Genomic DNA, 115,343 nt, shown 5'->3' with positions numbered 1-115,343 from the left:
ACCCGTTCCCGCCGGGTGGGAAGCGCGCGCCGGAAATTCTCGTTCGACCCGTCGACGCTGGTCACGACGTCGTGATCGGGCGATAGTGTCCCGGTCCGACGATCACCGGTGACCGCGGACGGAGGTGGGTGTGGGCGTGCTGCGCGACCGTTCGCCGGTGCACGGGCTGGAACGACGCCGGCTCGGCCCGGCCGACGTGCTCGCCCAGTCCATCGCCGGTTCGGCCCCGTCCGCGGCGATGGCGGCGACCCCGGTGATCGTCGCGGGGATGGCCGGTCCGGCGACGGTGTGGTCGTTCGTCGTCGCGACCGTGCTCGCGTTGCTGGTCGCGACGAGCATCGGCCGGTTCACCACCCGGATGGCCGCGCCGGGCGGGCTCTACACACTGACGGCGCAGGGGCTCGGGGCCGGCGCCGCGTTCGCCGGCGGGATCGCCGGGGTGGCCGGGTACCTGCTGCTCTGCGGCGCCGCCGTCGCCGGGGCCGTGCTCTACCTGCAGTCGCTGCTCGGACCGCTGCTGCCCGGCGACCGGTGGGTCCCCGTCGCGGTCGCGGTGGTGGCCGGGGCCCTGATCACCGCACTCGTCGTGTGCGGGGTGCGGCCGGCGGCGCGGGTGGTGCTGCTGGTGGAGGCCGTCGCCGTCGCCGTGCTGGTCGGAGTGTTCGCGGTGCTGCTCGCCGGCGGCCCACTGCCCGGGCCCGGCCCTGATCCGGTCGAGCCCGCCGGACCGGGAGCCGGCGGCCTCGTCGCCGGGGTGCTCCCGGCGCTCGCCGCCTTCATCGGGTTCGAGGTGGCGACGTCGCTGGGCGCCGAGGCCCACCGGCCGTTCCGCTCCGTCCCGCGGGCCGTGCTCGTGACGGCCGCGGTGACCGGCGTGCTCTACGTGTTCGCCGCGGCCGTGCAGGTGGCCGGGTTCGCCGAGGTCCCGGGCGGCCTCGCCGGGCAGGCGCAGCCGGTGCAGGTGCTCGCCACGGCCCGCGGCTGGTCCTGGATCCCGCCGGTGCTCGACGCGGCGCTGGTGCTGTCGTTCCTGGCCTGCGGGGTGGCGACGGCGACGGCGCTGTCCCGTGTGCTCTTCTCGCTCGCCCGCGACGGCGCCGTCCCGCGCGTGCTCGGCCGCACCCACCCGCGGTTCCGGACGCCGCACGTCGCCGTCCTCCTCGGCGTCCCCGCCGCGACGGCGGCGGTGGCCGTCCCGGTGGCGCTCGGCGTGCCGCTCGGCACGGTGCTGGTCGCCCTGCTGTCGTCGGCGACGATCGGGTTCCTCCTCACCTACGCGCTGGTCTGCCTGGCGGCCCCGCTGTTCCTGCGCCGGATCGGCGAGCTCACCCCGGCCGCGGTGCTGACGGCGGTGGTGGCCGTACCGGCACTGCTCGCCGCGCTCGCCGGCTTCGTCGTCACCGCGCCGGCCGGTGGCGTCGTGCTCGCGGTCGCGCTGCTCGGCGCCGCGGTCTGGTTCGTGGTGCTGCGCCGCCGCGGCGGCCTGCGCGATCTCGGCGTCTACGACGAGACCGTCGCCTCCGACGTGTGGGGCCGGTCCGGGTGAGTGCGACGGGTACGGGGCCCGCTCCGATCAGCGGCCGCCAGCCGCGCGCGGTCCGGACGGCGCTGGCCGTGCTGGAGGAGGTTGTCGCCGCGGGGCCGGGGGTGACGGCCAAGGAGATCTCGGCCGCACTGCGCCTTCCCCCGGCGACGACCTACCGCGTGCTGAACCTGCTGGTGGGGGAGGAGTACCTGGTCCGGCTGCCGGACCTGCGCGGCTTCGCGCTCGGCAGGCGCGCCGCGCGGCTGTCGCCGGTCCCGGTGCCGCGCCCGCCGACGGCGGCCCGGGCGGTCGTCGAGCACCTGCGCGGGTTGGTCCGGTGGGGGGTGCACCTGGCCCTGTTCGACGCGGGTCGGCTGCACCTCGCGGACCCGGACCCCGACCACCCGCCCAGCGACCCGGACCTGCTCGCCCGGCTGCCGCAGGCGTCGGCGCTCGGGCGGCTGCTGCTGGCCGAGCAGCCGGACTGGCGGGCCCTGGTCCGGGACCTGCGGCCGGTGACGGGGGCGACCGTCACCGACCCCGACGAGCTGGCGGCGCTCCTGCCGGGCGTCCGCCGCGACGGACTCGCCTCCCAGACCGGGGAGCTGCGTCCGGACCGCGGGTGCCTGGCCGTGGCCGTCCGGTCACCCGCGGACGGCCGGCTCGTCGCCGGGCTGGCCCTGTCCGGTCCCGCCGACCGGGTCGCCGACCCGGACCCCGGGCTGGTCACGTTGCTGCGGGAGCACGCGGCGAGCCTCGGTCCACTCCTCGGCTGAGCCGTCCGGGGTCAGAGATCCCGTTCGGCGAGGTACTGCTCCCCGGCCGCGGTGAGCCCGATCCGGGTCCGGGCGGTGTCCCCGTCGCCGCTCTCCTCGACCAGCCCGAGATCGAGCGCGCGCTGCTCGAGCTGTGCGGCCATGCCCCGCTGCTGGTCGGTGGCGTCGCCGCCGCGGCCGAACAGGGTCGTGACGGGATCCGCGCTGCCACCGGTCTCCCGGAGGCGCAGGAGGAAGGTCGCGAGGGGATCCAGCATGCGCGGCCGCCGTTCTGCTCGTCGTGCGGAGCGGCACGCGGTGGGCGTGCCGGTACCGGACCGTAGCGGCGCCGGCGTGACCGGGCTAACCCTGCGCGGATCAGGCGTGTGCCGTGGCCGGAACCGTCGTCGTGGTCATCGCCCGGACAGCCCGGCCGAGCTCCTCCATCTCGGTCCCGCGTGCCATGGCCTCGTCCAGACCACCGGCCATCCCGGTCAGGTTGAGGATCACCGGGTGCTCCAGACCGGCTGCGGCGAATGCCGCCAGCCGTTCGGCGACCTCGGCCGGGTTGCCCAGGAACGTGTACTCCTCGATGAGCTCGAACGGGATGGAGGGGGCGAAGTCGCGGAGTCTCGCGGCGTCGAGCTCGTGCGGGATGATGTCGATGAACGCCCGCTCGCTCCGGCCCGCGGGGTTCTCGATGCCGTACCTGTTCCATGCCGATTCGGGCGCCATCCACAGTGCGAACAGTTTCGCCATGGGCTGCGCCTCGAACATCTCGCGAACACGGTCGCGGCTGTCACCGAGAACCAGGAAGACGAACAGTCCCGATTCCGGTTCGGCGCGGCCGGTGGCTGCCGCGTGCCCGGCGACGGTCGTCTTCAGCCGCCGGTACTGGTCGGGGCTCGTGACGTCCACCGGAAGCCATCCGTCGGCGTACCGCCCCGTCAGGCGCAACATCCGCGGCCGGTGCGCCGCCACCCATACCCTGGGGCGTCCCGCATCGGACTCCAGCGGCAGCCCGAGCCGTCCGGGACCGTCGGGCATCCGGCCGGAGTCGAGCAGATGCCGGAGTACCGCCAGGAACTCCTCGGTCCTCGACACCGGTCGGTCGAAGGAATAGCCGAACGGCAGGAGGTTCTCGGCCTCCCCGGAGCCGACACCGAGATTGAAGCCACCGCGGCACAGGTGCTGCAGCGACAGCGCGCTCCGGGCGACGTCGGGAGCAGCCCGGCGCAGACCGTCCGTGACCGCCACCCCGAGCGGGGCCTCGGTGCTCCTGCCCGCCCAGGCCGCCAGGCAGAACGGATCGAACAGACCGTCCGGGTCGGGGACGATCTCGGAGAGACCGATGTCGGGATAGAGCTCCGGGTGGAAGATTCCCAGCAAGTGGTCGAACGTCCAGAGCGAGTCGACACCGAGGGCGTTCGCACCGGCCAGCGCCATGTCCACGGGGGCCGGTGGGTGGAAGGGCGGGAGACACAGTCCTAGCTTCACGGCACCGGCTCCTTGTCTGGAAGCTCCACGTCCGTGCCCGCCGACCACATGGCGTCCGCGCACACTGTGCCGTGCGAGAGTCCTCGGGGCGGAGTGAACGACTCAACCCCAGGAATGACGAACGCGTCGTCGACCGGCCCGCTACTCCTCCAGCTCGGCCAGCGCCTTCTTCGCCTGCTCCAGCTCGGCCTCCAGCTCGGCGACGCGCGCCGCCTTGGCCGACCGGGCGGTCTCGATGACCTCGTCGACCGGGCCGGCCAGGTCCGGGTGCAGGGCCGCCGCGGCCTGCGAGACCGCGGTCGCGCTCACCGGCAGTCCGCGGGCCACCCAGGAGCTGCCCTGCTTCAGCTCGGCCTGCCACTCGCCGTCGGCGGAGCCGCTGACGGTCAGGGTCATCGTGATGACGCGGGTGGTCTTCGCGGTCGAGCCCTTCGGCCGGCCCCGCCTGCGCTTCGGTGCCTCGCCGTCGGCGGGCTCGGCGGCCCCGTCCGCGGGCGACGTCCCGGGGGTGCCACCGGCCGGTGCCGCCGCCCCGTCGACGGCGTCGCTGTTCCCGGTCACCAGGTCCTCGTCCACGTGCTCCCTCGTCCTCTCCTCGCCCGACTACGGCAGGTACAAGGGTGGAGTCAGAACATGTGTTCGGGCAACCCGGCCCGGAGTGTTCCACCGTGTGGGTCCGGACCGGGAACGCTGTGCCACCTGCCGATCACCGTCCGCGGTGTCGGCGTCACCCACAGGAGGACGTCGCCGCCCGCCCTCCTGTCACGATCGTCGTCATGCGCATCGACCATCTCGACCACCTGGTGCTGACCGTCGCCGATCCCGGCCGGACCGTCGCCTTCTACCGCGACGTACTCGGCATGACGGCCGTCGAGTTCGGCGGCGGCAGGCGGGCGCTGGAGTTCGGTCCCAGCAAGATCAACCTGCACGAGGCGGGCCGCGAGTTCGAGCCGAAGGCCGCGGCGCCGACACCCGGCAGCGCCGACCTCTGCCTGATCACCCTCGACCCGCTCGACCGGGTGCAGGAGGAGCTGGCCGCGCACGGCGTCGCGGTGGAGGAGGGGCCGGTGGAGCGCACCGGCGCCCGCGGCCCGCTGCGCAGCGTCTACCTGCGCGACCCGGACGGCAACCTGATCGAGATCAGCAACGAGGTCTGACGCCGGTCAGCCGGCCGGGTCCGGGAACAGCCGGTCCGCGAGGACCGAGACCGGCAGGATCAGCAGCCACGAGAACATCGCCGCCGCCGGTGCGACGAACGCGATCGGGATCGACGGGACGAGCGCGACCACGGGGGCCAGGCCGTGGATCAGGGTCGCGCGCGCCGCCGCCGGCGTCACCTCCGGGCCGGTCAGCCGGCCGCCCGACGACGCGTGCCACCAGATCGCCGCCGACGCCAGCCCGATCACGATCAGGTTCGCCGCGTAGAGGACGACGGCGGCCGTCCTGGCGCCGTGCTCGCCGAGGGCGGAGGTCGGGAACGGCAGGAACGCGATCCCGAACAGGTAGGCGAGGTTGAGCGACATCAGCCGCCGGTCCGCGCGGACGAACCGGTCGAAGAGCTGGTGGTGGAACATCCAGTAGCGGCCGATCACCACGAAGCTGAGGGCGAAGGTGAGCATCCGGGGGAGGAGGTCGAGCAGCTGGGGACCGATCCGGTCGTCGCTCAGCACGGTGTCGGTCAGCGGGAGGACCAGCAGCGTGATGGCGATGGCGAACACGCCGTCGCTGAACGCCGTGATCCGCTCCAGCCTCGTCCCGTCCGGCCGGATCGTCGTCACCGGACCCCCTCCGTGCTCCTCGCGGCCCGGACGGCCCGCACCGGTGACCTCGCACCTAGCCTGGCCGGTGTGACGGGCACGGTGCGGGCGGTGCGGTTCCACGCGACGGGCGGTCCGGAGGTGCTGCGCGTCGAGGACGTCGTCGTGCGCGAGCCCGGACCCGGCGAGGTCCGGATCCGGGTGCACGCCGTCGGGCTGAACCGGTCGGAGGTCGCCTTCCGGCGCGGGACCTACCTCGACCGTCCGGTGCTGCCCGCGGGTCTGGGCAGTGAGTGCTCGGGCACCGTCCTCACGACCGGACCGGGCGTCGACGGCTGGTCGCCCGGCGACGAGGTGTGCGTGCTGCCGGCGTCGTCGCAGAACGACCATCCGGTCTACGCCGAGGAGGCCGTCGTCCCGGCCCGTGCGCTGCTGTCCCGGCCTCCCGGCCTCGACGACGAGGGTGCCGCAGCGCTCTGGATGCCGCTGCTGACGGTGTGGGGCATGACCCGGCACGCGGTCCGGCTGCGGGAGGGTGACCGGCTGGTGGTCACGGCGGCCGCGAACAGCATCGGCGCCGCGGCCCTGCAGGTCGCGCGGCACCTCGGTGTGCACGCCGTCGCGACCGTGCCCGACGACCGGCACGTCGCGGCACTGCGCGCCGCCGGTGCGGCCGAGGTCGTGACCGGCGACGACGACCTGCGCCCGGCGATCGGCGGCGACGGCGCCGACCTGGTGCTCGACGCCGAGGGCGGCCCCGGGGTGGGACGCCTGGTCCGCGCGTGCGCGCCGGGCGGCGCGGTGATCGTCCACGGTGGACTGTCGGGTGAACCGACGCCGTTGCCCGCCGCCGGGTACGCGCCCGTCTGGCTGCGCCGTTTCCACGTCCGCGAGGTCACCGGCGACGCCGCCGTGCTGGCCCGGGCGACGGCGTTCGCCCGCGCCGGTCTCGCGGCGGGGACGCTCGCCCCGCTCGTGGACCGCGTCTTCGGGATCGACGACGTCGCCGCGGCACACGAGTACCTCGAGTCACCGGAGCGGGCCCCGGGGAAGCCGGTCCTGCGGATCGGTCAGCCGAACAGGTAGGCCCCGAACAGCGCGTTCGCCAGGCCCACCACGACGCCGACGGTGCCGAGCAGGACGGCGGGCGTCGCGGTCCGCCCGACCGTAGCGCCGCATGGTCACCGTCACGGTCGTTCGCATTGCTCACGAGGTGTGTTGCGTGGTGCAATCGACTGCGGTCCGAAACGTCCGCGATCTCGCCGGGGTCCGTTCCCGGGGAAAGGCAGTGAGGTGGACGACATGTCCCGATCATCCGGTGCCGCACACGCACCGAGCCCGTTCCGCCAGCCGAAGGCCGTGTGGGCGGTGGCGTTCGCGTGCGTCATCTCGTTCATGGGGATCGGCCTGGTCGACCCGATCCTGCTGTCGCTGTCCGGCCAACTCGGCGCGAGCCACGCCGAGGTCGAGCTGCTGTTCACCAGCTACCTCGTGGTCACCGCGATCGCGATGCTGGCGACCGGCTGGGTGTCGTCGCGGATCGGCGCGAAGAAGACGCTGATCGCCGGGCTGGTGCTGATCGTGGCGTTCGCCGCGCTGGCCGGAGCGTCGTCCGGGATCTGGGGGATCGTCGGGTTCCGTGCCGGCTGGGGGCTGGGGAACGCGCTGTTCATCGCGACCTCGCTGGCCGTGATCGTCGGCTCGGCGTCCGGCGGGTTCGCCGGGGCGATCGTGCTCTACGAGACCGCGCTCGGCCTGGGCATCGCGACCGGCCCGCTGGTCGGCGGGCTGCTCGGGAACTGGTCGTGGCGCGGGCCGTTCTTCGGCGTCTCGGCGCTGATGCTGGTCGCACTCGTGGCGACGGTCGTCCTCCTGGAGCCGACACCGGTCCCACAGCGGAAGGCGCGCCTGTCCGAGCCGCTGACCGCGCTGCGCCACCGCGCGCTGGCGACGACCTCGGGCGTCGGCCTGCTCTACAACTGGGGCTTCTTCACGATGCTCGGCTACGCCCCGTTCCTGATGGGCGACCTCGACCCGATCACGCTGGGCTGGGTCTTCTTCGGCTGGGGCCTGCTCGTCGCGCTCTTCGCGGTGTTCGGCGCCCCGTGGCTGAAGGAGCGGTTCGGCACCGCCCGCACCCTCTACGGCGCCCTGGTCGGGATCGCGGTGCTGCTCGCCGCGATCGGACTGTTCGACACGGTCCCCGCGGTCGTGATCGTCGCGGTGATCCTCTCCGGGATCGTCGTCGGCCTGAACAACACGCTGGTCACGACGGCCGTCATGTCGATCTCGCCGGTGCCGCGACCGACCGCGTCGGCGACCTACGGCTTCGTCCGGTTCATCGGGGGCGGGCTCGCCCCGCTCGCGGCCGGTCTGATGGCCGGTGCGGTCGGCGCGTCGGTGCCGTTCCTGATCGCCGCCGTCGTCGTGCTGGCCGGGGCGGCCCTGCTGTCCACCATCCACCGCGAGCTGGAGGCGGCCGACGCCGAGTCCGTCCAGGAGGGTGCGTCCTCCGAGCGGGCCGACGCCGAGGAGGCCGTCCGCGAGGTGCCCGGCCTGCCCGACGAGTCGATCATCGCCGAGGACGCGTTGGAGCACGACCGCCGCTGACCCGGGCCGCCGGCCACGCTGCTGATTCCGGCCCGCCGGCCACGCCGTTGATTCCGGGCCGCCGGCCACGACGCGGTGGCCGGCGCCCGGTTCACGCGCCGCCCACCAGCGCGGCGAACCGGTCGAGGTCCACGTTGCCCCCGGAGATCGTGACGCCCACCCGGGCCCCCGCGAACCGCTGCGGGTCCGCGGCGACGGCCGCCCGCAGCCCGGCGAGCGCCAGCGCCCCGGTCGGCTCGACCAGCACCTTGTACCGCGACGCGAACAGCGCCATCGTCTCGACCAGCGCCGCGTCCGGCACGGTCACGACGTCCTCGACGTGCTTGGCGATGATCGGGAAGGTGCGGTCGCCGAGGAACCGGGTCGCGGCGCCGTCGGCGATCGTGCGGGGCTGCTCGATCGTCACGATCCGCCCCGCCCGCAGGGACTGCCTGCCGTCGTCGCCGGCCTCGGGCTCGACACCGAACACCGCACAGCCCGGCGAGAGCGCCTGCGCCGCGAGCAGCGACCCGGACACCAGCCCGCCGCCGCCGAGGCAGACGAACAGCGCGTCGAGCGGGCCGTGGTCCGCGAGCAGCTCCAGCACCGCGGTGCCCTGCCCGGCGATGACGTGCGGGTGGTCGTAGGGCGGCACCAGGGTCAGCCCCTGCCGCCCGGCGAGGTCGGCGGCGATCGCGGCGCGGTCCTCGGTGTAGCGGTCGTAGGCGACGATCTCGGCGCCGTAGCCGCGGGTCGCGGCCATCTTCGACGCCGGTGCGTCGGTGGGCATGACGATCGTCGCCGGGACGTCGAGCAGCTGCGCCGCCAGTGCGACCGCCTGGGCGTGGTTGCCCGAGGAGTACGCGACGACGCCCGCGCGCCGCTCGTCCGGCCCGAGCCGGGACAGCGTGTGGAACGCGCCGCGGAACTTGAAGCTCCCCGTGCGCTGCAGGTTCTCCGCCTTCACCAGCACCGTCGTGCCGAGCTCGGCGTCGGTCAGCCGCGACGTCAGCACGGGGGTGCGGTGCGCGGTCCCGCGGAGGACCTCCGCGGCGGCGTGCACGTCGTCCGGGGTGGGCAGGTCGGTCGGGTCCGGGGTCACCCGGACAGCTTCCGGCCCCCGATCCTGTCCGATCAAGCCCGTTACGGTCCGTCCCCGAACGGGTGTAACGAGTCACTTGTCCGGATCGCTGTAGGGGACAGGCTCCCCCCTTCCCCGAGAGGACCCCCGATGCGCCTGCGCACCCTCCCCGCCGCAGCACTGCTCGCCGTTGCCGCCACCGTGCCGATGGCCGGTGCCGCCTTCGCCCAGGACCGCGACTGCGCCGACTTCGCGAGCCAGGCCGACGCCCAGGCCGCGCTGCAGCCCGGCGACCCGGAGCAGCTGGACCAGAACGACAACGGCGTCGCCTGCGAGTCCCACGACTACGGCTCGGCGGCCACCGCCACGGCCGCCTCGACCGGCTCCGGCGACACGCCGTCGCAGGTCACCGCCACCCCGGTCGGCGGGGTGGAGGCCGGTGGCGGCCCGGCGGACCTGCTACCGCTCGCGTTCGGTGCGGTCGCCGCGGGCGGGATCGGGGCCGTCGCGGTGCGGCGGGTCGCGAGCCGGCGTGGCTGAACCGCGCCCCGCAGGACCGCGGACACCGTCGCGCGGCGCGGCGGCGTGAGCACCGGCCACCCGCCCGCCGCACGGCGGCCGCCCGTGCCCGGCGCCGCCGCGGGCCGGGCCCGGGTGCCGATGCGCCCGGCCCGGGGGCGGCGCCGGCGGTCGGCCGTCCGCGTCGCGGGCGTGACCACGCTGCTTGGGCTCGCGATGCTCGTCGCGGACCCGGCCGGCGCGCCGGAACCGGCGGCGTCGGAGCAGGTCGGCGGTCCGGCCGCACCGCCGTCGGCGGGAGACCGGCCACCGGCCGGGCTGCTGCCGGCGGGCGCGGAGCCGCGGGCGGAGTCGGCGCCGGTGCGCCTGCGGGCCGAACGGCTCGGCCTGGACACCGGGCCGGTGCCGCTCGGCCTGCTCGGCGACGGATCGCTGGAGGTCCCGGCCGATGCCGGGACGGTCGGCTGGTACACCGGCGGGCCCACACCCGGCGAGCGCGGACCGGCCGTGCTCGCCGCGCACGTCGACTGGAAGGGACTCCCGGGCGCGTTCGCGGAGCTGCACACGCTGGTGCCCGGGGACCGGATCCGGGTCGACCGCGCCGACGGGAGCACGGTGACGTTCGCCGTCCGGCACACCGGGCAGTACCCCAAGGACGCGTTCCCGACCGGGGAGGTCTACGGCGACCTGGACCACGCCGCGCTCCGGTTGATCACCTGCGGCGGCGTGTTCGACCGGTCGGCCGACAGCTACACCGACAACGTCGTCGTGTTCGCCGACCTGGTGTCCTGACCCGGCCTCAGCGACGCCGGCCGGCCGGGCGGCGCCGTGAGCGGGTCCTCCGGCCAGGCGTGCTTCGGGTAGCGGCCGCGCAGCTCGGCCCTGACCTGCGGGTACCCGGTCGCCCAGAACGACGACAGGTCCGCCGTCACCGCCGCCGGGCGCCCGGCGGGGGAGAGCAGGTGCAGCACCACCGGCACCCGTCCGCCCGCGACGGCGGGGGAGCCGGTCCAGCCGAAGACCTCCTGCACCTTCACCGGCAGCGCGGGCGCCTCGCCCGAGTAGTCGAGCGCGATCCGGGACCCGGACGGCACGAGGAGGCGTTCCGGGGCGAGCTCGTCGATGCGTCCGGCGAGCGCACCCACCCGGCCGGCCGCGTACGCCCGCAACGCCTGCCCGGCGTCGACCCTGGCCAGGTCGGCGCGCCGCCGCGCGGTCGCGAGCGGGCCCGCGAGCCAGCCGGCGGGATCGGCGGCGGAGTCGAGCAGCGCGTCCTCGGCGACGTCCGGCCAGGGCTCGCCCAGGGTACGGTGCAGGAAGCCGAGCCGTTCGGCCAGCGACCGCGCGGCCGCCCCCCAGCGCAGCAGTCCGGTGCCCTCGGCGCGCAGGCCCGCGACCAGCGCCGCGCGCACCGCGCCGGCGTCCGGCCGCGGGTCCGGGCGCTCCTCCAGCACGATCGCGCCGAGCCGACGGACCGTCCTGGCCCGGACGTCGCCCGACTCCCACACCACCTCCGCCCCGTCGACGAGCAGCGCGGTCCCGGCCCGTTCGGCGGTCTCGCGGTCGGTCGCCGCGGCCAGCCGGACGCGACCGTGCACCTGCCCCGGGCGCCGGTCCGCGACGGCGACGGCGAGCCACTCCGCGTCGCGCAGCGGACCGGACGGCACCTCGGCCGCGGTGCCACCGGCCATCAGGTACACCCCGGACCCGGCCTCCCGGCGGCGGGCGAGACGCTCGGGATGGGCGAACCCGGTCACCAGCGCGACCGGGTCCCCGTGGTCCGCAGCGGGCCGCCGGCGGTTCCCGCCGGTGCCCGCGTCACCGTCACCGGAGCCGTTGCGCCCCGTGCGGCGCAGGGACCGGGCCAGCCGGTCCCGCTCGCCGCGCCAGCGCCGTGCACCCGACGCGTCCCCGGAGCGCAACCGGGACAGCGCGGTGACGAGGTCGGGCTCGCGGCCGGCCAGGGTGTCGTCGTCGAGCACCGCGACGACGCCCGCCACCTCGCGCGGGTCGATCCCGGCGGCCGCACCGTCGAGCAGCGCGCGGGCCAGCCGCGGGTGCAGGCCCTGTGCCGCGATCCGGCGGCCCCGGGCGGTGACCGACCCGGCGGCGTCGAGAGCCCTGAGCGCGGTCAGCACGTCCCGACCGGCGGCGAGCGGGCCGGACGGCGGCGCGTCCCACCACCGCAGGCCGGCCCCGTCCGGGGTGCCCCAGACGGCGAGGTCCAGCGCGAGCGCGGTGAGGTCCGCGATCCGGATCTCCGGATCGGGGGTGTCGGCGAGCACCTCGCCCTCGGGCCAGCAGCGGTAGGCGTGCCCGGGAGCCTCCCGCCCGGCGCGCCCCGCCCGCTGGACCGCGACCGCCCGTGACACCCGCCGGGTGACCAGCCCGGACAGCCCGCGCCGGTGGTCGGTGTGCGGCACCCGCGCCAAACCCGAGTCGACGACGGCGCGCACCCCCGGCACGGTCAGGCTCGACTCGGCGACGGCGGTGGCCAGGACGACCCGGGCCCGCGGGCCCTCCCGCAGCGCCGCGTCCTGCTCGGCCGCGGGCAGCCGCCCGTGCAGCGGGAGGACGTCGGCGTCGAGGTCGTCCAGCCCGCGCAGTGCCGAGGCGACCCGGTCGATCTCGGCGACCCCGGGCAGGAACGCGAGCACCGACCCGTGCACGCGCGCCCGCCGCACCGCACGGACGACGGTGGCCTCGGTCCGCTCGTCGCGGACCGGTGGGACATGGGTGACGTCGACGTCGAACGTGCGCGCCGCGACCTCCAGCACCGGGGCCGGCCGGTCGCCGTCGCCGAGCAGTGCGGCGGGGCGGGCTGCGACGAGGGTGGCCGAGGTGGCGAGCAGCCGCAGGTCCGGGCGCAGCCCGTCGCGGGCGTCGAGCAGCAGGGTGAGCAGGAGGTCGGCGTCGAGGTGCCGCTCGTGCACCTCGTCCAGCACCACCGCCGACACCCCCGCCAGCTCCGGGTCGGCGGCGAGGTGGCGCAGTAGCAGCCCCGAGGTCACGACCTCGACCCTCGTGTCGGGCCCGGACCGGGCGTCGCCGCGGACGCGGTAGCCGACCGGCCCGCCGACCTCGGTCCCGAGCAGCGACGACATGCGGGCGGCCGCGGCGCGGGCCGCCACCCGGCGCGGTTCGGCGACCACGACCCGGCCCGGCGGTGCCGGGCCGGAGCCGGTCAGACCGGCCAGCGCGAGCGGGACCAGCGTCGTCTTGCCGGTGCCGGGCGGCGCGACCAGCACACCCGCCCCGCGGTCGTCGAGGGTGCGGACCAGCTCGTCGAGGACGGCGGTGACGGGCAGGTCGGGCAGCGGGGAGGCCATCACCGGCCAGTATCCCCGGGCCGGTGTGCGCGGTGGGCCCGGTCAGTTCCCGGCGGTGCCGGTGGCCGACGACGGGGCCGGGGTGACCGCGTCCGAGGACTCCGTGACCGGGTACTCCGCGGACGGGTCGCCCGTCGCGTCCGGGACGACGGTGCCGGGAACGTCCGTGAGGCCGACGGCCGTCTCGACCGGCTGGACCGTGGAGCCGTCGAGCACGAAGCCGCCGCCCGACCACGTCCAGGTCCAGGTCTGGCTGCCGGTCGGGCCACCGGTCCCGGTGTCGGTCGCCTCGAAGACCCGGACGCCGGTCGTCAGCGACCCGGTGCCCAGGGCGAACGACGACGCGTCGAACTCCGGGGTGCCGGTGCTGCCGGCCGGCGGGGCCGGGACGGGCAGCTCGGCGAGGACGGAGCCGGTGTCGTCGAGCAGCTGGACCGACTGCTGCGTGGCGTCGCCGGAACCGCACTCGAGGAGGACGGCGGTCTCGGCCCGGCCGTCGCCGTCGACGTCGCCGGTGGTGACGGCGGCCAGCTCGGCCGGGCTGCCGTCGGACGCGCTGCCCCGTCCGCCGGAGAGGGTCACGGTCCCGCACGGGACGGTGTAGGTGCCGTCGGCCGGGTCGAACGGGGCGGTGCCCCCGGTACCGGCCTCGGTCCCGGTGTCCGTGCCGGCCTCGGTCCCGGTGTCGGTGCCCGGGGTGCCCGGGGTGCCCGGGGTGCTCGGGGCGGGAGAGGTGCCGTTCCCGGCGGGCGGGGTGGAGCCGGAGCCACCCGGGGCGGGGACGGCGGCGTCGCCGTCACGGTCGCCGTGCGAGGTCGCGGGCCGCGAGAACGGACGGTGCCGCCACGGGTCGACCAGCGTGTAGTTCCGGATCTCGACGCTGCTGGTCAGCACGACCGACACGTTCGTCTCCGAGAACGACACCCAGGTCGGTCCGGTGTAGACGGCGCCGTAGAACGTCGGTGCGGCCGACAGCGGGTTGCCGCACGAGCAGCGCACCACCGGCACGCCCCACCGGTCGACGAACACGGCGGTGCCGGCCTGCAGCACCGACGGGAACGGGGTCGCGACGCCGTTCACGTAGCCGTGGTTGGTGACCAGGGTGTCGGCCCGCAGCACGACCGGGGTGAGGCCTGCGACGTAGCCGTCGATCTGGGAGGCGCCCAGGCCGAGCGCCCCCGCCCAGGCGGTGGCCTTGCCCGGGTTGTCCCGCAGGTACCCGGTGAGCGACGCGGCGTCGCAGGTGCCGTCGCTGCGGGTCCCGCCGTAGAGGCCCGCGGTGTCACCGGCGACGCTCCCGCCGGAACCGGCCGGGGCGACCACCCCGGTGGCGTCGGCACCGACGGCGGGCATGAACGGGTTGGCGCCCGCGGTGCCCACCGGCTCCCGCACGACCTGTGCGTAGGCCGGACCGGCCAGGGAGACGAAGAGGGCGCCGGCGACGGTCAGCGCCAGCGCGGCGGCGACGACCAGGACGGCCCAGGTCGGGACGCCGCGGCGGCGCGGCCCGGCGGCGGGGTACGGGTGGTGGAACAGGGCGGGTCCCGGGTGGGGACGGTGCTGCGGCGGCATCGGTCGGGTCATGTCCGGCTCTCTCTGCGGCGAGGGTGGGTCGGGCGGTCGGGCGGTCGTCACCGCGGCCGGACCAGGCGGGTGCACCGGTCGGGTGCCCGGGGTGTCGCAGGCGGAGTAACGGCCGTTAGCCCCGTTAGTCGAAATTGGGGACCGGTGCCGATGACCTAGATTCGTGAGCGACCGCAACGACGCCGTCCAGCCAGTCCTCGGAGGTGCGATGAGTTCCCCGCCCACGACCGACACCGACACCGACACCGAACGGGTCGCCGACGCCACCCGCGCCGTCGTCGCCGCGCACGATCCGCGCACCGCACCCCGGGCGGAGCTGTTCGGGGCCCTCTACGACGCCGGCCTGGCCTGGGTGCACCACCCGGAGGGGCTCGGCGGTCTCGGCCTGTCCCGCGGGCTGCAGGCGGTGGTCGACGGGATCGTCACCGACGCGGGCGGCCCACGGATGTTCGCCGTCAACCCGATCGGCTACGGAATGGGCGCGCCCACCGTCGTCGAGTACACACCGGACCGCGAGCAGGCCGCCGCGTGGCTCCGGCCGATGGCCACTTGCGAGGAGATCTGGTGCCAGCTGTTCAGCGAGCCGGGCGCCGGGTCCGACGTCGCCGGGCTCGCGACCTCCGCCGTCCGTGACGGCGACGAGTGGGTGCTCAACGGGCAGAAGGTGTGGACCACGCTCGCGCACGTGGCGCGGTGGGGGATGGTCGTCGCCCGTACCGACCCGGACCGCCCGAAGCACCGCGGCCTGACCTACTTCGTGATCGACATGGAGCAGCCGGGCGTGGAGGTGCGCCCGCTGCGGCAGATGACCGGGCAGGCCGAGTTCAACGAGGTCTACCTGCACGACGCCCGGGTCCCGGACGCGCACCGGCTCGGCGAGGTCGGCGCCGGCTGGCGGGTCGCGATCACGACCCTGATGAACGAGCGCACCGCGATCGGCGGGGTCACCGGCAGGCGGGGCAGCGGCGTGATCGCCGAGGCGCTCGGGCTCTGGGCCGAGCACCCCGACCGGCACACCCCGGTGCTGCGCGACCGGCTGGCCCGGCTCTGGACCCGCGCCGAGGCGCACCGGCTGACGCTGGCCCGGGCCCGGCGCACCGCCACCGCGGGGCAGCCCGGCCCCGAGGGGTCGGTGTCCAAGCTGGTCGGGGCCGAGCTGAACCAGGAGGTCTACGAGTTCTGCATGGACCTGCTCGGCCCGGACGCCCTGCTCTACGACGACTGGACGATGCACCGCGCGGACGGCGGCGGCCGGGTGCACGCCGATCCCGGCTCCACCCTGCAGCAGCGGTTCCTGCGCTCGCGCGCGAACACCATCGAGGGCGGGACCTCGGAGGTCATGCGCAACATCCTCGGCGAGCGGGTCCTCGGCCTGCCCGGCGAGCCGCGGTCGGACTCCGACCGCCCGTGGAAGGAGGTCCCCCGTGGCTGAGCCGCAGGAGTTCGACGTCACCGACGAGCAGCAGGAGCTGCGGGCCGGCCTGCGCCGGTTCGCCGAGCGGGCACACGACGAGACGGTGCTGCGCGCGCTGATCGACACCGGCGAGGGCTACGACCGTGCCCTGTGGGCCCGGCTCGGCGGGGAGCTGGGGGCACTCGCCCTCGCCGTCCCCGAGGAGCTCGGCGGGGCCGGCGGCACCTGCGTCGACCAGGCGGTCGCGGCCGAGGAGCTCGGCGCGGCGCTGGTCACCGGACCGCTGCTGGGCACCGTCGGGCTGGCCGTCCCGGCCCTGGTCGCCGCGCCGGCGTCGGCGGCACGGGACGCGCTGCTGCCCGAGCTGGCCGAGGGCACCCGGACCGCCGCCCTGGTCGCGCCCCTGACGGTGCCCTACGACGCCGCGACCGCGGCCGCCGTCTCCGCCGACGACGGGCGGCTCACCGGCGCCGTCGACCACGTGCCGGACGCGGCTGCCGCCGACGTCCTGCTCGTCGCCGCGGCCGGGCCCGACGGCCCGGTGCTGGCCGCCGTCGACCAGGGCACCGCCGGGGTGACGGTCACGCCCCGCGGCTCGCTCGACCTCACCCGCCGGATCGCCCGGGTCGACCTCGACGGGGCGCCGGCCACGGTGCTCGCCACCGGCGACGACGCCGACCGCGCCCTGCGGCACGCGTTCCGCACCGCCGGGGCGCTGCTCGCCGCCGAACAGACCGGCATCGCGCAGCGGCTGCTCGACCTCACCGTCGGTTACGCGAAGGAACGGCTCCAGTTCGGCCGTCCGATCGGGTCCTTCCAGGCGGTGAAGCACCGGTGCGCGGACATGCTCGTCGGCGTCGAGCACGCCCGCACCACCGCACTGCACGCGGCCTGGTCCGTCGCGTCCGGTGTGGACGACCCCGATCTCGCGGTGTCGATCGCCCAGGCCACCTGCTCGGAGGTCTGCTACCGAGTCGCCGCGGACACCGTGCAGCTGCACGGCGGGATCGGGTTCACCTGGGAGCACCCGGCGCACCTGTACTACAAGCGGGCCGTCGCCGACGCGGCCCTGCTCGGGTCCGCCGAGGCGCACCGGGAGAGGATCGCCGCCGCGGTGCTGGACATCCTCGACACCGGCACGGTGTCCGTACCGAAGGTCGCCACCGGCTGAGGGCCGCCGGGGCCCGGGCTCACAGCGCGTGCAGCCCGGGTTCCCGGTCCGGCACCACGAACGACGCCGCCGTGCCGACCGGGGCGTCCCGCTCCGACACCCTCTCCACGGTCCGGAAGTCGGCGCGCAGCTGCTGCGGCTCGAACCGGGCGAGGACGTAGCCGCGCCGGTCGGCTCGGAAACGCAGGTGCGGGTCGTCCCCGCCGTCGCCGTCGTCCTCGCCGCCACCGTCCCCGTCGTCCCCGCCGTCACTGCCGTCGCCACCGGAGGTCACCGAGGTGGTGACCAGCTCGGTCCCGACGACGGGGCCGTCCGGCTCGTCGGGGTCGGCGGGCAGCTCGTTGGCGTGGTGCACGTGCTCGTCCCCGGTGAGGACGACGGCGTTGCGCACCCCGGCGTCCACCCACCCCTGCTGGATGCGCCCCCGGGACTCCGGGTGCTCGTCCCACGTCTGGCGCTTGCCGCCGCCGGAGCGGGGCGCGAAGAAGACCTGCTGGCCCAGCACGTCCCAGCCCGCGGTGGAGGCGCGGAAGCCGTCGAGCAGCCAGCGCTCCTGTTCCGCGCCGGTGATGGAACCGCCCTTCATCCGGTACTGCCGGGTGTCGAGCATGTGGAAGGTCGCGAGCGAGCCCCACCCGATGCGGCGGTACAGCTGCAGGTCCGGCCCGCGCGGCACCGACGCCCGGCGCAGCGGCATGTGCTCCCAGTACGCGCGGAACGCCGCGGCCCTGCGGTCGGGGGAGACGCTCCCGTCGCCACCCGCCCAGTTGTTGACGACCTCGTGGTCGTCCCACACGACGACCCAGGGCGCGACGGCGTGCGCGGCCAGCAGGTCGGGATCGGACTTCTGGTGGGCGTGGGTCCGCCGGTAGCCGGCGAGGTCGGTCGGTTCCGGGCCACCGGTGTCGCGGACGTCGCCGTCGTCGGCCTCGTAGAAGTAGTCGCCGAGGTGCAGGACGAGGTCGGGCTCGTCGGCGGCGAGCGCCCGGTAGGCGGTGAAGTACCCGGCCCCGAACTTCGCGCAGGACGCCGTCGCGACCGTGAGGGCCGGCACGGCCGCGTCCGGCGCCGGCGCGGTCCGGGTGCGCGCGGCGGGGGACAGGTGCGTCCCGGTGCGGAACCGGTAGAAGTACTCCCGCCCCGGGGCGAGGCCGCCCGGCTCGGCGTGGACGGTGTGCGCCTCCTGCGCCGTCGCGGTCTCGGTGCCGCGCCGGACGACCCGGGTGAAGCCCTCGTCCTCGGCCAGCTCCCACTCGACGTCGACCGCCCGGTCCGGCATCCCGCCGCGGCCGTCCTCGGCGTCGGGCCGGGGCGCGAGCCGGGTCCAGAGGACCACCCCGTCTGGCGCCGGGTCGCCGGACGCGACGCCGAGGGTGAACGGGTCGGGGAGCGCGGGTGCGCGCGGCACGACACCGGGGAGTGCGCCGGACAGCGCACCGCCGAGCGCGCCGAGCAGCACCGTTCGGCGTGGTAGCCGGGGCACGGGATCTCCTTCCGTCGCGTCGACCCATGATCCGTGCCCGGGTGCCGGGGGCCCGCGCGCACGCGCCGCACGGGGCGACCTCGGTCGGATGAACAAGTGTGAACCAGATCACATTACGGGCGAAGCCGAACCGTCTGCGTGGCCGGCGGCGAACGGTAGGGCACGGATCGCGCGACGGGGTGTCGCGACAGGGTGTCGCGGCATCCGGCACCACCCTCGCGCCCGGCCGGCGTCCGTCTCCGATGGTCGTCGATGTCGGGTAAATGCGATGAGGGGTAACACAGAGGAAACCTGCGACGAATTCGACCGGCAGAGACGGGTTCCGCTCGGGGGGAGGTACCGGGGATGCCGATTCGGCAGGCCGCGGAACGGATCATCGTTTCCCGTCCGGGGACGGATCCGGAACTGGACGTCGAGAACGAGATCTGCGCCCTCATCGGTGAAATGACCGGTTTCCCGGTGGCGCCGACCGATCATTTCTTCGCCGACGCCGGAGCGGACTCCATGCTGCAAGCCCGCTTCTGTGCGCGGGTCCGCGGACGGCCGGGGATGCCGCACGTGTCGATGACCGACGTCTACACGCACCCGACGGCCCGGGGGCTCGCGACGGCCCTGGCCGGGGCGGGGCGGGCAGGCGGGCCGGACGCGGCGGGCGTCGTGCAGGAGGGCTACCGGGCGATCCTCGCCGACCTGCTGAAGGCGGAGGTGCGGGTGGACGCGGACGTGTTCACCGACCTCGGCGCGGACTCGATGACGATGACCCGGTTCTGCGCCCGGGTGCGGCACCGCGACGACCTGCCCGACGTGTCGACGACCGACGTCTACGCGCACCCGACCCCGGCCGGTCTGGCCGCTGCGCTCGCCCGGGAGGGCGCCGGCCCCGAACCGCCCACGACGGCGGTGCGGCCCGATCCGGCGCCGCCCGTCTCGTCCGTGGCCTACGTGCTGTGCGGCGCCGCCCAGCTCCTGACCTTCGTGCTCTTCACCGTGGCCTACGGGACGGTGCTCGGCACGGCCTACCTGTGGATCGCGCAGGGGGCCGGGCTCGTGGACTTCTACCTCCGCTCGCTGGTCGCCGTCTCGCTAGCCTTTGCGGTGTTCGCGGTGCTGCCGATCGTCGCCAAGTGGCTGCTCGTCGGCCGGTGGACCGAGCGGGAGATCCGGCTGTGGAGCGCAGGCTACTTCCGGTTCTGGCTGGCCAGGTCGCTGGTCCGCACCAACCCGCTGCTCCTGGTCGCCGCGGGTTCGCCCCTGCTGCCGCTCTACCTGCGGCTGCTGGGTGCCCGGATCGGCCCGGGGGTCGTGATGCTGTCCCGGTTCGTGCCGGCCTGTCCCGACCTGCTGACCATCGGTGCGGGCACCGTGCTCCGCAAGGACTCGGTGCTCACCTGCTACCGCGCCGAACCGGGGATCATCCGGACGGGCCGCGTCGTGCTCGGTGCCGACGTGGTCGTCGGCGAGGCCGCCGTCGTCGACATCGGCAGCGAGATCGGCGACGGCGGCAGGCTCGCCCACTCGTCGTCGCTCCACACCGGCCAGCGGATCCCGGCGGGCGAGACCTGGTGGGGCACTCCGGGACGGCAGGGTGGTGGCGACCCGGGCGGTCCGGCGACGACGCCGAGCGGGTCGCTGCGCCGCGGCGCCTACGCGGCCGGCCAGCTGCTGACGCTGGTACTGGTCTGGCTGCCGCTGAGCACCGGGGTCGTCGACGCGGCGCTGCTGCGCATCCCGACGTTCGACACGGTCCTCGGGGTGGCGACGGTCCCGCACGACACGCTGCTGTTCTACCTGGAGGTGCTCGCACTGTCGGGGGTCCTGATGCTCGTCGGCATCGTCGCCGGCCTCGTCAGCGCGACGGTGCTCGCCCGGCTGCTCACGGCCGGCACCGTCGAGGGACGGATCCACCGGCTCTACGGGTTCCGCTACACCCTGCACCGGATGGTGATCCGGACGACCAACATCAGGTTCTTCACGTACCTGCTGGGCGACAGTTCCTACATCGTCGGGTATCTGCGGCTGATCGGTCACGACCTCCGGCTGCGACCCCAGACGGGAACCAATTTCGGAACGGCGGTCAAGCACGAGACCCCGTTCGCGAGTTCGATCGGGACCGGGACGATGGTCGCCGACGGCCTGTCCATCGTCAATGCGGACTATTCGTCGACCGCATTCGTGGTCTCGCGCACCCGGCTGGGCGCGAACAGCTTCCTCGGCAACAGGATCGTCTATCCGGCCGGCGCCCGGGTGGGCGACGACTGCCTCATCGCGACCAAGACCCTCGTCCCGACGGACGGGCCGGTCCGCAGCGGCGTCGGCCTGCTCGGCTCACCGCCCTTCGAGATCCCGCGCACGGTGCGCCGGGACTCCGCGTTCGGTCACCTGGAGAGCGGGCTCGACCTGCACGAGCGGCTGCGCCGCAAGAACCGCTACAACCGGCGCACCATCGGCGTCGCCCTGCTGCTCCGCTGGGGCGGCCTGTTCGGGATCACCTTGCTGACGTTGCTGCTCGCCGACGTCCTCGTGCCGCTCGGGCCGGTCGCGGTCGGCATCCTGATGGTCGTCTCGCTGCTGTTCACGATAGTCTACACCGTCGCGGTCGAGCGGCTGGCGACCGTGTTCCACCCGCTGCATCCCCGTTTCTGCTCGGTCTACGACCCGTACTTCTGGTGGCACGAGCGCTACTGGAAGCTCGTGGTCCAGGGCTGGGACCGGATGCTCGCCGGTACCCCGTTCAAGAACGTCGTGTCCCGCGCCCTCGGCGTCCGCATCGGCCGGCGGGTGTTCGACGACGGGTGCGCCCTGACGGAGCGGACCCTGGTCACGATCGGCGACGAGGCGGTGCTCAACGCCGGATCCGTCATCCAGTGCCACTCCCAGGAGGACGGCACCTTCAAGTCGGAGCGCATCACCGTCGGCAACGGCGCCTGCCTCGACGTCGGAGCCTTCCTGCACTACGGCTCCGTCGTCGGCGACGGCGCCCGGATCGGCTGCGACGCCTTCCTCATGAAGGGCGAGGAGGTGCCGGCCGGGGACGTCTGGGAGGGCAACCCGGCCCGCGCCGTCCGTCCCACCCGCCACGCACCTGCTCCCGGACCCGCACCGCTCCCCGCAGGACCGAACCACCACCACATGGGGGGAGAACGATGACCGGATCACTGCTGGGGGTGCGACTGCACCCCGGACACCCGCCCGTCCTGGCCTCCGGCTCCGCGGGCGACGCGAGCGACTGGTGCGAACGGAACGGCGACGCCCTGGGCGACCTCGTCGACGAACACGGCGCCGTCGTGGTCCGGGGCCTCGGCCTGCGGACGGTCGCCGACGTCGCCGGCGTCGCCGCCCGGCTCGGCGGCGCCGCCTACACCGAGCGCGAGGCGGTCGCCGCGCGCACCCTGCTCGCCGACGGTGTCCACTCGTCCACGCCGTGGCCCGCGCGGCAGCCCATGTGCCCGCACCACGAGCTGTCCTACGTGCTCGAGACGCCGGCCACGCTGATGTTCGCCTGCCTGCGGGCACCGGCGTCGGGTGGCGCGACCCCGCTGGTCGACACCGCACGGGTCGTCGACGAGCTGCCGGGCGCGCTGGTCGACCGGATCCAGCGCGACGGCTGGCTGCTCGTCCGCAACTACGGCGACCAGATCGGGGCGTCCTGGACGCAGGCGTTCGGCACCACCGACCGGGACGAGGTCGAGCGCTACTGCCGGGCGAACGCGATCGCGACCGAGTGGACGACGGGCGGCGGTCTACGCACCCGGCAGCGCCGGCACGGCGTGCTGGTCCACCCGGCCACCGGGGAGCGCGTCTTCTTCAACCAGATCGCGTTCCTGTCGGAGTACGCCATGGACCCGGAGGTGCGCGAGTTCCTCGTCGAGCTGCACGGTCCGGACGGGCTGCCGTTCACGACCCGGTTCGGCGACGGCTCACCCGTCCCGCCCGACGTCGTCGACGTGATCAACGACGCCCACGAGCGGCACACGGTGTGCGAGCCCTGGCAGGACGGCGACCTGCTCGTCGTCGACAACCTGCGGGTCGCGCACGGCCGCGATCCCTACACCGGCGTGCGGGACGTCGTGGTCGCGATGGCCGACGGCGTCACCGTCCCCGCCCGGGACGACCGGTGACGCGTGTCGTGGCCGCGACGTCGCCCACGACCCGAGCCGGCACCGCCGAGCGGCACACCCCCTGAGAGAGGTCGACGATGACCGTCATCTCCGCCCCCGAACAGTTCAACACCGACGACCTGTACGTCGACCTGGCCGGATCGCTGGGCCGCTCCCTCTACCTGAAGTGCGAGGGATTCAACTTCGCGGGCTCGGTCAAGCTCAAGGCCGCGCTCGGCATGGTGACCGCGGCCGAGCGCTCGGGGCGGCTGACCCCGTGGTCGGTGCTGGTCGAGTCGTCGTCGGGGAACCTCGGCGTCGCCCTCGCCATGATCGCGGCCAGCCGCGGCTACCGCTTCGTGTGCGTCACCGACCCGCGGTGCAACCCGGCGACCCACCGGATCATGGAGGCGCTGGGTGCCGAGGTCCGTGTGGTCGACCTCCCGGATGCCGCCGGTGGCTACCTCGCCACGAGGCTCTCGCTCGTCCGGTCCATGGTGGAGTCCGACGACCGGTACGTCTGGCTGGACCAGTACGCGAACCCGGAGAACTGGGGCTCGCACCTCACCAGCACCGGCCCCCAGATCGAGTCGGCGTTCCCCGGGATCGACGTGCTGTTCGTCGGCGCCGGCACGACGGGGACGCTTATGGGCTGCGCCCGGTACTTCCGTTCCCGGCCCGGCCGCGTGCGGGTGGTCGCGGTCGACGCCGTCGGGTCGATCACCTTCGGGGACCGGCCCGCGCCGCGGATGATCCCCGGCCTCGGTACGAGCGTCCGGCCCCCGCTGCTCGACGAGGCCTACGTGGACGACGTGGTCCACGTGGCGGAACCGGACACCCTGGAGATCTGCCACCGGCTGGCGCGGCGCGGGTTCCTGTTCGGCGGGTCGACCGGGACCGTCGTGGCCGGGGCGCTGGCCTGGCTGTCGCGGCACGGTGACGAGAGCGTGACCGCCGTCGCGCTGGCCCCTGACCTGGGGGAGCGCTACCTCGACACCGTCTACCGGACGTCCTGGCTGCGGGAACACTTCGGTGAGCGGATCTCCGCCGGTGCCGGGAGCGCGCAGCCGCAGCCGGCCTGGGCGGGCACCGGTGCCGGGCCGGGCGCGCTCGACGGGGCGATGCCGATGGGGACATTCTGATGGCACGCACCGTGCGTGCGCCCGGGGTGCCGGTGGGACCGACGCCCGGGGCGACGCCGGATCCTCCCCGGGACCCCGCGCAGCGTCCGTCGCCGGAGCGGTCGCCGGACCCGTCGGCCGGTGCTGCCGGAGCCGGGCCCGACCGGTCCGACGCGCCGGTCGCGGGCGCGGGGAGCCTGCCGCGGCCCGGTGCGGTGGCCGGGTCCGGAGCCGTTCCGCGGCCCGGCCCCGTCCCGCGACCGTCCCCGTCCCGCCGACCGTCCCCGGTCCCGCGGGGGGCCACCGGTCCGGCGGACGGGGGGACGGGTCGAGCGCCCGCGGTGCCGGCGCAGGCCGGGCCCCCGGGCCCGGAGCCCGGTGAACTCCCCCGTCCGCCGGTTCCGCGTCGTGGGCTGCGGTCCCCGATGCAGGTCCCGAGACCACCGGACAGTGCCGGTCCGGACGGCTCGGTACCGGACGGCCCAGGTCTGCACGGCGTGCAGGCCCCCGCGGACGTCGCCGCGACCCCGGGGAGCGTTCCGCGGAATGCCACGGCGAACGGCACCGCGAACGGCACCGCGAAGGGCACCGCGAACGGCACCGCGAACGGCACCGCGAACGTTCCGCGGAACGCGCTGATGAAGGACCCGGGGAGCGGCCCCGGGGACCGCGCCGTCGACGGGGTCGCGAACGGCGCGGTGAACGGTTCCGCCCCACTCCTCGCCGTCGCGCCCGGCCGGGTCGCGGCCGGTCCGGGGGTCCGCGTCCCGGTGGGGCGCGGGAACGGCCCGCTGCGTGAGGCCGGAGCCGTCCTGGCCCGCCGGCGTGGACGGGTCGTCCTGCTCGGAGTGCTCGCCGCGGGCACCGCCGCCGTGCTGGCCGTGCTCGTCCCGCCCCCCACCGTGGCGACGGCGACGCTCCAGGTCGCGACGGTGGGGTCGGCCGATCCTGCCGCGGCCACCGCCCGCGCGCTCGGCGCCGCGGCGACGACCGCGTTCACCGACCGCGTCGCCGAGCCGGCGGGGGCCGTGCCGGAGGTCACCTCGCCGGCGCCCGGGACGATCGAGGTCCGCGCCACCGGTCCCGACGCGGCGGCCGCCACCGCCGCCGTCGACGGGGCCGTCACCGCACTGACGGAGCAGGTCGCCGCCGTCGACGCGGCCGTCGACGCGGCGGGCACCGGCCCGGTCCGCGCCGAGCTCGACCGGCGCGCCGCGGCGGCGGCGTCCGACAGCGGCGGCACCGCGCCCGATCCCGTCGCGGACCAGCTCGGCCGGGTGCTGGCGGACCGCACGGGGCAGGCGACCGTCGTCGTCCCAGGGGCGGCCGCGGTCGCCGGGCCCGCGGTCCCGCTCGGCTGGTGGGTCACCGGGGCCGTGCTGCTCGGCGGGCTGGCCGTGCCGGTCCTGGTCGGCGTGGGCGTCCCCGCGGTCCGGCGGGGCAGGCGTCTGCTGCCGGAGGCGGACCCGGCCGCGGCACTGCACGACCGGATCGACCCGCCGGTGCTCGCGCCGGGCCGGGCACCCGGGGCGGTGCCGGTGCTGGCCGACGCCTACCGCCGGTGGCTGAGCGGGTTCCCACAGGTCACCGTCGTGCAGCTCACCGCGGAGCCGGCCTGCGACATCGCCGGCGAGCTGGTGAAGGCCGCGACGCTGGTGGGGGACCGGCGGGTGTACGCCGATCTCACGCCGGGGGCGCCGGCCGGTGATCCCGGGGCGGGGGTGCCGGTCGTCCGGGCGCTGCGGTCCCCGCGGCTCCGCCAGGAGGACCTGCGTGCGCTGCGCGACGCCGGGCCGACGGTGCTCGCGGTGCAGACCGCCGGGACGCGGGCGTCCGACGTGGAGCTCGCGGTCGCCGCCCTGCGTGCGGTCGGTGCCCCACCGGTGCTCTGTCTGGTGTGGCCCGGCCGGTTGCCGCGGGACCCGGCGCGGGTACCGCTGCCGCGCGACGCCAGGACCCGATCGGTCCCCGTCTGACCGTCACGCGCGTGACGGGGGGTACACCGTGCCCGGGAAGGAAGCGGGCACACCGGGCGTTGTGGGACCACGTGCGGGGACGTGGACTGGTGATGGTGCGCAGGCGGGTGATCGACCTGTGCCGGCGCGTGGTGTCGGGCTGTCCGGCGTGACCCGGCCCCGGCAACCGTCACCACCGCACCCCGAAGGATCCCCATCGTGTCACTCGTCGTCCGTGCGGCCCGCGCCTGGCGCAGGCCCCGCGTGTTCGCCGTCCTCACCCTCGCCGGTCTCGTACTCGGCGCCCTGCTCGGGCTGACCGCCCGGCTCACCGGGGCCGACTGGCTGGCCTCCACACTGGACACCGTCGGCAGCCTGTTCACCGGGCTGCTGCAGTTCACCGTCGTGCCACTGGTCTTCCTCGCGGTCGTCGTCGGCATCGTCAGCCTGCGCGACCTCGGCGGCGGCCGGACGGCCGCCCGGCTCGGCGGCCGCACCGTCGCCTGGTTCGCCGGCACCTCGTTGATCGCCGTCCTGATCGGGCTGGCCATCGGCATCGTCGGCCGCCCGGGCGCGGGGATCTCGGTCGCCGCGGACCCCGAGGCCGTCCAGGAGGTCGGGGAGAAGACGGTCGGGTCGTGGCAGGCCCTGCTCACGGGGATCATCCCGGCGAACCCGGTCGCCGCGTTCGCCGAGGACAACGTCCTGCAGGTGGTCCTCGCCGCGCTGCTGGTCGGCGCAGCGGCCTACGCGCTGGGTGAGAAGGCCGAGCCGTTCGTCGCGTTCTCCCGGTCGGCGTTCGAGATCGTCCTGACGATCATCGGATGGATCATCGTGCTCGCGCCGGTCGGCGTGCTCGGCCTGATCGGCAACGCGTTCGCCACCTACGGCAGCGGCTTCGTCGGCTCGCTGCTCGGCCTGATCGTCACGGTCTACCTGGGCTGCGCGATCGTCCTGTTCGGGGTGTACCCGCTGCTGCTGCGCGTCGTCGCCGGCATCGGCCCGCGCCGCTTCTTCTCGGTGACCTGGCCGGTGCTGCAGTTCGCGTTCGTGTCGCGCTCCTCGGGCGCGTCGCTGCCCCAGTCCCGGCAGGCCGCGATCGACCTGGGCGTCGACCGGAACTACGCCGGCTTCGCCGTGCCGCTCGCCACGACGACCAAGATGGACGGGTGCGCCGCCGTCTACCCGGCCCTCGCGACGATCTTCATCGCGCACATCTCCGGGATCGAGCTGGCCGTGTGGCAGTACCTGGTGATCGTGGCCGTCGCGGTGTTCGGTGCGCTGGCCACCGCCGGGACGACCGGCTGGTTCACGATGCTGACCCTGACGCTCGCCGCCGTCGGCCTCCCGCCCGAGGTCATCGCCGCCGGGATCGCGGTCGTCATCGGCATCGACCCGATCCTCGACATGATGCGGACGGCGACCAACGTGGCCGGTCAGATCACCGTCCCGACGGTCGTCGCGGCCCAGGAGGGCATCCTCGGCCGGGACGACGCGGCGGCCGACGCCGATGGCGGGGTCCCGGACGCCGGTGACGAGGCGTCGGAGTCCCGGGACGGGACCCCGGCGGCCGGCGACGGGCAGCAGGCGACCGGGGACGACGACCGGACCGTCGCCCCCGCCCGCGCCGGGAGCGCCGGGGCCTGAGCCGCCTCAGCGCTCCGCGTCGACGATCGCGGCGTGGGTGACCATGCCCGCGGCCGGTCCGGACGGCACCCGGCCCAGCTCGGCGCCGAGGTCGCCGATCCCGCGGCCGCGGGCCCGCCAGCCGTGCCCGCGCAGGACGTCGACCGCGGCCGGTCGCCGGCGGGTGTCCCAGAGCTCGGCCAGGTCGCACCCGGTCGCGGACCCGAGCTCGCGCACCGCCGGCGAGTGCATCCACCCGTCGGCGGCGGCCTGGTCGAGGGTCTCGACGGCGATCCGGCTGCCCGGCGCCGACAGCTCGGTGATGCGGGCGAACAGGTCCGCCTCGGCGTCCGGCGGCAGGTAGGGCAGCAGGCCCTCCACCAGCCACGCCGTCGGTGCCGCCGGGTCGAACCCGGAGTCGCGCAGCGCGGTGGGCCAGTCGTCCCGCAGGTCGCACGCGACCGGGCGGTACCGGCCGTGCGGCACGGCCCCGGCCGCGTCGAGGACGTGCTGCTTGAACGACAGCACCTCCGCCTGGTCGATCTCGTGCACGGTGACGCCCGACGGCCAGGGCAGCCGGTACGCCCGGGCGTCCAGCCCCGCCGCCGGGACGACGACCTGGCGGATCCCGGCGCCGGCGGCGGCGAGCATCAGGTCGTCGAGCACCCGGGTGCGGATCGCCATCATGTCGACGAGCGCGTCCCAGGCGGGCCCGCCCGCGGACGTCAGGGGCGCCGCGGGCTCGGCGGCCCGCACGAATCCCGGGGCGAACCGGTCGGTGGCCAGTGCGTCGGGACGCTCGGCCTCCGCGGCGCGGGCCGCGGCGACGGCGAGCGCGGTGAGCCCGACGCTGCGGGTCACGCCCCAGCCGCCGGCGACCGTGTTGCCCCCGGCGGGGACGTTGCCGTGCTCGGTGGTGGACATCGGACCTCCTCCTCGTGAGGGATGCTCACCATTCACGTTGCACGACGGAACGATCAGGTGCGAGCGGCGGGCGGCACCGGATAGCGTGGATCACCCCGCGGATCGTGCCGCCCGGCCCGCGGGGCGCTCGCCCGCACCGGGAGCCGGGAACGGCGGCCCGTCCCGTGGAGTTGAGCGGGGGTGACCCCGGAACCCGCCCCCGGCCGTCGTGACGCACTCGTCGTGCCGGTGCGCGCCGCGATCGTGCTCTGCGTGCTCGCCGCGCTCGTACTGGTCGAGCTGACCTCGCGCAGCGGCGTGACGTGGCGGCTGACGACCTTCACCTACCAGGTCAACGTCCTCGCGGCGGCGTTCTACGCCTGGATGCTGGTCGCGCCCCGGGCACGGCGTGCCACCGGACTGCGGGCCGCGGTCGTGGTGTACCTGCTGGTCGCGGGCGTCGTCTGGCTGCTGTTCCTCACCGGCCGCAGCATGGGCTGGACGCCGGCCAACGTGCTGCTGCACGTCGTCGTCCCGCTCCTCGCCCTGGTGGACTGGACGCTGGTCCGGCGGGCCGGGCCGCCGGTTCCGTGGTGGCGCCCGCTGGTCTGGCTCCTGTTCCCCGCCGCGTACCTCGCGCTCGCCGTCCTCGTGCTGAACGGGGCGGGCCGGCGGGCGCCGTACTACTTCCTGGATCCCGACGCCGTCGGTGCGGGTGGGCTGGCCTGGAACATCGTCCGGCTCGCCGCCGGGTTCCTCCTGCTCGGCTGGGCCGTGCTCGGACTGGGCCGGCTGGCGGACCGGATCCGGGCGTGACGCGGCTCGCACGACCGCCAGGCAGTCAGTCCTGACTGTTTCCTGCTACCGTCGCCGTCGAGAACGGCGCCCGGTGGCGCCGGAACCCGTCGCGAAGGAGCGTGGGACGTGCGGGACGCAGTCATCGTCGAAGCGGTGCGCAGCCCGGTCGGCAAGCGCAAGGGCGGTCTGGCCGGGGTGCACCCGACCGATCTGTCGGCCCACGTGCTGCGGAGCGTGGCGGAGCGGTCGGGTGTCGACCCGGCTGAGATCGAGGACGTGATCTGGGGCTGCGTGTCGCAGTCCGGTGAGCAGACCCTGGACATCGCCCGCAACGCGGCGCTGGCGGCGGGGTTCCCGGAGTCGGTGACGGGTGTGACGGTCGACCGGCAGTGCGGGTCGAGCCAGCAGTCGGTGCACTTCGCGGCGGCGGGCCTGATCGCCGGGCAGTACGACGTGGTCGTCGCCGGTGGTGTGGAGTCGATGACCCGGGTGCCGATGTTCTCGTCGAGCCAGGGCGAGGACCCGCTCGGTGCGGACTTCGCGGCGCGGTACGGCACCGCCCCGAACCAGGGTGTGGGCGCGGAGATGATCGCCGAGAAGTGGGGCTTCTCGCGGCAGCAGCTCGACGAGTTCGCGCTGCAGTCGCACGCGCGTGCCGCCGAGGCGCAGGACGCGGGCCGGTTCGACGGCCAGATCGCGCCGCTGGCCGGGGTCGCCGCCGACGAGGGTGTGCGGCGGGGCGGGACGCTCGAGGGTCTCGCGCAGCTGAAGACGGTGTTCGAGGAGGCCGACCAGGGTGGGGTGATCCATGCGGGGAACTCGTCGCAGATCTCCGACGGGTCGGCGGCGTTGCTGATGACGACCTCGGAGAAGGCTGCGGAGCTGGGGTTGCGTCCGGTGGCGCGGGTGCACACCGCGGTGCTGGCGGGTGCGGATCCGGTGATCATGTTGACGGCGCCGATCCCGGCGACGGAGAAGGCGCTGGCGAAGTCGGGGCTGGGTCTGTCGGACATCGGGGCGTTCGAGGTGAACGAGGCGTTCGCGCCGGTGCCGCTGGCGTGGCTGGCCGACATCGGTGGGGACGACGCGGGTGTGGCGCAGCGGTTGAACCCGAACGGTGGGGCGATCGCGCTGGGGCACCCGCTGGGTGGTTCGGGTGCGCGGATCATGACGACGCTGGTGCACCACATGCGGGACAACGGCATCCGTTACGGCCTGCAGACCATGTGCGAGGGCGGCGGGCAGGCGAACGCCACCATCCTCGAACTCCTCTGACACACACCTCTGATCCCGGTGCGTCGCCGCCGCACGCGTGCCGGCGGCGCACCGATCCCACAGCTCCCCGGAAGGACTGGATTCATGGACATCACCGGCGCCGTCGCCGTCGTCACCGGCGGCGCCTCCGGCCTCGGCCTGGCCACCACCGAGAAGTTCGTCGAGCAGGGCGCGAAGGTGGTGATCATCGACCTGCCGTCGTCGCAGGGCGAGGCCGTCGCCGACAAGCTGGGCGAGAACGTGCGCTTCGCACCCACCGACGTCACCGACGAGGCGCAGGTGCGGGCCGCCCTGGACCTGGCCGAGGAGCTCGGCACCGTCCGGGTCACGGTCAACTGCGCGGGCATCGGCAACGCGGAGAAGACCTTCGGCAGGAAGGGCGCCTTCCCGCTGGACGGGTTCACGAAGGTGATCAACGTGAACCTGATCGGCACGTTCAACGTGATCCGGCTGGCTGCGGAGCGGATCGCGACGGCCGAGCCGGTCGACGGGGACCGCGGCGTGGTGATCAATACGGCGTCGGTGGCGGCGTTCGAGGGTCAGATCGGGCAGGCGGCGTACTCGGCGTCGAAGGGTGGCATCGTCGGGATGACGCTGCCGATCGCGCGTGACCTGGCCGACCTGGGGATCCGGGTGTGCACGATCGCGCCGGGGCTGTTCGAGACCCCGCTGCTCGGGTCGCTGCCCGAGGACGTGAAGGCGTCGCTGGGCAAGCAGGTGCCGCACCCGTCGCGGCTGGGGCAGCCCGCGGAGTACGCGAAGCTGGCCGCGCACATCGTCGAGAACCCGATGCTCAACGGCGAGACGATCCGCCTCGACGGCGTGATCCGGATGCAGCCGCGGTAGCGGGCCCGGCGCGAGGAGGAGACGTCCGATGCGGCGCACACTGTACGAGTCCGACCACGAGGACTTCCGGTCCGCGTTCCGAGCCTTCGTCGACAAGGAGGTCGCTCCGCACGGGGAGCGGTGGACCGCCGACGGGATCGTGCCCCGGGAGCTGTTCACGACGGCCGGCGCGAACGGTTTCCTGGGCATGGACGTGCCCGAGTCCTACGGCGGCGGCGGGGTCCCGGACTTCCGGTTCAACGCCGTCGTCATCGAGGAGCTGATGGACGCCGGTGCCGGCGGCCTGGGCCTCGGGATGACCCTGCACAACGACATCGTCATCCCGTACCTGCTCGCCTACGGCTCCGACGAGCAGAAGCAGCGCTGGCTGCCGGACGCGGTGAGCGGGAACGCGATCCTGGCGATCGCGATGACCGAGCCCGGAACCGGCTCGGACCTCGCCTCGATGACGACGACCGCGGTCCGGGAGGGCGACCACTACGTCGTCAACGGGGCGAAGACGTTCATCACCAACGGCATCAACGCCGACCTGGTGGTCGTGGCGGTGAAGACCGACCCGTCGCAGAAGCACAAGGGCATGAGCCTGCTGGTGCTCGAGCGCGGGATGGAGGGGTTCGAGCGCGGCCGGAACCTGGACAAGCTGGGCCAGCACGCGCAGGACACCGCCGAGCTGTCGTTCACCGACGTCCGGGTCCCGGTGGGGAACCTGCTCGGGCCCGACGAGGGCCAGGGCTTCGCCCAGCTGGTGCAGAAGCTCCCGCAGGAGCGGCTCTCGATCGCACTGGCCGGTGTCAGCGCCGCGCGTGCGGCACTGCGGTGGACGCTGGAGTACGTGAAGGAACGGAAGGCGTTCGGCTCGCCGATCGGCTCGTTCCAGAACTCGAAGTTCGTGCTGGCCGAGCTGGACACCGAGATCGACATCGCCGAGCACTACGTCGACGACTGCGTGCGCGCCCTCAACGCGGGCGAGCTGACCGCGGTCGACGCGTCGAAGGCGAAGTACTGGTGCACCGAGCTGCAGGGCCGGGTCGTCGACAAGTGCCTGCAGCTGCACGGCGGCTACGGCTACATGAGCGAGTACCCGATCTCCACGGCCTACGCCGACGCCCGGATCACCCGGATCTACGGCGGCACGACCGAGATCATGAAGGAGGTCATCGGCCGGGGTCTGGGACTCTAGTCCGATCATGACCACCGAGCGGACACACGGTACGAGGACCCGGGCGCAGCGGTCGGAGGACAGCCGCGCCCGGATCCTCGACGCCGCCGTCGCCTGCCTGATCGACGGCGGCTACTCCGGCGCGACGACGCTGACCATCCAGTCCGCGGCCGACGTGTCCCGCGGCCGGCTGCTGCACCACTTCCCCTCACGGGACCGGCTGCTCGTCGCCGCGGCCCAGCACCTCGCCGTCAAACGGGTCGCCGACACCGAGGAACGGGTGCGGCGGGTCGTCGAGGAGAACCCGCCCGCCGACGCCTTCGACCGGGCCGACCGGGTCATCGAGCTGCTCTGGGAGAGCTTCTCCGAGCCGCACTTCTGGGCCTCGATCGAGCTCTGGACGGCGGCCCGGGCGAACGGCGAGATCGCCGACGCGCTGCGGCCGGAGGAGCGGCGCCTCGGCGCGGCCATCCGGGCGTCGATGGCCCGCATGTTCGGTGACGAGCTGGCGTCGCGCCCGCGCTTCAAGCAGGTGCGGGACCTGCTGCTGACCTCCATGCGGGGTGCGGCCATGACCTACACCTTCGATCCGCGCGACCCGCGGGACGACTCGATGCTCGCGCAGTGGAAGGACCTGGTCCGGGCCCTGCTGGCCGGGTGAGCTCAGGTCCCGCAACTCAGTCCGAACGGCGGGGCCGCGGGCTCGCCCTGCGGCGCGGGTTCGGAGTGCCGGACCCGGACCTGGTTCCGGCCGGCGCGCTTCGCCTCGTACAGTGCCGCGTCGGCGGCCGCGAGCAGGGTGTCGAGATCGTCGCCGTGGTCGGGGGACGCCGCGACACCCACCGACACCGACAGACCGCTGATGCGGCCGGCCGTCGAGGTCGGCACGTCGAGCGCGGCGACGCTGCGCCGGATCCGCTCGGCGACCTCGCGGGCCCGGCCGAACACCACGTCGTCCGGGCGCAGGCCGCCCAGTGCGACGACGAACTCCTCGCCGCCGAACCGGCCGGCCAGGTCGTGGTCGCGGATCTCGGCGGTGAGGACCCCGGCGACGGCCTGCAGCACGTCGTCGCCCGCGAGGTGCCCGTACCGGTCGTTGACGCCCTTGAAGTGGTCGAGATCCAGGATCAGCACGGCTGCGGCGCGGTCCGTGCGACGACATCGCTCCAGCAGCCGCCGGCCGCGCCAGCGCCAGGCGGCCGGGTTGAGCAGGCCGGTCTTCGCGTCGGTGTCCACCTGCGTCTCGAGCTGGCGGACGAGCGTCGTCTGCTCCAGCACGGCCAGCGGGAGGACGGCGAGCAGGACCAGCCACGGCGAGGTGTGGGCGATGATGACCGCCACCAGACCGCCCAGCGAGAGCGTGGCCAGCTCCAGCAGGATCTCCCCGCCGAGCAGCAGCGGCAGGAAGCGCGAGCCCGGCCGGGTCAGCCGCAGCACCGACACGACCAGCAGGGTGTTCACGCACGCGTAGACCGGCAGGGCGACGAGGACGACGACCGCCTCCCGCACGCTGGTGGCGGGTCCGGCGGGGACGAGCAGGCTCACCACCGCCACGGCGTGGACGGCGAGGACCACGGTGGTGGTGCTGAACAGGTGCCGGTGCACCGGTGTCCCCGCGGGGTGCGAGACACGCAGGAAGAGATGGGTGTAGACGGCGAGGACCACGGCCGTCGCGACCGGCGCCGGTAGCAGCAGGGCGGCCGAGAACGTCCAGACCGAGGTCATGTTGACGAACCGCGTCTCGGCGATCCGCTCGGCGTTGCGCGACAGCTCGGTGTGCGCGCCGGCGACGACGGTGAGCAGCGCGGCGAGCAGCAGGTCGGCTCCGTCCGGCACGGGCGCGGCGAGCACCCCTGCGACGACAGCACCGACCGCCACCGCCTCGGCGGCGAGCACGAACACCACGGCCCCGGCCGGCAGCTCGCGCAGCGTCCACCGCCCGGACGGCCACCAGCGGCGCCGCGCGTGCGGTACCGCCTGGTGCGAGGTCACGTCGGGGATCCGTCCGTCAGTTGCCGGGACAAGTAAGCCTCACATTACCCACGGGTACGGGCCGGTTCCCGGCATGGACGGCACCGTCACCGGGGTCCGCGGTGAACGGCACACCACGCACGGTGAACGCCTCAGGGGAACCTCAAATCGGTGACGCTGCGTCGTCGAATCGTTACACTGGTGGATCGTGTCACTCGACAGAGATCACCCATGAGGGTGTGATGGTGGCTCGGAGACCGCCGCCGGTGAGCGGCGGCGACTAGAACGAGGGGGGTTTCGTCGTGCGCAACTGGGAGTGGTGAGCACCGCGCGTCGCGCGCGGCGCCACGGCATGCGTCCAGGGTCCGTTCCCGCCGTCGGCGGGGCGGGCCCTTCCGTGTTCGCGGCTCCATCGTCCAGGGTGCGTGGGCCATGTCATGTCCGCGCGCCCGCCCCTCTCCGGCGGTGTCGGAAGGCGTGATCCTCTCGTCAATGACGACGATCCGCGAATGCGATTCAGGACACGCCCGGACGGCCCTGAGTGGACGGTCCGTCATTACGGCCATTCGGGTGACATGCGGGTCACGTCATGATTCTGACCTGCGATGACGATCGTGTTACGCGGCCCCCGGAGGATCACCCCCTAGGCGGGACGTACGACTCCGTGTTGCAGTTAGCCTCGCCTTATCTGAGGCGTGCCGATGCAACGAAAGGACAGTGATGGCCACTCCTTCGAACGCGGATCCCCACTCCGATCAGGAGATTCTCGATGTCGTGGGGGTCGGGTTCGGACCGTCGAACCTCGGCGTGGCCATCGCGCTCCTCGAGCACAATGCTTCGGTACCCGCCTCACGCAGGATGACCGCGCGGTTCGTCGAGCGCCAGGAGCGCTTCGGCTGGCACCGCGGGATGCTGCTGGAGGACGCCACGATGCAGGTGTCCTACCTCAAGGACCTCGTGACGCTCCGCAACCCGACCAGCAGCTTCTCCTTCCTCTCGTACCTGCACGACCGGGGCCGGCTGGCCGACTTCATCAACTACGGGTCCAGCTTCCCGACCCGGCGCGAGTTCCACGACTACCTGGAGTGGGCCGCCGCGCGGGTGGGGGAGATCGGCGCCGGTGCCGGCGGGAACGTCGGGGTCGGTTACGGCCGCGAGGTCGTCGAGGTCGTCCCGGTGCGTGGCGAGGGCTCCACCGTGGACGCCGTCGACGTCGTGGTCCGGACGGCGGGCGGGACGGTCGAGCGTCTCCGCGCGCGCAACGTCATCCTCGCCTGTGGTCTCACCCCGGCCATGCCGGACGGCGTCCGCACCGGCGGCCGCATCTGGCACAACCGTGACCTGCTGTTCCGCACCGGCGAGCTCGACGGCACCGAGCCCACCCGGTTCGCGGTCGTCGGCGCGGGCCAGAGCGCCGCGGAGACCGTCGCGCACCTGCACCGGACCTTCCCCCGCGCCGAGGTGCACGCGGTGTTCGCGCGCTACGGCTACAGCCCTGCCGACGACACGTCGTTCGCCAACCGGATCTTCGACCCGGCCGCGGTGGACGACTTCTACTCCGCCCCCGACGAGGTCAAGGAGCGGATCCTCGGCTACCACGCGAACACGAACTACTCCGTGGTCGACCCGGAGCTGATCGAGGAGCTCTACCGCACCCACTACCACGAGCGGGTCGCCGGGACCGAGCGTCTGCGGTTCCGCAACGTGTCCCGGGTGGCCGACGTGGTCGAGGTCGCGGACCGGGTGGAGCTGGCGGTCGAGTCCCTCATCGACGGCTCCCGCGAGGTCATCGCGGCCGACGCCGTCGTCTACGCGACCGGATACCAGGACACCGACCCGCTGTGGCTGCTCGGCGGCGGGCTCCCCGGGGCCTGCGGCCGGGACGGCTCCGGCCGGCTCGACGTCCGCCGCGACTACAAGGTCGGCACCACCGAGCTGGCCGACGGCACCGCCGTCCGTGCCGGGATCTACCTGCAGGGGCCGACCGAGCACACGCACGGCATCACCTCGACGCTGCTGTCCAACATCGCCGTCCGCTCCGGCGAGGTCGTCGCCTCGCTGGCCGGGCTCGGCGCCCCCGGCGGGACCGAGGTCCCGGCCGGCGCAGGCGCCCCCGCCGCGGTCTGAGCCGCACCTCCACGACCACCGCCGACCTGGGAGAACCGTGTCCACCAACCCCTTCGACGACCCCGACGGCACCTTCTACGCCCTGGTGAACGACGAGGGCCAGTACTCGCTCTGGCCGGCGTTCGCCGAGGTCCCGGCCGGCTGGACGGTCAGCCACGGGCCGGCTGCCAAGCCGGACTGCCTGGAGCACGTCGAGCAGCACTGGACCGACCTGCGCCCGCGCAGCCTGCGCGAGCGCACCGGCTGACCGCACCGGACGGGCGTGGCCGGACCGGGGGAGACCCCGCGCACCGGTCGCGCCCGTTCGCCGTGCCCGCCCCCGACACCGCCGCCCGAGACACCGCGCCGAGCAGGAGCCCGACCGTGACCCGCACGCTGCCGTCCCCGTCCGAGAGCCCGTCGGACGATCTCGCCACCTGGCCGGAGCTGTTCGCGGAACGGGTGGCCGCGGACCCGGACGCCGTCGCCGTCGTCTGCCGCGACTCCTCCCTCACCTACGCCGAGCTGGACGAGCGGACCGCGCGCCTGGCGTCGGTGCTGGTCGCGCGGGGGGCCGGCCCGGAGACCCTGGTCGCGCTGGCGGTGCCGCGCGGGATCGAGCTGGTCGTCGCGCAGGTGGCGATCCTCCGGTCCGGTGCCGCCTACCTGCCGGTGGACCCGGACCAGCCGTCCGCGCGCACCGGGCTGGTGCTCGACGACGCCCGGCCCGCCCTGCTGCTCAGCACCCGCGAGGTCGCCGCCGACCTGCCCGGCGACCTGCCCGCGGTGCTGCTCGACGACGACGCCGACCGGGCCGAGATCGCCGCCGCCCCTCCCGTGGCGCCGCCGGTGACCGACGTCCGGTCCGCCGCCTACGTGATCCACACGTCCGGCTCGACCGGCCGGCCCAAGGGCGTGGTGCTGACCCACGCCGGCGTCGCGCAGCTCGTCGCCACCCAGACCGAGCGGCTCGGCGTCGGCGCGTCCGACCGGGTCCTCGGGTTCGCCTCGACCGGGTTCGACGTCGCGTTCTGGGAGCTGTGCATGGCGCTGCTCTCCGGCGGGCGGCTGGTGCTGGTGCCCTCGGAGCTGCGGCTCCCCGGGGCGGAGCTGGCGGACTACGCCCGTGACCACGGCGTCACGGTGATGGCGCTGCCGCCGGCACTGCTGGCCGCGCTGCCGCCGGACGTCGACCTGCCGCGCGCCACCCTGCTCGCCGGCACCGAGCGGGTCTCGCCCGAGCTGGTGGCGCGCTGGGGCCGGGGACGCCGGATGGTCAACGCCTACGGCCCGACCGAGGCGACCGTGAACTCCACCCTCGGCGAGTGCGACCCGGCCCGGACCGGGACCACCGTGCCGATCGGCGTGCCGGACCCGATGACCACCGTGCACGTGCTCGGCCCTGACCTGCGCCCGGTCGGCGACGGCGAGCCCGGCGAGCTCTACCTCGGCGGCCCCGGCCTGGCCCGCGGCTACCTGAACCGGCCGGGGCAGACCGCCGACCGGTTCGTCGCCGACCCGTTCGGTGGGCCGGGGGAACGGCTCTACCGCACCGGTGACCTGGTCCGCCGGGACGCGCTCGGCGAGCTGGAGTTCCTCGGCCGCGCCGACGACCAGCTGAAGGTCCGCGGCTACCGGATCGAGCCGGGCGAGATCGAGTCGGTGCTGCGGGCGCACCCGCACGTCGCCGACGCCGTCGTCGGGGTGCACGAGCCCGCCCCCGGTGACCGGCGGCTCGCCGCGTGGGCGGTGCCCGCGCTGGACGCCGGCGACGGCACCGACCAGGTCACCGCCTGGAAGGACGTCCACGAGCTGCTCTACGCGGCCACCTCGGCCCCGGACGGCGACCCGACCGGCTACGAGGGCGGGTTCGCCGGCTGGAACTCCACCTACGACGGCACCGCCATCCCGCGCGACGACATGCGTGCCTGGCGGGACGCCACCGTCGACCGGATCCGCGCCCTCGGCCCCGGGCGGGTGCTGGAGCTGGGCGTCGGCAACGGGCTGCTGCTCGCCGAGCTCGCCGGCGGCGCGGGCTGCCCCCGCTACGTCGGCACCGACCTGTCCGCCGAGGCGGTCGCCGCGCTCGACCGCTGGGTGCAGGGTCGGCCGGAGCTGCGCGACGTCGTCGAGCTGCACGCCGCGGCGGCGCACGAACTGGACGACCTCACCGGGCCGTTCGACACCATCGTGATCAACTCGGTGGTCCAGTACTTCCCGGGGCCGGAGTACCTGACCGACGTGCTGCACCGCGCCGCCGCGCTGCTCGCCCCCGGCGGGGCGCTGTTCGTCGGCGACGTCCGGCACGCCGGGCTGCTGCGGACGTTCCGGGCCGGGGTGCTGGGCGCCCGGAACCCGGAGGCCGACCCGGCCGGCCTGCGCCGCGACCTCGACGCGGCGGTGGCGTGGGAGGGCGAGCTGCTCTGCCACCCGGACTTCTTCACCGGACTCGACGGGTTCGCCGGGACCGAGGTCAGGATCAAGCGCGCCGACGCGCACGACGAGCTGTCCCGCTACCGCTACGACGTCGTCCTGCGCGTGCCCGGTGGCCCCGCGCCGGCGGGCGAGGGGCCCCGTCCCGTGGAGCTCGGCTGGGCGGAGGCCGGCGGGAGCGCGTCCGCGCTGGCCGACGCCGTCCGGTCCGCACTCGGTGCGGGGCCGGACGCACTGCGCGTCACCGGCGTCCCGGACCTGCGCTCGGCGGCGGACCGGGCGACCCGGACCCGGATCGACGGCGAGCCCGGCGCGGCGGACGGCGCCGACCCGGAGGAGCTGCTGCGGCTCGGCGAGTCCCTCGGCTACACCGCCGAGGGCACCTGGGGCCCGGAGCCGACGGTGGAGCTGGTCTTCACCCGGCCCGGGGTGGCCGCCGGGCCGCTGTACCGGCCGGTGGGGACCGACGTGCCGGTGCACCGCCCGGCCCCGTTCCGCGACGTGGACGTGCTGGTCGGCGTGCTGCGCGAGCACCTGCGCGAGCGGCTGCCGGAGTGGATGGTCCCGGCCGCCGTCGTGCCGGTGCCGGCGATCCCGGTGCTGGCTAACGGCAAGACCGACCGGGCCGCGCTGCCCGCCCCGGACCTGTCCGCGCAGGTGCGTGGCACGCGGCCGGGGACCTCGCGCGAGGAGCTGCTCTGCACGCTGGCGTCCGAGGTGCTCGGGGTACCCGGGATCGGCGTCGACGACGACTTCTTCGCCCTCGGCGGCGACTCGGTGCTGTCGATCCGGCTGGTCGTCCGGGCCCGCGAGGCCGGGCTGGCGATCACCCCGCGGCAGGTGTTCACGCACCGCACGCCGGGCGAGCTGGCACCGGTCTGCTCCGCGTACCTCGGTGCGGCGGAGGCCGCCCCGGCCGTCGAGCTGGACGACGCCGCGCGCGCGACGCTCGGCGCCCTGGACGGGATCACCGCCGTCGGGCCGGTGTCCCCGCTGCAGGAGGGCTTCTTCTTCCACGCGGCGCTGGACCCGGCCGACACGTCCTACGTCGTGCAGGAGGTCCTCGACCTCGGCGGGCCCGGGCTCGACCCGGCCGCCCTCCGGGACGCCGTGCAGGACCTCCTCGACCGGCACCCGCAGCTGCGGGCCGGGTTCGCCCAGCGCGCCGACGGCCGCGTCGTGCAGGCCGTCGCCGGCCGGGCCACGCTGCCTTGGACCGAGCACGACCTCGTCGACGAGCGCGGTGCCGGTGCCGCCGCCACCGCGGTGCTGGACGCCGAGCGGGCCCGCCCGTTCGACCTCGCGCGCCCCCCGCTGCTGCGCGCCGCCCTGCTGCACACCGGCCCCGGCCGGGCCCGGCTCGCACTGACCTTCCAGCACGCCGTGCTCGACGGCTGGTCGGTCGCGCTGCTGGTCGGTGAGCTGCGGGAGGCCTACGCGGTCCGCCGCGCGGGCGTCGCCCCGGAGCCGGACCCGGCCCCGGACGCCCGGCTGCGCGCGTGGTTCGACCACCTCGCGGGCCTCGACACACCCGGGGCGAGGACCGCCGCCCGCGAGGTGTGGGACGCCGAGCTGGCGGGCGCCGAGCCGGTCCGCCTGCTCGACGCCCTGCCCGCCCCGGCCGGCCCCGCGGCACCGTCCGGCGGCCCGCACCACACGCGGACCGCCACGCTCGACCGCACCGCGACCGCCGCACTGGACCGGGCCGCGCGGGCACTCGACGTCACGCCGTCGACGCTGCTGCACACCGCGTGGGCGCTGGTCGTCGGCGACCTCACCGGCTCGCCGGACGTGCTCATCGGGAGCACCGTCTCCGGCCGCGACGCCGCCGTCGACGGGATCGGCGAGGCCGTCGGCCTGTTAGTGAACACCGTCCCGGTGCGGCTGCGGCGCAGCCCCGGCGAGCCGCTGTCGGCGGCGCTGCGCCGGATGCAGACCGGCCGGACGGCGGTGCTCGACCACCCGCAGGTGCGGCTGGCCGACCTGCAACGCGGCCGTGGGGAGCTGTTCGACTCGATCGTCGTCGTGGAGAACTTCCCTGCCCCGGACGCCGGTCCCGGCGACCTGGAGATCGGCGACGTCGAGGTGCGGGACGCCGTGCACTACCCGGTCGCACTCGTCGTCGGGGTGGGTCGGGAGACCGCGATCGTGCTCAAGCACGACCCGCGCCGGGTCGACGCCGCCACCGCGGACCTGCTGGTCGGGCTGCTGCGCGACCGGATCGACGCGCTCGTCGGCACACCCGGCCGGGCGCTCGGCTCGCTCCCGCTGCGCACCGGCGACGAACCGGCCGCGGGGGAGACCCGCCCGCCCGACATCCGCACGCTGGCCGAGCGGGTCGCCGACGGCCTGGCCCGGGACCCGGGGGCGACCGCCGTCGTCGCCCCGGACGGGCGGCTGACCGCCGCCGAGCTGGACCGCCGCTCGGCCGCGCTGGCCGGGGCGCTGCGCGAGCGCGGCGCCGGTGGCCCGGGCGCCGTCGTCGGCGTCGCGGTGCCGCGGTCGGCCGAGCTGCTCGTCGCGCTGCTGGGCATCGTCCGGGCGGGGGCGGCGTACCTGCCGCTGGACCCGGAGCACCCGGCGGAGCGGCTCGCGCACGTCGCCGGGGACGCCGGCGTCGGCACCGTCCTCGTCGGGGCCGGAAACGACCCGCTGCCGGAGCTGCCCGGCGTCACCCGGCTCGCGGTCGCGGACCTCGCCGACGGCCCGGTGCCTGCCGACCTGCCGTTCCCGCACCCGGACGACGCCGCCTACCTGATCTACACCTCCGGCTCGACCGGACGGCCGAAGGGCGTGGTCGTCAGCCACCGCGCGATCGGCAACCGGCTCGACTGGATGCAGGACGCCTACCCGCTGGGCCCCGACGACCGGGTGCTGCAGAAGACCCCCGCCGGGTTCGACGTGTCGGTGTGGGAGTTCTTCTGGGGCCCCGCACAGGGCGCGACGACCGTGCTCGCCCGGCCCGGCGGGCACCGCGACCCGGAGTACCTCGCCGATCTCGTCCGCGACGAGCGGGTCACCACGATGCACTTCGTGCCCTCGATGCTGGAGGGCTTCCTGGCCGCCGAGCGGGTCACCGCCGACCCGGGGTGGGCGGCACCGCTGCGCCGCGTGTTCTGCTCCGGCGAGGCGCTGCCCGCCGCCGCGGCCCGGCGCTGGCACGAGCTGACCGGCGTCGCGCTGCACAACCTGTACGGCCCGACCGAGGCCGCCGTCGACGTCACCGCGTACGCCGTCCCCGCCGACCCGGGCGCGACCGTCCCGATCGGACGGCCGGTGGCCAACACCCGCACCCACGTGCTCGACCCCGCGTTGCGCCCGGTCCCGGACGGCGTCCCCGGCGAGCTCTACCTGGCGGGAGTGCAGCTGGCCCGCGGCTACCACGCCCGCCCCGGGCTGACCGCCGACCGGTTCGTCGCCGACCCGTTCGGCAACCCGGGCGAGCGGCTCTACCGCACCGGCGACGTCGTGCGCCGCACCGGCGGCGAGCTGGAGTACCTGGGCCGCGAGGACGGCCAGGTCAAGATCCGCGGGCAGCGGATCGAGCTGGGCGAGATCGAGGCCGAGCTGGACGCCCTGGACGGCGTCGAGCGCGCCACCGTCGTCGTCCGCCGGGACGGCCCGGCGTCGGCACTCGTCGGGTACGCCGTCGGCCCGGCCGACGGGACCGCGCTGCGGGACGAGCTGGCCCGCCGGCTGCCGGAGGCGATGGTGCCGGTCGCCGTCGTCGTCCTCGACGACCTGCCGCTCACCCCGAACGGCAAGCTCGACCGCGCGGCGCTGCCCGCCCCCGGCGCGTCCGCGGCCGGTCCCGCCCGCGAGCCCGCCACGGACGCCGAGCGCACCCTGTGCGCCGCGTTCGCCGAGGTCCTCGGCCGGGAGACGGTCGGCCCGGACGACGATTTCCTCGCACTCGGCGGGGACTCGATCACCTCCATCGCCGTCTCGTCCCGGGCCCGCCGGGCCGGGCTGGACGTCGGCCCGGCCGACGTCCTCACCGGCCGCACCCCTGCCGCCGTCGCGGCCGGGGCGGGGGAGACCGCGGACGCGCTCCCGCCGCTGCCGGCGCCGGAGCCCGGCGTGGCCGAGCGGGTCCGCGCGGTCGCGGGTGGCGAGGTCGCCGAGGTGTGGCCGCTGTCCCCGCTGCAGGAAGGCCTGTACTTCCACGCCACGCTCGACGGCTCCGAGCACGACGTCTACACCGTCCAGGAGACCGTCGAGCTCGACCACGAGCTGGACCTCGACCGGTTCCGGGCGGCCGTCGCGACGATGCTGGAGCAGCACGCCGCGCTGCGCGCCGGGTTCACCGACGACGGCCTCGACGAGCCCGTCCAGTTCGTCGCGGAGTCCCTGGCAACGCCGGTCGAGCTGGTGGAGGTCGGCTCGGCCGCGGAGCTCGACCGGCGCACCGCGGCCGACCGGGCCGCCCCGATCGACCTCGCCGTGCCGCCGCTGTTCCGGATCACCGTCCTGCGTCACGAGGGCCGGGACCGGGTGCTGGTCCACCGGCACCTGCTGATCTGGGACGGCTGGTCGGCCTGGCTGTTCCTGGAGAACCTGTTCGCCGCCTACGACGGCGAGATCCGCCCGGAACCGGGCGGCAGCTACCGCGACCTGCTGGCCTGGCTCGCCGCCCGCGACCCGGAGCCGGGCCGCGAGGCCTGGCGGACCGCGCTCGCCGGGCTGGACGAGCCCACCCTGGCCGGGCCGCCGCCGGGCACCGCGCCCGGGCCGGTCACCGAGACCCACCTCGACCTCGACGCCGCCACCTCGGACCGGCTGCGCGCGCTGGCCCGGGAGCGCGGCGTCACCCCGAACACCGTGCTGTCCACCGTCTGGGCGCTCGCGCTGGCCGCCGGGACCGGGCGGACCGACGTCGTGTTCGGCACCTCGGTGGCGGGCCGCCCCGCGGCGGTGCCGGACGTGGAGAACGTGATCGGGCTGTTCCTCAACACCGTTCCCGCCCGGGTGGTGCTGCAGCCCGGGGAGACCGCGGGCGCGCTGCTGTCCCGGGTGCAGGACGAGCGGCTCGCGCTGCTGCCGCACGAGACCGTCGGGCTGGGGGAGATCCAGCGCCTGGCCGGGCACCGGCCCCTGTTCGACACGCTCTACGTCTACCGGCCGGAGGGCGGCGAGCAGCGCATCGCCGAGCTCGGCGACCGGCACGGGATCACCGGCCTGCACAACGCCGACGCCACCCACTATCCGCTCACGCTGATCGTCACCCCCGGCGAGCGGTTCCGGATCACGCTGTCGCACACCGTCGGCGACGAGGCGGCCGCGGCGTGGACGGGCCGCGTCGAGCGGCTGCTGTCCGGGCTGCTGGACGCCCCGGACGAGCCGGTCGCGACGCTCGACCCGCTGTCCGGCGACGAGCGCGCGGCCGTCACCCGGACCCGGGACGGCGGCACCGTCGACCTCGGCGACGACACGATCGCCGACCTGCTCGCCGGGCGGGCCGCGGTCGCCGCGGACGACCTCGCGCTGGTCTCGGGAACCGACCGGCTCACCTACGCCGAGCTGGACGCCGCGGTGAACCGCACCGCGCGGCTGCTGCTGGCGCGCGGCGCCGGACCGGAGACCGTCGTCGCGCTGGGGCTGCCGCGCTCGCACGAGACCGTGATCGCGCTGTTCGCGATCCTGCGGACCGGGGCGGCGTACCTGCCGTTGGAGCTGGACCACCCGGCCGCCTGGCTGGTCGAGACGATGCGCGATGCCCGCCCGGTCGCGCTGCTCAGCACCACCGCCGTCGCGCCGACCCTGTCCGACGCCGGCGTGCCCGCTGTCCTGCTCGACGACCCCGCCACCGCCGCCGAGCGGGCGGCCCTGGACGGCGGCCCGCTGTCCGGCGGCGAGCTGGGCGCGTTCGCCCCCGGCACCCCGGGCCGGCTCGACGTGCCCGCCTACGTCATCTACACCTCCGGCTCCACCGGGAAGCCGAAGGGCGTCGTCACCCCGTACCGGGGCCTGACGAACATGCAGCTCAACCACCGCGCGGAGATCTTCGACCCGGTCGTCGCCGACGTCCGGTCCCGGCGCGGCCCGGACGCCCGGCTGCGGGTGGCGCACACCGTGTCGTTCGCCTTCGACATGAGCTGGGAGGAGCTGCTCTGGCTGGTGGAGGGGCACGAGGTGCACGTCGCGGACGAGGAGCTGCGCCGCGACGCCGAACGCCTGGTCGCCTACTGCGACGCGAACGAGGTCGACGTCGTCAACGTGACCCCGACCTACGCCGCGGCGCTGCTCGACACCGGGCTGCTCGCGCAGCGGCCGATGCCGCTGGTGCTGCTCGGCGGGGAGGCGGTGTCCGACGCCGTCTGGACCGCACTGCGCGACGCCGACGGGGTGCTCGGCTACAACCTCTACGGCCCCACCGAGTACACGATCAACACCCTCGGGGCGGGGACCGTCGACTCGGACACCCCCGCGGTCGGACGGCCGATCACCAACACCACCGCGCACGTCCTGGACGCCTGGCTGCGGCCGGTCCCGGACGGGGTGCCCGGCGAGCTCTACATCGCCGGTGACGGCCTCGCCCGCGGCTACCTGGGCCGCTACGGCCTGACCGCGGACCGGTTCGTCGCGGACCCGTGGTCGCCGGGCGGCCGGATGTACCGCACCGGTGACCTGGTGCGACGCCGGCCCGGGCCGAACGGGGACGGGATCCTCGACTTCCTCGGCCGCACCGACGACCAGGTCAAGATCCGCGGGCACCGGGTCGAGCCCGGCGAGGTCGCCGCGCTGCTCGACGCCGACCCGGCCGTCGCGCGGGCCGCGGTCGTCGCCGACCGCTCCGGCCCGGGTGGGATCGCCCGGCTCGTCGGCTACGTCGTGGCCGGCGGAGACGGCCGAGGCGGCGGAGACGGCGGAGGAACCGACACCGCCGCCGAGCTGCCGCGCCGGCTGCGCGACGACCTGCGGGACCGGCTGCCCGACCACCTGGTGCCGGCCGCGGTCGTCGTCGTGGAGGACCTTCCGCTGACCGTCAACGGCAAGCTCGACACCGGCGCGCTCCCGGCCCCCGACCTGGCCCCGGCCGGGCAGGGCCGCCCGCCCGCGACGCCGGCCGAGGAGACGCTGTGCGCGCTGTTCGCGCAGGTCCTCGAACTGGACCGGGTCGGGCCGACCGACGACTTCTTCGACCTCGGCGGGCACTCGCTGCTCGCCACCCGGCTGCTGTCCCGGGCACGGACCGCGCTCGGCGCCGACCTCGTGCTGCGCGACCTGTTCGCCGCACCCACCCCGGAGCTGCTCGCGGACCGGTCGGGCGCCGCCGGCCCGCAGCAGGCCCGGCCGGAGCTGGTCGCCCGGGACCACGGCGATACGCTGCCGCTGTCCGCGGCGCAGTCCCGGCTCTGGCTGGTCGCCCAGCACGGCGGCGGGGCGGCGTACAACTTCCCGCTGACCCTGCGCCTGCGGGGCGAGCTCGACACCGGGGCGCTGTCCGCCGCGCTGGACGACGTCGTCGCCCGGCACGAGGCGCTGCGCACCGTCGTCGAGGATGCGGGACCGCGGCAGCGGATCCTCCCCGCGCCGCACGTGCCCGTCACCGTGACCGACGTGGACGAGGACGAGATCGCCGGCCTGGTCGCAACGGAGATCGACCGGCCCTTCGACCTCGCCCGGGACATCCCGATCCGGGCCACGGTCCTGCGGACCGGGCCGCGCGAGCAGGTGCTGGCACTGATGCTCCACCACATCGCGACCGACGAGTGGTCGGACCGCCCCCTGCTCGACGACCTCGCCACCGCCTACACCGCCCGCGCCGGGGGTGCGGCACCGTCGTGGGAGCCGCTGCCGGTGCAGTACGGCGACCACACGCTCTGGCAGGCCGAGCTACTCGGCGACCCGGACGACCCGGCGTCGCTCGCGCACGACCGGCTCGCCTGGTGGGACGACACCCTGGCCGGTGCGCCCGAGGAGATCGAGCTGCCCGCCGACCGGCCCCGCCCGGCCCGGCCGACGTTCGCCGGCGGGCTCGTCGAGCAGCCGCTCCCGGCCGCGGTCCGGGACGGCGTGCACGCGCTGGCCCGCACCCACGGCGCCAGCCCGTTCCTGGTGCTGCACGCCGCCGTCGCGGCGCTGCTGACCCGGCTCGGGGCCGGCACCGACCTGCCGCTCGGTGCGCCCGTCACCGGCCGCACCGACGAGCGGCTGGAGGACCTCGTCGGGTTCTTCGTCGACACCGTCGTGCTCCGCACCGACACCGCGGGCGACCCGTCCCCGGCCGAGCTCGTCGCCCGGGTGCGGGACGCCGACCTGGCCGCGTTCGCCCACGCGGAGGTGCCGTTCGACGCCGTCGTCGAGCGGGTCAACCCGCCCCGGGAGCCGGGCCGCAACCCGCTGTTCCAGGTGATGGTGGCGCACCACGCCCGGCCCGGCGGCGAGATCATCGCCCTCCCGGGGATCACCGCGTCCGAGGAGCCCGTCGAGGCGACGACCGCGAAGTTCGACCTCGTCTTCTCCTTCGTCGAGACGGCCGGCTCCCTCGGCCTGCACCTGGAGTACTCGGCCGAGCGGTTCGACCGCGCCACCGCGGAGGCACTGGCCGCCCGGTTCGCGGCCGTGGCCGCGGCCTTCACCACCGCGCCGGACACCCCGGTCGGCGGGATCGACCTGCTCACCGCCGACGAGCACCGCGCGCTGGCCGACCGCTCCGGCGACCGGACCGGCGGCGGGGTCTTCCCGGGTGCGCTGTCCACGGTGGCCGCGGGCTGGGCCGACGCGACCCCGGACGCCGTCGCGGTGACCGACGCGTCCGGCGACCTGTCCTACGCCCGGCTGGAGGACCGTGCCGCCGGGGCCGCCGCGCACCTGGCAGCGGCCGGGATCGGGCGGGGCGACGTCGTCGCCGTCGCGGTCGGGCGGGACGCCGGGCTGGTCGCGACCGTGCTGGGACTGTGGCGGCTCGGTGCCGTGTGGCTGCCGCTGGACCCGGCGCACCCGGACGAGCGGCTCACCTTCCAGCTCACCGACTCCGGCGCGGGCGCGCTGGTCGTGACCGGCGAGCTGGACGACCGGATCCCGCACGTCGAGGGGATCGACCGGCTGCGGCCGGGCACCGCGCCCGACGCGCCCCCGCCGCTCGACCTCGGCCCGGACGACCCCGCGTACCTGATCTACACCTCCGGCTCCACCGGCCGTCCGAAGGCGGTGCTCGTGCCGCACGACGGCGTCGGGGTGCTGGCGGAGCTGGCCGCGGAGCGGTTCGGCGCCGACACCGGCTCGCGGGTGCTGCAGTTCGCCTCCGCCGGGTTCGACGTCGTCGTGTTCGAGCTGGCGATGGCGCTCGGCGCCGGCGGCCGGCTGGTCGTCGCCCCCGACGACGTCCGCACCGCCGGGCCGGAGCTGCCGGAGTTCCTGACCCGGCACGGCGTCACGCACGCCGCGATCCCGCCCGCGCTGCTCGGCGCGTTCGGCCCCGCTACGGAGCTGCCCGCGGGCATGCACGTGCTGGTCGGCAGCGAGGCGGTCCCGCCGGACCTGGTCGCCCGCTGGGCCGGCCGGGTCTCGCTGGTGGTCTGCTACGGCCTCACCGAGGCGACCGTGAACTCCACCCTCTGGACGGCGCACGCCGGCACCGACGGCCCCGTCCCGATCGGCGTCCCGGACCCGGGCACCGTCGTCCGGCTGCTCGACGAGCGCCTCCGGCCCGTCCCGGACGGCGTCGCGGGCGAGCTGTATGTCGGCGGTCGCGGCCTCGCGCTCGGCTACCGCGGCCGGGCCGGGCTCACCGCGGACCGGTTCGTCGCCGACCCGTGGGGCCCGCCGGGGGCGCGGCTCTACCGGACCGGCGACCGGGCCCGGTGGCACCACGGCGACCTGCACTTCCTCGGCCGCACCGACGAGCAGGTCAAGGTCCGCGGGCACCGGGTGGAGCCCGGCGAGATCGCTGCCGTGCTCACCGACCACGACGACGTGCGGCAGGCCGTCGTGCTGCCGCGCGGCGCCGGCCTGGCCGCCTACGTGGTGCCCGAACCGGGCGCCACCGCGGGGCAGGCGGAGCTGCGTGCGCACGCCGCGGACCGGCTGCCGGACGCGCTGGTGCCGGGCGCCGTCGTCGTGCTGGACGGGCCGCTGCCGCTCACGCCGAACGGCAAGCTCGACCGGCGCGCCCTGGACCGGCTCCCGCTGCCGGGGGCCGCGGGATCCGGGGGCGGCGGCACGCCGGAGCAGCGCCGCCTCGCGGACCTGGTCGGCGAGGTGCTCGGCCTCGACCCCGACACGGTCGGGCCGGAGGACGACTTCTTCGCACTCGGCGGGCACTCGATGGCCGCGATGCGGCTGATCGGCCGGGTGCGGGCCCGTACCGGCGCGGACCTGTCCGTGCGCGACGTGTTCGACGCCCCGACCGTGGCCGCGCTGGCCGGGCTGCTGGCGCGGCGGCCGTCGGACCGGCCGGAGCTCGTCGCGGGCCCGCCCGCGTCGCCGGACGGGGAGCCGCTGGCGCCCGCGCAGGAGTGGCGCTGGGCCCGGCACCGGATCGACCCGCGGCCGGACCACGCGCTGGTGCTGCGCCCGGACACCCCCTACGACGTCGCGGCGCTCGCGGCGGCGGTGGACGACGTCGTCGCCCGGCACGAGCCGCTGCGCTCGGTGGTCGTGCCGCACGACGACGGCGCGCGACGCCTGGTGCACGACGCGGGGACCGGACTGGTGGAGAGCGGCCGGCCGGCGTCGGAGCTGGCCCGCGAGCCGTTCGACCTGACCGGCGAGCCGCCGTTCCGCGCGGTGCTCACCACCGGGCCGGACGGCGGGCACGAGCTGGTCCTCGTGCTGCACTACCTCGGCGTCGACGAGTGGTCGGTGGTGCCGCTGCTGCGTGACCTCGCCACCGCCTACGACGCCCGCCGGTCCGGCCGGGCACCGGAGTTCACCCCACTGCCGGTCACCGCGACCGACCACGCCCGCTGGGCCCGCGCCCTCGCGGAGGGCGACCGGTACGCCCGGTCGATCGCGCACTGGCGGGCCGCGCTGGCCGGGGTGCCTGCGCCGGTCGACGCGGACACCCCCGACGGCTGCGCGCGGCGCACCGCCGACGCGTCCGTGCCCGCCGGCGACCCGGCCGACCCGGCCGAACCGGCCGGCCCGGCCGCGGCTGGGACCGTCGTCACCGAGCTCGACCCGGAGCTGCGGGCCGACGTCGAGGGGCTGGCCCGCCGGGAGCGGGCCGGGCTGTTCACCGTCGTGCAGTCGGCGCTGGCCGTGGTCCTGGCCCGGCGCGGCGTGCCGGCACCCGTACCGACGGCGTCGTTCGTGGCCGGGCGCACCGAGGCCGCGCTGACCGACCTCGTCGGCGGCGTCGCGGACGTCGCCGTGCTGCCGGTGCACCCCGGGTACCGTGGCCTGGACGCCGGGCTGCTGCGCGCCACTCGTGCCGACGACCTCGCGGGCTACGACCACACCGCGGTCGGGTTCGCCGCCGTCGTCCGGGAGGTGTGGGGCGCCGATCCCGCGCTGGCGCGGCCGTCGGTGCTGCTCGTGCCGCACGAGGACACCGGGCTGTCCGGCGAGCAGCGGGTCCTCGGCACACTGGACGCGCTCGACGTCGGCGGCGCGACCGCCGACCTGACCGTGAGCATCGCAGAACCGCAGGGGGAGGGCCCGATCGTGCTGGAGCTGACCCACCGGCTCACCGCCTGGGAGACCGGCGCCGTCCGGGAGCTGGCGGGTGAGCTCGTCGACGAGCTGCGTGCGGCGGTACGCCGGTGACCCGGGTGGTGCGGGCCGGCAGGAGCGGGCCGCCCGTGCTCACCCCGCCGTCGGCCGGGGAGGCGCAGCAGGCGCTGCTGCGGGACCTCCTGCGCGACACGCACGCCGAGCCGGTGCCGGGGCCGATGCTGGTCCCGCTGCCGTCGGTCGGGATGAGCGTGGTCGCCGACGTCGCGGAGGTGTCCCCGGTCGGGACGCACCGGTTCGCCCGGATCGCCCTCGGCACGTCCGACGGCGGCCTGGAGCCCGACCCCGACCCGGACGAGCTGGCCGCGGCGCTGACCACGGAGCTGGCGGCCCGCTCCGGACCGACCGGCGCCACCCGTGCGGCGCCGCCCGGTGCCGGACTCCCCGGGGACGCCCCGCGGGACCCGGTCGCCGCGGTCGGTCCCGCGCTGGGAGCGCTCCGGCAGCACCTGGCGCACGCCACGAACGGCGCCGCTGCCAGGGCCCGGGACGCCTGCGCCGCGGTCCTGCTCGACGGCCTGCTCCCGCGGGTCGCCGCCGGTGCCCCCGGCGCGGAGACCGAGCGGGCCCGGCTGGACGCGCTGACCGGACGGCTCGTGGGCGCCCGGGACGACGAGGCCCCCGGCCCGGTCCGGGACGCGCTCGGCTCCTGGCTGTCCGACCCGTACCTGCCGCGCCGCCCGGTGCTGCACCCGTCGGCGTGGCAGCGGGTCCGGAACCCGCTGGTCCCGGTGGGGCCGGTGGCGGTGGCCGACCCGCCGGTGCCGGAACGGGCCGGCCGGTTCCGGCTGCGCCGCGCCACCCCCGGCGGCCCCGACCTGGACACCCTGGCCGGCTGGATGCGCCGGCCCGAGGTGATCCGGTTCTTCGGCCAGCCGTGGCCGGACCGGCGCTGGGCCCGTGAGCTCGCCGGGCACGGCCCGGGCAGCGGCACGGCCGCCGTCCTGGTCGACGACACCACCGATCCCGGTGCGGGTCCGGTCGCCTACCTGGAGCTCTACCGCCCGGTCCGGCACGCGCTGGCCCGCGGGTTCCCGGCCGGCCCGGACGATCTCGGGGTGCACGTCTGCGTCGGTGCGGCGCACCGGCGGGGGACCGGTGGTGCGCTGCTGGGCGCGGTCGCCGACGCCCTGCTGGCGGCGGAGCCGGGCTGCCCGCGGGTGCTCGCCGAACCGGACGCCCGCAACGACGCCGCGCTCGGCGCGTTCCGCCGGGGCGGGTTCACCCACGCCGAGACGGTCGCGCTCCCGCACAAGGACGCGGCGATCGTCGTGCGGGAGCGCCGGGCGGGCGCCTAGCTCGACGCCTCCCGCTCCAGCCGGAGCAGCTCGAGGTGCTGCTCGTACTGGTCGAGGAGGTCGTCGACGAGCTGGCCGTAGCTGTACCCCATGACGGTGTAGCCCCGGCCGCCGCCCTGCAGGTGCACCTCGACGCGGTGGTGGTCCGTCCAGGACGCCGCCTCGGCCGTCTCGATCCCGGCCGGGGCGGGGAGCGCGCTCCCGGTGGCGCCGGTGAAGCGGGGCAGGCCGGTCACCCGGGGCACCAGCCGGTAGACGAACGGCAGCGTCTCGTGCACGTCGGCCACCAGCTCCAGGGGCTGCATCCCGTCCGGACGGTCCTCGCCGGGCTCGACCTCCGGGGCGTCGGTGTCGTCGCAGCGCTGCACCCGGGTCGGGACGCCCTGCGCGCGCAGCTCGGCCGCGACGTCGTCGAGCACGGTGGTCGCGGTCCCGGCCAGGAACTCGTCGGCCCCGTGCGAGTCGGCGTGGTCCATCGTGCGGCGCAGCCGCTGCCGCCAGTCCTTGCCCGCGTCCGGGTCGGGGCCGCCCGGCCGGCTCCGCCCGGACAGCAGGGCGGGCAGGCTGGACCGCCTGCTCTCCGACCGGTAATGCTCCAGCCGGAGCGCCTTGTAGAGCCCGAGCATCACCAGGACCATCACGAACGCGAACGGCAGCCCCATGATCACGGTCGCGTTCTGCAGCGTGGTGATCCCGCCGACGAACAGCATGCCGAGGGTGAGCAGGCCGGTCGCGGCGGCCCAGAAGATCCGGTTGGCGGCCGTGGCGTCGTCGCGGGGGGTCTTCCGGTAGGAGGTCAGGTTGGCCATGACCAGCGCGCCGGAGTCCGCGGACGTCACGTAGAAGAGCAGGCCGGTCAGGGTGGCGAGACCGGCCAGGAAGCCGGCCCACGGGTAGTCGGCGAGCAACGCGTAGAAACCCTGCTCCGGCTGGTTGACCGCCAGGTCGGCGAGCTCGGAGTCGCCGGAGCGGACGGCGTCCAGCGCGGCGTTCCCGAAGATCGAGATCCAGAACAGGATGTAGAGGAACGGGATCACCAGGGTGCCGACGACGAACTGCCGGATCGTGCGGCCACGCGAGATCCGGGCCAGGAACAGCCCGACGAACGACGCCCAGGCGATCCACCAGGCCCAGAAGAACAGCGTCCACAGGTTGAGCCACTCGCCGACGGCGGGGTCCGCCTGGTCGAACGCGAAGGTCTCCATGGTCAGCGCGGGGAAGCTCGACAGGTAGTCGCCCAGGTTGGTGACCAGGGCGTTGAGCAGGAACGACGTGTTCCCGGTGACCAGGATGAACAGGGCCAGCGCCAGCGCCGCGATCACGTTCAGCTCGGAGAGCCGCTTGATGCCCTTGTCCACCCCGGACACCGCCGACACGGTCGCGATGACCACCGCGACGACGACGAGCGCGGTCTGCGCGCCGAGTCCCTGCGGGATGCCGAACATCACGTTCAGCCCGACGTTGAGCAGCACCACGGCGATGCCGAGCGACGTCGCGATCCCGAAGATCGTGCCGAGGACGGCGGCGAGGTCGATCGCGTGCCCGACCCGGCCGAACACCCGCTTGCCGATCAGCGGGTAGAGCGCGGAGCGGATCGACAGCGGCAGCTCGCGGCGGTACGCGAAGTAGGCCAGCGCGATGCCCATCAGCGCGTACATGCCCCAGCCGGTGAGGCCGTAGTGGAACAGCGTCCACACGGTCGCCTCGCGGGCCGCCTCGACCGTGCCGCCCTCACCGACCGGGGGTGCGGTGAACTGGGTGACCGGCTCGGCGACCGAAAAGAACATCAGGTCGGTGCCGATCCCGGCGGCGAACAGCATCGCCGCCCAGGACAGGTTCGAGTAGTCCGGCTGCGAGTGGTCGGGCCCGAGCTTGATCGAGCCGTACCGGGACAGCGCCAGGAACAGCACGAACGCCAGGACGACGGTCGCGACCACGACGTAGAACCAGCCGAAGCCGCCGGCGATGAACTCGACGAGGAGTCCGATGACGGTGTCGGCGTTCTCCGGCAGGAGGATCGCCCAGGCCGCGACGAGCAGCACGCCGATCGCGGAGCCGTAGAAGACCGGCTTGTTGAGCCGGACCGCCGGCTCGTCGGGGACGCCGTCGTCCACCGGTCCGGACTGTGTCGTGCGGGACGGGCCGTCGCTCATCCGCTCGGACCTCCTCGGGATCGCGGTCGGGGTCGTACGCGACCGGGACCACCCGGCCAAACGGGACGACCCTATGCAGACCGCAACGCCCGCGTCAGCACCGCCGCGGAGGTCGTGATCACCTGTTCACGACGGGGGTGACGGTCGGCGGTCGGCCGGTAGCAGTGCGTGCAGCGCGTGGTAGCCGACGAGCACGACGATCGTGCCGAGCGAGATCCCGGAGAGCTCGAACCCGCCGACAGACAGGCTCGCGTCGCCGATCCCGATGATGAGCCCCGCGGCCAGCGGGACCAGGTTCGCCGGGTGCCCGAGATCCACCCCGGCCCGGACCCAGATCGTGGCGCCGAGCAGGCCGACCATGCCGTAGAGCACCACGGTCAGGCCGCCGAGCACCCCGCCCGGGACGGCCACGATCAACGCGCCGAACTTCGGGCAGAACCCGAGCAGCACCGCGACGGCCGCGGCGACCCAGTAGGCGGCGGTCGAGTAGACGCGGGTCGCGGCCATCACGCCGATGTTCTCGGCGTAGGTCGTGGTGGGGGAGCCGCCGACGGTGCCGGCGAGCGTGGTGCCCAGGCCGTCGGCGGCGAGCGCCCGGCCGAGGTAGGGGTCGAGGTCGGCGCCGGTCATGCCCTGCACCGCCTTGACGTGGCCGGTGTTCTCCGCGACCAGCGCGATGACCGAGGGCAGGACGAGCAGGGCGAACGTCAGCGAGAACGTCGGCAGGTGCCAGCCGGCGATCTCCATGCCGTCCGGGCCGGGCATCGTCGCGGGCAGCAGCCCGACCCAGCCGGCCTCCCCGACACCGGACAGGTCCACCCGCATCCGGGTCACGACGTCGCCGTTCGCGTCCGGTGAGGTGACGGGCCCGGTGGTGAGATCGAGCAGCCAGGAGAACGCGAACCCGGCGACCAGGCCGATCAGCACGCCGATCCGGCCCCAGAAGCCGGGCAGCAGCACCGCCGCGGCCATCACCACGACCATCGTGACCAGGGCGGCCCACTGGTCCTGCGGCCAGTAGACGGTGCCGGCCACCCCGGCCAGGTTGAACCCGATCAGCATGACGACGGCACCGGTCACCGCGGGCGGGAGCACCCGAGTCACCCAGCCCGCGCCGAGCCGGTGCACGACCAGCCCGATCACGAGCAGCGCCACCCCGGCGACGACGATCGCGCCGGTCACCGCGGCCGAGTCGCCGCCCTGTGCGCGGATCGCCGCGACCCCGCCGACGAACGACGCCGACGACCCCAGGTAGCTGGGGATCCGACCCTTCGTGATCAGCAGGAACAGCGCCGTGGCGACACCGCTCATCAGGATCGCGATGTTCGGGTTCAGGCCCATGAGGACCGGGAAGACGAACGTCGCCCCGAACATCGCGACGACGTGCTGCCCGCCCAGCCCGATCGTGCGGGGCCAGGACAGCCGCTCGTCCGGTGCGACGACCTCGCCGGGCGGCGGGGTCCGCCCGCCGTGCACCACGGTCCAGCCGCGCCACCGCTCGCGTGTTCCCGTCACCTGATCCCCCCCACGTCCGTCCGGGCCGCGATCACCCTCGTCCCGGGTCGCCTCGCGGGCAAGGGGATCCGGCCCGGCCGTGACGTGACGTTCACTCCACCGCCGGACCCGGGGTGTCAGGCGGGCAGGGCCCGCAGCACGGCGTCGCGCAGCCGGACGCCGCGCCGGGCCTGCGCCACCCGGTGCACGACGCGTGCGGTGCCGGCCAGCCGCTGGGTCCGGCGCCGCCGCTCCCGGTCGTAGCGCCGCAGGGCGGCGGGCAACGGGTCCCCGGACGTGACCGCGGAGGCCAGGGCGACGCCGTCGAGCAGGGCCTGGCAGGCGCCCTGCCCGAGGTCCGGGGTCATCGCGTGGGCGGCGTCCCCGAGCACGGCCACCCGGTGACCGTCGGTGTAGCTGCGCAGCCGGGGGTGCAGGTCGGCGAGATGGTGGCGCAGGTGGCCGTCGGCGGCGATCCGGTCGAGCACCCGGGGCACCGGGTCGTGCCAGTCCCCGAACCGCTCGCGGAGCAGGGCGAGATCGGCCTCCGGGTCGCGCGCGGCCGGGATGTCCGGGGCGGGCAGCACGGCGTACCAGTTGACCCGGTCCCCGGCCGGGCCGTGCGGGAGCACCCCGAACCGGGCCGCGCGTCCCCAGGTCTCGCTGCCGGCGTCGACCCGCAGGGTGGCGACGCCCCGGTAGGCGACGGTCCCGGTGCGCCGCGGCCGGACGCCCGCACCACCGGGCAGGAGCGCGCGGACCACCGATCCCACGCCGTCCGCGCCGACGACGAGGTCGGCACCGGCGTGGAGCCCCGCCGGGCCGGTCACCGGGTCGTCGTACCGGACCGTCCCGCCCGGGAGCCGCGCGGCCAGCAGCGCCATGAGGTCCGGGCGGGCGACCAGCAGCACCTCCCCGGTGCGCGACGCGTCGATCGTGGCGAGCCGGGTGCCGTCCGGGCGGCGCAGCGTCCCGGACGACTGCGGCCGGGACACCGCCCGCAGGTCGTCGCCCGCGCCGAGCCCGTCCAGCGCGCGGACCGCGGCCGGCCAGATCCCGAGGGCGGTGCCGTCGGTGACGGGCCCGGCCGCCCGCTCCCGCACGACGACCTCCCAGCCCGCCGCGTGCAGCCCCGCCGCGACGGTCAGCCCGCCGATCCCCGCCCCCACCACCGTCGCCCGCATGACGGCGAAGGTACTACGGATGTAGTGCCGAGTCACTACGGTTGTAGTGTGGGCTCGTGTCGGAACGGCGGGAACGGGTGCTGGACGCGGCGATCACCGTCCTGGGGGCGGGCGGATCGCGGGCGTTGACGCACCGCGCGGTGGACGCGGCGGCGGGCCTGCCGCCGGGGTCGGCGTCGAACGTGGCGCGCACCCGGTCGGAGCTGGTCGCCGGCGTGCTGGACCGGCTGCTGGAGCGGGAGGTCGCCGCCTGGGAGCTGCTCGCCGGCGGCCGGCCGGTCGCCGCCTGTGGGACGGCCGAGGAGCGGACCGTGCGGGCGCTGGCCGGGACGGTCCGCGAGCTCGCGGGTCCCGGCCGGGAGCTGACCCTGGCCCGGCACGCGATCTTCGTCGAGGCGGCCCTGGACCCGGCGCTGCAGGAGCGGATCGCGGCGGCACGGACCCGGATCGAACGGTGGGGCGCGGACTGGCTGGACCGGCTGGGCACCCCGCGCGACGCCGACGGCGTCCGGGCGGTGCTCGCCGTCGTCGAGGGGTGGCTGGTGCTCGCGGTCTCCGCACCCACCGCCGCACCGGACCCGGAGCCGCTGCTGCGCCGGGCGCTCGGCGGGTCCTGAACGACCGGCGGCCCCGCGACGCTGCTGCGTCACGGGGCCGCCGGTGCTGCGGGGAGCCGGACGGGATCAGGTGCCCGGCGCCTCGCCCTTCAGCGCGCCGTCGAGCAGCGGGTTGACGGTGTCGATCGCGTACGGCAGCGACAGCGGGCTGGAGTAGCCCAGCGCCCCGCCGAACTCCGAGCCGAAGGCCGGGAGGAAGGCCACCCGGCCCTCACGGACCGCCGGGATCGCGGCGAACACCGGGTCGGCCATGGCCTCCGCCTTGGTCCGCCCGATGACGACGATGACGTCGTTGTCCAGCTGGCCCTGCTGCTCCAGCGACAGCGTGGGCGAGTCGGCCCGCACCTGGAACCCGAGGCCCGCGAACAGCTGGGCGCGCAGGTCGTCGGTGCCGAGGTTGTACGGCTCCCCCTCGACGTAGAACGCCATGCTCAGCTTCTTGCCGGCGAAGTCGGGGTGCTGCTGCTTCGCCTCGTCGAACTTCTGCTGCGTCGCGGCGATGACCTCGTCGGCCTGCTCGGTGCGGCCGAGCGCCTGGCCGGTCACCCGGGTCTGCACGTCCCAGGTGGAGGCGTTGGTGCCGTCCTCGGTCGGCTGGGCGACCGTCGGCGCGATCTTGGAGAGCGCGTCGTAGGTGCCGCGGTCGATGAACGAGTACACGCCGAGGATGAGGTCCGGCTGCAGCGCGGCGATCTGCTCGATCGGCAGGTTGCTGGCGTCGAGGACCTCGGGGGTCGGCCCGAGCGGCGGCTGCGGCAGCCACGGCCGCTGCTGGAACGGGAAGTCGCCGATGACCTGGCGCTCGGCGACCGGCTGCACGCCGAGCGCCATCACGAAGTCGGCCTCGTTGTAGCCGATCGCGACGACGCGCTGCGGCTGCTGCGGGATCGTCGTCGAGCCGAAGGCGTGCTGGAGCGTGACGGGGAACGCCCCGGCCGGGGCCTCCGCACCGGACGGCGCGGCCTGCTCGCCACCACCGCCGGACGAGCAACCTGCCAGCGCGAGGAGCAGGACCGCGCAGGCGGCGATCGTGCGCAGGAGAGGACGGAGCATTTCTGATCCTTTCCGGTGGACCCGCAGGTCGCGGATCACGTGTGTGTCCCGGCCCGCGAGGGCCCGGTCTCGGTGGGTTCCGGGGCTCCGCCGCCGCGGGCGCCGGACCAGGCGGCCCACAGCCGGGCGTAGCGCCCGCCCGCGGCGACGAGCTCGTCGTGCGGGCCCTGCTCGACCACCCGGCCGGCCTCCAGTACCACGACGCGGTCGGCCGCCGCGGCCTGGGCGAGCCGGTGCGCGACGACGAGGCCGGTGCGCCCGGCCAGCGCGGCCTCGGCGGACTCCTCCAGCGCGCGGGCACCGGCGCTGCCGGCCTCCGCGGTCGCCTCGTCGAGCACCAGCACCGCCGGGTCGGTGAGCACGACCCGGGCCAGCGCCAGCTGCTGGGCCGCGACGACCGGGAGCCGGTGCCCGCCGTCGCCGACGACGGTGTCCAGGCCGCCGGGGAGGGCACGGGCCCAGTCCCCGGCCCCGAGCCGGTCGAGCGCGGCGAGCAGCGCGTCGTCGCCGGCGTCCGGGCAGGCCAGCCGCAGGTCCTCGGCCAGGGTGCCGGCGAACACGTGCGACTCCTGGGTCACCAGGGCCACCGCCTCCCGCCGGGCGTCCGCGCCCAGGTCCGCCAGCGCCGCGCCGCCGATCTCGACGGTCCCGGCGCCGGGGGAGTGCACCCCCGCCACGATCCCGGCCAGCGTCGACTTCCCGGCACCGCTGGCGCCGACCAGCGCGACCCGCTCACCGGCGGCCACGTCGAGATCGACGCCGGCGAGCACCGGGTGGCCGTCGACGTAGCTGTGCCCGAGGCCGCGCACCCGCAGCCCGGATCCGGCGGCCGCGGCGCCGGAGCCCGCGGCGTCGTCGCCGTGCTCGAGGTCGGCGACCCCGACGATCCGGCGCAGCCCGGCCAGCGCGGTCTGTGCCGCGTCCAGCTGGAACAGCACGATGTTGATCGGGGTGAAGAGGTTGACGAAGTACAGCGCGGCCGCGCTCGCCGTGCCGATGCTCGTCGCGCCGGACCCGACCAGCCAGAACCCGGTGACCAGCACCGCGCCGAGCCCGATGAACTCGGCCAGGTTGAGCCGGCCGAACAGCCGGGTGTGCATCCGGACGACGGCGACGACGAGCCGGGCGACCTCGGCCGCGCGCCCGGCGATCGTCGTCGCGTGGCTCTCGTGCAGCCGGAACGCGCGCACCGTGGACAGCCCGGACGCCGTGTCGAGGAGCTGCTGCTGCTGGGCGCCGCCGGCGATCCGCTGCGCGGTGTAGAGCGGCGTGGACCGGCCGAGGAACGACCGTGCCGTCCAGACCTGCACCGGGACGGCCAGGAGCGCCGCGAGCAGGAAGCGCCAGTCCAGCACCGCCAGCCCGACGCCGGTCAGCGCGACCAGCAGGGCGGCCCGGGCCAGCTCCGGCCCGGCCTCGCGCACGGCCTCGCCGACGGCCGCGACGTCGTCGGTGACCCGGGAGGTGAGGTCGCCCGCACCGGCCGCCTCCACCCGGGCCTGCGGCAGGTGCAGCGCGCGGTCCACGAACCGCTCGCGCAGCCCGGCCAGCAGGGTCTCGCAGAACCGGGCCGCGAGGGCGACGCCGAGCGCGCCCAGCAGGCCCTGCACCACCGCGATCCCGGCCAGACCGAGCACCGGCGGCCAGACGGCGTCCGCGCCCCGGCCCTGGGCGACCCGGTCGACGATGTCGCCGAGCAGCGGTGCGGCCAGCAGGCTCACCGCGGCCCCGCCGACGAGCACCAGCAGTGCGACGACGGCGGTCCCGCGGGCCGGGCGGCCCAGCTCGCCGAGCAGGGCGCGGATCCGCGCCGTGGACGCGATCGGCAGCAGCACGGTCGGGGCGGTCATGCGGTCACCACCGCGCGGTAGTCGGGGTCGTCCATCAGCTCGGCGTGCCGGCCGCGGGACCGGACCCGGCCCCCGACGACGAACAGCACCTCGCCCGCCCGGTCCAGCAGCACCGGGCTGGTCGTCACCAGAAGGGTGCTGCGACCGGCCCGGAAGCGGGCCAGGCCCTCGGCGACCCGGACCTCGGTGACGGCGTCGACCGCCGTCGTCGGGTCGTGCAGGACGAGCACCGGGGCGTCCGCGGCCAGCGCACGGGCCAGCGCGATCCGTTGCCGCTGCCCGCCGGACAGCGACCGGCCCCGTGCGGAGACGTCGGTGTCGGCGCCCGCCGGCAGGGTCGTCGCGACCTGGTCGGCGGCCGCGGCGGCCATCGCCGGTTCCGGGTCCGTGTCGTCCGGGGCGCCGGCCAGCACGTTCTCGCGCAGGGTGCCGGTGAACAGGTGGGCGTCGTGCGCGGCGACCAGCACGGCGCCGCGGGCGACGTCGGCCGGCCACGCGTCGAGCGCGACGCCGTCGAGCGCGATCCGGCCGCCGTCCGGTTCGGTCTCCCGGGCCAGGCAGGCCAGCAGCGCGGCCGCGTCCTCCGGGTCGGCGGTCACGACGGCGGCGGGCGGGCCCGGCGTCACGGTCAGGTCGAGACCCTCGTCGCCGCCGAGGCGGCCGTGGCGCAGCCCGCGCACGACCAGCTCGGCCGGCCCGGCACCCGGGGTGCCGGCGAGCTCGTCCGGGCCGGAGCCGACGGCCGGTCCGGCCGAGAGCACGGTCGCGATCCGGGCCGCCGACGCCCGTCCCTGGGCGAGCCGGGCGCTGACGAAGCCGAACATCTGGAGGGGACCGACCAGGAACTGGGCCAGGCCGACCGCGGACACCAGCCCGCCGACGGTGATCGAGCCGTTCGCGGCCAGCATGCCGCCGACCAGCGCGATCACCGCGAGGAACAGGCCGTTGGCCAGCTGGACCGAGCCGAGGAACCCGGCCTCGGCGCGGGTGGCGCGCAGGGTCGCGCCGAGCGCGTCCCGGCTGCGGACCCGGTACCGGCGGACGGCGGCCGGGCGTGCGCCGATGCCGTTGAGCACGCGCAGCCCGGCGACCAGGTCGGCCGCGGTCCCGGCGGCCTGGGCGGCGTGCTCCTGCTCCGGTCCGGACCGCTTCTGCAGCGGCTTGACCACCAGCTGCACCAGCCAGAGCAGCGGCGGGGTGCCGAGCAGGATCAGCAGGCCCAGCGTCGGGGAGATGGTCAGCAGCGAGACCGCGGCGACCGCGACGGCCGCGACCGCGGCGAACCCGAACGGGACGGCGACGTTGAGCTCGGCGACCCGCTTGGCGTCGGACACCGCGATCCCGGAGAGCTCGCCGGGCAGCCGGCCGGCCTCCCCGCCGCCCCGCGGGTGCAGCAGCCGGGCGGCGACCAGGCGGCGCAGCCGGGCGTCCGCCCATGCCTCCGCCGACCAGGCCCGCCGGGCACCGAACCGGTAGGAGTACGACAGCACCAGGAAGTCCAGTGCGAGGACCGCGAGCCACCCGGCCAGCGCGACCGGGTCCCCGGTCGCGACGGCACGGTCGATGATCACACCGACCAGCACGGGCACCAGCGCCTCGCCGGCCTGGTGGCTGCAGAACAACGCCGCCGCGGCGGCGATCCGGCCGCGGAACGCGCCGAGCGAGCCACGCAGGACGTCCCGCCCGGACACCTCCCCGAGCGGTGCCGGCTCAGCGGACCCTGTCATGCGGCGAGGGTAACCTTACCTGCCCGGGAAGATCACTACCGGCCTGCGAGAATCGTCCAGAGATCGTCGAGCTGCCCGGTTCCGGTCGCCGGGTTGCCGAACGCCACCCGGATCACCGGCCGCCCGTCGACGTCGGTGCCGGAGAGCAGGACCCGGCCGGTCGCGTTCGCCGCGTCCAGCAGCGACCGGGTGGCCTCGTCGTCGCCCTCGTCCGAGCCGGTGCCGGTCACGCGCAGGCAGACCAGGGCGAGCACGGGCTCGGCGGCCAGGTCGAGGCCGTCGTGACCGCGGACGCGTTCGGCCAGCTCGGCGGCCAGCGCGACGTGCCCCCGCAGGTGCGCGCGCAGCCCGGACAGCCCCTGGCCGTGCAGCACCGCCCACAGCTTCAGCGCGCGGAACCGGCGCCCGAGCGGCACCTGCCAGTCCCGGTAGTCGACGACCGCGCCGGAGTCCGACGCCGCGTCCCGCAGGTACGGCGCCGCGATCGAGAGGGCCGCGGGCAGCGCGGACGCGTCCCGGACCCAGAGCAGCGACGCGTCGAACGCGGTGAGCAGCCACTTGTGTGCGTCGGTGCAGAACGAGTCCGCCCGGTCGGCGCCGTCGACCACCCAGCGGTGCTCCTCGCACAGCGCCGCGACGCCCGCCCAGGCCGCGTCGACGTGTACCCACGCCCGGTGCTCGGCCGCGACGGCGGCGACCGGGCCGACCGGGTCCGACGCGCCGGTCGAGGTGGTGCCGACGGTCGCGCACACCATGACCGGGAGCAGCCCCGCCGCCGCGTCCTCGGCCATCGCCACGCGCAGCGCCTCGGGATCCATCGACGCCGTGCCGGTCGTGCAGGGCACGGTGCGCAGGCCGCGCGCACCCAGCCCGGCCGTGCGGACCGCCTTGGCCAGTGAGGAGTGCGTCTCGGCGGTCACGTACACGCGCTCGCGGCCGGTGACGCCGCGTGCCCGCCAGCCGTCGTCCGGGCCGGGTGCGGCGCGGTGCAGCGCCGCCAGCAGCGCGACCAGCGACGCCGACGACGCCGAGTCCTGGATGACGCCGCCACCGCCGCCGTCGTGGGTGAACTCCTCGGCGAGGCCGAGTGCGCGGGCCAGCTGGTCGGTGATCGCCTGCTCGACCTCGGTGCACGCCGGCGAGGTCGACCAGAGCATCCCCTGCGCCCCCGCGGAGCCGGACAGGAGCTCGCCGAGCAGCGAGGTCAGCGACGCGTTGGCCGGGAAGAACGCGTGGAAGCCGGGATGCTGCCAGCGGGTCTCGGCGTCGCCGGTGACGGTCTCGACCAGCGAGGGGAACGCGGCCAGCGGGGACGGGGCCTCGGCCGCGTGGTCGTCGAACCGGGCGCGCACGGTGCCCGGCTCGACGACGTCGCGGACCGGCCGCCGGTGCAGCCCGGCCCGGGAGTCGGCGACCGCGTCGACGAACAGGTGGCCGAGGGCGCGGAACTCGTCCGGAGTCAGGTCGGGCACGGAGCGTGACGCTACTCGGGGGCCGTTGCCCCGTGCACCGGGTGCGGATCGGTGAGGTCCCACCCGGGCAGCGGATCGGGCAGCGTCCGCCACGAGTCCGGGCCGGCGAGCAGCTCGCCGTCGGTGAGCAGCGCCGGGTCCAGCCGGGCCGCGACCCCGGCCGCCGTCACCCCGAGCCCGATGAACACGATCTCCTGGCCGCGCGGACCGCCGGTCTCCGTCCAGTGCGCGGCCGGGTCCAGCGCCACGTTGGGCCCGGCCTGCGACCAGAGCCCGGCGAGGTCGGGGCGGGAGGCGATCCAGCAGAAGCCCTTGCTGCGGAGCAGCCCGGGCCACTCGGCGAGCGCGTCGAGGAGCCGGGCGGGGTGGAACGGGCGGGACGCCCGCCACGTCACCGACGCGATCCCGTACTCCTCGGTCTCCGGGGTGTGCGTGCCCTCCAGCTCCTGCGCCCAGCCGGGGGTGCGGGCCGCGCCCACCGGGTCGTACCGGTGGGTGTCGAGCAGCTCCGCGACCGGCACCTCCCCGCGGACCGCCCGCCGGATCCGGGCGCCGGGGTTCATCCGGCGCAGCAGCGCCTCGATCCGGCCGAGCCGGTGCGGCGGGACGAGGTCGGTCTTGTTGAGTACCAGCAGGTCGGCGAACTCGACCTGGTCGGCGACCAGGTCCGCCAGGGTGCGCTCGTCGCCGTCGGCGGCCTGCAGCCCGCGGTCGGCCAGCGCGTCCCCGGTGGTCAGGAGCGTCTCGAACGCGGACGCGTCGACCACCGTGATCATGGTGTCGAGCCGGGCCCGGTCGGAGAGGGCGGTGCCGTCGTCGAAGGTCCATTCGAAGGTCGCCGCCACCGGCATCGGCTCGGAGATCCCGGTCGACTCGACGACGACGTGGTCGTAGCGGCCCTCGGCGGCGAGCTCGCCGACGGTGGTCAGCAGGTCCTCGCGCAGCGTGCAGCAGATGCAGCCGTTGGTCAGCTCGACGAGCCGTTCCTCGGTGCGGTGCAGCGTGCCCTGCCCGGCGACCAGCGCGGCGTCGATGTTGACCTCGCTCATGTCGTTCACGACGACGGCGATCCGGCGGCCCTCCCGGTTCGCCAGCAGGTGGTCGAGCAGGGTCGTCTTCCCGGCCCCCAGGAAGCCGGACAGGATCGTGACGGGCACGCGCGGATCGGCCATACCGACAACGGTAACAGTTGTCGATAAAGGCCTGGGGTCAGCTGCCGGTGCGGCGCTCGACCTGCGCGCGGACGCCGGGGAGCAGGTCGTCACCGGCCGCGAGCAGGCCGGGGAGCAGCTCGGGTTCGGTGAGCAGCGCCCGGAACGCGGTGCCGATCGTGACGCCGTGCCCCGGCCGGTGCTCGACGGTCACCGGGTCCCCGGCGTGGACCTCGCCGGGCTCGACGACGCTCAGGTAGGCGCCGGGGCGGGCGGCCCGGGTGAAGGTCCGCACCCAGCCCCCGCGCTCCAGCCACGCCGCGAACGCCCGGCACGGGATCCGCGGCACCGTGACCTGCAACAGCACCGCACCGACCCGCCACCGCTCGCCGAGCTCGGCGCCCGTCACGTCGACCCCGCGGGTGGTGAGGTTCTCGCCGAACGTCCCGGCCCGCAGCGGGCCCAGCTCGGGCTCCCAGCCGTCGAGGTCCTCGCGGGCGTAGGCGTAGACGGCCTGGTCCGGGCCGCCGTGGTGGTCGGTGTCGCAGATCGGGTCGCCGTCGAGACCGCTCTCCCCCGGGCCCGGGGACCTGCACGGGGACCGGCCCGGTGGCCGGGCGCTTGTCGATGCCGGACGCACCGGTCTTGGCGAGCACCGCGCGCACGATGCCGACGTTCACCGACTCCACGACTCCCACGGGGCCGACGGTAGGCCCTTCGCGGGTCAGGCGGGCTGTGCGGCGCCGTACGCCGAGCGCAGGGTCGTCTTCAGCACCTTGCCGGACGGGTTGCGGGGCAGCTCCGCCACGACCTCGACGCGGGTCGGGCGCTTGTAGCGGGCCAGCCGGTCGGCGCAGTACTCCGTGATCTCGTCGAGCCTCGGGGGAGCGCCGGGATCGGCCGGGACGACGACCGCCAGCGGCGTCTCGCCCCACCGTTCGTCGGGCACCCCGATCAGCGCCACGTCGGCGACCTTCGGGTGCCCGGCCAGCACGTTCTCGACCTCCGCGCAGTAGACGTTCTCACCGCCGCTGATCACCATGTCCTTCTTGCGGTCGACGACGTAGAGGAAGCCGTCCGGGTCCTCGCGCACCAGGTCGCCGGAGTGGAACCAGCCGCCGCGGAACGCCTCGGCCGTCTCCTCGGGCCGGTTCCAGTACCCGCGCATCACGGTGGGGCCGCGGAAGACGATCTCGCCGACGTCGCCGGGCCGGACGTCGGCCATGTCCTCGTCGACCACCCGGACCTCGACGTTGACCATCGGGGTCCCGATCGAGCCGATCTTGCGGATCGCGTCCTCACCGCGCAGCGTGCAGGTCACCGGGCTGCACTCGGTCTGGCCGAAGGCGGTCACCACGCTCGCCTGCGGGAACGTGTCGATCATCGTGCGGATCAGCGTCGTCGACGCCGGTGCCGCGCCCCAGGAGATCCGGCGCAGCGCCGACAGGTCGCGCGACGCGAGGTCCGGCACCGCGCAGATCGCCTGCCACTGCGCGGGCACGAAGAAGCACGACGACACCCGCTCGCGCTCCAGCAGCGCCACCGTCTCCACCGGGTCGAACCCGCCGGACGGCGGCACGATCGTCCGCCCGCCGGAGATCAGCGACGGCACCATCCCGGCGAGCCCGGCGATGTGGAACAGCGGCGCCCCGGACAGCCAGACCCGGTCCTCGCTGGTGATCCCGAGGTGTGTGATCTGGGAGAACGCGTGCAGCAGCAGGTTGCGGTGGGTGAGCACCGCGCCCTTCGGCCGTCCGGTGGTCCCCGAGGTGTACATGATGTAGGCGGCCTCGTCGTCGGAGGCGTCGTCGTCCCACCCGTCCTCCACCGGCGGGAGGCCCTCGGTGTCCGCGCCGATCACGAGCACCGCCCGCACCGCGGGGGCGTCGGCGCGCGCGTCCGCCACCGTCGCGGCGAACGCCTCGTCGCACACCACGGCCGTCGCGCCGCAGTCGGCGAGCTGGTAGCCGATCTCGCCCGCGGTGAGCCGGAAGTTCAGCGGGACGCAGATCGCGCCGCGACGCAGCACCGCGAGGTACGCCTCGACCAGCTCGACCGAGTTCAGCCCGAGGACGGCGACCCGGTCACCGCGGGCGACCCCGCGGTCGGCGAGCCCGCCCGCGAGCCGGGACACCCGGTCGTCGACCTCGGCGTAGCTGCGTGCGGTCCGTGGATCGGCCAGTGCCGGCTCGTCCGGCCGGGTGCGGGCGTGCCGCGCCAGCAGGTCCGCCATCGTCATCCCACGCCCGGTCACCGTCACCGCTGCCTCCCACCGTCGGGCCCCGCCGGGCCACTGTGGTCCAGGACACCCGGGTGAGGCAAGATCGCCGCCCGCGGGGCAGGGTGCACAGGTGTCCACCACCCCCGGCGACGACGGCGTCCCCGACGGTCCGCGCAGGCTCCGGCTGCTGCAACTGGCCTCGCTGATCAGCACCTGCGACCGGTTCGCGATCGCGCCGTTGCTGGTGCCGATCGCGGTCTCCTTCGGTGCCCCGCTCTCCGCCGCGGCGGGTGCGGCCGGCGGCTACTTCCTGGCCTACGGGCTCATGCAGGTCGTGTGGGGTGTCCTGTCGGACCGGGTCGGCCGGGTGCGGGTGATGCGGCTGGCGCTGGTCGGGTCGGTGCTCGGCGGCATCGCGTCGGTGCTCGCGCCGAGCCTCCCGCTGCTGATCGGCGCCCGGGTCGTCACGGGTGCGTGCACCGCGGCACTGATCCCGGCCGCGCTGGTCTACGTCGGCGACACCTGGCCCACCGCGGTGCGGCAGCGGCCGCTGTCGGACCTGCTCGCCGCCACCGCGCTCGGCACGGCGGTCGCGACGGCCGGCGCCGGCCTGCTGGCCGACCTCGCGGGCTGGCGGCTCGTCTTCGGGGTGTCCGCGGCGGCGTGCGCGGTGCTGTTCGTGGCGCTGCGGGCGCTGCCCGAGCCGGACGTCGCCGGTGCCGCGCCCGCCGCCGACCGGGCCGGGGTGTGGGGCTCGGTCGTCCGCCCGCTCGCCGCGGTGTGCGGGAACGGCTGGGCGCTGGTCGTCCTGCTGCTGGCGTTCGTCGAGGGTGCGGTGGTGCTGGGCGTGCTCACCTACCTCGCGCCCCCGCTGCAGGCCGGGGGCAGCTCGGCGGCCCTGGCCGGGCTCGCCGCCGGCGGCTACGGCGTCGGCGCGGTGGTGTTCTCCCGCGTCGTACGACGGCTGGTGGGCCGGTGGAGCCCGGCCGGGCTCGCCACGGCCGGGGGCGTGTTCCTCGTCGTGGCGTGGCTGTTCCCGCTGGTCACGGTGCATCCGGTGACGATCGCGGCGGCCGGGCTGTGCCTGGGCGGGGCCTGGGCGTTCCTGCACTCGACCCTGCAGACGTGGGCGACCGAGGTCGTCCCGCAGGCCAGGGCGACGGCCGTCGCACTGTTCGCGACGCTGCTGTTCCTGGGCAGCTCGGCCGGCACCGCGCTGGGCGCCCCGCTCGCCGACGCGGGCGCGTTCGGCACGCTGTTCCTCGCCGCGCTGCTGGTGTCGGTCCCGCTCGGTGCGGGCGCGGCGCTCGCCCGCCGGCGGTACTCCGCCGGCTGAGCGAGACGCCGGCCGGGGTCACACGTACCGGTCGCGCAGCTCCCGCTTCACGAGCTTGCCGGTGGGGGTGCGCGGCAGGAAGTCGGTGAAGTCCACCGACGACGGCGCCTTGTAGTGCGCGATCCGCTCCCGCACGAAGTCGATCAGCTCCCGCTCCAGCTCCGGCCCGGTCTCCACGCCCTCCGGGGTCTGGACGACGGCCTTGACCGCCTCGCCCATCTCCTCGTCCGGCACGCCGATCACCGCGACGTCGAGCACCTTCGGGTGCAGGGCGAGTGCGTCCTCGACCTCCTGCGGGTAGATGTTCACCCCACCGGAGATGATCATGAACGCCTTGCGGTCGGTGAGGAACAGGAAGCCGTCGGAGTCGACGTAGCCGAGGTCGCCGGTGGTCGTCCAGCTCTCGTGCACCGGGTGCTGCGCGGACAGCGTCTTGCCCGGGTCGTTGTGGTACTCGAAGGGCCGCTCGTCACGCTCGAAGTAGACGGTGCCGATCTCGCCCGGGCCGAGCTCCGTGCCCTCGTCGTCACAGACCCGGATCGTGCCCAGGCCCGCCCGGCCGACCGAGCCGGGGCGCTCGGCCCACTGGGCCGAGTCGATGAAGGTGATGCCGTTGGCCTCGGTCGCGGCGTAGTACTCGTGGAGCACGGGGCCCCACCAGTCGATCATCGCCTGCTTGACCTCGACCGGGCACGGGGCGGCGGCGTGGATCGCGACCTCCAGCGACGACACGTCGTAGCGCGTCCGCACCGCCTCGGGCAGCTTCAGCATCCGCACGAACATCGTCGGCACCCACTGCGAGTGGGTGACGCGGTGCTGCTCGATCAGCGCGAGCGCCTTCTCCGGGTCGAACCGCTCCATGACGACGACGGTGCCGCCGAGCGCCTGCACCGTGGCGGTGAACCACAGCGGCGCGGCGTGGTAGAGCGGCGCGGGGGAGAGGTAGACGGTGCCGGGGCCGAACCCGTACATCGGCCCGAACAGCGCCTGGTAGGTGTCGCCGGGCTCGTCGACCTGACGGTCGGGCAGGGTCGGCTTGATCCCCTTGGGCCGCCCGGTGGTGCCCGAGCTGTAGAGCATGTCGGCGCCGCGCGGCTGGTCGGCCGGCGGCTCGGCGGACACCGTGGCCAGCGCGGCGTCGTAGTCCTCGTACGACGACGCACCCGGGATCTCCCCGCCGAACGCCAGCCGGACCGGCACGTCGACGTGGTCCTCGACGGCGGCGGCCAGCCCGGCGACCCCGGCCGAGACGACGAGCGCCTTCGCGCCGCAGTCCCGGACGATGTACGCGGCCTCCGGCGCCGACAGGTGGTGGTTCACCGCGGTGACGTAGAGGCCGGACCGCTGCGCGGCCCAGTAGACCTCGTAGACGCGGGCGGCGTTGTCCGAGACCAGCGCGACGACGTCGCCGCGGCGCAGACCGGCGGCGTGGAAGTGGTTCGCCAGCCGCGCCGAGCCCTCCTCGAGCTCACGGAACGTGAGGGTGTCGCCCGAACCGCCCATGATCACGGCCGGCTTGTCGGGCGTGGTGGCGGCGTGCGTGCCTGGGTACATCTCGGCCTCTCGTCGACGGCGGCGCGGCGCGGACGCGACCTCGGGGCCGGGTGCCGCACGGAATCTCCGCCGCAGATCCTGCCATCCGCGCGCCGCGCGCCGGTACGCGCCGGACTAGGAGTGCGCGTTCTGATAGGCCTCGAGAACGGACGAGGGGATACGCCCGCGCTCCGAGATCTTCATGCCCTGCGCGATCGCCCATTCCCGGACGGCCCGGTTCGCGGCCCGTTCCGAGGCGCTCGATCCGTTCGACGAGGTCGACGCGGGCCCGCTGCCGCGGCGGCCCCCGCCCGACCGGCGGGCCGCCGAGACGTACGGCGCCAGGGATTCCCGCAGCCGCTCGGCATTCGCGGAGGACAGGTCGATCTCGTACGACCGGCCGTCGACGGCGAACTCCACCTGCTCGTCGGCCTCCGAACCGTCCAGGTCGTCGACCAGCGTGATCGTCGTCTGCTGTGCCACGTCGTCATTCCTTCCGGGGGAATCTCGGGCGTCCGAGCGGAGGAATCGGCACCGCTGCGGGAAGCCGATATCCCCTCGGGAACGACCTGGAAGCGAACGGTGAACCTATTCCGGAGAGGACGATAAGGTATGCCGATGTTCCGTGTCGAACCCCTCCGGAAAAAGCGTCGGAGTCGTGATGCGGCACGATGTCGGCCCCGGCCGCGGGGCCGGGCCAGAACTGCGGATGCGACGTACGGGTGACGGGGAATCGGCGGAAAGGCGCAGTTCGGGGCCGGATTCAGCGGGGCGCGGGCCACCACGGTTCGGCCGGGACGGCCGCGCGGGCCCCGTCGGTCGTCGAGATCCCGGTCAGGTCGATCCGCCGGCCGGGCCGCGGCAGGGCGAGGACGACGTCGTGGGCGGCCGCCGCCTTGCGGGCCCGCTCCACCGGCTCGTCCCACGGGTGGAAGCCGAGGTTGAAGGTCGCCCAGTGGATCGGCAGCATCACCCGGCCGCTGAGCTCGCGGTGCGCCGTGACGGCCTGCTCGGGATCGAGGTGGATGTCCGGCCACAGCTCGGCGTAGGCCCCGACGGGCAGCAGCGTGAGGTCGAACGGGCCGTGCTCGGCCCCGGTCCGGGCGTGCACCCGGCTGGGTCCGGAGTCCCCGCCGACGTAGACCGAGTGGTCCGGGCCCGCGACCTTCCAGGCCGCCCACTGGGTGGTGTTGCGGCGGAGCCCGCGCCCGGAGAAGTGCCGGGTCTCCAGACAGGTCAGGGTGAGACCGGCGACGTGCACGACGCCGTCCCAGTCCCGCTCCACGACCCGGTCCGCCGGCACGCCCCACGACCGCAGGTGCGCGCCCACCCCGACCGGGCAGACGAACACCGCGGAGGTGTCGCGGGCCAGCCGCAGCACGGTCGGCCGGTCCAGGTGGTCGTAGTGGTCGTGGCTGAGCAGCACGACGTCGGAGTCGGAGAACGTCGCGAGCGGCGCGACCGGCGGGTGCAGCCGTCGCGGACCGGTGAAGGGGACGGGCGAGGCGTACTCGGACCACACCGGGTCGACCAGCACCCGGCGGCCGTCGACCTCGAGCAGCGCCCCCGCGTGCCCCAGCCACGTGACGGCGAGCCCGGCGGGCACCCGCGGGACGTCCGGCCGGGCCAGCGGCACCGGACCGGGCGGCACGCCGCGGCCCGCCCGGCTGCGCAGCATGTTGAGCAGCATCCGCAGCGAGGCCCGGACCCGCGGCAGGCCGGGCTCGGTGTTGGCGAACGTGCCGCCGACCGCGTTCTCCGACGCCGCGGCCACCCGGCGCAGCTCGGCGTCGCGCGCGCCCATGTTGCGGCGGACGTGCAGGCCGAGACCGGCCAGCGCGAGCAGGGGGGAGGCGAGCGCGGCGCGGGAGGAGCGGCGGGTCAGGCGGGGCACGATCTCCACAGTACGAACGCCGGGCCCGGCGCTCCCACCTACGCTCTCGATCGTGACGGACGTTATGCGGGCACGGGTCGAGACCGAGAAGCACGGGCACGTGCTGCTGGTGCGGATGACGCGCCCGGACAAGCGCAACGCGGTGGACGCCGCGATGACCGCGGCCCTCGACGAGGCGCTGAACCGGCTCGACGACGATCCCGACCTCTGGTGCGGGGTGCTCGCCGGCGACGTGTCCGCGTTCAGCGCCGGGACCGACCTGGCGGGCGGGTCCGGCGGGCCGACGCCGCGGGGCGGGAACTACGGCGTCGTCCGGCGGGACCGGCGGCGCCCGCTGATCGCGGCGGTGGAGGGCGCGGCCCTCGGCGGAGGCTTCGAGATCGTGCTGGCCTGCGACCTGGTCGTCGCCTCCCGCACGGCCCGGTTCGGGTTGCCGGAGGTCGCCCGCGGGCTCGTCGCGAACTGCGGTGCGCTGTTCCGGGCGCCGCGGCCGCTCCCGCTGAACGTGGCCAAGCAGATGCTGGTGACGGGCCGCCCGCTCGACGCGGAACGCGCGCACGCCCTGGGTCTGGTGAACGAGCTCGTCGAGCCGGGGGAGGCGGAGGCCGCCGCGCTGGAGCTGGCCGGGCAGGTCTGCGCGAACTCGCCGCTCGCCGTCTCGCTGTCGCTGCGCGCGCTCGAGCGGGTCGTCGCCGAGCCCGACGAGCGGGGCTGGGCGGCGACCGAGATCGCGTCGGCCGAGGTGAAGCGCTCCGCGGACGCGGAGGAGGGCGTCGCGGCGTTCCTGGAGAAGCGGGAACCGCGCTGGACCGGGCGCTGAGCCCGACCGGATAGGCTCACGCCATGGGAGGCGGGACGGCGCGCGAGGACCTGGTCGCGCTGCTGCAGGACTACGCGGGTGAGGCCGAGCTGCTCGGGCAGGCCTTCGCCGGCCGGCACGGCCTGCACCCGACGGACCTGCACGCGCTGCTGGCCGTCATGCGGGCCGACGCCGCGGGGGAGCCGCTGACCCCGGGCCTGCTCGGTTCCCGGCTGGGTCTGTCGACCGGGGCGACGACCGCGCTCGTCGACCGGCTGGAGCGGGCCGGGCACGTGCGCCGCACCCGGGAGTCGGCCGACCGGCGGCGGGTGACGCTGCACCAGGCGGAGAACGCGGCCCGGGTCGGTGGGGCGTTCTTCGGCCCGCTCGGCCACCGGATGGACGTCGCCCTCGCCGACTTCGACGAGGCCGAGCTCACCGCCGCCGCCCGCTTCCTCACCCGGATGAACGCGCTCGTCGCGGACTACCGCGCCGACCTGGCGGCCGAGAACCCCGCGTCGTGAGGTCCCGGCCGCCCGGGCCGGTTCAGGCGTCGGCGGTGGCGGTCTCCAGATACTCGGCGAACTTGGCCCGGGCCGCCCCGGTCCGGGTCGGGACGTGCTCGGTCGGCACCTCGACCGGCGTGTAGCCGCGCAGGATCCGCCGGGCGACGGACTCCTTGTGCACCTCGTCCGGCCCGTCGTAGATCCGGGCCGCCCGCGCCGCGCGGTACATCTGCTCCAGCGGCAGGTCCCCGGAGAAGCCGAGCGAGCCGTGCACCTGGATCGCGCGGTCGATCACGTCGTGCAGCACCCGGGCGCCCCAGTACTTGATCATCCCGATCTCGACCCTGGCGTTGGAGGCGCCGACCCGGTCCATCGTCCAGGCCGCCTGCAGGGTGAGCAGCCGGGCGGCCTGCATCTCGGCCGCCGACGTGGCGATCATGTCCTGCACCATCTGCTTGTCGGCCAGCCGGGAGCCGCTCGCGGTGCGGCTCACCGCCCGCTCGCACAACATGTCGAACGCCCGCTGGGACTGGCCGAGCCAGCGCATCGCGTGGTGGATCCGGCCCGGCCCCAGCCGCTGCTGGGCGAGCCGGAAGCCGTCGCCCTCGTTCCCGACGAGGTTCTCCGCCGGCACCCGGACGCCGCGGTAGAACACCTCCGCGTGCCCGCCGTAGAGCTCGCCGCCGACCTCGGGGTGGTCCATCACCGGGATGTCCCGCGCGACGTCGACGCCCGGGGTGTCCGTCGGCACGACGATCATCGACGCCCGCTGGTAGGGCGGCGCGTCCGGATCGGTCACGACCATCACGATCAGGAAGTCCGAGGCCGTGGCGTTCGACGAGAACCACTTGTGGCCGTCGATCACGTACTCGTCGCCGTCGCGGACGGCGCGGGTCGTCAGCATCGTCGGGTCGGCGCCGGCGCCCGGCTCGGTCATGGAGAAGCAGGACCGCAGCTCCCCGCGCAGCAGCGGGTGCATCCAGCGCTCCTTCTGCTCGGCGGTGCCGCCGAGGGCGAGGAGCTCCGCGTTGCCCGAGTCCGGGGCCTGGTTGCCGAAGATCCCCGGCGCGTACCGGCAGCGGCCGAGGATCTCGTGCATCAGCCCGAGCGAGACCTGGCCGAACCCGCCGCCGCCGAGCTCGGGCGGCAGGTGCGCGGCCCAGAGCCCCTGTTCACGGACCTGCTCCTTGAACGGCGCGGTGATCCGGTCGAACGTCGGCCGGTCCAGGTCGAGGGTCTCCAGCGGGATGATCTCGTCGCGGACGAACTCCCGCATCCACTTCAGCTTCTCCTCGAACTCCGGGTCGGTGCTGAAGTCCCAGGCCATGTCGAGCCGCCCTCCGTCGCGCGTTCGTTGCCACTGCGAACCTAACCGCTCGGTCCGCCGACGGGAACGCGTGCGGGCGGACCGGCCCGTTGCGGTGATCGCGGCCGGGCGGGAGGCTGCGGGGATGAGCCACGTGGACCTGACGGGCCTGTCGTACGAACCGCTGACGCCGACGTCGTACCTCGACCGGGCCGCGGCGGCGCACGGCGACCGGGTGGCCGTCGTCGACGGTGACCTGCGGTTCACCTACGCCGAGCTGCACGAGCGGTGCCGCAAGCTCGCCGGCGGGCTCGCCGCGATCCACTCCGGACGGCCGGTGGCGGTGCTCGTCCCGAACACGCACGTCGGCCTGGAGGCGGCCTACGGGGTGCCGTGGTCGGGCGTGCCGCTGGTCGCGGTCAACACCCGGCTCTCCGCGGGCGAGGTGGCCTACATCCTGGAGCACTGCCGGGCGTCGGTGCTGGTCCACGACCCGGTGTTCGACGAGCTCGTCGCCGACGTGCTGGGCCGTCTCGACGACCCGCCCCGGGCCGTCCGGGTCGGGGACGACTACGAGCGGCTGATCACCTGGGGCGAGCCGACCGCCGTCACCCCCGACGACGAGCGCGCGCTGCTCTCGATCAACTACACGTCCGGGACGACCGGGCGTCCCAAGGGCGTGATGTACCACCACCGCGGGGCCTACCTGCAGGCACTGGCCATGGTGGGGCACACCCGGCTGACGCCCTCGTCGGTGCACCTCTGGACGCTCCCGATGTTCCACTGCAACGGCTGGTGCTTCCCGTGGGCGGTCACCGCCGCCGCGGCGACGCACGTCTGCCTGCCCCGGGTCGAGCCCGCCCGGATCTGGGAGCTGGTCCGCGACCAGGGCGTCACCCACCTCAACGGCGCGCCCACCGTGCTGTCGATGATCGCCCACGCCCCGGAGGCCGGGCCGGTGGCGACGACGGTGCGGGTCGCGACCGGTGGCGCTCCGCCCAGCCCCGCGATCCTGCGCCGGATGGCGGAGCTCGGCTTCGAGGCCACCCACCTCTACGGCCTCACCGAGACGTTCGGGCCCGCGATGATCTGCGACTGGCGACCCGAGTGGAACGCGCTCGACGGCGAGGCGCAGGCCCGGATGAAGGCCCGCCAGGGCGTCGGGAACATGATCGCCTGCGCGGTCCGGGTGATCACCGACGACGGCGGCGACGCCCCGGCCGACGGCACCACGACCGGGCAGATCGCGCTGCGCGGCAACAACGTCATGCTCGGGTACCTCGACGACGAGCAGGCCACCCGGGAGGCCGCGCCGGACGGCTGGTTCCGGACCGGGGACATCGGCGTCATGCACCCGGACGGCTACGTCGAGCTCCGCGACCGCTCGAAGGACGTGATCGTCTCCGGCGGGGAGAACATCGCGAGCGTCGAGGTGGAGCAGGCGATCGCCGACCACTCGGACGTCCTGGAGGTCGCGGTGATCGCCGTCCCCGACGAGCGCTGGGGCGAGGTCCCCGCCGCCTACGTGACCCTGCGCGACGGCGCGTCGGTCACCGAGGAGGAGATCGTCGAGCACGTGCGGACCCGGCTGGCCCGGTTCAAGGCGCCGAAGCGCGTGGTGTTCACCGAGCTCCCGAAGACCTCCACCGGCAAGATCCAGAAGTTCGTGCTGCGCGACGAGGCGTGGGCCGGCCAGGACCGCCGGATCAGGTGAGGGCGCTCATCGACGTCCACTCGTCCCACGGGATCGTCCAGTCGTAGAAGTCGCCGTCCTGCTGCGTCAGCGGCTCCGAGCTGCCGGTGACCTCGACCGGGTCGCCGAAGGTCGCCATCGCGAAGAACGCCTTGCCGTCCTTCGTGGACAGGTTGACGCATCCGTGGCTGACGTTGCGGTTGCCCTGCGCGTACGACGACGACGGGTTGGCGTGGATGAACTCGCCGTTGTTGGAGATCCGGACCGCCCAGTACTGCGGCTCGTCGACGTAGCCGTACGCCTCGTTGGTCATGAGGACCTTCTCCGACTTGCCCATCACCACGTGCGTGCCGGAGCGGGTGACCCGGTTCGGATCGGACTCCATGCCGTAGGACGCGTCGTAGCGGGCGATCTCCTTCCCGTCCCGGACGACGACGATCTGGTGGCTCCGGGTGTCGGCCTTCACGATCTGGCTCCGGCCGACGGTGAAGGTGCGGTCGACGTCCTCGGTGGCCCAGGTGCCGTCACCGAGGTCGGTCCCGCGCAGCGCGCCGTGCACCCGCACGGTCGTGTGCGCGGGCCAGTAGGTCCTCGGCCGGTAGTGCACCCGCGAGCCCTCGGCGGTGTCGGGCAGCCACGCCCACGCGCCCTCGACCGGCTTCGACGTCTCCACCCGCAGCGTCCGTTCGACGGCCGCCTTCGCCGCGTCGGACAGTTCGCCGGGGAAGCGCAGCACGATCGGGGCGCCGACGCCGACCTCGCCGCCGTCCCGGACGTTCATCGTCGCGTCGAGGGTGTCGGCGGGATCGACGGTGGTGAAGGGGTCCGCGGCGAGCGGCCGCCGGTCGTCGCCGGTCACGACCCACGAACCGGACCAGCGGTAGGTCGTGCCGAACTCCAGCGGATCGGTGCTGGTCCAGCGGCGACCGTCGGGCGAGAGCCGGCCGGCGACGGGGCCGTCGTCGCCGGTCAGGGCGACGTTCTCCAGCCGGCCGGTGCTGACCTCGGCCGTCGCCGGGTCGCGGGGTGCGACCGGCGGGCCCGGGCGCGGGGAGGTGGAGAGGACGACCGGGACCGGTGGTGCCTCCGGCTCCGGGGCCAGGCCGAACCGGTCGAACACCCCGGCCAGGTCGCGTGCCACGGTGCCGCCGATCCGGCCCTCGGCGACGGCGGCCGTCCCGCCCGCGACGAGCGCGACGAGTGCCACCAGCCCGACGGTGAACAGCGCGAGGCTGCGGCGGTGCAGCGAGCGACGACGACCGCGCGGCGTGTGCCGCCCGCGCGACCGCTCCCAGGACCTGGACATGGTGAGATCTTGACGCTTGTGTCACCCACACGGGGGGAACGACACGTCACCATCGGGTCACGGGTGTGCGGACGGATGACACGCTGACCCCATGAGCTACGACGTCGCCGCCGTCCGCAGCCGCTTCCCCGCGTTGCGGGCCGGGATCGCGCACTTCGACGGCCCCGGCGGCTCGCAGGTGCCCGACGCCGTCGCCGGAGCGGTCGCCGGAGCGCTCACCTCGCCGCTGGCCAACCGCGGGACGATCACCAGCGGGGAGCGGGCGTCGGACGGGATCGTGCACGGCGCGCGGGCCGCCGTGGCCGACCTCCTCGGTGCCGACCCGCGGGGGATCGTGTTCGGGCGCAGCATGACCGCGCTGACCTTCGACCTGGCCCGCACGCTGGCCGCGACGTGGTCGCCGGGTGACGAGATCGTCGTGACCCGGCTCGACCACGACGCCAACATCCGGCCCTGGGTGATCGCGGCGGAGGCCGCCGGCGTGACCGTGCGGTGGCTCGACTTCGACCCGGGGACCGGCGAGCTCGACGACGTCGCACCGCTGCTGTCCGGCCGCACCCGCCTGGTCGCGGTGACGGGTGCGTCGAACCTGATCGGGACCCGGCCCGACGTCCCCGCGATCGCCGCGGCGGTGCACGCCGCCGGTGCGCTGCTCATGGTCGACGGGGTGCACCTGACCGCGCACGCCGCCGTCGACGTCCGGGAGCTGGGCGCCGACTTCTACGCCTGCTCGCCGTACAAGTTCCTGGGCCCGCACTGCGGGGTGCTCGCCGCCGACCCGGCGCTGCTGGAGACGCTGCGCCCGGCCAAGCTGCTGCCGTCGACCGACGCGGTGCCCGAGCGGTTCGAGCTCGGCACCCTGCCCTACGAGCTGCTGGCCGGCACCACCGCCGCGGTCGACTTCCTCGCGGCGCTCGACGGCGGGACGGGCGATCGGCGGACGCGGCTGCGGGCCTCGCTCGCCGCGGTGCACGCCCACGAGGAGCCGCTGCGGGAGCGGATCGAGGCCCACCTCGCCACGCTGCCCGGGGTGACGGTCCGGTCCCGGGCGGCGTCGCGCACGCCGACGCTGCTCGTGACCTTCGACGACCGCGACCCGGCCGACGCCTACCGCTGGCTCGCGGAGCGGCGGATCGCGGCGCCGTCGTCGTCGTTCTACGCGCTGGAGTGCTCGCGGCGGCTCGGCCTGGGGGACACCGGATCCCTGCGGATCGGCCTGGCCTGCTACACCGACGACGGCGACGTCGACCGCCTCCTGGAGGCGCTGTCCGGCTTCGTCGGGGCGTGATCCGTCGTATGTGAGACTGTTCAGGTGATTCGCCTTCGGTGGCTCGCCGCCGTGCTCGTCCCGCTCGCGCTGCTCGCCGGGTGCTCGGCGCCCGTCGCCGACCCGCCGCCGGCCGGGTGCGTCCCGGGGGCACCGGCCCCGACCGGCGACGTGCCGTTCGCGCACGCGTCCAACGTGGAGATCACGGGGGAGGACGGCTACCGCCTGCTGACGGTCCGGCAGCCCTACCCGGGCGGGCCGCTGCAGTCGGTCGTGCTGGTCGGGTGCGGCGAGCCGGACCCGGTGCTGCCGGCGGACCTGGCCGGGGCCCCGGTCGTGCGGACGCCGGTGCAGGGGATCTTCGCCGCCTCGACGACCCAGCTGCCGATGATCACTGAGCTGGGCCTGCTCGACCGGCTGACCGGCGTCGGGAGTCTGGCCGCCGTCAGCGACCCGCAGGTGCGGGCGCACGTCGAGTCGGGCGCGGCGGTGGAGTTCGCACCGGGCTCGACCGTCGACGGGGAACGGGTGGTCGCCGACGCCCCGCCGGTGGTGCTGTCCGGCGGCACCGACGATCCCGCGTTCCCGGCGCTGCGCGCGGCCGGCGTCCCGGTCGTCGGGTGGGGCGACTACCTGGAGTCCGGCCCGCTCGGCCAGGCCGAGTGGATCAAAGTGATGGGCGCGCTGACCGGGACCGACGCGCAGGCCGCAGCCGCCTTCGACGGGATCGCGCAGCGCTACACCGAGCTCGCCGGGCGGGTGCGCGGCGCCCCGCCGGTGCCGATCGTCGCGGGCCAGCCGTACCAGGGCAGCTGGAGCGTCCCGGGCGCCGGCTCGACCGCGGGCATGCTGTTCCGTGACGCGGGCGCGAGCTGGTCGGGTCTCGGCATCCGCTCCACCGGGACCAGCCCGCAGACCCTGGAGAGCGTGCTCGCCGCGGACGGTGGCGCCGGGATCTGGCTGGCCGACGGGCCGTGGGCCACCACCGCGGACATCGCGGGCACCGACCCGCGGCTCACCGCGGTCGCGGCCGCCGGGCCCGGTGGGCAGGTCTGGACCCGCGACGCGTTCCTCGGCCCGGCCGGCGGCAACCAGATCTACGAGCGCGGGGTGCTGCACCCCGACGAGATCCTCGGCGACCTCGTCGCGATCCTGCACCCCGGCCTGCTGCCCGGCCACGAGTTCGTCTACTACCGGCAGGTGCCCGCCGGATGACGGGCACGGAGCCGGGCGTGGCCCTGCGGGACCGGCCCGGCCGGTCGGCGGAGCGTTCCGGCGGGCGGGCACCGCTCGTCCTCGCCGCGCTCGGGGCGGGTGTGCTGGTGCTGTTCGCCCTCGCCGTCTCGACCGGTTCGGTGGTGATCCCACTCGGCCGGACGGTCACCGCGCTGCTCGGTGTGGGTGCCCCGGACACCCGGCTGGACCTGCTGGTCACCGACCTGCGGGTGCCGCGGGCGGTGACCGCCCTGCTGGCCGGGGCCGGGCTCGGCGCGGCCGGACTGCTCACCCAGACCCTGTTCCGCAACCCGCTCGCCGAGCCCTACGTGCTGGGCGTCAGCGCCGGGGCGGGCCTCGGCGTCGCCCTGGTGACGACGGCGGGCGCCGCGGGGACCGCCACGGTCTTCGCGACCGGCGGGCTGGGCGCGGTGCCCGTCGCGGGCGGGCGCCTGGCGACCGTGGCGGCTGCCGCCGCCGGGGCCGGTGTGGTGCTCGGCCTGGTGCTGCTGCTGTCCCGGTTCGCCCGCTCGGTCACGGCGCTGCTGGTGATCGGCGTGATGCTCGGATCGGTGGTCACCTCGGTGGTCGGCCTGCTGCTGGTCTGGACCGACCCGCGGACCGCGCAGCAGTTCCTGATGTGGGGCCTGGGGAGCGTCGACGGCGTCGCCCGGGGTGAGCTGCCGGTGCTCGCGGTGGTCGTCGCCGCCGGTCTCGTCGTGGTCGCCCTGCTCGCCAAACCGCTGGACGGCCTGCTGCTCGGCGACGACTACGCCCGCACCGCCGGCGTCGACGTCGCCCGGGTGCGGGTCGTCGTCCTGCTCGTCGCGGCGGTGCTGGCCGGGGCGGTCACGGCGTTCTGCGGGCCGATCGGGTTCGTCGGGATCGCCGTGCCGCACCTGGCCCGGGCCGCCGTCGGGACCTCCCGGCACCGGGTCCTGGTCCCCGCCACCGCGCTCACCGGTGCGCTGGTCGGGCTGGCCTGCGCCGTCGTCGCGCACCCGCCGGGCGCCGGGACGGTGATCCCGCTGAACGTGGTGACCTCGCTGGTCGGGGCGCCGGTGGTGATCGCGGTGCTGCTGCGGTCGCGGCGGCTCGGCGGTCGCGCGTGGTGACGGCGCCCGTCGCGGGGGAGGACGGGGCCGGGCTGCGGCTGTCCGGGCTGACCGCCGGGCACCGGGCGGACGGGGCCCTGCGCGGCCGCCGGGCCGTGCCGGTCCTGTCCGGGGTGTCGGCCGTCGCGGGGCGGGGGGAGCTCACGGTCCTGCTCGGCCCGAACGGTGCGGGAAAGTCCACGCTGCTGCGGACCCTCGCGGGGCTGCAGCCCGCGCTCGGCGGCACGGCGGCGCTCGACGGCGAGGACCTGGCGGGGCTGCGGGCGCCCGCCCGGGCGCGCCGGATCGGGGTCGTGCTCACCGAACGGCCGGATCCCGGCCTGCTGACCGGGCGCGACGTCGTCGAGCTGGGGCGGCTGCCGCACACCGGCTCGGCGGGCGTCCTCGGCCCGGCCGACGACGCTGCCGTCGACGCCGCGATCGACGCCGTCCGGGCCGGGGCGCTGGCCGGACGCTCGCTGGCCCGGCTGTCCGACGGCGAGCGCCAGCGGCTGATGATCGCCCGCGCGCTGGCCCAGGAACCGTCGCTGCTGCTGCTCGACGAGCCGAGCGCGTTCCTCGACGTCGCCGCCCGGGTCGCGCTGCTCGGCCTGCTGCGGCGGCTGGCCCGGGAACAGGGGCTCTGCGTGCTGCTGTCGACCCACGACCTGGAACTCGCGCTGCGGCTCGCCGACCGGGCCTGGCTGCTCGACGGCGCCGGGAGCGTCCGGACCGGGACGCCCGCCGAGCTCGCCGGCGCGGGTGCGATCGGCGCCGCGTTCGACACCGACGAGCTGGCCTTCGAACCGGCGACGGGCACCTTCCGGCTGCGCACCGGGACGGCGTGACCGTCTCCGCAGGTGCGGGCACCGCACGGGGCTTCCGTCCGGCGTCGCGGGGTCGCGGGCATCGGTGACCGACATCACCTGATCGGCGGTACGGCGGAGCGGATGCGGCGTACTCGCGCGGTTCCGGGCGCGGCCTCGGACCCGCGCTCCGATCCTCTCCGCAGCACCGTCGCACCGGGCGGGTGCGGAGGGCGGCGCGGGCCCGCGGGAGTCACTAGGTTCGGCTCCGACGCGACCGCCGCCGGCCCCGTGCCCGCGCGGTCCCCTGAACCCACCTCCGAGGAGACCCGATGTCCGATGCCGCGAGCGCGGCCGAGCTCGAGTCGCTGCTGCTGTCCCGGTCGCTGGACGACCCGGAACTCGCGGCGGCCACCGAGCGCACGCCCGACACCCCCGTCCTGCCCGACGTGTCGGTGGTCAAGGTCGGCGGCCAGAGCTTCGTCGACCGGGGCCGCGAGGCGGTGTTCCCGCTGGTCGAGGAGCTCCTGGAGGCCCGGTCCTCGCACCGGATGCTGATCGGCACCGGCGGCGGCACCCGGGCCCGGCACGCGTACGCGCTCGCCGCCGAGCTGGGCCTGCCCACCGGCGTGCTGAGCTCGTTCGGCAGCGCCGTCGCCGGGCAGAACGCCACGATGCTCGGCTACCTCATGGCCAAGCACGGGATCCCGGTCGTCTCCGGCGGCGGGTTCGAGGCGCTGCCGCTGTACCTGTCGGAGTCGCGCGCGGCGATCTTCGCCGGGATGCCGCCGTACGCGATGTGGCAGCCGCTGCCCGACGAGGGCGTCATCCCGCCCTACCGCACCGACGCCGGGTGCTATCTCGTCGCCGAGACCTACGGCTGCAAGAACATGATCTTCGTCAAGGACGAGGACGGCCTCTACACCGCCAACCCGAAGACCGACCCGAGTGCCACGCTGATCCCCGAGATCACGGTCGAGGAGCTGATCGAGCGGGACCTGCCCGACCTCGTGATCGAGCGCCCGGTGCTCGAGCTGATGACGCGGGCGAAGCGCGTCCGCAGTGTCCAGATCGTCAACGGGCTCAAGCCCGGCAACCTCACCCGCGCCCTCGCCGGCGAGCACGTCGGCACGATCATCACCGCCGGAGACGCCCGATGAGCACCACGTACACCAAGGACGTCGAGTCCGCACTGGCCCGCCAGACCCTGATGGACCGCGAGCAGGTCCGCCCGGTCGACCAGCAGCAGCCGGTCATCCGGATGCTGCCGACGCTGCGCGTCGTCGTGCTCGGCGGGCGGTCCGTCATCGACCGCGGCCGGGACGTGCTGCTGCCGCTGGTCGACGAGATCCGCGCGGCCCTCGACGGGGACCCGCTGCTGCTCGCCACGGGCGCCGGCATCCGCGCCCGGCACGCACTCGGCGTCGGCCTCGACCTCGGCCTGCCCACCGGCGCGCTCGCCGAGCTCGCCGGCCGCGAGGCCGAGCAGAACGGTCACCTGGTGGCGGCGCTGCTGGCCGACCGCGGCGTCGCCTACCTGGGCCACGACACCGTCGCGCACCAGCTGCCGGTGCACCTGGCCGCGTCGAACGCGGCCGTCACCAACGGCTTCCCGCCCTTCGGCGTGCACGAGTTCCCGGCCGCGACCGGGAAGATCCCGCCGCACCGCACCGACACCGGTGCGCTGCTGCTCGCCGACGCGTGGGGCGCGGCGTCGCTGACCTACGTCCGCGACGTCCCGGGCGTGCTCGACGGCGACGACGTCGTCGGGTCGGTGACGGCCGCCGAACTGCTCGCCGACCCCGCCCGCGGCCTGCCGGTCGACCGGGAGGCGCTGGTGACGCTGCAGCGGGCCAAGCACGTCCGGTCGTTCCAGGTGGTCGACGGGACCGTGCCGGGCACCCTGACCCGGGCGCTGGCCGGGGAGCACGTCGGGACCGTCGTCTCCGCCTGACGGAGCGGACCGGGGCGGACCGGGCCCTAGCCGGTGGGTGCCGCCGGGGCGGGCTCGTCCGCGGGTACCGCCACCGGGCCGTCCGCCGCGGGCCGCCGTCGCCGGGCGACGACCGCACCGATCGTCAGCACCACCAGCCCGGCGACGGCCAGCAGGAACGGCACGGAGCCGGGGTCGCCGCCGTGGGCCCCGATCGTCACGAACGCCACGGCCGACGGCAGCACCCCGACGACCGATCCCACCAGGTAGTCGCGCATCCGGATCGCGGTCAGGCCGCAGGCGTAGCTGAGGACCGGGAACGGGATGACGGGGAGCAGCCGCCCGCCCGCCACCGTCCAGAGCCCGCCGCGGCGCAGCCGCTCGTCGAGCCGGCGGATCCGGGCGTTGCCGAGCCCGGCGATCACCTCGCGCCCCAGCACCCGGGACACGACGAACCCGGCCAGTGACCCGGTGGCGACGGCGACCATCGTCGTGGCCAGCCCGACCGGCAGCCCGAACAGGACACCGGCCGCGATCCCCATCAGCGTCGCCGGGGCCGGGGCCGGGGCCGGGGCCGGGACCAGCGTGAACGCCGCGAACAGCAGGGTGAACAGCACCGGGGCCGCCCAGCCGGCGCCGAGCGTCACCGCACGGATGCCGTCCAGGGTCGGCAGGCCGGTCACGAGCAGCACGGCCGAGCCGGCCGCGACCAGCAGGACCAGCAGCGCCGGGCGCCACCATCGGGCCACCGTCGTCCACCTCCACACACGACTCACGGGGGATCTCACCCGGACCTACGACGCGCGTCGCGGCGCCGGTTCGGGCGTTCCCCCCGCGGTGGCGGTGAGCGGGTCACAGGCTGCGGTGTGCGGTGGCTCTGCCAGACTCGGCGCGCGATGATCCCGACTCAGCGCCGCGGCCGCCGGCGCACGCTGCTCAGCTGGTTCGCCGCCGTCTTCGTGGCGGTCTGGATCGGCGGCGTCGCCGTGCTGATCGCGTCGACCGGTGATCGGGGCGCCGACGACCCGGCGTCGCTGGTGGAGCGGGCCACCGCCGTGCTGCGGGCCGGCGACGGGGACGGCCTGCACGAGCTGCTGCTCGACGCCCCGGAGTCGTCGTTCTCCGAGGACTACGCCGCCCGGATCCGGGCCGCCGGGACGGCCGAGCTGACGAGCACCGGCCCGGACGGCGTCGAGATCCGGTCCGGGGCGGTACACACCACGCTGTCGGTCACCGAGAAGGGCGGGCGCTGGTACCTCAGCCTGCTGCCGCCCGGGAGCCCGGCGGACTAGGCACGCAGGCCCAGCAGGTCGCTCGCGTCGGCGCGGAACTGCATCGACCGGTACGGCCAGTTCGTCGCGGTGTTCCACTGGCTGACGACGAGGTGCAGGTCGTCGAGCGTCGAGCCGGGGACGACGTAGCCGCCGTACAGCTGGGCGACGCGGCCGGTGCCGTGGTCCTCGTCGTCCCAGCCGCAGCCCTGCAGCAGCGTGGTGCGCGGCGCCCGGTGCAGGTCGGCGTTCGGCCGGTCGAGCAACATCGCGTCGATCCGGTAGTTGCCGGCGTCGAAGAAGGTCAGCAGGAGGTGCTCGCGGCCGTCCGGGCCGGGGACCCGGCGCAGGTTCAGCTCGCCGAGGGCACCCGGGATCGTCAGGGTCGGCGGGTTCCCCCAGTCCCAGCGCTCGCCGGCGAACCCCCAGGGCTCCCAGGCGTCGGCGTCGGTGATCCGGTCGGCGGGCACCCGGTGCAGCAGCAGGCCGTCCCGGCGCTGGAAGCCGGTGGTGTAGGCGTAGACGTACCCGTCGTCGTCGAGGTACCAGGTCAGCTGCTGGAACAGGCCGTCGTGGTGGTTCCCGGGCCACGAGCAGCCGGTGCGCTCCCACGTCACGCCGTTGTCGGTGGAGGCGAGGATCTCGGTGTAGAGCACGTTGCCGAGGCCCTTGTTGGCCATGACGTGCAGGTACATCGTGTCGCCGACGGTGATCACGTCGGCGGGCAGGATCGTGGTGATCCGGCGCTGCAGGCGGAACCAGTTCGTCGCGGGCTTGGCGACGAGCCGGCAGGCGTAGTCGGCGGTGTCGCCGCCGGAACCCGTCCAGGTCAGCCCGGACCGGAAGCCGGACGGCTCGGCGAACAGCACGACCGGCGAGCGCCAGCCGGGGCCGCCGACCCCGGCCCGGTCGAACGTGTCGCCGAAGACGGCGACGAGGCGCCCGTCCGGTGCGGTCTCGACGATTCCCAGGTCGGTGCCGCCGATCCCGTAGGCGTCGGTGAGCCCGGGACCGGTCAGGTCCGCGATCTTCGTGGTGACGGCCATACCCCGAGCCTAAGGATTCCGGTAGGCCCGCAGCGCGTCGCGGGTCGCGGGCGCGGCGAACACGTCCGCGAACACGTCGACGCTGGCCGTCACCGAGTCGCCGATCCCGGTCTCCCGCCAGGTCTCGAACAGGCCCTTCTGCGCGGCGACGACCTCCCGGGTGGGGGCGGCGACGGTCGCGGCCAGCGCGGCGACGGCGTCGTCGAGCTCCGCGGGGGTGCCGACGAGCCGGTTGAGGAGACGGTCCGCGCCGAGCTCGTCGAGCCCGTAGAGGTCGCCGGTGAGGATCAGCTCCTGCGCGAGCGACGCGCCGAGATAGTGCGGCAGGAGCGCGGCGTCCACGACGGACGGGATGCCGAGCTTCACCTCGGGCAGCCCCACCCGGACGCCGGCGTGCGCGACCCGCAGGTCGCAGGCCAGCGCCAGCTCGAAGGCCGCGCCGATGCAGACGCCGTTGAGCCGCGCGATCGTCGGGACCGGGGCGGTGCGGACGGTCCGCAGGCAGTCCGCGAGCCGGGAGATGATCGCCCGGCCGTCACCCGGCTCTGCGCCGGTGAAGACGTCGAGGTGCATCCCCGCGCCGAAGGCCCGCTCCCCGGCACCGGTCAGCACCACCACGCGGATGTCCGGCCCGATGTCCCGCACCGCGGCGCCGATCGCGCCGACGTCCTCCAGGTGCAGGGCGTTCGCGTGGTCCGGACGGTCCAGCGTGATCGTGCGGACCGGTCCGTCGTCGTGTACCCGAGGCAGTCCCATGGGGCGATCGTCGCACCGGGTCACCGGGCGGCGACCACGGCGGCGGCGAACGTCGCCGGTGCCTCCACCGGGACGAAGTGCCCGGTGCCGTCGACCGGGACGACGGTGACGTCGGTGAAGAACTCGCCGACCCGGTCCGACCACTCCCGGGGGAACAGCGGATCGTGGTCGGGCCACAGGAAGGTGGTGGGGACGGTGATCCGCTCCTCCGGGGCGGGGGCGGTCTCGGCCAGCGACCGGGCGACCGCGCCGCCACCGGAGCGGTACCAGCCGATCGACGCGACGAACGCGCCCGGCGGGGAGTACACGCCGGTCAGGTGGTCGAGCCTGCCGTCGTCCGGTGTGTGGTCCGGCCCGGACCAGTGCGACCAGAAGTGCCGCAGGTACGCGCGGGTGGCGCGGGCGTCGCCGTCGACCAGCTCCTGCGCGAGATCCAGCTGGTGGAACGCCTGGTACCAGAACTCGCGCACCGCGTCCGGGTCCAGGATCCGCCGGCCGACGCCCGGCGCCGGCGGTGTGACGACGAGCGCGCGCAGCAGGTCGGGCCGGTCCGTCGCGAGCTGCTGGCCGACCCGGCTGCCGACGTCGTACCCGCCTGCGACGACGCCGGAGAGCCCGAGCTCGTCGAGCAGGGCGGCGACGCTCGCCGCCTGGCCCGCGGCACCGTAGGCGGCGACGGGGTCGCGGTCGTGCTTGTCCGACTCCCCGAAGCCGCGCAGGTCGGGGACGACGACGTCGTGGGTCCCGGCGAGCTCCGCCGCCACCGCCGCGTGGTCCGTGCGGTCGCCGGGCCAGCCGTGCAGCAGCAGGACGGGCGGCGCGCCGGGTGTGCCGTGGCGGTCGTAGGCGAGCCGGAAGCCGTCGACGGGGGTGGACAGTGGCATGCGGATCTCCTCTGGGCGTACGTCGCTGCGGCTCCCGACCCCATCACGACCGGTGCGTCACGGCGACCCGGTCGGGCTTTCGGAACGGAACGGACGTGGTTACGCTTCGTCGACTTGCCGGTAATTCGCTTGGGGGTGCCGTGACCAGCTCTCCGACCGCAGGGTCCACGGAACGTCACCGGCTACCGGTGCGCACGCTGGTCGCGGCGTCGATCGGCAACGCCGTCGAGTGGTACGACTGGACGATCTACGCGACGTTCTCGATCTACTTCGCGCCCCAGATCTTCCCGCCGGACGATGCGGCGCTCGCCCTCATCTCGACGCTGGCCACCTATGCGCTGGCGTTCTTCTTCCGGCCGCTCGGCGGGCTGCTCCTCGGCCGCTTCGCCGATCTCCGGGGCCGCCGCACGGCGATGCTGGTGACCATCCTGCTGATGGCGGGCGGTTCCGTCGTGATCGGCCTGCTGCCGACGTACGAGATGGTCGGCTGGCTCGCCCCGGTCCTGTTGCTGCTGGCCAGGATCGCGCAGGGGATGTCGCTCGGCGGGGAGGTGTCGAACGCGTCGGCGTACCTGGCGGAGATCGCGCCGGCGGACCGACGGGGGCGCTACTCGTCGTTCTTCTACATCTCCACCGGCACCGCGGTGCTCATCGCCTCGCTGATGGGCTTCGGGCTGTCGGCCGCGCTCACCGAGGACCAGCTGGCGTCGTGGGGCTGGCGGATCCCGTTCATCATCGGCGGCGTGCTCGGCCTGATCGGCATGTGGATGCGGCGTCAGATGGCCGAGACCGAGCAGTTCGAGCAGAACAAGGAGACCGCGGCCCGGATCCGGAACCCGCTCATGCTGACGCTGCGCGAGCACCCGAGGGCGGTCGCACAGCTCGTCGGCTTCACCGTGCTGAACACGCTCTGCTACTACACGTTCTTCTCCGCGCTCACGCCGTTCGCGACGAAGTCCCGCGGCGCGGACGCGACGGAGGTCTTCCTCGCCCTGTCGATCGCGACGGCGATCTTCGTACTGCTGCAGTACCCCATGGGTGCCGCCGCCGACCGGTACGGGCGCAGACCGCAGCTGCTGATCTGGTCCGCGGCGACGGCGATCCTCGTCGTGCCGCTGTCGTTCCTCATCGGACCCGGCTTCTGGAACATGCTCGCGGTCTTCGTCGTGGGCCTCGGGCTCTACACGATGATGACCTCGATCGCCCCGGCGATCATGAGCGAGCTGTTCCCGACGTCGGTCCGCGGTCTGGGCATCGGTGCCTGGTGCAACCTGACCGTCGCCGTGTTCGGCGGGACCGCGCCGCTCGTCGTGCAGTCGTTGCAGGCGGCCGGCCTGGCGATCCTGTTCTTCGTCTACGTCGCCGTCGGTGCGGTCATCGCGTTCGTCGCGGTCCTGACGCTGCCGGAGACCAAGGGGTCGGTGCTGCGCTGAGCGGGCCTCCCTGCGGCCGGGCGGTCACTCGCCCGGGCGGCGGGGGAGGGGTTCCGTGGAATCGCTTCCTCAGGCAGCGATTCCACGACAGCGGAGCGCCTGCCCGCATCGTCGCGTCGATCTCATGGATCCGCTGGTCGACGCGCTATTGACAGCGGACTCCCGCGCCCTGCACGGTGTTGCGGTAAGCACCTCGACGTTGCGCATCATGCAACACACGCGGTCGGATCGATGGTGGCCGCCGGCTCATCCCGTGTGTAGGCACCCCACTCCCGTGGGGCGTCGACCCCTGCGCAACGACGGATTCGTCGCTCCGCCCCCGGGCGGACGGGTTCGCCGCTGGAGTCCCGCATGGTGTCCACCTCCCCACGCATCGTCATCATCGGAGCCGGCGTCGTCGGCTGCGCCCTCGCCGATCAGCTGACCCGGCGCGGGCATCGCGCCGTGACCGTCCTCGACCGGGGGTCGCTCTACGGCGCGGCCGGTGCCACCGCGCACGATCCGGGGCTCGTCCTGCAGGTCTCGTCGAGCCGGGCGACGAGCCGGCTCGCGTCCGCGACACTGCGGGCGTACGCGGGGCTGCGCGAGGACGGCCTGCCGCTCCTGACCCGGTCCGGGAGCCTGGAGGTCGCGACCACCCCCGACCGTCTCGACGAGCTCCGCCGGCGGCACGGCTGGGCCGCGGCCGCCGGGATCGACAGCCGCATCCTCGAACCGGGGGAGTCCGCGACCGTGCACCCCCTGCTGGACGCCGACCGCGTCGTCGGCGGGCTGCACGTCCGCGGCGACGGCACGGTCGATCCCGTCGCCGTCGCCCGGGTGCAGGCCGGCGCTGCCGCCGCGCGGGGCGCCGTCCTCCTGGAGCACCGGACCGTCACCCGGGTCGAACGCGCGGGAGGCCGGGTCACCGCCGTCCACTGCGGCGACGAGCGTCATCCGGCCGACGTCGTGGTGTGCTGCGCCGGCGCGTGGAGCCCGGCGGTCGGCGCGCTCGCGGGCGTCGGGATCCCGCTGACCCCGGTCGTGCGGCAGTACGCCACGACCGACGCCCTCGGTCCGCTGGAGACGATCCACGCGCTGGAGGCGGCGTCGGGCCGGGCCGATCCCGCCCTGCCCGTGCTGGGGAGCGCCGGCGTGCGCGTCCGTGCCCACAGGCACCGCATCGGGATCGGTGCCGCGCCCGCGCGGCAACGGGGCGTCGAGCCCGGTCCGACCTCCCCGGCGGGGCTGCGGTTCACCCCGGACGACTTCGACGACGCCTGGGACGCGGCCGCGGACCTGCTGCCGCTCCTCGGCGACTCCAAGGTCGCGGAGGGGACCGACGTCGTCGTCGCCGGTACCCCGGACGGCCGGCCGCTGGTCGGTGAGCACCCCGACCTGGCCGGGTTCTGGACGGCCGCCGCCGTGCGCACCGCACACTCGGCCGGGCTCGCGGAGGCGCTCGCCGAGTGGATCACCACCGGCCGTCCGTCGCTCGGCGGTCAGCCGATCGACCTCTCCGGCCTGCACGTCGGCCGGTTCGACCCCGACGCGACCGGGACCGGGCCGTTCCGGTCCCGGCACGTCGAGCTGCGTGCGGTGTCCGGCGCGGACGGCACCGACCGGCGTCCACTGTGGTTCGGCGCCAACGGTGCGCTGCCCGAGGTCTGCGAGGTCCCGCGGCGGGAGGGCCGGGCGGCGCGGGACTGGTCGCCGGTCGCGGGGGCGGAGGCGCTCGTCGTCCGCCGTGCCGCGGGCATGGTCGACCTCTCCGCCGAGCGCCGGGTCGAGGTGACCGGCCCGCACGCGGCGGAGTTCCTGCAGCGGCTGGTCTGCAGCGACGTCGACGGGCCGGCCGGGCACGTCGTCGAGACCCTGATGCTGGACGCCGACGGCGGGGTGCTCGCCGCCCCGACCGTCGCGCGGCTCGGGCCGCAGCGGTTCCTCGTCGTCCTCGCCGAGCGCCGCGACGTCGCGGCACTGCGCCGTTACGCCCGGACCGGCGTCGAGATCACCGACGTCAGCACGACGACCGCCTGCCTGGGGCTGTGGGGCCCGGCGGTCGGCGAGGTCCTGCGCGGGCTGTCCCCGGACGACGTCGTGCGCTCGGAGCCGCTCCGGGTCGTCCGGTTCGTCGTCGGGGGCGTCCCGGTGACGGGGCTGCGGATCTCCCGGATCGGCGAGGACGGCTGGGAGCTCGTCTGCGCCGCCGCCGACGCCGAGCGGCTGTGGGACACCGTGCACGCCGCGGGGGCGCGGTACGGACTGGTCCCCGTCGGGCGGCTTGCGTTCGACGCGCTGCGCATCGAGGCGGGCGACCCGACGCGGGGCTCCGAGCTCTCCGCCGAGCACGGCCCGGACGCCGTCGGTCTCGGGGCGCTCGTCGACCCGGGCAAGGGGCCGTTCGTCGGACGCGCCGCCGTGCACGCGCTGCGCGCCGCCGGCGGTCCGGCCGAGACACTCGTGACGCTCGTCGTGGACCGGCCCGGGGTCGTGCTGTGCGGGCAGGAGCCGGTGTACGACCTCCCCGAGTCCCGCCGGTACTCCCGTGACCCGGTGCCGATGGACCCGCCGCCCGACCTGCGCCGCGGCCCGGTGATCGGTCGGGTGACCGTCGCCGCCACCGGTCACTTCACGGGGACCTCGATCGCCCGCGCCTGGGTCCCGGCGGAGCGCGCCGTCCCGGGGACGCGGGTGGAGATCGAGCTGTCCGGGCACCGGCAGCGGTAACGTCCATCGAAACGTCCCCGTTTCGATGGAGAGGCCATGACCACGACCGCCCCCGCCGACACCCTCCGCTACCTCGAGCACGGCGCCACGATCGACGAGGCGCTGGCCTTCTTCGACGGGCTGCCCGCGGTCACCGTCGGCGACCTGCTGGGGGAGTGGGCGGGTGGCGAGGTCCCCACCGGCAACCCGATGGACGGCCTGCTGGAGCGCTTCGGCTGGCACGGGAAGCGGTTCGACGGCCCCGACGACGTCCACCCGCTGGTCATGGACCACCCCCGCGGCGGCCGGTTCAGCCTGAACCCCGCCCTGGTGCCGCTGCCGACACTCCTGCGGTACCCCGCCGCGCTGCGCAACGCGGCCGTCGCCCGGATCGCCGCGCAGGCGGGTCCCGCGCTGGCCACCCGGGCGCCGAAGGCGCGGCTGCGGATGACCGAGTACCGCGGGGTCCTCAGCGCCACCATGTGTTACGACGACCTGCCGATCCACGACGTCTTCCGCCGCGTCGACGACGACACCGTCCTCGGTCTCATGGACATGCGCGGCCTGGACCGGCCGTTCGTGTTCTACCTGCGCCGGGAGTGACCAGCCGGTTCCCCGCGGACCGGCGGCGGGAGGTGCTCGCCGCGGCCCGGCGGCTCGTCGCCGAGCGGGGGTTCGAGGAGACGACCGTCGAGGCGATCGCCGCCGCGACCCGCACCAGCAAGGCGACGCTGTACCGGCAGTGGGGCGACAAGGCGTCGCTGGTGGTGGACGCGGTCTCGGCGGGCAGCGGGATCGCGATCGGCACGATCGACACCGGGACGCTCCCCGGTGACCTGCACGCGGTCGCGGACATGCTGGCCGAGCGGGCGTCGGTGAACGTGCCGCTCGTGCTCGGCATCGCCCGGGCCGGGCAGGACGACCCGGCCCTGCTCGGTGCGCTCTCGGCCCGGCTGCTGCCCGAGGTCGCGGCACTGCGCGCGGTCGTCGTCCGTGCGGTCGGGCGTGGGGAGCTGGTCGCGGAGCCGCCGGCCGCGCGGTGGCTGCAGCACCTGTTCGCCGGGGCGGTGCTCACGCCGTCGCTGACGGGTGGGCCGGGCCGGGTGCCCGGTGCCGCCGACCTGCGGGACTACGTCGACGCCGTCGTCCTGCCCGCGCTCGGGGTGCGCTGATCGCTCAGATCGCGTCGCCCGCCAGGATCCCGTCCATGCACCGTCCACGACGTGCAGGCCGGGGTGACCCTCGACCCGCCCGCGGTCGTCGGTCACCTTCCCGAGCACCGCACCGCCGAGCGGGTGCCAGGTGATCGGGTCGAGGGTCCCCAGGTCGACGACCCCGCCGGGTGCGTCCGCAGCGCGCGCGGCGAGTCCGGACAGGCCGTCCGGCAGCCGTCCGGCCACGTCGGACACCAGCTGTCCCAGTCCGGCGCCCGCCGGGTTGTCCGGCGCGATCAGCTGCCGGGTGAGGTCGCGGACGGTGCGCTGGGCGTCGGCGTCGCCGTCGGGTGCCCAGTGCAGGGGCGCGTCGCCGGTCGCGGCGTCGAACCGGAACTCGCCGACCGGATCGCAGGCACCGAACCCCGGCAGCGACATGACGCGGGCGTCGAACGGCAGCGGTGCCGGCCCGAACGTCAGCGTCACGGCCTCGGCGCGGTCGTCCGTGGCGGGCCGGATCCCGGCGGCCATCGGCCCGGCCTGCGGCCCGCCCGCCGGGTCGGGGACACCGGCGCGCAGCTGGATCCGGTCGCCGTTGTTGCCCCAGTACCGCCCGGCGTCGGGCGTGAGGTCGGGCAGGGTGCCCGTCTCGCGGGCCCGCACCAGCAGCCGGGACGTCCCGGTCGAACCGGCACCCAGGAACACCGCCCGGCTGGTGACGGCGATGCGTTCCCGGACGACGCCGTCGGTGTCGATCCGCTCGACGTCGATCCGGTACCGGCCGCCGGCCAGTGCGTGGATGTCGACGACCCGGTTCAGGGGTGCGACCTCGACCAGGCCGGACGCCTCGGCGTCGCGCAGGTAGTTCTTGTCCGACGACCGCCGCGCCCCGGAGTTGACGCCGGAGAAGTACTCGCCGACCGACATGGACGGCGTGGCGCGGCCGGCGAGCTCGTCACGGACCACGTCCCAGTCGGTCGCGTTCGGCAGCAGCTCGGCCCGGTGACCCGCGCGCCGGGCCTGTTCGAGGAACAGCCGGGTCCCGACGTGCGCGGGATGCGCGAGGACGTCGTCGGGGATCGGGGAGACCCCGACCCGCCGGGCGGCGCGCGGGTAGTGGTCGGCGGCGAGCTCGTCGTGGTCGATGCCGGGGATCGCGGCGGAGAACACCGCGGCCTCCGGCTTGATCCAGACACCGGCGTAGACCAGCGTCGAGCCGCCCACGCCCGCTCCGCACAGGACACTCATCCCACGCCCGCCGACCTTCTCGAACAGGCCGGTGTAGGGCCGGTAGAGCGTCGGCGGCTGGCCGGGGAAGACCGGTGCGGGTGTGAGCCACGACGACCGCCGGTCCGGGCGGAGGAAGGTCGGGAAGGTGTCGGTGGCCGGGGTCGGCCAGCGGCGGCCGCGCTCGAGCACCAGCGTCGGGACGCCGGCCTCGGCGAGCCGGGCGGCCGCGATCGACCCGCCGAGCCCGCTGCCGATCACGACGGCCCGGGCCTCGATCTCGGTGACGTCGCGGCGGAGCAGCTGCGGGGCGGCCGCCGTCGCCGTGCCCGTGGCGCCGAGCGCGGCGGCGCCGAGCAGGGCGCCGGTGAGGAACCCGCGCCGGCTCGTCGGCCGCACGTCAGCCACCGATCCGGATGTCGGCGACGATCTCGCGGACGAGTCCGTCCTGGAAGCGGAACGTCTCGTGCACCCGCGCCGTCGTCAGTCCCACCGGCCCGGCGCCCACGTCCAGGGTGAACCCGGCCTCGACCACGCCGTCGTCGCGGACCCGGTAGGTCTCGTCGGAGATCCCACGGATCACCCGGTACTGCGGGCCGTACTGCAGGTCGGCCCGCAGCTGGTCGCCGGAGAACCCGGTCGGGAGCCCGGCCTCGACCCGGGTGGCGTCGGGATGGAACGGCACCCCGGACGGGTCGTGGCTCGCCAGGGCCGCGACGTAGGCGCGGGCGCCGTCCGTCCGGCACGCGTCGTTGCAGCCGGGTCCGGCCTGCGCGACACCCGCCACTGTCCCGAGCAGGAGCAGGGACAGGATCGCGAGAACCGCGGCACGGTGTCGTCGCACGGGGCCTCCGGTGCATCGTCGGGGGAGCGGAGGGTGTCCGGTCGACCGGACCCGAGCGGAGGTTATCCGACAAGTGTCGGAGAGCGTCGACCAGGGCGTCGTCTCGGAGCGCGTTGCGGGCTCGGCGTGCTGTCCTCGCCGATCCGCCTGGGGCGACGACGAGCCGACGAGCCGACGAGCCGACGGACCGACGGACCGACGGACCGACGGACCGACGAGCCGACGGACCGACGAGCCGACGGACCGACGCACCGGCCGGGAGGGATCCGGTCATCCGGGTGCGAGGTAGGTGTGTCCGGTCGGGGTGGTGGTGCGGACCGTTCCGTCGGGGCCGCGGGCGACGCGCCAGCCGGCTTGTTCGCGGACGTGGTTGTGGAACTCGCACACCCCGCGTCCGTTGTCGAGGTCGGTCGCTCCCCCGTCGGCATCTCGGTGGATGTGGTCGATGTGGCGGACCGGGGCGTCGCAGTAGGGCTCGGTGCACCGGTTCCCCGCCCGTGCCCGGACCAGCCGGGCGAGCAGGCCGGTGAAGGTGCGCTGGCGGGAGTCCCCGCCGATCACGACTCCGTCGGAGGTGATCAGGCGGCGCAGGGTCTTCTTCCCTTCGCTCGTGGCGAGGAGGTCGACCGGGACGGGGCCGTGGCCGGGGATCTCCGCCGGGAGTGGTGAGTCAGGGTCCAGCAGCGCCTCGATCGGGACGACGACCTGGACCTCGACGCCCACATCGGTCGCCATCGCCTGTCCGGTGACCCGCTCGACGAGCGCGTCGGCCATGACCTGACCACGGGTCCGGGTCAGCGGTGCCGGGTCCACCGACACCTCGGTGAACGCCTTGTTCAGAGCGGCCAGGCACGCCACACCCTGCTCGACCGGCAGATACGCGGTCAGATACGTCATCGCGTCCGGTGCCGGACGCAGGGTCACGCGCCGCTCTGCTCGGGCGGACTCGGCGCGGGCGAGGAACTTCTCCGGCGCCACCTCGGCGGCGAACTTGCGTGCGAGGTCCTGCAACCGCCGGATCCCCAGCCGGGTCAGATCGTGCGCGGCCAGGCGCAGGTCCACTGCGGCGCGTTCGGCGCGGTCCAGATCCGAGCAGGCAGTCACCACCGCCGCCGCCTTCAGTGCCGAGAGCTCCCCGGCGGCGAACAGCCCACGGACGTGATCGAGACCATCGTGCAGATCCCGGGCCGTACTCACCCGACGGCGGGCCTCGGTCGGCGAGACCCGGCAGGCCAACCCGACCTGGGCCACCACCCCACGTTGCAGCCGATCCGGATCGGTCTGTCCAGCGGTGATGCCGTTCTCCACATGGAGCCGGGCGAACGCCCGCACCCGAGTGGCCTGGAGCGCCGCGAGGGAGTGCTGCACCGACTCCAGCTGCTGGATCTGGTCGATCAACTCCGCCTCGGAGGCACCGGACAGGTCGTCGTGCGCGGCCTGTTCCACCGCCAGCTGCACCAGCGCCAGATCGATCTGAGGGAACCCCGGATCCCCGGCAGGGAGGCCGGTGCGTGGGGGTTCCTGGACCGCGGCCATAGGGCCGAGTGTACTCGACCATATGTTCGAATCGCTAGTAACCGTTCGCACCCGCACGGCCGCTGAGCAGCGAGGAGCCGGCAGGGCAGCGAGGAGGTCGGCAGGACAGGCGGACACATCAGGTCGCGGTGCCGGCCGCGGCTGTGCCGCCGACGAACCGCCCCGAGCCCCCTGCCGGCGCCACGGACCCGAAGGCGTGGCCGGACGGGGTGGCCGGTCGGAGTGGCCGGTCGGAGTGACCACAGTGGGCTGGGCCCGCCGGCCGAGGCCCGCGGATGACGCTGGGACCCCGCTGCTGGCCCCGCGTGGACCCCGGGGCCACATGCCACCCACGACGCCAGTCGCCCGCAAACTCCCGGATCTCCCCGAGCTCCCCGAGGACGGCGTCGACCCGCTCCTGCTCCTCCCCGTCGAGCACGACGCCGGCGAGCTCCTCCCGGTACTCCGCGACCGCCGCGCTCTCGCCGAGCGCCACCCGCAGTCCGACGAGGTGCGCGAGCAGGAGCGCCCGCTCCACGGCCGACGCCGACCCGCGGTGCCGGCGCAGGGCCGAGCGCAGGCTCCGGTAGGCGGCCCGGTCGTCGTTCTTGAAGTCGCGCAGGACCCGGGCGTTGTCGAGGGCCCTCGCGGGCCCGGCCGGCTCCGGGGAGCCGCCGTGGTCGAGGGTGCCCGGCTCCTCCCGCGCCACGACGATGATCGTGTTGCCGGACGGGTCGACGAGCGAGAACCGCGTGGCCCCGGGCCGGAGCCGGGTGATCCGCGGGCGCCCGCGCCCCAGCACGCGGCCGTGGGTCGCGCGCATCGCCGCGACGTAGCCGGAGTGGTAGGGCGCGACCTCGTCGACGGAGACCACCGCCCGCCGCTCGACTCGTCGGCCGGGTCGAGGCCCGCCGGCGCCTTCCCGAAGTGCAGGGCGATCGCGCCCTGCTCCACGACGAGGTAGGCGTAGGGCCGCTTCTGGCAGTAGGTCGTGCGGAAGCCGATGCTCTCGTAGAACTCGCGGGTCTCGTCGACGTCGGTGCAGGGCAGGATCGGTGCGGCGGTCTCGTTCGCCACGGTGTCCTCTCGTCCGGGGTGCGGAGCGGCGACGCCAGCCAGGGGCCGGATCCGGCCGCGTATGACTCCACCCGTCCGGAGCAACCGGGTGCGCCGTGGCCGCCGGTACCCACCCGGCGGTCGCGGCCGGGACACCGTTCGCGACGATGGGGAGGTGACAGGCACGGCACCCCCGGACACCCGGCCGCACCGCTCCATCAACCAGCGCATCGCCGACGAGCTCGGCGCCCGGCCGGACCAGGTCGGGTCCGCGGTGGCCCTGCTGGACGAGGGCTCGACGGTCCCGTTCGTCGCCCGGTACCGCAAGGAGGCCACCGGCGGCCTCGACGACGCCCAGCTGCGCACGCTGGAGGAGCGGCTCCGCTACCTCCGCGAGCTGGAGGAGCGCCGGGCGACGGTGCTCGACTCCATCCGCTCGCAGGGCAAGCTCGACGAGGCCCTGGAGGCCACGATCTGGGCGGCGGAGTCGAAGGCCCGGCTCGAGGACATCTACCTTCCCTACAAGCCGAAGCGCCGCACCAAGGCGATGATCGCCCGCGAGCAGGGCCTGGAGCCGCTCGCCGACGCGCTGATCACCGACCCCTCCCTGGACCCGCACACCGAGGCGGCGGCCTTCGTCACCGACGAGGTCGCCGACGCCGGTGCCGCGCTCGAGGGCGCCCGCTCGATCCTCGTCGAGCGGATCGGGGAGAACGCCGACCTCGTCGGCGGGCTGCGCGAGCGCATGTGGGAGAACGGCCGGCTGGTCACGAAGGTCCGCGAGGGCAAGGAGAACGACCAGGCCGCGGCCAAGTTCTCGGACTACTTCGAGTTCTCCGAGAAGTTCACGACGCTGCCCTCGCACCGGATCCTCGCCGTGTTCCGCGGCGAGACCGAGGAGGCGCTCGACGTCACCCTCGACCCGGGTGCGTCCGACGAGGAGCCGACCCCCTACGAGTGCGCGATCGCCGCCGAGTACGGCGTCGCCGACCGCGGCCGCCCCGCGGACGGCTGGCTGCTCGGCGTCGTCCGCTGGGCCTGGCGCACCCGGCTGCAGACGGCGCTCGGCATCGACATCCGGGTCCGGCTGCGCAGCGCCGCCGAGGACGGCGCGATCGGCGTGTTCGCCGCCAACCTGCGCGACCTGCTGCTCGCCGCGCCGGCCGGTACCCGGAGCACCATCGGCCTCGACCCGGGCCTGCGCACCGGGGTGAAGGTGGCCGTCGTCGACGCCACCGGCAAGGTCGTCGACACCGCCGTGATCCACCCGCACGAGCCACGCAACGACAAGGCCGGCGCGCTGAAGACCCTCTCCGCGCTCTGCGCGAAGCACGCGGTCGAGCTGGTCGCGATCGGCAACGGCACCGCGTCCCGGGAGACCGACGCGCTCGCCGGCGAGCTGATCGCGCAGAACCCCGGCCTGAAGCTGACCAAGGTGATGGTGTCGGAGGCGGGCGCGTCGGTGTACTCGGCGTCGGCCTACGCGACCACGGAGCTGCCCGAGCTCGACGTGACGCTGCGCGGCGCGGTGTCCATCGCCCGCCGCCTGCAGGACCCGCTCGCCGAGCTCGTCAAGATCGACCCGAAGTCGATCGGGGTCGGGCAGTACCAGCACGACCTGCCCGAGTCGTCGTTGTCGCGGTCGCTGGACTCCGTCGTCGAGGACTGTGTGAACGCGGTCGGGGTGGACCTGAACTCGGCGTCCGCGCCGCTGCTGCGCCGGGTGTCGGGCATCTCCGAGTCGCTCGCGGGCGCGATCGTCGCGCACCGCGACGCCCACGGCCCCTTCCGGTCCCGCACCTCGCTCACCGACGTGCCGCGGCTCGGCCCGAAGGCGTTCGAGCAGTGCGCCGGCTTCCTGCGGATCCGCGGTGGCGACGAGCCGCTCGACGTGACCGGCGTGCACCCGGAGTCCTACCCGGTCGTCCGCCGGATGGTGGAGCGCACGAAGATCGACGTCGCCGCGCTCATGGGCAACGCGGCACGACTGCACCAGATCAAGCCCAAGGAGTACGTCGACGCCGGCGTCGGGCTCCCGACGGTCATCGACATCCTCACCGAGCTGGAGAAGCCGGGCCGCGACCCGCGTCCTGCGTTCCGGACGGCGACGTTCGCCGAGGGCGTCCACAAGATCTCCGACCTGCGGCCGGGGATGCTGCTCGAGGGCGTGGTGACGAACGTGGCCGCGTTCGGCGCGTTCGTCGACGTCGGGGTGCACCAGGACGGCCTGGTCCACGTCTCCGCGATGAGCAAGGACTTCGTGTCCGACCCGCGCGAGGTCGCCAAGTCCGGTGACGTCGTGAAGGTGAAGGTCCTCGACGTCGACGAGGCCCGCAAGCGGATCTCGCTGACCCTGCGTCTCGACGACGAGCCGGGCGCCGGTGGATCGCGCGGCGGCGGCGACCGCGGCCGGCGGGGCGGCGACGAGAGCGGCGGCGAGCGCGGCGACCGTGGTGGTCGTGGCGGTGGCCCGCGCGGTGGCGGGCGCCCGCAGAACGACCGCGGTGGCAAGGGCGGCAAGGGCGGTGGTGGCCGCGGCGGTCAGGGTGGCGGCCGCGGTGGTCAGAGCGGTGGTCAGGGCGGCGGGGGTGGCGGCCGGTCCGGTCCCGCCAACGACGCGATGGCCGAGGCGATGCGCCGCGCCGGGTTCGGCAAGGGCTGAGCGACGCACGGCGGCGGCCGCCCCGGACCTCCGGGACGGCCGCCGCCGAACGTGGTCAGACCGGCAGGTCCGGCTCCAGCAGGCGTTCGGCCAGGCGGCGCAGGTCGCCGTCGGTCACCCCGGCCTCCCGCAGCCGGCCCAGGACGCCGTCGGTGTGGGCGTCCATGTCGTCCAGCACCGCCTCCAGTGCGGCCGCGTCGACGCCGAGCAGCGCGTCGTGCCCCGGCTCCGGCTGGCCCCACTGCCGCAGCCGCGCCCACAGGGTGCGCAGGTTCTCGTTCGTGCGCAGGTAGTCCTCGACGATCGTCGCGCGCGGCACGCCGAGCACGGCGAGCAGCACGCCGACGACCAGGCCCGTCCGGTCCTTCCCGGCGGCACAGTGCACCAGGACGGGGGCGGGGGCGTCGGCGACGATCCGCACGATCCGGGCCAGCTCGCCGCCCGCCTCGGCGGCGAGCAGCCGGTAGGCCCAGGCGAGCCCGTCCTGACCGGCGGACGCGTCGGCGACCCGCTCCGGGGCGAGCGACGCACCGAGCGGGACCGGACGGACGTCCGCGACGTCGCCCAGCGGGTGCGGGGCCACCGTCTCGGCGGCCGAGCGGAGATCGATCACCGTCGCCGGCGGCCACGACGATCCCGCGGGGAGGTCGACGTGCCGGGCCGTGCGGGGGTCACCGGGCTGCGGGGCGTCCGACCGGTAGAGGACTCCGTGGCGGACCCGGTACCCGTCGTCGGTGCGGGTCCCTCCGAGGTCACGCAGGTTCGCCGGACGCCCGGTCGCGGCGTCGGTCAGGAAAGCGGTCACCCGATCAGGGTCCGCGATCACCTCCCCGCCCGGCCAACGCGCGTGACCAGGGGCATCGGTGGCCTCGATCACGCGGGACCCGGCGGACGCATCCGGCCGGGGCGTGGAAGAATGGTCGTCCGGCGGCCGGCGACGACGCGCGGCCGCGAGCCCCGGAGGTCTGGGTTCACCGGCACCACGAACGAGTTGCCGCACGCGGGCCTGGCGGGCTGGGAGCGGGCGAGAGTCGCCCGACGACACCAGCGCAATCCCCCCTGCGCGAGCCTTGAGGACCGAGTGAACACCCTGCTGGATCAGCACCCCGACCTGGACTCCGCCGACATCGAGGCGGACCCGACCCCCGAGACGCCCGACCCCCCTGAGACCCCCGCCGGCCCGACCTTCGCGGACCTGGGCCTCGCCCCGACGCTGCTGGCCGCACTGGACGGGCTGGGCTACGAGACCCCGAGCCCGATCCAGGCCGCCGCGATCGGCCCGCTCATCGCCGGCCGCGACCTGCTCGGGCAGGCCGCCACCGGCACCGGCAAGACCGCCGCGTTCGCGCTGCCGATGCTGCAGCGACTCGCCGACGGCCGCGTCTCCCGCGACCGCGGCCCGAAGCCCTTCGGCATCGTGCTCGCCCCGACCCGTGAGCTGGCCATGCAGGTCGGCGAGGCCGTCACCAAGTACGGCGCCGAGCTCGGCGCGCGCGTCGCCTGCGTGTTCGGTGGTGCGCCGATCGGCCCGCAGCTGGGCCAGCTGCGCCGCGGCGTCGACGTCGTCGTCGCCACCCCCGGCCGCGCCATCGACCTGATCAACCGCGGTGCGCTGTCGCTGGACGCGATCGAGGTCGCCGTCCTGGACGAGGCCGACGAGATGCTCGACATGGGCTTCGTCGAGGACATCGAGACCATCCTCGGCTCGACCCCCGAGGGCCGGCAGACCGTGCTGTTCTCGGCGACCATGCCGGGCCGCATCCAGAGCCTGGCGCGCACGCACCTGAGCGACCCGGCCGACATCCGCATCAAGCGGGAGGCGACGCCGGAGGGTGAGGCCCCGAAGGTCCGCCAGACCGCGTACCACGTGCCGCGCAGCCATGTGACCGTCGCGCTGGGCCGGGTGCTCGAGATGGAGCAGCCGACCGCGGCGATCGTGTTCTGCCGCACCCGCGCCGACGTCGACGCCGTCACCGAGACCCTCACCGCGCGCGGCCTGCGCGCGGAGGCGCTGCACGGCGGCATGGACCAGGAGCACCGGACCCGCGTCGTCGAGCGACTGCGTGCCGGGCGGACCGAGCTGCTGGTCGCGACCGACGTCGCGGCCCGCGGTCTCGACATCGACTCGCTGACCCACGTGGTCAACCACGACGTCCCGTCGTCGCCGGAGTCCTACGTGCACCGGATCGGCCGGGTCGGCCGCGCCGGGCGCGAGGGCGTCGCGATCACCCTGGTCACCCCGGGGTCGGTGCGGCACCTGCGCAACATCGAGCGGCTGATCGGCGGCTCGGTGCCCAGCGCGCCGGTGCCGTCGCCCGCGGACCTGCGCACCGTGCGGCTGGCCCGCACCGCGCTGGCCCTGCGCGAGCAGATCGGCACCGACGGCGACGCACAGCCGTCCGACGGCGTCGACGAGCTGGTGCTCGACCTGGCCCGCGACAACGACCTCGCCTCGATCGCCGCCGCCGCGATCCGCATCGCCCGGGCCGGCACCTCGGTCCCGGACGACGAGATCGAGATCCCCGAGGTCCGCTCGCGCGGCGGCCGCGACCGCGGTCCGGCCGACCGTGGCCCGCGCCGCGACCGCGACGGCCGTCCGGGCGCCGGGCGCGGCCAGGGCGCCCGTCCGCCGAAGGCGGGCACCACCCGGCTGTTCGTCTCCGCCGGCCGGGCATCGGGAATCCGCCCGCAGGACATCGTGGGCGCGCTGGCGAACGAGTCCCGGCTGTCCGGCCGCGACATCGGTGCCATCCAGATCCACGAGCGGCACGCGCTGGTCGAGGTCCCGGAGCACGCCGCCGACGACGTGCTGCGCTCGCTGCGTGGCGCGACCACGCTGAAGGGCCGCAAGGCCAACGTCCGTCGTGACCGGGACGGTGCGGCCGCCGGCTGACGACGACCCGTACGACACGAGGGCCCCGCGCGGACGATCGCGCGGGGCCCTCGGCGTGTGCGGGGTGGGGTGCGGGTCAGCGCACCTCGACCCGGTCACCCTGGTCGAGCTTGCCGAAGAACACCGTCGCGTCTTTGCCCTTGAGCTTCACGCAGCCGGCCGACGTCGAGTTCCGGTCGCCCTCGTGGAAGGCGACGCCACCGGGGGCGAAGAACACCGACCACGGCATCGGGGCGCCGTCGAACTCCGCGGAGTGGTGGTCCTGGTCCTTGTCGTAGACCTCGAAGTCGCCGGTGGGGGTCTCGGTGCCCTGCCCGCCGTGGTTGACGCGGACCGGGCCGTAGCTGACGGCGCCGTCGTCGAGGATCCAGGCCTGGTCGCTCGCGAGGTCCACGCACGCCCGCGCGGCCGCGGAGCAGGGCGTGCCGGCGACGCCCCCCGACTCCGGGACGGCGAGCGCGGTACCCGCGGCACCCAGTCCGATCACCAGCCCGGCGGCCGTGACGGCGATGGCCCGCCGGCGGCGGGTGCGACGCGTACTGCGGGGAACGTTCGTGTGCGCCATGGGTGCGACGGTGTCCTCTCACGGGTGAACGGCAGGCCTGCCATGAAGATCAACGGTAACGGGGCGCAACAGTTACGGCCGATCGGGGTACCGATCTCGGTGAGTGCCCGGCCCGTGCCGTCGTTCTGCGAGAGGATCGGGCGACGCCGGACGACGCAGACGAGGAGCGCGTGATGACCACCACGGGACCCACCGCCACACGCAAGCCGCGCAGCCACCAGGTCACCGACGGGCTGGGGGCCACCGCCGCCCGCTCGATGCTGCGGGCCGTCGGCATGCGCGACGACGACTTCGCCAAACCCCAGATCGGGATCGCGTCGTCCTGGAACGAGATCACCCCGTGCAACCTGTCGCTGCAACGGCTGGCGATGGCGGCCAAGGAGGGCGTCCACGCCGCGGGCGGCTACCCGCTGGAGTTCGGCACGATCTCGGTGTCCGACGCCATCTCCATGGGCCACCGCGGCATGCACTACTCCCTGGTCAGCCGGGAGATCATCGCCGACTCCGTGGAGACGGTCGTGGAGGCGGAACGGCTCGACGGCACCGTCCTGCTGGCCGGCTGCGACAAGTCGCTGCCCGGGATGCTGATGGCCGCGGCCCGGCTCGACCTCGCCGGGGTGTTCGTCTACGCCGGATCGATCATGCCGGGCCGGGTGGGCGACCGGGAGGTCAACATCGGCGACGCGTTCGAGGCCATCGGCGCGTGCGCCCGCGGCCTGATCACCCCCGACGAGGTCGACGCCCTGGAGCGGTCGATGTGCCCGGGGGAGGGTGCCTGCGGCGGCTTCTACACGGCCAACACCATGGCGGCCGCGGCCGAGGCGCTCGGGATGGCACTGCCCGGCTCGGCGAGCCCGCCTGCCGTCGACCGGCGCCGGGACGGCGTCGCCCGTGCGTCCGGCGAGGCGTCGGTGGGCATGATCGACCGCGGACTCACGGCCCGGTCGATCCTGACCCAGCACGCCTTCGAGAACGCGATCGCCGTCGTCATGGCGTTCGGCGGGTCCACCAACGCGGTGCTGCACCTGCTCGCGATCGCCCGCGAGGCCGGCGTCGATCTGACCCTCGACGACTTCAACCGGGTCGGTGACCGGGTGCCGCACCTCGCGGACGTGAAGCCGTTCGGCAAGCACCTCATGTACGCCGTCGACCAGGTCGGCGGCGTCCCCGTCGTGATGAAGGCGCTGCTCGACGCCGGACTGATCCACGGCGACGCGCTCACCGTCACCGGGCGGACCGTCGCGGAGAACCTCGACGACCTGGCGCCCCCCGGGCTCGACGGCTCCGTCATCCACGACCTGGCGAACCCGATCCATCCCACCGGCGGGCTCACCATCCTGCGCGGCTCGCTCGCGCCGGAGGGCGCCGTGGTCAAGTCCGCCGGCTTCGACGCGGCGACCTTCACCGGCACCGCCCGGGTGTTCGACGGCGAGCAGGGCGCCCTCGACGCCGTCGACGCCGGCGAGATCGAGCCCGGCACGATCATGCTGATCCGCTACGAGGGCCCGCGGGGCGGCCCGGGGATGCGGGAGATGCTCGCCGTCACCGGCCGGATCAAGGGCGCCGGTCTCGGCAAGGACGTGCTGCTGGTGACCGACGGCCGGTTCTCCGGCGCGACGACCGGCCTGTGCGTCGGGCACGTGGCCCCGGAGGCCGCCGACGGCGGGCCGATCGCCCTGGTCCACGACGGCGACACGATCACCCTGGACATGAAGGGCCGCACGATCGACATCGGGATCGACGACGCCGAGCTGGAGCGCCGGCGGGCGGCGTGGGTCCGGCCGGAACCCACCAACCGGCGCGGTGTGCTGGGCAAGTACGCCAAGCTGGTGTCGTCGGCCGCCGACGGCGCGGTCTGCGGCTGAGTCCCCTGCCCCCGGTGCTGCGTTCGGCGCAACGCACCGACCGGCCGGCGCGACCCCCGGTGCGACGCGTCGGCCCGGGATGGCATCCTTCGCCCCGGGACGATCGAGAATGGGCACGCACCCCACGGCCTCCGGCGGGCGTCCTAACCCTTCTGAAACCGCCGTGACCTCCTCTGGAAACGGCGGGCGGTGATCGTGTGGGTGTGGAGGCAGGCATGGGTGATCAGTTGTTCCCGGAGACCGTCGTCGGATCGGGCGTCGGCGTCGTGGTGCCCTACGACTTCGCGCAGGACCGCGAGATGTGGCGCTGGGTCCCGGAGCCGACGTCGCTGCACGTCACCCGGACCCCGTACCTGACCGTCCCGGCCGACGCCGGCCAGGCCCGGATCATCTCCGCGCCGGAGATCGTGCGGCAGGCCGTGCAGAACGTGCTGCTGCCCGAGCCGGGTGTCGTCGCGTACTCCTGCACGTCGGGCAGCTTCGTCGACGGCGCCGACGGCGAGCGGGCGCTGCGCCGGGTCCTCCTCGATGCCGGTGCCCCGCAGGCCGTCACGACCGCCGGGTCGCTGGTCGACGCCTGCGCCGCGCTCGGGGTGGACCGGCTCGCGCTCGCGACCCCCTACGTCGACGACCTCACCGCGAAGCTCGAGGGCTTCCTCGCCGCGCACGGCGTCACCAGTGTCGCCCGGCACGGCCTCGGACTCCTCGGCCGGATCTGGGCCGTGACGCCCGACGAGGTGGTCCGGGCGGTCCGCGCCGCCGACCACCCGGACGCCGAGGCCGTCTTCGTCTCCTGCACCAACCTGCCGACCTACGACGTGATCGCCGTCCTGGAACGCGAGCTCGGCAAGCCCGTGCTGACGGCCAACCAGGTCACGATGTGGGCGGCCCTCGGCGCGATCGGGCTGGACGCCGTCGGCCCCGGGCAGGCGCTGATCGAGTGCCGCACGCCCGGTGACCGTCCGGTCCTGCGCGTGGTGCCGTAGATCCCCGCCGAGGCGGCGGCCGGGAGTCCCCGGGACGGGGACGGGACCGGGCTGCCGTCGCTGCACAAGGTCCGCGTCCGGCTGCCCGACGAGTCCGGGGCACTGGCCCGGCTCACCGCCGCCGTCGCGGAGGTCGGGGGCAACATCCTGTCGCTCTCGGTCCACGGCGGCGACTCCCGCTCGGTGGTCGACGAGATGATGGTCGGTGGCGTCGTGAGCGCCGCCCGGCTGACCCGGGTGATCCGCAGGCGGCTGCGCTCCGCGGCCCCGGACGCCGTCCAGGTCGTCGCCGCGGACCCGCACGAGCTCGTCGACGCCCCGACCCGGGCGCTCGACCTGGCCGGCCGGGTGCGGACCCCCGACGACGTGCTGCACGGGCTCCTGGAGCTGCTGCACGCGAACGAGATCGCCGTCGAGCCCACCGGGCCGGACCCCGCGGAGACCCACGCGCTCGGCCTGCCCTCGCCGTTCGGCGGGCACGTCGTCGCCCGCCGGGAGTGGGCGCCCTTCACCGTGACCGAACGCGCCCGCGCCGAGGCGTTCCTGCGGGTCACGGCCGCCCGCCCGACCGGTGCCGTGCACGAGGTGCTGCTGCCCGGCGGCGGGCAGGTCGTCGCGAGCGCGGCGACCGGCGACGAGGTGACCGAGCTCGACGCGTTGCTGCGTGCCTGCCTGTCCGGTGCGGACGGCGCCGACGACGACTGGACGGCGGCCGACCTCCGTGCCGTGCTGCTGCCGTCGACGGGGCGGTGCCTGGTGGTGCGGTCCGCGGACGGCACGCTCGTCGCGCTCGCCTCCCGGATGGACGCCGACGAGCTCGACCCGGCCGCGGAGCCCGTCGTGCTGGTGCACCCGGACTACCGCGGGCAGCGGCTGGGCGGCTGGCTGCGGGACAAGCTCGCCGCCGTGTCCGCGGCCTAGGCTGGGGGCATGCAGCGCGACCTCCCTGACGACTGGACGGCCTGGAAGGACCGGGTCGATCTCGGCTCCTACGACGCCCGGTGGGCGGCGATGGCCGAGGCGGGGGAGAACCCGCACGGCGAGGCCGACCTCGTGCAGGCGCTGCTGGACCGCGGCCCGGTGCTCGACGGCGGCTGCGGTACCGGGCGGGTCGGGATCGAGCTGGACCTGCGGGGGATCGACGTCGTCGGGGTCGATCCGGACCCGGACATGATCGCCGCGGCCCGGGCCAAGGCCCCGGGTCTCCGGTGGCTGGTGTCCGGTCTGGAGTCGCTCGACCTGGCCGAGGAGTTCGGGCTGGTCGTGCTGGCGGGCAACGTGATCCCGTACGCGACCGACCGGCCCGGGTTGCTGGACGGGTGCGCCCGCCACCTGCGCCCGGGCGGGTTGCTGCTGGCCGGGTACACGCTGCGGCCGGACTGGCCGACGATCGGCGACGTCGACGGCTGGTGCGCCGCCGCCGGACTGGAGCCGGTCGAGCGGTGGTCGACCTGGGACCGCGCCCCGTGGGACGGCGGCGACTACGCCGTCACCCTGCACGCCCGCCGGTAGCGGCCGGGCGGGTCAGCACACGTCGTCGCCGGGGGTGCGCGGTGCCGCCCCGAGCGGCTGGATGTAGGAGTCACCGCCCGCCGCACGCAGCGCCGTGCAGGCACGGTCGCGGCTCGGGAACGGCCCGAGGTAGACGGCGTAGATGAGGTTCCCGTCCGGGGTCCGCGGCCGGAACGACGAGCAGCTCCGCAGCGACAGCAGGTAGTCCGACCCCCGGTGCCGGTCCAGGTGCATCGTGACGTCCTCGACGTAGCGTGCCGGATCGACCGCCGCCCCGACGACGACCACGTCCTGCCCGGAGCAGCCGAGCCGGCTCACCGGGCGGTCCAGGCCGAGGTCGCCGTCACCGGCCGGGACCACGGGTGCCGACGTCGTACCCGCGGGCTGCAGCGGACCCGGGTCGGCGGCGGGCTCAGGCGTCTCGAACGACGGGACGACGACCGGCGGCTCGGCGCCGCCGCGGGGCACGACCACCCACACCGCGGCGACCAGCACGGCGGCCACCAGCGTGGCCGCACCGATGACGGTCGCGAGCACCCGGCGGCCGTGGCGCGGCGGGGTGTCCCGGCCGGGGGGACCGTCCGGCTCGCCGGGGACGATCCAGGGGTCCCGGTCGTCGTCGCGCAGGGTCGGTGGGACCTCCGGCCGGGTCGGCGGGGGAGCCACGGGTGCGGCCTCCACCAGCGCCTGCACCTGCGCGGCGAGTGCCCCGGCGGTGGCGGGGCGGTCGCCGGGGTCCTTCGCCATCCCGCGGGCCACCACCTCGTCCCAGCCGGGGGCGAGGTCGGGGCGCAGCGCGGTGACCCGCGGCGGCGGCGTGACCAGGTGCGCGGACAGGACGGCGGCCGGGTCGGTGCCGGGGAACGGCTGCCGCCCGGTGAGCATCTCGAACAGCACGCAGGTCAGCGAGTAGACGTCGGCCCGGCCGTCGACCGCCGCGTCGGACGAGCGGAGCCGTTCCGGTGCGAGGTAGCCGAGCGTGCCGACGGTCGCGCCGGTGGCGGTGAGCGCGGTCGGCGCCGTCGGCTCGGGCCCGACGACCCGGGCGATCCCGAAGTCGACGAGGTAGGTGAAGTCGTCGCGGGCCTCGACGACCAGCAGGTTCGCCGGCTTGACGTCGCGGTGCACCAGCCCGGCGGCGTGCGCGGCGTCGAGTGCGTGCGCGGCCTGGCGGACGATCCCGGCGGCACGGGCGGCGGGCAGCGGCGCCCGCCGCGCCAGCAGCCGCGCCAGGTCCTCGCCGTCGATCAGCCGCATCGACAGGTACAGCCGCCCGTCGCTCTCCCCGTAGCCGTGTACCGGGACGACGTGCGGGTCGCGCAGCTCGAACGCCGCACGGGCCTCCCGCCGGAACCGCTCGACGGTGACGCGGTCGCCCGCGAGGTGCGCGGACAGCACCTTCAGCGCGACCTCGCCGCCGTGCCGGTGGTCGAAGGCCCGGAAGACCTCGCCCATCCCACCCGCACCGAGCCGTCCGCGGATCTCGAAGTCGCCGAACACCGTCCCGGCCGTGAACGCGCCGTCCATGCCCACCCCCACCCCTCGCCGACGGTGATACCAGATCGAGGGCCGCGGGACGGGCGAACCGGTCAGATCCGGCAGAGCACCTCGCCGTGCGGGATCAGGAACCAGCCGTCGGGATGTGCCGCCCACTCGCGCCAGGCCTGCGAGATGCTGTCCAGCTCGGGCTCCTCGGCGAGCCCCCGCGCGACGGCCATCCGCCCCACGCCCGTGTGGATCCGGTCCGCCCACATGCCGCCCCAGGCGGCGCGCTCGTCCGGTGTCGCGTAGCACCAGACCGAGGCCGACGGCGTCACCTCGGCGAACCCGGCGGCGTGCGCCCAGCCGAGCAGCCGGCGTCCGGCGTCGGGCTCGGCGTCGTTGCCGTGGGCCACCGCCCGGTACAGCTCCAGCCAGCGGTCCAGCCGCGGGTCGTGCGGCCACCACTGGAACCCGGCGTAGTCGGCGTCGCGGGCGGCGACGAGGCCGCCGGGGCGGGCGACCCGGCGCATCTCGCGCAGCACCGCGACCGGGTCCGAGACGTGCTGCAGCACCTGGTGGGCGTGCACGACGTCCCAGGTGTCGTCGGGATCGGAGAGGGCGTAGCCGTCGTCGACGGCGAACTCGACGGTCACACCACGCTCGGCGGCACCGGCCCTGGCCTGGTCGAGCGTGTCCGCGACGACCTCGATCCCGCGGACCCGGCCGGGCGCGACCCGCGCGGCGAGGTCGGCGGTGATGCTGCCCGGCCCGCAGCCGACGTCGAGCAGGTCGGTGCCGGGTGCGAGGTGCGGCAGCAGGTAGCCGCAGGAGTTCTCCGCGGTGCGTGTCGCGTGCGAGCGGACGACGACCTCGGGGTGGCCGTGGGTGTAGGTGTCGCGGGGCATGCGTCCCAGCCTGCCCGAGGTCACCGCGCCCGGCGGATCCGGATCGCGCCGCGCGCCGTCGACGGGTCGACGACCGCACCCTTCTGGACGATCTCGACGGTGCCGGCGTCGACCAGCCGGCGGGCGGCCATCCGGGCCGGTTCCATGAGGTCCCGCCAGCCGTCGGGGGCGACGTCGCGGGCCGCATCGGACGGGCAGATCGTCGCCCCGGCCCGCCGGCCGTCGAGCAGGCGGGTGATCGCGTCCTCCAGGTCGCGGTCGACCCGGGTCACCCCGCGGCGCCGGCAGCCCGCCGAGCAGTACCGCACCTGGTCCCAGTCGCGCGCCCACTTCCGGCGCCACTCGATCCGGCGCCCGCAGACGGCACAGGTCTTCTCCGCCACGCCTCCCATGGTCCGGGATCAGCCCCGGGCGAGCACCGCGGCGTCGAGGGCACCGCGCATCGCCGCCTCCGGACCCGGACGCCCGGTCATGAGCTCGACCTGCGCGATCGCCTGCCGCAGCAGCATCTCCAGGCCGGAGACGATCGTCGCCCCGGCCGCGGCGGCACCACCCGCGACGACCGTCGGCCAGGGCGCGTAGACCGAGTCCAGCAGGACGGTGCCCGGCCGCCAGCGGGCCCCCGCCAGCGCGTCCGCCGCCCCGGCGGGCAGCGTCGAGACGACGACGTCGGCGCCGTCGAGCAGCCGGGCGGCGGCGGCCGCGTCGGTGAGGACGGCGTGCACCTCCGGCTCGACGTCGAGCCGGTCGGCGGTCTCGCGCAGCGCGCCGGCCCGCCCGGCGTCGCGGACCAGGACGTCGACGTGGTCGACCTCCAGGTCGTGCAGCGCGGCGACGGCGGCCTGCGCCGTCCCGCCCGCCCCGAGGACGACCGCCCGCCCGGTGCCCGCCCCGGCCGCGCGCAGCGACTCCGCGATGCCGGTGACGTCGGTGTTGTGCGCGACGGCGCCCTGCGGCCCGAACACGAGGGTGTTCCCCGCGCCGATCGCCGCCGCGCCCGGCGCGACCCGGTCGGCCACGTCGAGCAGCACCCGCTTGAGCGGCATCGTCAGCGACAGGCCCGCCCACTCCGGGCCGAGCCCCCCGACGAACCCGGCCAGCCCCGCCTCGTCGATCTCGAACCGGTCGTAGTGCCAGCGGTCCAGGCCGAGCGCGGCGTAGGCCGCGTTGTGCAGTGCGGGGGACAGCGAGTGCGCGATCGGGGAGCCGAGGACGGCGGCGCGGCGGACGGGGGTGCTCACCCCCGCAGTATGCGGGGGACCGCTCAGCCCGCCCGGGACGGCTCCCGCCCGGCGGTGTCCACGGTGCGCCGGGACCGCGCCCAGCTCCACCAGCCGTGCACCACCAGCCCGGCGAACACGACGTAGACGGCCGCCGAGAACCAGAGACCGGACGCCATCTGCAGCGGCACCCCGATCGCGTCCACCAGCAGCCAGATCGCCCAGAACTCGATCAGCCGCAGCCCCTGGGCGAGGAACGCGACCGCCGTCCCGACGAAGATCGCCGCGTCCGGCCAGGGGGCCCAGGAGGCGCCCAGCGCGTCGAGGACCAGCGCCATCGCGACGGTGCCGCCGACCAGCAGCCCGGCCAGCCCGAGCCGCTGCCGCCACGTCCCGTGCCGCACGGCGAGCCCGTAGACGGGGTCGCGCTGGCGCATCCACGCGACCAGCCCGAACACCGAGATCGCGAACACGATCACCTGGCGGAACGCCAGCCCGCCCAGGTGCGCGGACGCGTAGACGGCGAACAGCAGCGCGCACGCCGCCATCTGCACCGGCCAGGTCGCGAGGCTGCGGCGCCGGGCGAGGAACACCACGGCGAGCGCGCCGATCTGGCCGATCATCTCGGCCCAGGACACGAACTGGCCGAACAGGGTCGGTCCGTGGTGCAGCAGCAGGTCCACGCGGGCGTCCTTCCTCCCGGGACGCCGGAGTGCACGTCCCCCGTGCCAGGGGACAACGGCGGGACCGCACCCGCCCATCCCGGGGCCCCGTCTGTGAGCGGACGCACACGGGGGCACCGGGTGCCTCCGGTCAGCCGAGCGCGGAGCGGCGGACTTGGGTGACGGCCCGCCCGTCCACCAGGACGAGCAGCGGGTCACGCGACCGGACGCCGGCGGCGTCGAGCCGGGCGGCGGCCGCGTCGACGGTCTCCCCGTGCCCGACGGTCGCGGGCGGCGGCCCGGCGTGCGTGCCGACGTGGTCGTCGGCGGCGAGCCCGGCCAGGTCACCGGTCCGCACACAGCCGATGATGTCCGGGGCCGCCCACGTCGTCCCGTCGGTCTCGCGCGGGTGCACGACGGGGACGGCGTCGGGAACGGGGCCGGCGTCCAGCACCTCGCGCAGCTCGGCGACGGTCGCGGTCGCCGGGGCCACGCGCAGGCCGGGCTCGTACGGGCCGATCACGTCGCGGACCCGTGGCCCGGTCTCGGCGTCGAGGAAGCCGAGGGTGGTCAGCCAGGTGTCGTCGAAGTACTTCGACAGGTAGATCCGGCCCGAGTCCGGCAGCACGGCGACGACCAGGCCGTCCGGGCCGGCCGTCCCGGAGACCCGCAGCGCCGCCGCGACGGCCAGCCCGGCGGAGCCGCCGACCAGCAGTCCCTCCTCGCGGGCCAGGCGGCGCACGGTGCGCAGCGACTCGCCGTCGCCGATCCGCTCGGTCCGGTGCGGGACGGCGGTGTCGTAGACGGCGGGCCAGCTGTCGGTCCCGGTCAGCGGGTGCAGGTAGTGCCCTACGGCCTCGACGTAGTAGGGGCTGCCGTCGCCGCCGCCGTAGCGGGAGGTCCAGGGGTCGGCCGCGACGATCTCGACGCCGTGCCCGGCCAGGTACCGGCCGGCGCCGGTGACGGTCCCGCCGGTCCCGGCCCCGGCGACGAGGTGGGTGATCCGGCCGCCCGTCTGCGCCCAGATCTCCGGCCCGGTGGTGCGCTCGTGGACGTCCGGGTTGGCCGGGTTGCCGTACTGGTCGGCGAGCCAGCCGCCGGGCGTCTCCCGCGCGATCCGGGCCGCCAGCTGCTGGACGTGCCGCGGGTCCTCGCGCGGCACCAGCCCGGGGGTCGTCACGACCTCGGCGCCGTAGGCCCGCAGCAGCGCGATCTTCTCCGTCGTCGTGCGGTCCGGGACGACGAGCACCGCCCGGTGCCCGCGGGCGGCCGCCACCATCGCCAGGCCGATGCCGGTGTTGCCGGAGGTGCCCTCGACGATCGTGCCGCCCGGCGGCAGCGCGCCGGTCGCCTCGGCGTCGAGCACCATCGCCAGCGCCGCGCGGTCCTTCACCGAGCCGCCGGGGTTCGCCCACTCGGTCTTCACCCACACCGGCGCGCCGCCCTCCGGTACGACCCGGTTGAGCCGCACCAGCGGGGTCGCGCCGATCCCGTCGAGCACCGAGTCGTGGACCGGTCCCGTTCCCATGGGGGCAGATCCTGCCCCGCCCGGCGGGTGGGAGGCTGCGCGGGTGAGCGGAACGGTGCTGGTGCTGGGCGGGCGGAGCGAGATCGGGGTGGCGGTCGCCGAGCGGCTCGCCGGGGACGACGCGGGGACGGTCGTGCTGGCCGCGCGCCGTCCCGCGGAGCTCGACGCGGAACGTGCCCGGGTGCGGGCGGCGGGCGCGGAGGTCGACACCGTCGCGTTCGACGCCGACGACCTCGCCGGGCACCGCCCGCTGCTCGACGACGTCCTCGCCCGGCACGGCCGGATCGACGTCGCCGTCGTCGCGTTCGGGATCCTCGGCGACCAGGAACCGCGCGGAGACCGACGCCGCGCACGCCGCCGCGATCGTGCACACCGACTACCTCGCCCAGGTGCACCTGCTCACCGAGCTCGCCCGGGTGCTGCGTGCGCAGGGGAGCGGGACGCTCGTCGTCTACTCGTCGGTCGCGGGGGTGCGGGTGCGCCGCGCCAACTACGTCTACGGCAGCGCCAAGGCCGGACTCGACGGGTTCGCGTCCGGCCTCGCCGACGCGCTCCACGGCTCGGGGGTCCGTCTCGTGCTGATCCGGCCGGGCTTCGTGGTCGGCCGGATGACCGAGGGCATGAGCCCGGCCCCGCTGTCGTCCACACCGGAGCAGGTCGCCGACGCGACCGTGCGGGCCGTCCGACGTGGCCGCGGCAACGCCGACGTCTGGGTCCCCGGCACACTCCGGCTGCTCTTCCTCGGGCTGCGCCTGCTGCCGCGCGCCGTGTGGCGGCGGATGCCCCGCTGATCGTCTACAGATCTCCGGTCGGCGGCAATCGGCGTGTGGCACTTCCGCTCGGGTGAGCCGGGTCATATCGTCGCGTGCGCATCCCCAGAATCGACGACGACGTCCAGGAGGAGCAGTGGGACACACCCGCGGAGCCGTGGTCCGGAGCGTGCCGGGCAAGTTCGAGGTCGTGGATCTGGAGCTCGACGACCCCCGCGCGGGCGAGATCGAGGTGAAGATGGTGGCGTCGGGCCTATGCCACTCCGACGACCACATCGCGACCGGTGACATCCCGGTCGGGGTCTACCCGTTCGCCGGCGGCCACGAGGGCTCCGGCATCGTCACCCGTGCCGGCGCGAACAAGAAGGGCCTCAAGGAGGGCGACCACGTCGTCTTCTCCTTCCTCCCGTCCTGTGGGCACTGTCGCTGGTGCGCCAGCGGCATGCAGAACCTGTGCGACCTCGGTGCGGGCCTGCTGGCCGGCACGCGCTGGGGCGAGGACTCCACCCGGATCAAGCTGGCCGACGACGGCACCCCCGTCGGCCAGATGTGCGGCATCTCGACGTTCTGCGAGACCACGGTGGTCTCGGAGGACTCCTGCGTGAAGATCCCCGACGACATCCCGCTCGAGCTCGCCTGCCTGGTCGGCTGCGGCGTCGGCACCGGCTGGGGCTCGGCGGTCAACGCCGGCGGTGTCCAGCCGGGCAACACCACGATCGTCATGGGCATCGGTGGCATCGGCATCAACGCCGTGCAGGGCGCCTCGCACGCCGGCGCCTCCAACATCATCGCCGTCGACCCGGTGGCGCTGAAGCGGGAGAAGGCCCAGCAGCTCGGC

86 protein-coding genes and 1 pseudogene (1 of these 87 running past the window's edge) are annotated in these 115,343 nt (G+C 75.2%); 46 read left to right on the top strand and 41 right to left on the bottom strand.

Features of this window, described 5'->3' with window-relative positions; genetic code table 11:
• Positions 1–136 precede the first annotated feature (136 nt).
• Positions 137–1,546 carry an APC family permease gene (locus Ae150APs1_RS05450; RefSeq protein WP_249266220.1) on the top strand — a complete coding sequence of 470 codons (1,410 nt, stop codon included), beginning with the start codon at positions 137–139 and terminating at the stop codon, positions 1,544–1,546.
• Positions 1,543–2,301: an IclR family transcriptional regulator C-terminal domain-containing protein gene (locus tag Ae150APs1_RS05445; protein ID WP_075301707.1), complete on the top strand. Its 759-nt coding sequence runs from the start codon at positions 1,543–1,545 to the stop codon at positions 2,299–2,301. The genes Ae150APs1_RS05450 and Ae150APs1_RS05445 overlap by 4 nt, the downstream gene beginning before the upstream one ends.
• Positions 2,302–2,312: 11 nt before the next feature.
• On the opposite strand, the gene Ae150APs1_RS05440 is transcribed toward Ae150APs1_RS05445, so the two are convergent.
• The 3 genes from Ae150APs1_RS05440 to Ae150APs1_RS05430 all read right to left on the bottom strand — a co-directional run bounded on the left by Ae150APs1_RS05440 (position 2,313) and on the right by Ae150APs1_RS05430 (position 4,353).
• Positions 2,313–2,558: a hypothetical protein gene (locus Ae150APs1_RS05440; protein WP_010225022.1), complete on the bottom strand. Its 246-nt coding sequence runs from the start codon at positions 2,556–2,558 to the stop codon at positions 2,313–2,315.
• Positions 2,559–2,658: 100 nt separating this feature from the next.
• Positions 2,659–3,777, bottom strand: coding sequence for an LLM class flavin-dependent oxidoreductase (locus Ae150APs1_RS05435; protein WP_212567160.1), 1,119 nt, complete (start codon positions 3,775–3,777; stop codon positions 2,659–2,661).
• A 141-nt stretch (positions 3,778–3,918) separates the two neighbouring features.
• Positions 3,919–4,353 carry a DUF6319 family protein gene (locus Ae150APs1_RS05430; RefSeq protein WP_060575595.1) on the bottom strand — a complete coding sequence of 145 codons (435 nt, stop codon included), beginning with the start codon at positions 4,351–4,353 and terminating at the stop codon, positions 3,919–3,921.
• A gap of 200 nt (positions 4,354–4,553) precedes the next feature.
• Here Ae150APs1_RS05430 and Ae150APs1_RS05425 point away from each other — a divergent pair, with 200 nt between their 5' ends.
• The gene (locus Ae150APs1_RS05425; RefSeq protein ID WP_010225017.1) at positions 4,554–4,934 is read left to right on the top strand and encodes a VOC family protein; all 381 of its coding nucleotides are present in this window, start codon (positions 4,554–4,556) and stop codon (positions 4,932–4,934) included.
• A gap of 6 nt (positions 4,935–4,940) precedes the next feature.
• On the opposite strand, the gene Ae150APs1_RS05420 is transcribed toward Ae150APs1_RS05425, so the two are convergent.
• A complete protein-coding gene (locus Ae150APs1_RS05420; protein ID WP_010225015.1) occupies positions 4,941–5,555 on the bottom strand; it encodes a TMEM175 family protein in 615 nt (204 codons plus the stop codon).
• A 69-nt stretch (positions 5,556–5,624) separates the two neighbouring features.
• On the opposite strand from Ae150APs1_RS05420, the gene Ae150APs1_RS05415 reads away from it, so the two are divergent.
• Together Ae150APs1_RS05415 and Ae150APs1_RS05410 are read left to right on the top strand one after the other, a co-directional pair.
• Positions 5,625–6,620: a zinc-binding dehydrogenase gene (locus Ae150APs1_RS05415; protein ID WP_212567159.1), complete on the top strand. Its 996-nt coding sequence runs from the start codon at positions 5,625–5,627 to the stop codon at positions 6,618–6,620.
• Between the two features lie 216 nt (positions 6,621–6,836).
• Complete coding sequence (locus Ae150APs1_RS05410; RefSeq protein WP_075296202.1) at positions 6,837–8,144, top strand: MFS transporter; 1,308 nt, start codon at positions 6,837–6,839, stop codon at positions 8,142–8,144.
• Between the two features lie 91 nt (positions 8,145–8,235).
• Here the strand turns inward: Ae150APs1_RS05410 and Ae150APs1_RS05405 are convergent, their stop codons facing one another.
• Positions 8,236–9,225, bottom strand: a complete 990-nt coding sequence (locus Ae150APs1_RS05405) for a threo-3-hydroxy-L-aspartate ammonia-lyase (RefSeq protein ID WP_075296201.1) — start codon at positions 9,223–9,225, stop codon at positions 8,236–8,238.
• 129 nt (positions 9,226–9,354) lie between these two features.
• On the opposite strand from Ae150APs1_RS05405, the gene Ae150APs1_RS05400 reads away from it, so the two are divergent.
• Positions 9,355–9,744: a hypothetical protein gene (locus tag Ae150APs1_RS05400; RefSeq protein ID WP_075296200.1), complete on the top strand. Its 390-nt coding sequence runs from the start codon at positions 9,355–9,357 to the stop codon at positions 9,742–9,744.
• 171 nt (positions 9,745–9,915) lie between these two features.
• Positions 9,916–10,515: a class F sortase gene (locus tag Ae150APs1_RS05395; RefSeq protein ID WP_249266219.1), complete on the top strand. Its 600-nt coding sequence runs from the start codon at positions 9,916–9,918 to the stop codon at positions 10,513–10,515.
• On the opposite strand, the gene hrpB is transcribed toward Ae150APs1_RS05395, so the two are convergent.
• Together hrpB and Ae150APs1_RS05385 are read right to left on the bottom strand one after the other, a co-directional pair.
• Positions 10,473–13,052: an ATP-dependent helicase HrpB gene (gene hrpB / locus Ae150APs1_RS05390; protein WP_075296199.1), complete on the bottom strand. Its 2,580-nt coding sequence runs from the start codon at positions 13,050–13,052 to the stop codon at positions 10,473–10,475. The two genes, Ae150APs1_RS05395 and hrpB, sit on opposite strands and share 43 nt — an antisense overlap.
• Positions 13,053–13,094: 42 nt before the next feature.
• A complete protein-coding gene (locus Ae150APs1_RS05385; RefSeq protein WP_075296197.1) occupies positions 13,095–14,636 on the bottom strand; it encodes a DUF6777 domain-containing protein in 1,542 nt (513 codons plus the stop codon).
• A 208-nt stretch (positions 14,637–14,844) separates the two neighbouring features.
• Between Ae150APs1_RS05385 and Ae150APs1_RS33315 the strand changes: the two genes are divergently transcribed.
• On the top strand, positions 14,845–16,068 hold the full coding sequence (locus tag Ae150APs1_RS33315; protein ID WP_075296195.1) for an acyl-CoA dehydrogenase family protein: 1,224 nt from the start codon (positions 14,845–14,847) through the stop codon (positions 16,066–16,068).
• Positions 16,061–17,221 (top strand): acyl-CoA dehydrogenase family protein, encoded by a 1,161-nt coding sequence (locus tag Ae150APs1_RS05375; RefSeq protein ID WP_075296193.1) that lies wholly within the window; start codon positions 16,061–16,063, stop codon positions 17,219–17,221. The genes Ae150APs1_RS33315 and Ae150APs1_RS05375 overlap by 8 nt, the downstream gene beginning before the upstream one ends.
• A gap of 19 nt (positions 17,222–17,240) precedes the next feature.
• Here Ae150APs1_RS05375 and Ae150APs1_RS05370 read toward each other — a convergent pair whose 3' ends face one another.
• On the bottom strand, positions 17,241–18,704 hold the full coding sequence (locus tag Ae150APs1_RS05370) for an alkaline phosphatase D family protein (RefSeq protein ID WP_029239402.1): 1,464 nt from the start codon (positions 18,702–18,704) through the stop codon (positions 17,241–17,243).
• 345 nt (positions 18,705–19,049) lie between these two features.
• On the opposite strand from Ae150APs1_RS05370, the gene Ae150APs1_RS05365 reads away from it, so the two are divergent.
• From Ae150APs1_RS05365 to Ae150APs1_RS05345, 5 genes are all read left to right on the top strand, one after another.
• On the top strand, positions 19,050–21,851 hold the full coding sequence (locus Ae150APs1_RS05365) for a Pls/PosA family non-ribosomal peptide synthetase (protein WP_075296191.1): 2,802 nt from the start codon (positions 19,050–19,052) through the stop codon (positions 21,849–21,851).
• Positions 21,848–22,822, top strand: a complete 975-nt coding sequence (locus Ae150APs1_RS05360; protein WP_075296189.1) for a TauD/TfdA family dioxygenase — start codon at positions 21,848–21,850, stop codon at positions 22,820–22,822. The genes Ae150APs1_RS05365 and Ae150APs1_RS05360 overlap by 4 nt, the downstream gene beginning before the upstream one ends.
• 77 nt (positions 22,823–22,899) lie before the next feature.
• On the top strand, positions 22,900–23,943 hold the full coding sequence (sbnA, locus tag Ae150APs1_RS05355; protein WP_060575607.1) for a 2,3-diaminopropionate biosynthesis protein SbnA: 1,044 nt from the start codon (positions 22,900–22,902) through the stop codon (positions 23,941–23,943).
• 476 nt (positions 23,944–24,419) lie between these two features.
• Complete coding sequence (locus tag Ae150APs1_RS05350; protein WP_075296187.1) at positions 24,420–25,898, top strand: hypothetical protein; 1,479 nt, start codon at positions 24,420–24,422, stop codon at positions 25,896–25,898.
• Between the two features lie 198 nt (positions 25,899–26,096).
• Positions 26,097–27,524 (top strand): dicarboxylate/amino acid:cation symporter, encoded by a 1,428-nt coding sequence (locus Ae150APs1_RS05345; RefSeq protein WP_075296185.1) that lies wholly within the window; start codon positions 26,097–26,099, stop codon positions 27,522–27,524.
• Positions 27,525–27,530: 6 nt separating this feature from the next.
• Here Ae150APs1_RS05345 and Ae150APs1_RS05340 read toward each other — a convergent pair whose 3' ends face one another.
• A complete protein-coding gene (locus tag Ae150APs1_RS05340) occupies positions 27,531–28,427 on the bottom strand; it encodes an SAM-dependent methyltransferase (RefSeq protein WP_075296183.1) in 897 nt (298 codons plus the stop codon).
• Between the two features lie 180 nt (positions 28,428–28,607).
• Here Ae150APs1_RS05340 and Ae150APs1_RS05335 point away from each other — a divergent pair, with 180 nt between their 5' ends.
• From Ae150APs1_RS05335 to Ae150APs1_RS05315, 5 genes are all read left to right on the top strand, one after another.
• A complete protein-coding gene (locus Ae150APs1_RS05335; protein ID WP_075296182.1) occupies positions 28,608–29,222 on the top strand; it encodes a Pr6Pr family membrane protein in 615 nt (204 codons plus the stop codon).
• Positions 29,223–29,330: 108 nt separating this feature from the next.
• Entirely contained in the window at positions 29,331–30,479 is a 1,149-nt protein-coding gene (locus Ae150APs1_RS05330; RefSeq protein ID WP_075296180.1) for an acetyl-CoA C-acyltransferase, read from the top strand.
• Positions 30,480–30,563: 84 nt separating this feature from the next.
• Positions 30,564–31,325 (top strand): 3-hydroxyacyl-CoA dehydrogenase, encoded by a 762-nt coding sequence (locus tag Ae150APs1_RS05325; RefSeq protein WP_075296178.1) that lies wholly within the window; start codon positions 30,564–30,566, stop codon positions 31,323–31,325.
• A 28-nt stretch (positions 31,326–31,353) separates the two neighbouring features.
• Entirely contained in the window at positions 31,354–32,505 is a 1,152-nt protein-coding gene (locus Ae150APs1_RS05320; RefSeq protein ID WP_075296176.1) for an acyl-CoA dehydrogenase family protein, read from the top strand.
• Positions 32,506–32,512: 7 nt separating this feature from the next.
• Positions 32,513–33,145, top strand: coding sequence for a TetR/AcrR family transcriptional regulator (locus Ae150APs1_RS05315; protein WP_060575612.1), 633 nt, complete (start codon positions 32,513–32,515; stop codon positions 33,143–33,145).
• 2 nt (positions 33,146–33,147) lie between these two features.
• Here the strand turns inward: Ae150APs1_RS05315 and Ae150APs1_RS05310 are convergent, their stop codons facing one another.
• Positions 33,148–34,476, bottom strand: a complete 1,329-nt coding sequence (locus Ae150APs1_RS05310) for a GGDEF domain-containing protein (RefSeq protein WP_075296174.1) — start codon at positions 34,474–34,476, stop codon at positions 33,148–33,150.
• A gap of 699 nt (positions 34,477–35,175) precedes the next feature.
• On the opposite strand from Ae150APs1_RS05310, the gene Ae150APs1_RS05305 reads away from it, so the two are divergent.
• The 4 genes from Ae150APs1_RS05305 (at position 35,176) to Ae150APs1_RS30295 (ending at position 51,971) form a co-directional block, all read left to right on the top strand.
• Positions 35,176–36,582: a SidA/IucD/PvdA family monooxygenase gene (locus Ae150APs1_RS05305; RefSeq protein WP_249266218.1), complete on the top strand. Its 1,407-nt coding sequence runs from the start codon at positions 35,176–35,178 to the stop codon at positions 36,580–36,582.
• Positions 36,583–36,619: 37 nt separating this feature from the next.
• Positions 36,620–36,829, top strand: a complete 210-nt coding sequence (locus tag Ae150APs1_RS05300; RefSeq protein ID WP_010224654.1) for an MbtH family protein — start codon at positions 36,620–36,622, stop codon at positions 36,827–36,829.
• 116 nt (positions 36,830–36,945) lie between these two features.
• A complete protein-coding gene (locus tag Ae150APs1_RS05295) occupies positions 36,946–50,706 on the top strand; it encodes a non-ribosomal peptide synthetase (protein WP_075296170.1) in 13,761 nt (4,586 codons plus the stop codon).
• 35 nt (positions 50,707–50,741) lie between these two features.
• Positions 50,742–51,971 (top strand): GNAT family N-acetyltransferase, encoded by a 1,230-nt coding sequence (locus Ae150APs1_RS30295; protein ID WP_139316808.1) that lies wholly within the window; start codon positions 50,742–50,744, stop codon positions 51,969–51,971.
• Here the strand turns inward: Ae150APs1_RS30295 and betT are convergent.
• The 3 genes from betT to Ae150APs1_RS05275 all read right to left on the bottom strand — a co-directional run bounded on the left by betT (position 51,968) and on the right by Ae150APs1_RS05275 (position 56,802).
• A complete protein-coding gene (betT, locus tag Ae150APs1_RS05285; RefSeq protein WP_075296168.1) occupies positions 51,968–54,124 on the bottom strand; it encodes a choline BCCT transporter BetT in 2,157 nt (718 codons plus the stop codon). The genes Ae150APs1_RS30295 and betT overlap by 4 nt on opposite strands.
• A gap of 126 nt (positions 54,125–54,250) precedes the next feature.
• Positions 54,251–55,639 carry a solute carrier family 23 protein gene (locus Ae150APs1_RS05280; protein WP_075296167.1) on the bottom strand — a complete coding sequence of 463 codons (1,389 nt, stop codon included), beginning with the start codon at positions 55,637–55,639 and terminating at the stop codon, positions 54,251–54,253.
• A 116-nt stretch (positions 55,640–55,755) separates the two neighbouring features.
• Positions 55,756–56,802 carry an FAD-dependent monooxygenase gene (locus Ae150APs1_RS05275; protein WP_075296166.1) on the bottom strand — a complete coding sequence of 349 codons (1,047 nt, stop codon included), beginning with the start codon at positions 56,800–56,802 and terminating at the stop codon, positions 55,756–55,758.
• Positions 56,803–56,858: 56 nt separating this feature from the next.
• On the opposite strand from Ae150APs1_RS05275, the gene Ae150APs1_RS05270 reads away from it, so the two are divergent.
• Positions 56,859–57,419: a TetR/AcrR family transcriptional regulator gene (locus tag Ae150APs1_RS05270; protein WP_075296165.1), complete on the top strand. Its 561-nt coding sequence runs from the start codon at positions 56,859–56,861 to the stop codon at positions 57,417–57,419.
• A 66-nt stretch (positions 57,420–57,485) separates the two neighbouring features.
• On the opposite strand, the gene Ae150APs1_RS05265 is transcribed toward Ae150APs1_RS05270, so the two are convergent.
• From Ae150APs1_RS05265 to Ae150APs1_RS05235, 7 genes are all read right to left on the bottom strand, one after another.
• The gene (locus Ae150APs1_RS05265) at positions 57,486–58,472 is read right to left on the bottom strand and encodes an iron-siderophore ABC transporter substrate-binding protein (RefSeq protein WP_075296164.1); all 987 of its coding nucleotides are present in this window, start codon (positions 58,470–58,472) and stop codon (positions 57,486–57,488) included.
• A gap of 35 nt (positions 58,473–58,507) precedes the next feature.
• The gene (locus tag Ae150APs1_RS05260) at positions 58,508–60,322 is read right to left on the bottom strand and encodes an ABC transporter ATP-binding protein (protein WP_075296163.1); all 1,815 of its coding nucleotides are present in this window, start codon (positions 60,320–60,322) and stop codon (positions 58,508–58,510) included.
• On the bottom strand, positions 60,319–62,049 hold the full coding sequence (locus Ae150APs1_RS05255) for an ABC transporter ATP-binding protein (RefSeq protein WP_075296162.1): 1,731 nt from the start codon (positions 62,047–62,049) through the stop codon (positions 60,319–60,321). The genes Ae150APs1_RS05260 and Ae150APs1_RS05255 overlap by 4 nt, the downstream gene beginning before the upstream one ends.
• 35 nt (positions 62,050–62,084) lie before the next feature.
• Complete coding sequence (locus tag Ae150APs1_RS05250) at positions 62,085–63,521, bottom strand: pyridoxal-dependent decarboxylase (RefSeq protein ID WP_075296161.1); 1,437 nt, start codon at positions 63,519–63,521, stop codon at positions 62,085–62,087.
• 11 nt (positions 63,522–63,532) lie between these two features.
• A complete protein-coding gene (locus Ae150APs1_RS05245) occupies positions 63,533–64,693 on the bottom strand; it encodes a GTP-binding protein (RefSeq protein ID WP_075296160.1) in 1,161 nt (386 codons plus the stop codon).
• Positions 64,694–64,730: 37 nt separating this feature from the next.
• Positions 64,731–65,312 (bottom strand): MOSC domain-containing protein, encoded by a 582-nt coding sequence (locus Ae150APs1_RS05240; RefSeq protein WP_249266217.1) that lies wholly within the window; start codon positions 65,310–65,312, stop codon positions 64,731–64,733.
• 84 nt (positions 65,313–65,396) lie between these two features.
• Positions 65,397–66,911, bottom strand: a complete 1,515-nt coding sequence (locus Ae150APs1_RS05235) for a long-chain-fatty-acid--CoA ligase (RefSeq protein ID WP_075301701.1) — start codon at positions 66,909–66,911, stop codon at positions 65,397–65,399.
• 112 nt (positions 66,912–67,023) lie between these two features.
• On the opposite strand from Ae150APs1_RS05235, the gene Ae150APs1_RS05230 reads away from it, so the two are divergent.
• Positions 67,024–68,229, top strand: a complete 1,206-nt coding sequence (locus tag Ae150APs1_RS05230; RefSeq protein WP_075296158.1) for an MFS transporter — start codon at positions 67,024–67,026, stop codon at positions 68,227–68,229.
• Positions 68,230–68,247: 18 nt separating this feature from the next.
• Here Ae150APs1_RS05230 and Ae150APs1_RS05225 read toward each other — a convergent pair whose 3' ends face one another.
• The 3 genes from Ae150APs1_RS05225 to Ae150APs1_RS05215 form a co-directional block, all read right to left on the bottom strand.
• On the bottom strand, positions 68,248–69,783 hold the full coding sequence (locus Ae150APs1_RS05225; protein ID WP_075296156.1) for an acyl-CoA synthetase: 1,536 nt from the start codon (positions 69,781–69,783) through the stop codon (positions 68,248–68,250).
• Positions 69,784–69,897: 114 nt separating this feature from the next.
• Positions 69,898–70,245 (bottom strand): Lsr2 family protein, encoded by a 348-nt coding sequence (locus Ae150APs1_RS05220; RefSeq protein ID WP_010232694.1) that lies wholly within the window; start codon positions 70,243–70,245, stop codon positions 69,898–69,900.
• Between the two features lie 280 nt (positions 70,246–70,525).
• Complete coding sequence (locus tag Ae150APs1_RS05215; protein ID WP_249266216.1) at positions 70,526–71,656, bottom strand: MBL fold metallo-hydrolase; 1,131 nt, start codon at positions 71,654–71,656, stop codon at positions 70,526–70,528.
• A 52-nt stretch (positions 71,657–71,708) separates the two neighbouring features.
• Here Ae150APs1_RS05215 and Ae150APs1_RS05210 point away from each other — a divergent pair, with 52 nt between their 5' ends.
• The gene (locus Ae150APs1_RS05210; protein WP_227012565.1) at positions 71,709–72,476 is read left to right on the top strand and encodes an enoyl-CoA hydratase-related protein; all 768 of its coding nucleotides are present in this window, start codon (positions 71,709–71,711) and stop codon (positions 72,474–72,476) included.
• Positions 72,477–72,499: 23 nt separating this feature from the next.
• A complete protein-coding gene (locus Ae150APs1_RS05205; protein WP_075296152.1) occupies positions 72,500–72,979 on the top strand; it encodes a MarR family transcriptional regulator in 480 nt (159 codons plus the stop codon).
• A gap of 22 nt (positions 72,980–73,001) precedes the next feature.
• Here Ae150APs1_RS05205 and Ae150APs1_RS05200 read toward each other — a convergent pair whose 3' ends face one another.
• Positions 73,002–74,288 (bottom strand): acyl-CoA dehydrogenase family protein, encoded by a 1,287-nt coding sequence (locus Ae150APs1_RS05200; protein ID WP_075296150.1) that lies wholly within the window; start codon positions 74,286–74,288, stop codon positions 73,002–73,004.
• Between the two features lie 124 nt (positions 74,289–74,412).
• Here Ae150APs1_RS05200 and Ae150APs1_RS05195 point away from each other — a divergent pair, with 124 nt between their 5' ends.
• Complete coding sequence (locus tag Ae150APs1_RS05195; RefSeq protein WP_249266215.1) at positions 74,413–75,981, top strand: AMP-binding protein; 1,569 nt, start codon at positions 74,413–74,415, stop codon at positions 75,979–75,981.
• On the opposite strand, the gene Ae150APs1_RS05190 is transcribed toward Ae150APs1_RS05195, so the two are convergent.
• The gene (locus tag Ae150APs1_RS05190; RefSeq protein ID WP_075296148.1) at positions 75,974–77,266 is read right to left on the bottom strand and encodes an Ig-like domain-containing protein; all 1,293 of its coding nucleotides are present in this window, start codon (positions 77,264–77,266) and stop codon (positions 75,974–75,976) included. The genes Ae150APs1_RS05195 and Ae150APs1_RS05190 overlap by 8 nt on opposite strands.
• A 91-nt stretch (positions 77,267–77,357) precedes the next feature.
• On the opposite strand from Ae150APs1_RS05190, the gene Ae150APs1_RS05185 reads away from it, so the two are divergent.
• The 6 genes from Ae150APs1_RS05185 (at position 77,358) to Ae150APs1_RS05160 (ending at position 83,602) form a co-directional block, all read left to right on the top strand.
• A complete protein-coding gene (locus tag Ae150APs1_RS05185; RefSeq protein ID WP_060575624.1) occupies positions 77,358–78,554 on the top strand; it encodes a cysteine desulfurase-like protein in 1,197 nt (398 codons plus the stop codon).
• 24 nt (positions 78,555–78,578) lie between these two features.
• Positions 78,579–79,748, top strand: a complete 1,170-nt coding sequence (locus Ae150APs1_RS05180) for an ABC transporter substrate-binding protein (protein ID WP_075296146.1) — start codon at positions 78,579–78,581, stop codon at positions 79,746–79,748.
• Positions 79,745–80,863, top strand: coding sequence for an iron ABC transporter permease (locus Ae150APs1_RS05175; protein ID WP_075296144.1), 1,119 nt, complete (start codon positions 79,745–79,747; stop codon positions 80,861–80,863). The genes Ae150APs1_RS05180 and Ae150APs1_RS05175 overlap by 4 nt, the downstream gene beginning before the upstream one ends.
• A complete protein-coding gene (locus Ae150APs1_RS05170) occupies positions 80,860–81,690 on the top strand; it encodes an ABC transporter ATP-binding protein (protein ID WP_075301697.1) in 831 nt (276 codons plus the stop codon). The genes Ae150APs1_RS05175 and Ae150APs1_RS05170 overlap by 4 nt, the downstream gene beginning before the upstream one ends.
• A 290-nt stretch (positions 81,691–81,980) precedes the next feature.
• On the top strand, positions 81,981–82,808 hold the full coding sequence (locus Ae150APs1_RS05165) for a uridine kinase (RefSeq protein ID WP_075296142.1): 828 nt from the start codon (positions 81,981–81,983) through the stop codon (positions 82,806–82,808).
• Positions 82,805–83,602 (top strand): molybdenum storage protein subunit alpha, encoded by a 798-nt coding sequence (locus Ae150APs1_RS05160; RefSeq protein WP_010225150.1) that lies wholly within the window; start codon positions 82,805–82,807, stop codon positions 83,600–83,602. Before Ae150APs1_RS05165 ends, Ae150APs1_RS05160 begins: the two co-directional genes overlap by 4 nt.
• A gap of 26 nt (positions 83,603–83,628) precedes the next feature.
• On the opposite strand, the gene Ae150APs1_RS05155 is transcribed toward Ae150APs1_RS05160, so the two are convergent.
• The gene (locus Ae150APs1_RS05155) at positions 83,629–84,330 is read right to left on the bottom strand and encodes a VTT domain-containing protein (RefSeq protein WP_075296140.1); all 702 of its coding nucleotides are present in this window, start codon (positions 84,328–84,330) and stop codon (positions 83,629–83,631) included.
• 147 nt (positions 84,331–84,477) lie between these two features.
• Between Ae150APs1_RS05155 and Ae150APs1_RS05150 the strand changes: the two genes are divergently transcribed.
• Positions 84,478–84,873, top strand: a complete 396-nt coding sequence (locus Ae150APs1_RS05150) for a hypothetical protein (protein ID WP_075296138.1) — start codon at positions 84,478–84,480, stop codon at positions 84,871–84,873.
• Here the strand turns inward: Ae150APs1_RS05150 and Ae150APs1_RS05145 are convergent.
• From Ae150APs1_RS05145 to Ae150APs1_RS05135, 3 genes are read right to left on the bottom strand one after another with little or no spacing between them, the layout of a single operon-like run.
• Entirely contained in the window at positions 84,870–85,898 is a 1,029-nt protein-coding gene (locus Ae150APs1_RS05145) for a DUF4185 domain-containing protein (protein ID WP_075296136.1), read from the bottom strand. The genes Ae150APs1_RS05150 and Ae150APs1_RS05145 overlap by 4 nt on opposite strands.
• 9 nt (positions 85,899–85,907) lie before the next feature.
• Entirely contained in the window at positions 85,908–86,654 is a 747-nt protein-coding gene (locus Ae150APs1_RS05140) for an enoyl-CoA hydratase/isomerase family protein (RefSeq protein ID WP_075296134.1), read from the bottom strand.
• A gap of 20 nt (positions 86,655–86,674) precedes the next feature.
• Positions 86,675–87,538 carry an alpha/beta hydrolase gene (locus Ae150APs1_RS05135; RefSeq protein ID WP_060575632.1) on the bottom strand — a complete coding sequence of 288 codons (864 nt, stop codon included), beginning with the start codon at positions 87,536–87,538 and terminating at the stop codon, positions 86,675–86,677.
• 188 nt (positions 87,539–87,726) lie between these two features.
• Here Ae150APs1_RS05135 and Ae150APs1_RS05130 point away from each other — a divergent pair, with 188 nt between their 5' ends.
• The 3 genes from Ae150APs1_RS05130 (at position 87,727) to Ae150APs1_RS05120 (ending at position 92,262) form a co-directional block, all read left to right on the top strand.
• Positions 87,727–88,971, top strand: coding sequence for an MFS transporter (locus Ae150APs1_RS05130; protein ID WP_170918044.1), 1,245 nt, complete (start codon positions 87,727–87,729; stop codon positions 88,969–88,971).
• Positions 88,972–89,322: 351 nt separating this feature from the next.
• Positions 89,323–91,680, top strand: a complete 2,358-nt coding sequence (locus Ae150APs1_RS05125; RefSeq protein ID WP_083703809.1) for an FAD-dependent oxidoreductase — start codon at positions 89,323–89,325, stop codon at positions 91,678–91,680.
• Positions 91,681–91,716: 36 nt separating this feature from the next.
• A complete protein-coding gene (locus Ae150APs1_RS05120) occupies positions 91,717–92,262 on the top strand; it encodes a DUF4334 domain-containing protein (RefSeq protein ID WP_010225138.1) in 546 nt (181 codons plus the stop codon).
• Here the strand turns inward: Ae150APs1_RS05120 and Ae150APs1_RS30970 are convergent.
• The 4 genes from Ae150APs1_RS30970 to Ae150APs1_RS32620 all read right to left on the bottom strand — a co-directional run bounded on the left by Ae150APs1_RS30970 (position 92,244) and on the right by Ae150APs1_RS32620 (position 97,273).
• Positions 92,244–94,448, bottom strand: a complete 2,205-nt coding sequence (locus Ae150APs1_RS30970; protein WP_139316807.1) for a GMC family oxidoreductase N-terminal domain-containing protein — start codon at positions 94,446–94,448, stop codon at positions 92,244–92,246. The genes Ae150APs1_RS05120 and Ae150APs1_RS30970 overlap by 19 nt on opposite strands.
• A complete protein-coding gene (locus tag Ae150APs1_RS05100; RefSeq protein WP_060575638.1) occupies positions 94,441–94,884 on the bottom strand; it encodes a hypothetical protein in 444 nt (147 codons plus the stop codon). The genes Ae150APs1_RS30970 and Ae150APs1_RS05100 overlap by 8 nt, the downstream gene beginning before the upstream one ends.
• Before the next feature lie 270 nt (positions 94,885–95,154).
• On the bottom strand, positions 95,155–96,420 hold the full coding sequence (locus Ae150APs1_RS05095) for an HNH endonuclease signature motif containing protein (RefSeq protein ID WP_075296130.1): 1,266 nt from the start codon (positions 96,418–96,420) through the stop codon (positions 95,155–95,157).
• A gap of 118 nt (positions 96,421–96,538) precedes the next feature.
• Positions 96,539–97,273 carry a hypothetical protein gene (locus tag Ae150APs1_RS32620; protein WP_075296128.1) on the bottom strand — a complete coding sequence of 245 codons (735 nt, stop codon included), beginning with the start codon at positions 97,271–97,273 and terminating at the stop codon, positions 96,539–96,541.
• A 357-nt stretch (positions 97,274–97,630) separates the two neighbouring features.
• On the opposite strand from Ae150APs1_RS32620, the gene Ae150APs1_RS05085 reads away from it, so the two are divergent.
• Positions 97,631–100,117, top strand: coding sequence for a Tex family protein (locus Ae150APs1_RS05085; RefSeq protein ID WP_075296126.1), 2,487 nt, complete (start codon positions 97,631–97,633; stop codon positions 100,115–100,117).
• A 55-nt stretch (positions 100,118–100,172) separates the two neighbouring features.
• Here Ae150APs1_RS05085 and Ae150APs1_RS05080 read toward each other — a convergent pair whose 3' ends face one another.
• Complete coding sequence (locus Ae150APs1_RS05080) at positions 100,173–100,922, bottom strand: tyrosine-protein phosphatase (RefSeq protein ID WP_170918042.1); 750 nt, start codon at positions 100,920–100,922, stop codon at positions 100,173–100,175.
• Between the two features lie 276 nt (positions 100,923–101,198).
• Here Ae150APs1_RS05080 and Ae150APs1_RS05075 point away from each other — a divergent pair, with 276 nt between their 5' ends.
• Positions 101,199–103,010: a DEAD/DEAH box helicase gene (locus tag Ae150APs1_RS05075; RefSeq protein ID WP_249266214.1), complete on the top strand. Its 1,812-nt coding sequence runs from the start codon at positions 101,199–101,201 to the stop codon at positions 103,008–103,010.
• 76 nt (positions 103,011–103,086) lie between these two features.
• Here the strand turns inward: Ae150APs1_RS05075 and Ae150APs1_RS05070 are convergent, their stop codons facing one another.
• A complete protein-coding gene (locus Ae150APs1_RS05070; protein WP_075296125.1) occupies positions 103,087–103,575 on the bottom strand; it encodes a L,D-transpeptidase in 489 nt (162 codons plus the stop codon).
• Positions 103,576–103,748: 173 nt separating this feature from the next.
• On the opposite strand from Ae150APs1_RS05070, the gene ilvD reads away from it, so the two are divergent.
• The 4 genes from ilvD (at position 103,749) to Ae150APs1_RS05050 (ending at position 107,938) form a co-directional block, all read left to right on the top strand.
• Complete coding sequence (gene ilvD / locus Ae150APs1_RS05065; protein ID WP_060721966.1) at positions 103,749–105,440, top strand: dihydroxy-acid dehydratase; 1,692 nt, start codon at positions 103,749–103,751, stop codon at positions 105,438–105,440.
• A gap of 215 nt (positions 105,441–105,655) precedes the next feature.
• On the top strand, positions 105,656–106,426 hold the full coding sequence (locus Ae150APs1_RS05060) for an Asp/Glu racemase (RefSeq protein ID WP_075296123.1): 771 nt from the start codon (positions 105,656–105,658) through the stop codon (positions 106,424–106,426).
• A 183-nt stretch (positions 106,427–106,609) separates the two neighbouring features.
• Complete coding sequence (locus Ae150APs1_RS05055) at positions 106,610–107,347, top strand: hypothetical protein (RefSeq protein WP_075296121.1); 738 nt, start codon at positions 106,610–106,612, stop codon at positions 107,345–107,347.
• 9 nt (positions 107,348–107,356) lie between these two features.
• Positions 107,357–107,938: a class I SAM-dependent methyltransferase gene (locus Ae150APs1_RS05050; RefSeq protein WP_075296119.1), complete on the top strand. Its 582-nt coding sequence runs from the start codon at positions 107,357–107,359 to the stop codon at positions 107,936–107,938.
• Between the two features lie 12 nt (positions 107,939–107,950).
• Here Ae150APs1_RS05050 and Ae150APs1_RS05045 read toward each other — a convergent pair whose 3' ends face one another.
• The 6 genes from Ae150APs1_RS05045 to Ae150APs1_RS05020 all read right to left on the bottom strand — a co-directional run bounded on the left by Ae150APs1_RS05045 (position 107,951) and on the right by Ae150APs1_RS05020 (position 113,735).
• Entirely contained in the window at positions 107,951–109,465 is a 1,515-nt protein-coding gene (locus Ae150APs1_RS05045; protein ID WP_075296117.1) for a serine/threonine-protein kinase, read from the bottom strand.
• 62 nt (positions 109,466–109,527) lie between these two features.
• A complete protein-coding gene (locus tag Ae150APs1_RS05040) occupies positions 109,528–110,325 on the bottom strand; it encodes a methyltransferase domain-containing protein (RefSeq protein WP_075301693.1) in 798 nt (265 codons plus the stop codon).
• A 20-nt stretch (positions 110,326–110,345) separates the two neighbouring features.
• Positions 110,346–110,717: a DUF2256 and DUF3253 domain-containing protein gene (locus tag Ae150APs1_RS05035; protein ID WP_075296115.1), complete on the bottom strand. Its 372-nt coding sequence runs from the start codon at positions 110,715–110,717 to the stop codon at positions 110,346–110,348.
• 9 nt (positions 110,718–110,726) lie between these two features.
• Entirely contained in the window at positions 110,727–111,566 is an 840-nt protein-coding gene (locus tag Ae150APs1_RS05030; RefSeq protein WP_075296113.1) for a shikimate dehydrogenase, read from the bottom strand.
• Positions 111,567–111,589: 23 nt separating this feature from the next.
• Entirely contained in the window at positions 111,590–112,228 is a 639-nt protein-coding gene (locus Ae150APs1_RS05025; protein ID WP_010238418.1) for a nicotinamide mononucleotide transporter family protein, read from the bottom strand.
• A gap of 130 nt (positions 112,229–112,358) precedes the next feature.
• Positions 112,359–113,735, bottom strand: a complete 1,377-nt coding sequence (locus tag Ae150APs1_RS05020; RefSeq protein WP_075296111.1) for a cysteine synthase family protein — start codon at positions 113,733–113,735, stop codon at positions 112,359–112,361.
• Between the two features lie 43 nt (positions 113,736–113,778).
• Here Ae150APs1_RS05020 and Ae150APs1_RS05015 point away from each other — a divergent pair.
• Together Ae150APs1_RS05015 and Ae150APs1_RS05010 are read left to right on the top strand one after the other, a co-directional pair.
• Positions 113,779–114,526 (top strand): annotated as a pseudogene (locus tag Ae150APs1_RS05015) (SDR family NAD(P)-dependent oxidoreductase).
• A 115-nt stretch (positions 114,527–114,641) separates the two neighbouring features.
• A protein-coding gene (locus Ae150APs1_RS05010; protein ID WP_075296109.1) for an NDMA-dependent alcohol dehydrogenase crosses the window boundary here: on the top strand, positions 114,642–115,343 show its 5' portion. Its footprint extends 423 nt past the window's final position; 702 of the gene's 1,125 nt are visible here — the first part of the coding sequence; it begins with the start codon at positions 114,642–114,644; its stop codon lies off the right edge, out of view.

It is taken from the genome of Pseudonocardia sp. Ae150A_Ps1 (assembly GCF_001932315.1).
In the GTDB taxonomy this organism is placed as follows: Bacteria; Actinomycetota; Actinomycetes; order Mycobacteriales; family Pseudonocardiaceae; genus Pseudonocardia.
Note: the sequence above shows the minus strand (reverse complement) of the source record. Positions and strands in the feature narration are given on the sequence as shown.

Coding starts and splice junctions, on each gene's coding strand:
- Ae150APs1_RS05440 (WP_010225022.1), bottom strand. CDS start 2,558: ATGCTGGATCCCCTCGCGACCTTCCTCCTGCGCCTCCGGGAGACCGGT.
- Ae150APs1_RS05425 (WP_010225017.1), top strand. CDS start 4,554: ATGCGCATCGACCATCTCGACCACCTGGTGCTGACCGTCGCCGATCCC.
- Ae150APs1_RS05410 (WP_075296202.1), top strand. CDS start 6,837: ATGTCCCGATCATCCGGTGCCGCACACGCACCGAGCCCGTTCCGCCAG.
- Ae150APs1_RS05400 (WP_075296200.1), top strand. CDS start 9,355: ATGCGCCTGCGCACCCTCCCCGCCGCAGCACTGCTCGCCGTTGCCGCC.
- hrpB (WP_075296199.1), bottom strand. CDS start 13,052: ATGGCCTCCCCGCTGCCCGACCTGCCCGTCACCGCCGTCCTCGACGAG.
- Ae150APs1_RS05385 (WP_075296197.1), bottom strand. CDS start 14,636: ATGACCCGACCGATGCCGCCGCAGCACCGTCCCCACCCGGGACCCGCC.
- Ae150APs1_RS33315 (WP_075296195.1), top strand. CDS start 14,845: ATGAGTTCCCCGCCCACGACCGACACCGACACCGACACCGAACGGGTC.
- Ae150APs1_RS05365 (WP_075296191.1), top strand. CDS start 19,050: ATGCCGATTCGGCAGGCCGCGGAACGGATCATCGTTTCCCGTCCGGGG.
- Ae150APs1_RS05360 (WP_075296189.1), top strand. CDS start 21,848: ATGACCGGATCACTGCTGGGGGTGCGACTGCACCCCGGACACCCGCCC.
- sbnA (WP_060575607.1), top strand. CDS start 22,900: ATGACCGTCATCTCCGCCCCCGAACAGTTCAACACCGACGACCTGTAC.
- Ae150APs1_RS05340 (WP_075296183.1), bottom strand. CDS start 28,427: ATGTCCACCACCGAGCACGGCAACGTCCCCGCCGGGGGCAACACGGTC.
- Ae150APs1_RS05325 (WP_075296178.1), top strand. CDS start 30,564: ATGGACATCACCGGCGCCGTCGCCGTCGTCACCGGCGGCGCCTCCGGC.
- Ae150APs1_RS05320 (WP_075296176.1), top strand. CDS start 31,354: ATGCGGCGCACACTGTACGAGTCCGACCACGAGGACTTCCGGTCCGCG.
- Ae150APs1_RS05315 (WP_060575612.1), top strand. CDS start 32,513: ATGACCACCGAGCGGACACACGGTACGAGGACCCGGGCGCAGCGGTCG.
- Ae150APs1_RS05305 (WP_249266218.1), top strand. CDS start 35,176: ATGGCCACTCCTTCGAACGCGGATCCCCACTCCGATCAGGAGATTCTC.
- betT (WP_075296168.1), bottom strand. CDS start 54,124: ATGAGCGACGGCCCGTCCCGCACGACACAGTCCGGACCGGTGGACGAC.
- Ae150APs1_RS05275 (WP_075296166.1), bottom strand. CDS start 56,802: ATGCGGGCGACGGTGGTGGGGGCGGGGATCGGCGGGCTGACCGTCGCG.
- Ae150APs1_RS05265 (WP_075296164.1), bottom strand. CDS start 58,472: ATGCTCCGTCCTCTCCTGCGCACGATCGCCGCCTGCGCGGTCCTGCTC.
- Ae150APs1_RS05260 (WP_075296163.1), bottom strand. CDS start 60,322: ATGACCGCCCCGACCGTGCTGCTGCCGATCGCGTCCACGGCGCGGATC.
- Ae150APs1_RS05255 (WP_075296162.1), bottom strand. CDS start 62,049: ATGACAGGGTCCGCTGAGCCGGCACCGCTCGGGGAGGTGTCCGGGCGG.
- Ae150APs1_RS05245 (WP_075296160.1), bottom strand. CDS start 64,693: ATGGCCGATCCGCGCGTGCCCGTCACGATCCTGTCCGGCTTCCTGGGG.
- Ae150APs1_RS05235 (WP_075301701.1), bottom strand. CDS start 66,911: ATGACGATGGCGGACCTGCTGGCGCGGCACGCCCGCACCCGGCCGGAC.
- Ae150APs1_RS05225 (WP_075296156.1), bottom strand. CDS start 69,783: ATGTACCCAGGCACGCACGCCGCCACCACGCCCGACAAGCCGGCCGTG.
- Ae150APs1_RS05205 (WP_075296152.1), top strand. CDS start 72,500: ATGGGAGGCGGGACGGCGCGCGAGGACCTGGTCGCGCTGCTGCAGGAC.
- Ae150APs1_RS05200 (WP_075296150.1), bottom strand. CDS start 74,288: ATGGCCTGGGACTTCAGCACCGACCCGGAGTTCGAGGAGAAGCTGAAG.
- Ae150APs1_RS05195 (WP_249266215.1), top strand. CDS start 74,413: ATGAGCCACGTGGACCTGACGGGCCTGTCGTACGAACCGCTGACGCCG.
- Ae150APs1_RS05190 (WP_075296148.1), bottom strand. CDS start 77,266: ATGTCCAGGTCCTGGGAGCGGTCGCGCGGGCGGCACACGCCGCGCGGT.
- Ae150APs1_RS05185 (WP_060575624.1), top strand. CDS start 77,358: ATGAGCTACGACGTCGCCGCCGTCCGCAGCCGCTTCCCCGCGTTGCGG.
- Ae150APs1_RS05175 (WP_075296144.1), top strand. CDS start 79,745: ATGACGGGCACGGAGCCGGGCGTGGCCCTGCGGGACCGGCCCGGCCGG.
- Ae150APs1_RS05165 (WP_075296142.1), top strand. CDS start 81,981: ATGTCCGATGCCGCGAGCGCGGCCGAGCTCGAGTCGCTGCTGCTGTCC.
- Ae150APs1_RS05160 (WP_010225150.1), top strand. CDS start 82,805: ATGAGCACCACGTACACCAAGGACGTCGAGTCCGCACTGGCCCGCCAG.
- Ae150APs1_RS05150 (WP_075296138.1), top strand. CDS start 84,478: ATGATCCCGACTCAGCGCCGCGGCCGCCGGCGCACGCTGCTCAGCTGG.
- Ae150APs1_RS05145 (WP_075296136.1), bottom strand. CDS start 85,898: ATGGCCGTCACCACGAAGATCGCGGACCTGACCGGTCCCGGGCTCACC.
- Ae150APs1_RS05140 (WP_075296134.1), bottom strand. CDS start 86,654: ATGGGACTGCCTCGGGTACACGACGACGGACCGGTCCGCACGATCACG.
- Ae150APs1_RS05135 (WP_060575632.1), bottom strand. CDS start 87,538: ATGCCACTGTCCACCCCCGTCGACGGCTTCCGGCTCGCCTACGACCGC.
- Ae150APs1_RS05125 (WP_083703809.1), top strand. CDS start 89,323: ATGGTGTCCACCTCCCCACGCATCGTCATCATCGGAGCCGGCGTCGTC.
- Ae150APs1_RS05120 (WP_010225138.1), top strand. CDS start 91,717: ATGACCACGACCGCCCCCGCCGACACCCTCCGCTACCTCGAGCACGGC.
- Ae150APs1_RS05095 (WP_075296130.1), bottom strand. CDS start 96,420: ATGGCCGCGGTCCAGGAACCCCCACGCACCGGCCTCCCTGCCGGGGAT.
- Ae150APs1_RS05070 (WP_075296125.1), bottom strand. CDS start 103,575: ATGGCGCACACGAACGTTCCCCGCAGTACGCGTCGCACCCGCCGCCGG.
- ilvD (WP_060721966.1), top strand. CDS start 103,749: ATGACCACCACGGGACCCACCGCCACACGCAAGCCGCGCAGCCACCAG.
- Ae150APs1_RS05060 (WP_075296123.1), top strand. CDS start 105,656: ATGGGTGATCAGTTGTTCCCGGAGACCGTCGTCGGATCGGGCGTCGGC.
- Ae150APs1_RS05050 (WP_075296119.1), top strand. CDS start 107,357: ATGCAGCGCGACCTCCCTGACGACTGGACGGCCTGGAAGGACCGGGTC.
- Ae150APs1_RS05045 (WP_075296117.1), bottom strand. CDS start 109,465: ATGGACGGCGCGTTCACGGCCGGGACGGTGTTCGGCGACTTCGAGATC.
- Ae150APs1_RS05040 (WP_075301693.1), bottom strand. CDS start 110,325: ATGCCCCGCGACACCTACACCCACGGCCACCCCGAGGTCGTCGTCCGC.
- Ae150APs1_RS05035 (WP_075296115.1), bottom strand. CDS start 110,717: ATGGGAGGCGTGGCGGAGAAGACCTGTGCCGTCTGCGGGCGCCGGATC.
- Ae150APs1_RS05020 (WP_075296111.1), bottom strand. CDS start 113,735: ATGGGAACGGGACCGGTCCACGACTCGGTGCTCGACGGGATCGGCGCG.